Genomic DNA, 115343 nt, shown 5'->3' on the forward strand with positions numbered 1-115343 from the left:
TTTAATGGATAGCTCGTCAAGCCATTCCTCAAATCGCTGGTTGGCAAGCGGTGCTGATACCATGTGCTTACACTTTCTTTGGCAATGGTAGTAGAAGAATTTCCTCCCGCTTTTGCCTCTTGAACCGCTTCCTGTCAGGTTGCTTTTACAATCGGGACAAATAAGAAAGCCTCTTAGCGGAAGTTCTGCTTTGGCAGCTTTGGGTTTGGACATGATGATTTTGGTTTTCCCTGAAAGCACCTACGCTTTTTGAAAGAGTGCTTCGCTTACTATGGCTCTATGTACTCCGTCTATTACTTGTCGAGGTTCGTCATTGAGGGCGGGGATTACGATTTTCCCTGCATATATCGGGTTGTCAAATAAGGTGGCGAATCTGCTTCTTGAAAGTGTCATACCTTTGGGTGCAAGCATTTTCCTGATTTGTACTTTATCGTATAAGCCTGTGCAGTAGAGTTCAAAGGCTTCTCTGACTAAATCTGCTTTGTGTCCGTCAGGAATTAACAGGGGTTTGTTTTTTTCGTCTCTTGTGTATTTGTATCCAAAGGGAGCGGTGCTGCAATGCCTGCCTTCTTTCATTGCTCTTCTCATTCCGTTGGAGGCGTTCATTGAACGTCTGTCGTTTTCTATTTCAGGGGTGGACAGGTAGATGACTAAAAGTAGTTTGTTTTCGGGTATGGATAAATCCAAAGGTTGCTCCATTGCTTCACATTCTACTCCGAGGGTTTTTAGCTGCTTTATCATGATTAAGGCTTCGGTGGCATTTCGGGAAAACCTGTCCCATTTGAGGAAGACGAGTTTGTTTATTTTGCCTTTGTGCTGTTTGAGGTAGGAAAGCAGCTTTTTGAAGGTGGGGCGGTCAAAAGTTTTGGCGGAATGGTCTTCGGAGAAATGTTCTACTACTTGGTATTGTTTTATCTTGCAGTAGGTGTTTAGTTTGTCTTGTTGGTCTGTCAGGCTGTATCCGTGGCTTTGTTCGTCTGTGCTGACCCTGATGTAGGTGATGGCGGTTGTCATAGACTTGATGTTATCTTTTATGTGCTGTCTGTCTTATGCTGTTTCAAAGATAGGAAAAAATTCAGTTGTGGAAATACCGCTATTCTGAAAAATGTTTCTGTAAGGAAAGAACAGCAAAGTTTAATGTCTGAATGAAAGGATTTGAAAGGTTCTGAAAGGAAATGAAAGATTTTAAATGTTTTGATGTAAAATGTAATGTTTTGAAATATTTTGAAAGGAAATGAAAGGATGAGATTTTTTGGGAAAGTATGATTTTGTGATATGGGTATTTTTTCGCTTTATAGAATTGATTACCAAGTGTTTGTGTTAATGTAGTTTTTTCTCTTGTAGGGAGGGGCGGAACTCAAAAAGTGTGCTGCGGGTATAAAAAGCGGAAACCCCCTTATCAACATGTTGATAACCCTGACAGAGTAAATTCCCTCTCTCCTTTTTGAAACAAGCATTTTGGAAGTATTTTGCGGTGTTAATAAGCCTGATACTTTTCCAATAGGGCAATAATTAGTTTGGCTGTTTGGTTTTAATGGTGTTACTTAGCCCACGTCTTTTGGGGGAATTGTAAGCTGCTTTTTTGCCTGTTTCTGTCTCAAATCAGCCTTTTTTCTTCGTTTAGGCACGCAAAGCTGACCTTTAAAACCATTAATGGAAAATCATTCAAAATAAGTACTCACCTAAAACAATTTAAGGAATATGCACTTCTTCACAGAACATACTATACTCCCTGCTCAAGAAGTTTCGGATAAATACGGTCCTGATGGCGGAACTTCTTCTGATTTATACAATATTTCAGCCCGATTTGAATTGCCAAAAGGAAATACAGCAAAGGCTTTTGCATGCCAAGCGGGATTAATGTTGGTGCAACAATCATCTGTAGATTCTGACTTGGTTAATGTTCTTATCAAACCTAATGAATCGCCTAAATCTTATTTACAGGTTAAATATTACATATACAGAGGCATACTGAAAAGCAGCTTAATAAGTGGAAATGATATTACACCCGCAGACATCAGCAACAATGAATTAATTGCAAGATTTTGGGATGAAAATGAAAACCACCCAGACCCCAAAGCCTATTTAATAGGATTTGATAACAGCCTGCCGGACAGTACCGACATTGAAGATATTCTTCTATGTACCGTTTCTGGCACTGTAGAACCAATATATGTAAAGGAAGGCGAGTGGTTTGGCGATTTTGGGGGTACACATGAAACCGAAAAGCATCCGATAGATTTTGAAGTTCTCATTGACAATGCCGAAGAAGTAATCACTACCCTCGGCTATTTAAGAAACGGCTTTTATAATTCCGATACTTCTAAATATCAGGTAAATGTTACTTCTAAATCAAACTTAGAAAAACGCAGAATAAGAGAGCAAATTTTATCATTTATTGACCCTGCTGCTCTTTTTGGTATGTTTTATAATGAAAAGGTTGGTTTTACTGAATATCCTTCAGGCTCAAAAGTAGCCAAGGATACGAATAACGACCACAACACTCCGGAATACATTTACACCGTATTCCTGAACAAATTTGAAACCAAGCATACTGTTTACCTTGACATAAGAAGCGACAGGGGATTTTCTTATAATTTCTATGGAAACTACGATGACCAAACTATCAATAACAATAATATTAAAATCAAACTTGGCAGTGCAGCAGTTACTCCCCAAAAGTATCAGACAAATGATTGGCCAATAATCATTATCTCTCAATCTCAAAATTGGACTGGGACTAATCCAATACCTGCTAAAAACAGGATTAAATTTCAATTACGGCTTGATGATGTGGGAACTTCCGGCAGTGCGGGATACCCGCTGATTTTTCTTGAAAACATTAGTGTACTAAATCCAACTAATAATAATAAAATAACTTCTAACTGGATAGCAAAGAAAGCTCTGTTAGAGGGGAATATTCCTAATGTTGTGGCAGAAAAATATACCAAAGAAGTAACTTTTCATTTTCCCCATAAGGATTCCGGCTCTACCAAAAACAATGTAGCCCATTATATTCAGATATGCTACTTTCGGCAAAATCATAGCCTGACTCCATCAAGCACCGTAATGCCGAGTTCTAAGTATTTCAACAACGCTTTTGTTGAACTTGACCGTCTTGTATTAGGCACTTACAAAGACCCCTATTCACCGGGCACTCCTGAAAATCCTGTTCGTAAAAACAAAACAATAGAATCCGGCAAGTATCACCTCATTCATCAGAAGCTCAATGAAAATGACGGAACAGGCAATTTTGCCTTTTGCGCGAAATCAGGCGCATACTGGGAAAGAACAGGAGCACCCATGTTTGGAGGAGAATACCCTGCCCGTGTGTTGCTATACACCACTATTTACAAAGAAGACGAGAACAACAGCAACAAAAAATTCTTACCGACTTATAACAGAAGGTTCAACCTCCACGAAAATTCATTATTTGAGAATTCAAAATTACGAAACGACATGGATTTAATCTGCCGAAGCTATAAGATTGATAACAACGACATTAAAATGCTGGGTATTAATTGGTATAGTGAATCGGGGAGAGAAGATGTTTCTAAAAATCATAAAGAAAACCTGATGTTGTTGGGGTTGACCCATAAGGAACTGACCGCCATTTATGAAACAACAGGATTGGCTTACGATGATTTTCACAGGTACATTTACTTAGACCCCGACAGCAGCAACCCTCTTACATCTGATGCACCTGAAAACATACGTTATCACAAATATACCATACGCATTCAGGGAATTGCAAATACAACCAATGGAAATGGAATTAACGAGATAGGAATGATTACCCCGCAATTAGACGAGCAGGATATTGTAGTTTACAGCAGAGACAACCAGTTCTTTCACTCACAAGATTTTTCAGAGCCGGAATCACTATCTCCTGGTCAAAACAGACTTGAAATGCATATTTACGAACTTCCAAAGTGGCAGAGAACTGTAGCAACAACAAAACAGAACCCGCCACCACGAAATGGAATGATTTTATGTCGTGACAATATTGACTTGAGTTTGGTTTATGATGTTCAAAATGTATACTTTATCTATTTCAGAAAAGATGGGTCATCTGCCGAAGTTTGTAATTCAGAACTTGTGCTTTGTCATTCTCTTAATAATGGGAAAGTTGTATCAACAGAATACTTGAATGCCAAGAAGTGGATTCCAGACCCTGGTTATGAGCAGCCTCATTTTCATGTTTGGACATATGGAGTCGATAAGTATAGACCTCGAGAAATTGATTTATGTGATTCATATACTTACTTAGGTAAAAATAGAAGAGTACTAAGTTTTGGAATGTACAGAGGTAGCGAATATAGAGTTGTTAGGTATTTTGCAGATGAAAAAATGGGATTTATGGTTCATCTAGAAGCCTTGAATCTTCAAAATCCTAATATTAAATTTGAATGGGTTAAAACTATACGATATTATTGTCAAATACTGCCATGTGCTGCTTTCTTAGGAGTTCTTGCGCAAGTCGATTTTGGACAAGTATCAGCGGGAATGGCTTACCCAGATGCTTCTTGTTTTCCCAGTACAACACATACAAATGGGAAGGCTGTTGATACTAGATATGGAATCTATCAGTCGCGTGGTTGGGCAGAAGACCAAATTTATCTTGATAAAATGTATCGCTATGGGTTTGATGCGATTTATAAGGGAGATATTGCTTTAACCCTAAAGTGGCCTGCTACATACGCAAAATACCATGAAGACCACTTGCATTGTGGTGGTTTTATTATGCAAAATAACAAGATAAGAATAGATGAGTAGTAAAATTTGTAATAATAGTCTTGTGAATCATCTATACTATATGGTTTTAGGTACTTTGTCAGGGGAGGGGAAATTAATCAAAAAGTTTGAATTTGTATAAATGAGCATGACCGCGACACATATCAAAGAAGTATTGAAATTGTCAGGAACTTACAGTTTGTTCCTTTTTATTTCTTGCTATGGTAACACAACAGGAGAAAAAGAATCAGTAGCAATCTCTACTACTATATCTCTATCAGATTCCTCTCTGATTCTGACAACAGCACAAGATACTGCAACATCAAATATAAATTCCCCGATACCAACCTACCCTTTTGGGGACTCGCTAATTTTATCCGACTATTTTTTAACAGGCTGGGGCGACCATGAAGAACGTGAAGAAAATCCTAAATTAGACGAAATAGATTCGAGTGTAGTAGCAACATTTCGTAAGCTAAATTTTTCAAAAGACATATTAGCAACACCAACATACCGTCAGTATCGAATACTATCAACAGATAGACATGACCTATGCCAATGTCAAATAGCCGACAATATAGATAAATTTCAATTCAAATATCAGCTCGAAGACATTTTTGATTACAATGTCTATTATGCTTTTACTAATAAGACAAACAGCACTACTTGTGAAATGCGATGCTTCGAAACTGGTTGCATTGTATTGATTGATAAAAACAACGACACCGCCATATTTATTCCTGCCTACCATTTAGGGAGTGTATCTTGTTGCGGAGATTATATGTTTTTTTACATGAAATCTAATGGACAGATTTCACTTGTAGAAACCTCCGTTTTTGAAGGCGATTTTAAATATGTTTGGAAGAAAGATATAATAATTAATCGATATGGCGGAATTGACATTTTGGAAAAATAATAACTATGACAAAACTAACATCACTAAACAATTTAATTTCCATTGATAATATTCCAGCCGAGTTTGAATTTATTCAGGATGGGATAAATACGGTATTTTCCAAGCTGTTTTTTTAAGCAGTTGTATTTTTACCGTTCGGGAGATGTCAGGCATTACTCATTCACACTGGTAAGCAAATCCAAAATTGCGATTGATATTACAGGGGGAGAAGACATTGTTCTGGTGGTTAATCCGGGCTATTCTTCAAGCTCTCCAAGCGAGTTTGATGTAAGTGCCAGATATAGATGGATTTTAAAAGACAGACTTGGTTCGTTTGACATAGGTTCATTTGATTACTCCCCCGAAGCGTTTTTAGATATTATAATCAAGGTTTTTGGGATAGACACGGCAAGCATCTTACAATCGGCAATCTATGCTTTTTTTCACGAATCGGACTATGATGAGGACTCTGACCCCTTGCAACACTTTGTTGAAGTGTTTAATGAGTATTTCTCCCCCGCTACAGATTTAACAGTTCCCTCTCACGACAACTTAAACGAAATAATAGAAGACCTGATTGCTCAAATGGCAACAGGAGGGAATGACCCATTCGCTGTAATATTTAGCTTATACATTGATGCAGGAGCAACCCTTGAAGAAAAGCTTGCCAACATAGAAACTTTATTCAGAGAATACTTCGGGGGATTTACATTAGACTCCTTTAAACAAATACTCCTTCCTCAATTTTCAGTTTCTTTTCACGACTTAAATATTGCGTTGGAATTTCCCCGAAATATCCTCCAACCAATTAACGAACAAACAGGAGAGGTTGAAGAAGACGAGGAAATAAAAACAAGATTAACTTGTGATTTAGGCTCACTTACCTTCGATAGCGATGTCGGTTTTTCTTTCAATGCTGTGTTATCTATGGCATTGGACAAATCTGAAATCTTAGGCACAGGCTTTATATTAGAAGCCACAGGAATAAAGATTGATTTAAGCGACTCCTCCAACATCCCCGAAGCAGACGCAGAAGACCGCCCCTCCTCATTCAAAGGCATCTACATAGAAGAAGCCACCATAGGGCTGCCCAAAGACTGGACAAACAACTCCGATGTAGGGGTAGAAATCAAAGGAAAAGAACTCCTCATAGGCACAGAAGGCGGCTTTTCGGGTAAGATAGGCGTAGAAGGCAACGGCAACCTCAAATTCAGCCTCTTAGGCATAGAAATTGACTTCACCTCCTTTTATGTTGAATTTAAGCAAAATCAAGTCCTTTCCTCCGACATCAAAGGCAAGCTCACCATACCGGGGCTGCAAGACAGCACAGGCGAGGACGCCAAGCTGGACTTTGTTATAGACTGGAACAAAGACGGCTACTCCATAGAATTTAAAAACACCAACGGCATTCAGCTAAAAGTTCCCAATGTAGTGGACATCACCCTGTACTCCCTTTCCATTGGCAGGATTAACGGCAAGTGGGAGTTCAAGAGCAAAGGAAAGATTGACAGGGTGAGGGATATTCCTGTTATCGGGGCGATAATCCCCCGCACCATTGACTTTAAGCAATTTGAAATCAACCAGGGGGCAGCCAACGATTACAACATAGACATCAAATGGGAAAACGATGTAACAGCCAATTTCAGTAAGAACGGCTTATCCGTTGATGAGGAGCATACTTTCCCAATCAACAAAACCTTCCTTAAAATCTTCACGCTTCATTTGATGAAGTTGCAGGTTAAGTCAAACGACCAAAACGGTGTTGATATTCAGGCATTGGCAGACGCGGATTTGGAACTGAAACCCATTTTTGCCAAAGCGAGAGGCGGAGGGCTGAAAGCAGAAATTTCCTTTCCCGAAAACGGAGGAAACCTTGGACCTGTAGATATCCGGTTCAGCTTTGTTACCCCCACCTCAATGGGTATTAAAATCAAAATACCGGGAATTGAAGGGCAGGGATATTTGGACAAAGACCTTGCTGAGGAAAAATATTCGGGAATGCTGCACCTTGAAATTCAGGACAAGCTGAAAATCACGGCTTTAGGCATACTTAACCTGAAGCTGCCAAGCGGTAAAGCGGGATTTTCTATTATTGGCATTGCTACTGTTGAGTTTGACCCTGCTATTGATATTACGGCAGGCTTGAAATTGAGCGGCATTGGCGCATTGTTCGGGCTGAACCGCTCCATGGACATTTCCGCTTTGCTAAGCAGCCTGCGCAACGACACCCTGCAACATTTAATGTTCCCCAAAGACCCTGAAAAAAACGCGCCAACCATTATCAGCACCATGGGCAGTGTTTTTCCTGTACATGAAGGGCAATTTACCTTCGGGTTGCTGCTGAAAGCCTATTGGGGAGGCGAAAAGCTGGTGCAACTGAAATTAGGCGTATTGGTAGAAGTTCCTGACCCTGTAAAAATTGTTATTGCGGGAATATTGCAAATCAACCTGCCTGACGAGGCAAATCCATTAATAAAGATAAATGCTTCTTTCCTTGCGGCTGTTGATTTCGAAGCCAAAAAGTTTGCGCTGGATGCCAGGATATACGATTCCAAAATCATGAATATTTCCATTTCGGGAGATATTCTGGCAAGGTATTATTGGGGAGAAAACAGCGGATTTATGCTCTCAATAGGAGGTTTCCACCCGTCTTATACGCCTCAGAAAATGGACTTGCCCGCCAAGATTAACCGTTTGGCATTAAGCTTTATAGATGAACCGGGCAAGAGCCTGAAAGGTGTTTTTTACATGGCGGTTACTTCAAATTCCGTGCAGTTTGGAGCAGTGCTTGATTTATATGTGGGCATTGCCTTAGGCTATAACCTTAAAGCCAATTTCAGTCTTGATGTGCTGATTTACACTAAGCCACAGTTTTCGTTTATAGCAGAAATGCACATAAGCGCAGGGGTATATAAAGGGAGTAAAAACAAACCTGCTGCCGGCATAAGCATAAGCATGTCGCTTCAGGGACCAAACCCATACCATGCAAAAGGCAGGGGGTCTGTGAGCATAGGACCGATTGAGGTTTCCGCTGATTTTGATTTGAAGCTCAGCAATGAGAAACCAATTTCTGCATCAAGCGTAAACGTGTTTGCCTTGCTGACAGCACAGCTTCAGAACAATTATACTTGGCAAACCATTTTGTCTGCTGTAAATGTTAACATGAGAGAAGCGGATTTATCCGAATCGGGAGGAAATACATTACTTCTTCATCCGATGGGCAGGTTGCAGGTAAAACAAGGTATAGTGCCTTTAAATATTCCAATTAAATGTTTTGGAAATTCAACGGTTGAAGGCGATGACAAAATGTGGATTCAAAGCGCGAAGATTGGACAAACAACACTTATCACAGCTCCCACTAAAGACAAATTTGCTCCTGACCAGTTTTTCAATATTTCGGACAGCGAAAAGCTGACTTCTCCTTCCTTTAATGATTATGAAGATGGGGTGGAAATCGGAGGTGTTGATGTGATTGAATCTTCATGTGTAAGAATAAAAGAGGCAGGACATGACCCGGTAATTATAGACAGGGAATTTACTTACCCGAGACCTTTTGAAACCCTTGATGTTAACCGCCAAAATGATTTGTTAAGCGGTGGAGTTGTTGCGGGTTCTCCTGTTGCAGGTAAAAACCCCGCCCATAATTTTATTGGAGAAGAGCAGCAGGTATCGTCAGCTCAGGATGGGTTTACGCTTTTGTTTGCAGAAGATAACACAGAAGTTGCCGCTGAGTTAACCTTCCTGACTTATGAAGATGCAATAAGCTCTCTTCAAGCCTATGCCCTTGATTTGGACTTATTTGAAAATGAAATAATTATTGAACAGAGGAGTATTATTGTAACGAGTTAAAAAAATAGAATATTATGAGTGAAAACGCCAACTATGCTTTCCTGCCCCATTTAAGAAAAGGGCTTACTGTTTTTCTGACAACTCCTGACGGTGATACTGAAGAGGTAACAGCAAGGTCTTCCGTTAATATTAAGTTAGATGTTAAAGGAAATAAAAGCAGCCAGGAATTTGTTGACAAGGATATTCAACTGTACGGTCCTGCGGATGTGGTTGGAATAGACCCGAACGCCATTGTCAGAACAGAGCCGCATGACGGGGCAGAAGATTTTTTGTCAAACTTTCTTCCCTTTGTGGAGTTTTACGAAGAAGATTTCCCTTGGGCATACAATCCTTTTGCGCCTGAAGGTGTAAATCCCAATAAAAAACTAAGACCCTGGCTGACATTAGCCGTCATGGAAGCGGACGAATTTGAAAATTCAAAAATAAAAGGCAATTCTTTGGGTGTAATTAAAATTAAGGACACCTCTCATTCCCTGCCAAACCCCACTCAATTATGGGCATGGGCGCATACACAGGTAAACGCGGTTTCGGGCTTGGAAGGAGGGGACACAAATTACAGCGCTGATTTAGATAAAATAAAAAACCGCATCAGCCAAAGCCCCAACAGCGGAGTTTCAAGAATTATTTGTCCGCGCAAACTAAAGCAGGGAGTTCAGTATTTTGGGTTTTTGATTCCGACTTTTGAGGTGGGAAGACTTGCGGGATTGGGAGAAGAAACAGGTTCTCAGGATTTTCAGGCAGGGGCATGGATTGAGGACGCGGAAACAGAAGTGGTTTTTCCATACTACTATAAATGGAGTTTCAGAACATCAGAAGGAGATGATTTTAAAACACTGGTTCAGAAATTAAAACCCGAAGCAGCGCATCCTTCCATGGGTAAACGCCCGATGGAGATTTCCAATACCAACTATCCCGAATTAGACAACCTGTTTGAAGGAGAAGAACCGGAGCTGACACAGAAAACTGTTTTACTGGAAGGCGTTTTGGCGCAGGTAAGTGAAAACAATGAACCCGGAGCATGGGACTTGGAAGAGGCAGGTGTGTTTAAAGAAGAATTGAAAGATTTTTTACATTTGTCGGAATCGGGAGACCCTGACCCTGTGATTACCCCTGAGATTTATGGCAAATGGCATGCAAATTCAAGTGAGTTAGACCATGAAGGAACAGGTTGGCTGGATGTTCTGAACCTCGACCCCCGAAACAGGGTTGCCGCGGGAGTGGGCGCGGAAGTGGTAAGGAAGAACCAGGAATTTTTTATGGACTTAGCATGGAAAAGATTAGGGCAGCTTGACACCGTAAATTCTGTTATTGAAACCACCCGCCTATGCTATGGAGTAGCCTCGGCAGCGGAACAGCGCCATTTTGCCACACTGGCAACCGAAGAGTTTATAGGAATCTGGTCGGGTTCACACAACAGGATTGGCGATTCCGTTACAGGGAAAACCATAGCTTTTGCCATAGACAGCAACAGCCCGCTTTCCGCTTCAATCACCGGTGCGGATTTCAGGACTTGCATGAGAGCGGGTGGCGATTTAGCCGTTGCCTGCAATTGGGACGGCAGCAACTTTTTGGCAAATGTAAACAGCGAAACGGTAACTTTACTTCCCGTGAGAGCCTCCGCAGTTTCGTCCCAGTATGCGGTTTCAATTAACAGCATATTGACCTCTACCGAAACAGAGGCGACATTTATTTCGGGTTTGCCGCACCTCGAAGACTTTATACTGACAACCCCGGGAACATCTCTGTCAAATACATGGACGGTATTTGAAGGCTCAAGCAACCATTTTAATGACGCACAAGCTATTTTTGTGGCAAATATGGAATCCGTAGAAGAAACCGTGTATTGGGTTGAAGCCGCTCCGCCAACCATAAACCTGGCAACCGTGAGAGCGGACATAGCAGGCGGAGTTTCAACCGTTACGAATTACAGCAACCGGCTAAATTACAGGATTGCAGCCTCTCCTCACTCGCCACAGGCTCTCATTACCCACAGGAATGTGGTGATGGCGTATCCTGCCATAGATATACCCGCTTATGAGTATCTGGAAAAAATATCTCCCGATTTTATTATTCCCAACTTCCATAAAGTGGAGCAGGAAAGCATCACCATGCTGCAACTGAACAACCGGTTTGTGAACTCCTTTTTTGTGGGCATGAACCACGAAATGTCACGAGAGATGCTGTGGCGCAAATACCCTACGGATATGCGGGGCAGCTATTTCAGAAAATTCTGGAAAAACACCATTCCTGCAACCGAAACCGACCCTGTGGAGTTGAACAAATACCGCGACATAAGCCCCATACACGGTTGGGGGCTAAACGAAGATATAGACAGCAACCGCAAACCGGGAATGTCTCCCACCTCAAAACCTTTGGTAATGGTGATAAGAGGCGAACTGATTGAGCAGTTTCCGCATGTGAACGTGTATGCGGAAAAAGCGGAATGGAATTTAGTTGGAGAAATTGTAAACAATGAAGAGCCAAGAAATGGCACAGGAATTATAAAAGACCCCATTTTCTACGGCTTTTTGCAGCCCGATGTAATGCTCGTGGGCTTTGACCTGACCGAGAGCGAAGCCAAAGGCACTTGGGGAGAAGAAACAACACCTACAACAAGCATGGAAGCAGGTTGGTTTTTTGTGCTGGAAGAAAGGGCAGGGGACACAAGGTTTGGATTGCAAATGCCGACAAGTCCGTCAGGGTGGCAGCTTGACCCTTCTGATTGGACGAAATTACATTGGGGACATATAGCCCACAGAATGTATATAGCCTACAAAATAGAAGAGCCTGACATCAGCGAGATTAACTTTATAGATACAGATATAACTCTTTCAAGTGATTTTGAAGATGACCCTACTTGGGGTTCAAATTCCGCCAATATGGGCGTGATTTTTTGCCGCAATGCCTCTAAGGTATTAATTCATGCAAGCAATATGTTAAACCAAACAACAGAATAATTATGAAAAAGACACTTTTAAACCCGCTCTTGTTGCTCACTCCTTCACTCCTTTTTGCACAGGAAAACGGAGAGGTAAAAAACATGCAGGTTATTACGGTAAATCAGAGTTCTTCAACAAGCTATGGCAGTTCTGTTGCTTCTTATGCTGCAAATAAAATCATGGCAGGTTCGGTAAATGGAACAAATAACGGAGAGGTTTTTATTCACACACTCAACACCAACGGAACAGTACAATCTTCTGTTAGGATTACAAGAAATGAAAGCGGCTTTGGCAATCACGACATATTTCAAGACGCTTTTGGTGCTTCTGTTGCCGTTGTGGGAGACTTAAACGATGATGGCATTGATGATATAGTAGTTGGCGCACCTTTTTTTAATGGTCAGAGAGGTTCTTTATGGTTTTTGTATTTAAATGCAGATGGACAGGTAATAGGAGAAAGAAGATTAAGCGACACCACTACCGGCTTTGGTTCAATTAGCAACGGAAATAATTTTGGGACAAGTATAACCAATATTGGAGATATAGATGGGAATGGCTATGATGATATAGCTGTAGGCTCTCCTTACAATAATGCCTCAACATCTCAAAATGGTTCTGTATATATAATTCTTTTAGAGAAAAACGGCACAGTAAAATCCCATTCACGGATTAACGACAACAACAACCTGTTTGGGAGGTCACACTTTAGATTTGGAACAGGTTTAGCGAATATAGGGGACATAGACGGAGACGGAAATACGGACTTAGCAGTCGGAGAACCCGGGTTAAACGAAACAGTATGGATACTTTTCCTGAATAGCAACGGAACATTAAAAAGTGTGCAGGAAATTGGAAAGGACAAAGGTGGGTTTACGGATTCTTTTAATCTGAATTCAAATTTTGGACAATCTATAACAAACTTGGGCGATATAGACGGGGATGGAATAAATGATATAGCGGTGGGAGAACCGGGCTATATAAATCCCGATTCTTCGGGGACATACTACGGAAGAGTTTGGGTGTTGCTGCTCAATGCAGACGGCACAGTAAAAAAGAACATAGAAATAAACAGAGGAAAAGGCGGATTTACAGGAAATATAAACAGTAATGACCGCTTTGGTCGGTCAGTTTCCAGAGTTCCTGATTTGGATGGAGATAGTGTTCCAGAGCTTGCGGTTGGCTCAACAGGCTTTGATGTTGCTTCGGGTTCGGGTGCGGTGTATATCCTTTTCCTGAAAGGCGTACCGCAGGTGAGCGTGGCGCACATTGCAGCCCCTGCGCTTCAAGTGCAGGTATATCCCAATCCTGCAAAGGAGATGCTGCATTTTGACTTTGGGCAAACAGCACCAAGCGAGGCTACTGTGCAACTCTTTGATATGCAGGGTCGTTTGCTCCTCTCCCAAGAACTCCAAACCCTCTCCAATCCAGGTATTGATGTTTCAGGTATCAACACCGCAGGGGTGTATTACCTGCAAATAAACAGCAACGGTTCTGTGCTTCACAAAAAAATACTGATAGAGAAATAATGCAAAATCAAGCCAATCATATAAATCATAAAAATCAAGGTTCAGACAGCGATGTAATGCTCGTGGGCTTTGACCTGACGGAAAGCGAGGTAAAAGGCACTTGGGAAGATGAAGACCCGCCAACCGTAGCTATGGAAGCGGGCTGGTTTTTTGTGCTGGAAGAAAGAGCGGGAGATACAAGATTTGGATTGCAAATGCCAGACATAAATGACGATGATTGGGACGCTCCGCCTGATGAATGGGCTGATTTACACTGGGGACATATAGCGGACAGAATGGGAAAGTCTGACGTTGATGATATTAACTTTATAGATACAGGTATTGCACTTACAAGTGGAAACCCTTTTGATTTAGCTTGGGCAGCAAATGCCGCCAACATGGGGACATTTTTTTGCCGCAATGCCTCTAAGGTAATGATACACGCAGAAACTATGCTAAACAAAATACCTGAATAAATTATGAAAAAGACACTTTTAAACACATTGATTATTTTTCTGACACCCTTTTGCTTGTTTTCGCAAGAGAATGGGGAAGTAAAGACTGTACAGAAAATTTCTGTGAACCTGCCAACCGCTTTGGGGTATGGATTTGGGGTATCCTCATATTCTGCCAATAAAATAATTGCTGGCAGTCCTAATGGAACAGGAAACGGAGAAATCTACATAAGCACCCTCTCATCTTTGGGAACAATACAATCCACTGTCAGAATAACCCGAAACGTGGGCGGATTTGGCGACCTCAATATTTCAGGACACTCTTTCGGTTGGGCAACAGCCAATGTGGGGGATTTGAACGATGACGGCATAGACGACATTGTAGTAGGTGCGCCTAATTCTAATAGTGATAGGGGGGCATTGTGGTTTTTGTTTTTAGATGCGGACGGACAGGTAATAGGCGAAAGAAGACTAAGCGATACAACCCCGACCTTTCAGCACTTGGCTGATTTAGACAGATTTGGCAGAAGTATAGTCAATATAGGCGATGTTGACGGCAACGGCTATGACGACATAGCAGTAGGTGCACCTTTTCAAAACCACTCAACAACTGATAACGGCTCTGTTTATATTATCCTTTTAGAAAAAGACGGAAAAGTAAAGTCTTATTCACGGATTAACGACAACAACAACCTGTTTGGCAGAACGCATAGGCATTTCGGCTATGTAGCCAATATAGGCGACATTGACGGGGACGGAAATACGGACTTAGCTGTGGGAGAGTCAGGTTACCAAAGTTCGCGGGGGGGCGGTATGGATACTTTTTTTAAACAGTGACGGAACACTAAAAGGTGTGCAGGAAATAGGAGAAGGACAAGGCGGTTTTACAGACTCTTTTAATGTAGGTTCAAATTTCGGACATGATGTAACCAATCTTGGGGATATAGACGGAGACGGAATAAATGACATAGCCGTAGGGGAAATGGGGTATATAAATTCTGATTCTTCGGGAAATTTTTATGGCAGGGCTTGGGTGCTGCTGCTCAATGCAAACGGCACAGTCAAGAAAAATATAGAAATAAACAGTGGAAAAGGCGGGTTCACAGGAGATATAAAAAGCGGGGACAGGTTCGGTTGGTCAATAGCTAAAATTCCAGACTTGGACGGAGATAGTGTTCCTGAACTTGCTATTGCAGCCCCAAACGACCAATCGCCCGCTAATGGCAATGGGGTTGTGTATATCCTTTTCCTCAAAGGTGTTCCGCAGGTGAGCGTGGCGCACATTGCAGCCCCTGCGCTTCAAGTGCAGGTGTACCCCAACCCCGCAAACAGCATGCTGCACTTTGACTTTGGGCAAACAGCACCAAGCGAGGCTACTGTGCAACTCTTTGATATGCAGGGTCGTTTGCTCCTCTCCCAAGAACTCCAAACACATTCCAATCCAGGTATTGATGTTTCAGGTATCAACACCGCAGGGGTGTATTACCTGCAAATAAACAACAATGGTTCTATACTCCACAAAAAAATACTGATAGAGAAATAATGCAAAATCAAGCCAATCATATAAATCATAAAAATCAAGGTTCAGACAGTGATGTGCTGCTCGTGGGCTTTGACCTGACCGAGAGCGAAGCCAAAGGCACTTGGGGAGAAGAAACAACACCTACAACAAGCATGGAAGCAGGTTGGTTTTTTGTGCTGGAAGAAAGAGCAGGGGATACGAGGTTTGGTGCGGGAATGCCAGAGGGGGCTACTGGGTGGAGTACCCCTCCTAAAGAATGGTCAGACTTACATTGGGGACATATAGCCCATGCAATGTATATAGCCGACAAAATAGAAGAACCTGACATAAGTGAGATTAACTTTATTGATACAGACATAGATTTATCAAGCGGTTTTTTGCCTGACTATCCTTGGGGTTTAAATTCTGCCAACATGGGGACGATTTTCTGCCGTAACGCATCAAAAGTATTAATTCACGCAAGCAATATGTTAAACCAAACAACTGAATAATCATGAAAAAGACACTTTTAAACACACTTGTACTGCTTACTCCTTTGTTCGTTTTTGCACAGGAAAACGGAGAAGTAAAAAGTATGCAGATACTTACTATGAACCAAACTACGGTTTTAGACTTTGGAGCGTCTGTATCCTCCTATTCTGCAAACAAAATCATTACAGGCTGTACTAATGGAACAGGTAACGGAGAGATTTTTATTCAAAATCTCAATTCCAACGGAATTGTGCAGTCTACTGTCAGAATAACTCGAAATGAAGGAGGCTTTGGAGACCATGCAATTTCAGGTCATCACTTTGGAGCATCAGTAACAAATGTAGGGGACTTAAACGATGACGGTATAGACGACATTGTAGTTGGAGCTCCTGCATTTAATGGTAGAAGAGGTTCATTGTGGTTTTTGTTCTTGGATGCAGACGGACAAGTAATAGGCGAAAGAAGATTAAGCGATACTACCCCGACCTTTCAACACTTGAATAATCTGGACAGGTTTGGAATAAGTGTTACTAATATTGGCGACATAGACGGCAACGGCTATGACGATATAGCCGTAGGCGCACCTTTTCAAAATATTTCTTCTTCCGACAACGGCTCGGTGTATATCATTTTGTTAGAAAAAGACGGAAAGGTAAAATCTTATTCACGGATTAACGACAACAACAACCTGTTTGGGAGAGAGCATTGGCATTTTGGTAGCAGTGTAGCCAACATAGGAGATATAGACGGGGACGGAAATACGGATTTAGCAGTTGGTGAACCTGATGATACAGATGCTTTATGGATACTGTTTCTGAACAGCAGCGGTACACTAAAAGGCGTACAGGAAATTGGAGAAGGTAAAGGTGGGTTTACAGATTCTTTTGATATCAATCCAAGTTTTGGACATTCTGTAACAAACTTGGGTGATATAGACGGAGACGGAGTAAATGACATAGCAGTTGGCGCAATCGGAAGAACATATATTGATTCGGTAGGCAGTTTCTTTGGTGCGGTATGGGTTCTGCTTCTCAATGCAGACGGCACAGTCAAAAAGAACATAAAAATAGGCAATGGCACAGGCGGCTTTACAGGAAATATAAAAAATGGGGACAGGTTTGGTTGGTCGGTTTCCAGAGTTCCTGATTTGGATGGAGATAGTGTTCCAGAGCTTGCGGTTGGCTCAACAGGCTTTGATGTTGCTTCGGGTTCGGGTGCGGTGTATATCCTGTTCCTCAAAGGCGTGCCGCAGGTGAGCGTGCCGCACATTGCAGCCCCTGCGCTTCAAGTGCAGGTATATCCCAATCCTGCAAAGGAGATGCTGCATATAAGCCTAAGCCAAGCGCAAAGCGGCAAAGTTTCCCTGCAACTGCTTGATATGCACGGCAGAGTAATTAAAACCCGACACTTCCCCAATGCCTTTGAGGAACTGCAGCTTGACATTTCAGACGTGCAGAGCGCAGGGCTATACCTGCTGCAAATAGAGCAGGGCGGGCAATTACTTCACAAAAAAATAAGGATAGAGAGATGAGGAGGGAACAAACACATTCAGCTTTCGCACGCTTCCGTCATTGCGAGGCACGAAGCAATCTCACAGGGATTGCTTCGCTCCATTTCATTACGCTCGCAATGACGAGAACGGACAGCCTCGCAATGACGGAAGCGTCAAATCACAGACTATTCATTTACTAAAAAAAGTAAAACTATGACATTCCAATCAAAACAAACCGACTACCTGAACGAAAGAGCCTTGCGGGACGAGGCGGAGAAAGAGTATATCAGAAGAAGAGAAAGACTCCGAATTCTGGAAGCAGAAATCGCCCGCAAGGAAGCAGCAGGAGATGAAGACACCGAAGACGAAGAAGAGGAACGCGATATTCTGGCGGCAACAGATAATTCTCTCCCTATCGACCCGCCCGAAGGCAGCGTTCAGGAAGCACAGATAGATTTTGAAGCACTCAAAGTCAGCACCCGCAGCAAATACCAAACCTTAGCCGCACACACCCCCCTGCACAAAAATCTTGTAAACAACCTGCACGACAAGTTCCCTATACTGCTGCTGCCTGTGCGGATAGAAACCCGCTTCTATCTGGATTCAGGCAACAAATATCACCTCAAAGTGCGTTTCTTTCCCGATGACGTGCATATAGAAAACCACGAATGGCTGCTCACCCCCTCCGAAACGCAGGACAGAGCCGCCTACATAGCTATTGCAGATGATACGGAAGCAACGGCAGAAGAGAAAAAAGCCGCATAGAACGCCCTTGCATCGGCACACGGCAGCCGGAGAGCCGCCTTTATTGTCAGCCAGAGCTCTGCCTTTGAGCAAAGCGAAGCATGGGTAAGACAGGCGGAAGCCCGCACCCTGCCCGACAAATTTGTAACAACTTTCTATTTCAAAGGGCAGTACGACCCCGATTACAGCTTTGTGGGCGAAGAGGAAAGCGCGCTTGTAAGCGACAGCGTAAAGCTGAGCTTAGACCCCAATGACGAAACACAGATAGACATCGACAGCAGCAATAACGACAACAGCAAAGATGATAAGATAGTCTTTGGCGAGTCGCTCGAATGGATGGGAGATTTCATCAAAGCGAAAAACTGCGGTATGGCAATAGATGTAAAACTTGAAGACCTGGACAGCAGCCTCAGCGGTTTGGCGCAAGTGGGGGTTCAGTGCTTCGTTTGAACATTTGTGCTAAATTTGAGTTTTTGGCTTTGTAGGAAGTTTAGTGATAAAAATCCCCACCATTGCAAAGCAAATAAACTTCTTTCAATCCCTTTAAAGAGTTCAATAATGCGTTCATCAGGTGCGCAACATAAAAGCCGCAACAGCAATGAGCGGCTTTTTTATTGAAAATAACTCCACTGCAACTTTCAACTTTCCTTACTTAACATATCTTTGCCCAAAAATTCAGAGAATATGAAATTATTAGAAAACAAAATAATTTTGGTTACAGGAGGCTCGAGAGGAATTGGGAAGGGAATCGCGGAAGGTATGGCGGCACAAGGTGCAAACATTGCCTTCACTTTTGTCTCCAGCGTTGAGAAAGCAAAGGCATTTGAAGAAGAGCTAAAAAACAAATATAGAGTCCAAGCTAAAGGATATCAATCAAACGCTGCCGACTTTGAAGGTTCTCAAAAATTAGCCGATGAAGTTATTGCCGACTTTGGCAATATAGATGTACTTATAAACAATGCAGGTATTACACGCGACACACTTTTGATGCGTATGTCTGAAGATCAATGGGATGAAGTGATTAATACCAATCTTAAATCTGCTTTTAACATAACAAAAGCATGTATGAAAACTTTTATGAAAAACAGAGCGGGTTCTATTATTAATATCACCTCTATTGTGGGCATTACCGGAAACGCAGGGCAAGCAAATTATGCAGCATCCAAAGCAGGCGTGATTGGTTTTACTAAATCTGTTGCTAAAGAATTAGGGAGCAGAAATGTAAGATGTAATGCGATTGCGCCCGGTTTTATTGAAACAGAAATGACCGAAGCCCTTAGCGAAGAAGTGCGTAATGCATGGACACAAAATATCCCACTCAAACGTGGCGGCTCTCCAACAGAAGTTGCGAATGCTTGTATTTTCTTAGCTTCCGACCTTTCTTCTTATGTAACCGGTCAAACGCTAAATGTGTGCGGTGGAATGGTGATGTAACCTTTTAGCGATTAGTATAATGCCTTTAGACCAAGGAGAGATTAATGAGTATAACAAAAAGGAAATGTCCTTTTTTGACCATATTGATGTGTTAAGAAAACATATCATTCGTTCTGTTGTTGTCTTAATTAGTCTTGTTGTTGTTTGCTTTACATACATAGAAACAATTTTTACTAAAATTATCATTGCGCCAATCAATGCTGATTTCTTTACTTACAGAATGATTTGTAAGTTCTCCCACTACTTTTATAACAGCGATAAATACTGCGTAGGTGACATCAAGATAAAGCTTATTAACCTTCAAATGCAAGGTCAATTTATAGAGGCGTTTAAGATTAGTATAATCTCTGCAATCGTAATCGGTTTTCCATATTTCCTTTGGGAATTATGGAGATTTATCAAACCGGCATTAAAGCCATCAGAACGCAAGTTTTCAAAGGGTTTAATTGCGAGCTGCTCTGCCTTATTCTTTTCCGGGGTATTATTCGGGTATTATATCCTCTCTCCTATTAGTCTGAACTTTTTTGTAGGATTTACCATTAGTGATCAAATTGCCAATGAACCAACATTTCAAAACATTGTGAGCCTTATCAGTTTCTTAGTGATTGGTACAGGACTTATGTTTGAATTACCCATTCTGATGTACTTTTTAGCAAGAATCGGTTTTCTTTCCTCTGAGACACTCAAAAAATATCGCAGACACGCTATCGTTGTCATCGTGATAGTAGCGGCAATTGTTACACCTCCCGATGTTATCAGCCAAATCATTTTAACTATTCCCATTTATTTACTATTTGAGCTGGGCATCAAATTAACCAAAGACATAGAACGTAAACGTCTAAAAGAAAATGAGCAATAAAATATTCCAACACATCCACATCGGCTCTGACCATGCCGGATTTCAACTGAAAGAAGAATTAAAATCATACCTTACAAAACTGGGTTATGAATATACCGATCACGGTACATTTTCAGAAGACTCCACAGATTACCCTGATTATGCACATCCACTCGCACAAGCGGTAGAATCAAATGCAGGGCATGGAGGAGTCTTAATTTGCGGTTCCGGCAATGGTGTATGTATGACAGCTAACAAACATGCTCATATTCGAGCAGCTCTTTGTTGGACAAAAGAAATTGCAGCCTTAGGCAGGTTACACAACAATGCGAATATTATTTGTTTGCCTGCACGCTATGTTTCTACACTTGAAGCTGAAGAAATGGTCAACACCTTTTTGACTACCCAATTTGAGGGTGGGCGACACGAAAGAAGAGTTGAAAAAATTTAGTCTGTTTGCGATGCTTTAACAAGCATTAATTCCTCACATCCACTCCCCACATCATCTTAGTACGCAGGGTGCTCATAAAATTCTCACCCTTGAGACGCGCGAGGTTGAAATTAAATCCTGCTCTTTTGATGGCAATTTGAATATTGGGGGTAAAACTTATAGACCTTGCATCTAAACTGGCTAAGAATGCTTTGCTCCTACCCTCAACCTCAAAGGCAAGGATATGGTCATCAGGAATTACAAACGGTCGAACGTTCAAATTATGAGGAGCAATGGGAGTTATGGCAAAACTTTCGCTCTTGGGGTGCAGAATCGCGCCTCCACAACTCAAATTATAGCCCGTACTGCCTGTGGGTGTAGAACAAATTAACCCGTCTGCCCAATAAGAATTAAAATATTCACCATTGAGGTAAGTATGCACTTTTATCATACTGGAACTGTCTTTTTTGCTTATTACGAAATCGTTGAGGGCATATTTAAAACTGAATAACTCTTCTGACATTTGCAGTTCAAGCACAGATCTTTCATCAATCACAAATGCGCCCTTCATATAGGCATCTATTGCCTTTTCAACATTGTCCGGTGTAATTGCTGCCAAAAAACCCATCCTACCTGTATTAATACCCAAAACAGGAACCCCTGTATCATGGACAATCATAAGCGTATCCAATATAGTCCCGTCTCCGCCAATGCTAATCAGCAAATCCGGCAACACAGCATCGCTTTTGTCAAAAGTGGAAAAACTGCGATAACGACTTACATCAAGTTTTTTTGAAACCTGAGATTCCGACACAACTGTATGCAACCAAACCTCTGAGGATAAACTATCTAAATAATTTACAACCTTTATCAATGTATTGCGAGACAACTCCTTTGATAAATCGCGTGCATAAACAGCAATGAGCATAGGCTTGAGTGTATTTCGGCAACAAATGTAGGAATGTTCAGACAATAACAAATAAAACCGAGCGATTAATCCGCACAATCAAAAACAAACATTCTCTTTATTTTGCTTATTTTTATTGATGTATGGGAAAATACATTAGGCAAAATTATGTAACTTGCGCACCGTTTTAAAGGACACTACCACATTTAGTTAAAATAAAAAAATCTATATCAATTATGTCAGAGAAAGCAAAAATCATTTTAGAGGGCAAGGAATACGAATTGCCTGTTATTACAGGAACCGAAAACGAAAAAGCAATTGACATCTCAAACCTGAGAAGTATGACTGGATATGTTACCTTGGATGTAGGATACAAAAACACCGGTTCTACAAGCAGTGCTATTACTTTTTTAGATGGAGAACAAGGTATATTAAGATACAGAGGATACAGCATAGAAGAACTGGCTGAAAAAGCTACGTTTACTGAAGTAGCCTACCTATTGTTAGAAGGAGAACTTCCCAACGCTACACAATTAGAAAATTTTAACAACGAAATCAAAGTACACACTTTGGTAAATGATGATTTACAAAACATTTTCAAATCGTTCCCTACCGGTTCTCACCCCATGGGTCAGCTTATATCCATGATGTCTGCTCTCTCTGCATACTACCCTAAATCATTAGATCCGAACAGACCTGATGACCAAAAGAGAAGAACCATGTTAAGACTCATTGCAAAAATGCCAACACTTTGTGCAATGATTTACAAAAAACGTACAGGACATCCTTTTATCTACCCTAACAACAAATTGGATTATGTATCCAACTTCTTGAATATGACCTTTAAACATGTCTCTGATGACTACGAAATAGACCCGGTGTTTGTTGATGCCATGAACAAGTTGCTCATTTTGCACGCAGACCACGAACAAAACTGCTCTGCCTCTACTGTCCGCTTAGTAGGTTCATCAAATGCAAGTTTGTATGCATCAATTGCTGCCGGAGTAGCAGCACTTTGGGGTCCTTTGCACGGTGGTGCAAACCAACAAGTGCTTGAAATGCTTGAAAAAATAAGAGATGACGGTGGAGATGTAGCTAAGTTCATTAACAAAGCAAAAGACAAAAATGACCCATTCCGTTTAATGGGATTCGGACACAGAGTTTATAAAAACTTTGACCCAAGAGCCAAAATCATTAAAAAAGCTTGTGATGACATCCTCAATAAACTGGGCATCAATGACCCTGTGTTGGAAATAGCTAAAAAACTCGAAGAGGTTGCATTACAAGACCCCTATTTTGTAGAAAGAAAACTCTATCCAAACGTAGATTTCTATTCAGGAATCATATACAGAGCAATGGGCTTCCCTACAGACATGTTCACTGTACTATTCGCATTAGGAAGACTACCGGGCTGGATTTCTCAATGGAAAGAAATGACAAAAGAAGGTCAACCTATTGGCAGACCTCGTCAAATCTATACCGGATACAACCAAAGACCCTTTGTTGAGATTAGCAAACGCTAACTTCAACGCTTATCATAACAAAAAGCCGTTTCTCAATAAGAAACGGCTTTTTTATTTACCAAGCTTGCCTCATTTCTTCAACACCAAGACAATCAAAACATCGCATTAATAGAACAACTAATTGAATTGATTCTAAATCTCCCCATTTCTTCACAACCACGTGTCAATTCCATACCCTCCTGCCCCATAATAGCAAACTATTGAAGTTTTAATTTAACTCAGAACTTGGCTTTAGCGTGGGTTTTCTGGCTTTCATTTTTCTGTATAATTATGATAGGTCGTGTCGTCTTTCAGGGTGAGGCATAACGGCAGTCCATCTAATAACCCCTTTAGTTTTTAATTTCCGCTACTAAACCACGTATTTAGTTCAAATTTAAGCAACTTTAAAGAAGACTTTTTCAAAAGTAGATTTCCTTAAAGTGAAAAATAAAATGCTGTAAAACGGTTTAAAATCGCTTGTCAGAACTGAGAAATTAATGCCAAGTACTCTTAGGTGCTTTTTGAGGTCTTTTTGGTCTAAAATATTGAAGATTCTGAGGAGGTTGAATGCAGTAAAAATCAGCCCGCAAAGGCAAGCTATCGACAAACAAAACAATCAACCGAACCTCATTGTCTTGTTCGATGAGTTCTTCCAAGCTGTAAAACACTATTAGATTTCTATTTTCACCATCAATATATTTCATAATGTAAATATACTGAAAATCAAATAGATGAGCTACTTTTCGAGATGCAAGTGATTAAAAATCTGCAAGTTGATAAGCAGTTGTGGTTTTAGACATTTTGGCATTACACCGTTTTAATTTGCATAGTCTATGAAATCTTGCATTATTTCTTAGTGATTAATTGTGATTTATGTGGGTAGTCTAACAATGACCGCTAACTCATTTATACCCCTCACAAAACCACGCCAATACAACCAATAGATGTTGGCGTTGCGCCATAAGTGTGAGGGTTTATTGAATTGGGATTATATACTTTTTTTTCTTGTACAAATCCAGATGGACTGTATCTTTATTGCAAACTCAAAACTACGGGTTATTCCCTTTGGGGCTGTTGATCTTGCACGGGAACCTTTTTGGGAAAAATCAAACTTGCTATGATTGCAAGGACAATGATACCTAGAATGATGAACAACGACACATTGGAATCAATTCCTATTTTCTCATACCATTCAGCAAAAATCAGTTTAGAACCAATAAATGTGAGCAATATGGACAAACCGTATCCCAACAAGTGAAACACATTGACAAAATAAGCCAACAAGAAGAACAAACTTCTGAGTCCTAAAATAGCAAAGACATTTGAGAAGAAAATAGTATATGGATCAAGGGTTACGGCAAAAATAGCCGGCACTGAATCCATCGCAAAAAGCAAATCTGAAAACTCTATTACTAAAATGACAATAAATAATGGAGTGAAATAAAATTTGCCATCGTTTTTGTGTCTAAAGCCAATATGCCCTTTTACATTACGAGGAAAAACAGACAAGAACTTAGAAACATAACGTGCAAAGCGTCTGTTAGTGGTACCTTCTTCTTCGCCTTTGTTTTGTATTTGGTCAATCAGCATTTTCACACCTGAAACTACCAATGCTGCACCAAAAATATAGAGTATCCAATGAAATTCATGTACTAAAGCAGATCCGGCAAAAATGAAAACAAACCTCATAATCACCGCTCCAATAATCCCCCACTCTAATACAGTCTTATAATATTTCTTTTCTACATCAAATGATTTAAAAATTAACAGCATCACAAACAGATTATCAATTGACAGCGAATATTCAATAAAGAATCCGGTCAGATATTGCAACGAAATTGTTTTGTTATAAGCTTTTAAGTCTGCAATAAAATCCGTTCCTGTCAGCAGAATCTTATGGTTATACAAATCATTCACCTTTTTGATTCCTGCGAGGTCTTCAATCCCATGTATCAGATGACCGTAATGCCTTAAAAATACATAAAACAACATTGCAAAACCAAACCAAACCGAAGTCCAAATGAGCGCTTCCTTAAATGAAACTTCGTGCTTTTTTCGATTAAATACTCCCAAATCAAAAATGAGAATACCAAAAATCAAAACATTAAAAGCAATAAAAAAAATGACTTCGTTTGACATACAATACGTCTGTGTTTAGTTGATAATAACGTTGCGAAAATAGATGAATATCACCATTTAAAATGGCGCATTGGGTTCTGATTTCATGTGATTAAAAGTGAGTTTCCTCAAAATTCCGGGAGCAAACTTACTCAACAAATAACTCAATTTGCCTTGCAAGGTCATGATGACTTGTTTTTTGCGTCTTTCAACTCCATTTAAAATAATGATTGCAACTTGTTCGGCAGACATCATGCTTTGTTCATTACGTGGAGATTCTGATTGTGCTTTTCCATGGGCATCCAATGCAGCATGTCGAATATTTGACTCTGTAAACCCCGGACATGCTATCATTACGTGCAATCCTGTTTGGAGGTTTTCAGTTCTGAGAGCTTCTAAAAATCCGTGCATCGCAAATTTTGAAGCAGCATAACCGGTTCTTCCCGGCAAACCATTAAACCCTGCTACCGAACTTACCCCAACAACAGTTCCTTTAGATTGTAACAAGTAAGGCATTGCAGCACGAGTACAATAAACAAGTCCAAAGAAATTTACTTGCATCACCTGCTCAATGACCGAAACATCTAATTGAGCAAAATTTGCCCTCATACTAATACCGGCATTGTTGATTAAAACATCAATACCTCCCATCTTTTCTACTGCGAATTGCACAAAAGCCTCACAACTGTTTTGTTGGGTAACATCTAATTGCGTGAAATACAAATGTTGGGTATTTTCCTGCAAGGATAACTCCTGCAAGGCAGCTACATTACGCGCACCCACACAAACATAAGCTCCCCTCAAGAGTGCTTCTTTTGCCAATGCCCTTCCAATGCCTGATGATGCACCTGTAATTACAATCCGTTTCCCTTTTAATTTCATTTGTATGTTGCAATATTATTCAAAAATCATTCGGCTCCATAAACTGAATTCAACAGTTGCTCTGCATAATAGGGAGCTAAGGTAACTCCTTTAGATCCCATGCCATTCAACACATACATCCCCTTTATTTGTTCATGTTCTGCAAACATGGGTCTTCCATAGTGAAATGCGGGTCTAACGCCTGCCTTTATCTCTTTAATAGCATACTTTCCTTGCAAAAAATCATCTAAACGCTCTTTTAAAAAGTCGGTTTCTTTTTGTGTTGGCTCATAATCCATACGATCCCATGTATAAGTAGAACCTACACGTGCAGAATGTTTACCGGTGGGTAACATAAAAACTTGTTTATGATAAATGGTCGGTTCTAACTCAAATGCTGTTTCTATTTCAAACACTTGTCCTTTGACCGGATTATATGGCAAATGAGGAAATTCAGGTTGTGTGCGTTCAAACTCTCCCCTGCACAGAAATACTTTGTCAAATTGACTATTTTCAAACAAAAATCCATGTTCCTTTATTTCAATATCTTGTCCAACGATGGGTGACCCAACAACAAACCTGTCGGCAACTTGAAACATTTTTCTTACCGTTGAAATAAATAACGGCAAATCAACCCAACCTGTTGATTTTACTAGATAACTGCCAAAATCTGAACGAATGTAATCAGGAAAATGTCCATGATATTCCTCAATCCATACCGCTGTTTTATCAGTACCGACTAACACATCCCAATCGTTTTGTTCTTCAATATCTTTACAAAGATGGATGAGAGGCATACGGTGAAAAAAACTAACTTGAAGTTGCTTTTCAACTTGTAAATAAAAATTTGCAAAATGTGCAAAGAGTGATGCTGCGTTCCAAGTAATTTTTAGTCTGCCTACAACTATTGGGTTAAATAGTCCTGCTGCTACGTTGGAGGAAGTAAATTTTCTGTTTTCGTCCACTACCCAAACTTCATGTCCGCGCGCCTTTAGTTGGAGAGCTATTACTGAGCCTGTCAAACCTTGTCCAACCACCAACACCCTCTCTTTGTTCATGGCGCACAAAAGTAAAACAAGGATGAAATTTATCATTCATAAAATCACAATTCTTACTGATTCCGGGAAATGAACATGATAAATTTTACAACAAGAATGAAAACGCTGATAAATGTCATTGATTTATCGCATTGCAAGGTCTAATTTCGCTGCCAAATAAGAGAAGTGAAAAAATACTTTCTTACATATTTTGTTTTGACCTGCTTTATACTTCAAAACACGTCTCAAATATGGATTATCACTTCTTTTTATATCCAAAGAGACTTCATAGCAAAGACATTATGTGAAAACAGATTTAACAAAGATTCTCAATGTGATGGTAAATGCTTTCTTACACATGAATTGAAAGAGAACAACAAAAATCAAGAAGAGCAGTTCCCTGATTTAAAAGTACAAGAATTACAGCTTTTCTCCGCTCCTTACGCACTTGCCGACTTATTTCAAAACAAATTCTTGAACTCCGATTCGAAAATTCACATTCCGGACAGCATCGGAATATGTTCAGAAATTGCATTTTCAATTTTTCACCCGCCTCAATTCATTTGATTGTATTGTTATTTAAGCACTAAATTCCTCAATACAAAATGTGCGGGTTTTTAGTGTACTTCCATAGCTACTGATGCGCATGCATACGGATGGCTTATATCTTAGCACATTTTGAAAATAAAATTTTAAATAAAAACAACAATGAAGACAATTCAATCAATCATGCTCAACACCGTGATCTTTTTCATGGGAGCATCCATACTTTTAACATCATGTAAAAAAGAAAACATGACTGAACAACCTAAAAGCACAAACGAAGTGCAAGGTTTAAAACTCGTTTCAACCTTAGAAAACAACACCCATAAAATCAATTTATATACACTAAACGGGAAATTTTCTATGGGGTATAACTCAGTATTCTTTCAAATAAAAAATACAGATGGAAGTCTTGTAAAGAATGCAACTGCAACCTGGCAACCGATGATGCACATGATGAAAAAATCTCACTCATGTCCTTCATCCTCTATCAAGAAAAAAGCAGGTGCAACATCTACCTATCAAGGCAGCATTGTTTTTCAAATGGCAAGCAATGACCAAGAATATTGGGAACTCACAGTGAACTACACCATTGATGGCAAAGAATACAGTGCTACTGACACCATAGTTGTAGAAGCAGTAACCAATCGTGTTGTCTCTGTGTTTAAAGGAAGTGACAACATTTCATACATTATCGCATTGGTTGAACCAAGCCAGCCAAAAATCGGGATGAACGCAATGAAAGCCGTTTTATACAAAATGGTTGACATGAATGCATTTGAGCTTGTACAAGGGTTTAAAATCAATATCGACCCTCGTATGCCTGATATGGGCAATCACAGTTCCCCTAACAATATCAACTTGATTGAGGACAATGAAATGTATGTTGGAAGTGTAAACTTTACAATGACAGGTTTTTGGAGAATCAGTTTGATGGTATATGATTCATCTGACGACCTTATCAAAGGAGAAGAAGTAACAATAGACAACCCAAACAGCAGTTTGTTTTTTGAAGTAGGATTTTAAATTTTTCATAGTGCAACGGTTTCAAACATGTAGGGATATGGCGCAGATAAAAAATCAATTTTCTGTATGTAACAACTCCCATATCCCTGCCCTGTTGCATTACGTTCAAAAAATGAAAGCAACTTTATTCAGTTTTATTTGTTTATGTCCTTTTGCAATATCAGCACAAGAAAGTCCCAATGATTCAATCAGTAACAAAATATTGGACGAGGTCAATATTGAAAGCAAGCGTTCAACTAAAGACGTTGCTCGCAAACCTCTGACAAGTTTGGAAGGGTTTTTAGAAGGCAACAAATCCATCAATTTAGTTCGGAGGGGTGCTTACGCATGGGAACCATTTTTGAACGGTATGAGTTCTGAACGTAGTGTCATTACCATAGATGGCATGAGGATTTATGGGGCGTGTACCGACAAAATGGACCCTGTAACTTCTTATGTTGAAATTTCTAATCTTTCAAAAGCATCCATACACAGTGGTCAAAGCAGTTCTGTTGGAGGCTCCTCCATTGCAGGCAATCTTGACTTGGTGAGAAGAAAGGGAAATTTTGGTGAAAAGAATTTTAAAAGCTCAGTATTTTCAGGATTAGAAACCAATAACATGCACAAAATACTCGGAACGAGCATTGCATTTTCAAGTCCCAAATTTTTCTCAGACTTCGATTTAAGTTTTCGCGATGCCGGAAATTATAGAGCAGGTGGCAATCAAGAAATTCTAAATTCTCAATTTACCAAATACAATACATCTGCCATCCTTGGGTATAAGATTAATGCGCACCAAGAATTAGAAGCATCTGTGATTTACGACATCGCCACTGACATAGGTTATCCTGCGCTCCCTATGGATGTATCTTTGGCGCGGGCAATCATTGGCTCATTGGAATATTCTCGACATCATATTTCACATCATGTTAAATTATGGAAAACCAAAATCTATTATAACCATGTAAAACACATCATGGACGACTCACACCGCCCCGATGTACCCATTAGAATGGATATGCCCGGACTTAGTTCAACTGCCGGATTTTACTCATTTGTTCAAGGGAAAAGCGGAAGTCATTTGTGGAAGAGTACATTGAGCGGACATCATAATAATTCCTATGCAGAAATGACTATGTATCCCGCCAATCCTAACAGCAGCCCAATGTTTATGCTGACTTGGCCCGATGTTAACACCAACTACATAGACTTTTTTATTGAGGATTATATTCCTTTAACTTCCAAACTAAAATCCTTATTTAGTATGGGTATTGCCTTGCACAACAATACTATTCAAAACGAACTTGGCATTAACAGTTTAAGAATTTTTTATCCGCAATTTCAGGATTCAAAAAACAGATTATTAAAAAGACTTTCGGGTACTTTACTTTATGAACCCGGCAGGTGGAATATTTCCTTGAGTTTAGAATATGGCGAACGTGCTCCCAGCGTGTCAGAAGGATATGGGTTCTACCTTTTTAATAGTTTTGATAAATACGATTATATAGGCAACCCGGAGATGAAGAATGAAAAAAGTGCCAATGTGAGCGGCAAGATTGCATACAAATCCAACCGATTTTCATGCAAACTCAACAGCTCATTTTTTTATCTTTCAGATTATATCATTGGAATCCCTGACAGCAGTTTGGTTCCTATGACCCTTGCAGCAGATGGCATTCGCGTTTACACCCAAATTCAACATGCGCAAATCTTTAATTCATCGATCGAATGTAGCTACCATTTTCACAAGAATTGGGTGTGGACTTCAAGTTTAAGTTATCGCAAAGGCGTTGGCGCGACTATCGGGAATCTGCCTCTCATCCAACCTTTTTCTTACTCAAGTGAAATCCGTTTTGCCACCAAGACCTTTGACATAGAAGCAAAATTCTCTGGTGCTGCATCCAACAAATCATTTAACCCTAACTTTGGAGAAACATCCGTAAAACCTTACTCACTTTTTGATATATCCGCTTCTAAACATTATAAATGGAAAAACCAGCGTCTCAATATCAAAATCGGGGCAGAGAATATTTTTGATGTCAAATACACTACGTTCTCGGATTGGAATAGAATCCCACGACCCGGACGTAATTTCTATGTGAATCTGATTTGGGAAATATAGTAAGAGCCATTGAGAAAATAAAATCAACAAAACGCAGGTTTACTTTGATTTAGAAAACCATTTTTGGGCATTGGGTCTGCGGTGTGGGCATCCTGGCCAACAACACGGTTGTCGCTTCCCTTCTAGCAAGTCATGTATCAAACGTTTGATATGCTCAACTCTAGTTTCGCTCTTCTTCACAATGGTTATCCAACAAATCCATTCATTGCGTTGAATGGGCGTAAGCTTATTCCATTTCTCCAGCGCATCCTCATTTGCAATCAATGGCTGTTGAACGTCTTCCGGCACTTCATGTAAAATACCATTTAAAATAGGCTGATTCATAGGCTTGTTTGATGTCGTTTGTTTTGATTTCGATTGCGTAGCAACTTTATTATAACTGTAACGATTAATACTTGTCAACTCGCATTCAATTATCTCTTGAAAATTTAGTTTGCTAAATTATGTTTTAAAACTGAGCTATGCACTTTGCGGCATTATTTATTCTTAATTCTGTTTCAAATCATTTGAAAACCCTTTATATAACTATACTCTTTTCAAGTTTAAACAACCTGCAAGATTTCCACTTCTGCATTATTAAAATTAAACTTCTCTCCTGCTATCTTTCCTTTGATTGCATGGGCTATTGGGGCGACTCCCGAAATACAGAGAACTTCTTGTCCATTCACGAGCAGTTTACCCAAAGATACAGAAATGAAAAAAGTCTTATCGGATGTCATTACTACAGATCCAAAACCAATTTTTTCATTATTGCTGATTCCCATTCTATCCATTACTTCCAGCATTTTCTTTGTCTCCAACAATTGATTGGAAATTTTTTCACCTTCTTGTTTTAACATCTCAATCCCGGTTTCATATTTATCTCCACTCGAGTTTTTTTCTTCTCCCTCGCTAGCTTCCTCAATATCTGTTAGCATTTTTTTGAACCCTTCTATTTTGTCATAAAGGTTTTGTTTAACTTCTTTAATCAGAAGTCTTTTATAGTCAATATTTAACATAAATGTTTTATTCAGTATCTGTTCTAAAACCGGAGAAATCCTTGCGTTTCAACTCAAAGTGTTTACCCAAATACACCTTTCGCACTAATTCATCATCGGCAAGTTCTTCGGCAGTACCTTGTTTGAGTAATTTACCTTCAAACAACAGATAGGCACGGTCAGTAATACTTAATGTTTCTTGAACATTGTGATCTGTAATCAAAATACCAATATTCTTTGTTTTAAGACTTGCAACAATCCCTTGTATATCCTCAACTGCAATGGGATCAACTCCGGCAAAAGGCTCGTCTAATAAAATAAATTTGGGTTCTGAAGCTAATGCACGTGCTATCTCTGTCCTCCTACGTTCTCCACCTGACAGCACCATTCCGGGGTTTTTTCTTACCTTTTGTAAGCTAAATTCATTTAGTAACGATTCTAATTTATCTTGCTGCACTTCCTTGCTAAGTTTACGCATTTCAAGTATCGCTTTTATATTATCCTCAACGGTAAGTTTTCTAAAAACAGATGCTTCTTGTGGCAAATATCCAACACCCAATTGAGCGCGTTTATACATAGGAAGTTTGGTAATATCTTGTGTATCTAAAAACACTTGTCCTTCATCCGCTTTAACCAATCCAACTACCATGTAAAAAGTGGTGGTTTTGCCGGCTCCATTCGGTCCCAGCAAGCCAACAATTTCGCCTTGATTGACTTCCACAGTTACGTGGTTTACAACAGTGCGCTTTTTATATGTTTTAACAAGATTTACAGCACTTAATTTCATGCTCGGATATCTTTTAGTTTTAACTGAATACTCACACGCCCATTGAAATTATTCCATTCTAAAGAATAACAACAATCAAACCCTTCTTGATTTCTTACTATTGAATATTTATCTGCCATATTAAACCCTATTCCATCGAACACTACGCCACTTTGTTTACCAACAATACGAAGATGTTTTTTTTTCAACACCCTTGAGTTTCCTATATCTTTGATTTTATTAGATCTGAATACAGGGGACATATTGCCTGGACCAAAAGGTTTAAACCTATCCAACAAACGCATAAACTTATCATTGATATCGCTAAAATCAAGTTCGGTATCATATTCAACAGAAGGGTTTATTGCATCTTCTGTAATTGTACTTTGTACCACTTGTTCAAATTTAAGAGCAAACGCATCAAAATGTTCCTTTTTCACACTAAGTCCTGCTGCATACTTATGTCCCCCATATTGCAATACATACTCCCCACAAGAGCCGATAGCTTCATGTATGTCGAATTCCTTTACTGAGCGCGCAGACCCTGTGAGCATACCATCATTTTCACTAAAAATAATGGTAGGTTTATAATGATATTCTATCAACCTGCTGGCAACAATTCCAATCACACCTTTGTGCCATTGATTACCATACAAAACAGTTGTGCGTTTCCTTAAATATTCTTCATTGTTTTGAATTAATTCAAGCGCTTCTTTTGTGATATCAGAGTCCTTATCCTTTCTTTCAGAATTATGTTCATCTAAGACCTTTGCAGCTTTGATAGCTTGGTGAAAATCAGTTTCAATCAGTAATTTAACAGAATCTTTTGCATCAGAAATCCTTCCTGAGGCATTGATTCTTGGTCCCAAGCCAAACACTATATCACCTACCTCATAGTTGTCTTTAATGATATAACTCTGCATCAGTGCTTGCAGTCCTACACATGGGTTGCTATTGAGTTTTTCCAATCCCAAATACATGAGCACTCGATTTTCATCCATCATATCCACAATATCGCTGGCTATACTAACAGCAACCAAATCTAAATATTGCATCACTTTGGATTCATCCATATTGCGTTTGTGAGCTATAGCCTGAATAAGCTTAAACCCAATACCACATCCTGATAACTCTTTGTAAGGATAGGCACAATGAGCTTGCTTAGGGTTCAATAAGGCAACAGTTTCTGGTAATTCTTCACCGGGTAAATGGTGGTCACAAACAATAAAATCTATGTCTAAAGTTTTAGCATAATGAATCAATTCTATACTTCGGGTACCACAATCGAGTGCAATAATTAATGAGAAACCATTTGTTTTAGCCCAATCAATGCCGATTTTGGATACACCATAGCCTTCTTTGTATCGGTCCGGTATGTAATAATCAATTTTATCTTGCTCCCACAACTCTCTTAAGAACGAGTAAACTGTTGCTACCGAAGTCGTTCCATCAACATCATAATCACCATAAATAAGGATTTTCTCACCGTGTTGCAATGCGTTTTCTATTCTTTCAACTGCACGCTCCATATCTTTCATTAGATAAGGGTCATACAATTGAGAAAATTTTGGTTTAAAAAATGCTTCTGCTTGGTCATAAGTCTCTACTCCTCGTTGCACCAACAGTGTGGCAATCTTTTCAGGAATATTCAACAAATTAGAAAGGTGTTCAATCTTACGTCTATCGGGTTGTGTTTTCTCTTTCCAAATAAATTCCATGATTGCTTTTGATGACGGCAAATGTAAGCTATAATGAGATTATAAACTGTTGAAATTTCAATCAATCACAGCGAAAAAAACGTCAATTTATTGCGTCTTATTTGCTAATTGTCCACAAGCAGCATCAATATCCTTGCCCCTGCTGCGTCTGATTACCGCCAGCACATCGTGTTTTTTAAGAATAGAGGCAAAACGTTCCATTTTGGTAATGTTTGAGGCTTTAAAATCTGCGTTATCAATAGGGTTGTATTCAATTAAATTCACTTTTACTTTAGGAATTTTACTTGCAAATTTGACAACGTTCAAAGCGTCTTCATCAGAATCATTGGTGTTGTTAATGACAACATATTCCAATGTAATTTGATTTTTAGTTTTAGAATAGAAATAGCGTAACGCTTCTTGCAACTCTTCTAAAGGATTCGAATCGTTGATAGGCATAATGGCAGAACGTTTCACATTATCAGCCTCATGCAAAGAGAGCGCAAGATTAAACTTCACACCGTCATCTGCCAGCTTCTTTATCATCTTGGCAATCCCTGATGTTGATACAGTAATCCTTTTTGCAGCCATCCCTAAGCCTTGTTCTGAAGTGATATGTTCTACACTTTGCAAAACATTTTGATAATTCAACAATGGCTCTCCCATCCCCATATAGACAATATTACTTAAAGGAAGTCCATAGTATTCTATGGCTATTCTATTAAGCTCAACCACTTGGTCATAAATTTCTCCTGCTTCCAGGTTTCTTTCTCTTTTCAAATAACCCGTAGCACAAAACTTACAGTTGAGACTACACCCTACTTGTGAAGAAACACAAGCTGTCATCCTTGTTTCAGTAGGTATCAAAACGCCTTCTACAATATTCCCATCAAACAACTTAAATGCACACTTGACAGTTGTATCAGCACTCTTTTGGGTTGCAGTAGTAACCAAACTGCGTATTTCAAAATTCTCTTTGAGTTTTTGTCTTAACGCTAAAGACAAGTTTGTCATGTCATCAAAACTATGCGAAGAAAACTTCCACAACCACTCATAAACTTGTTTTGCCCTAAATGGTTTTTCATCCCAACTTTTAAACTTCTCTGTAATTTCATTCAGAGACAGCTTCCTGATATCGATTTTTGATTCCAATTGAATTGACTAAATAATAATAAGACTTACAAAAGCAAGTCAAGTTCCTTATGCTTCATACCATACATCTCTGCTAATATTGGACTTGTCAACTGTCCATAGTACACATAGACTCCTCTGCGTGTACCAACCATCATTTTTAGATAATCGTTAAAACGTCCGTACTCCGAAATTTCCATCAGTAGTGGAGTAAGAATATTGCTCAGCGCGTAACTTGCAGTACGGCTCACACGCGATGTGATATTTGGTACACAATAATGAATGACATCATGCTTTCTAAAAATGGGTTTTTCGTGAGTTGTAATTTCAGAAGTTTCAAACACACCCCCATGATCAATAGAAATATCTATGATGACAGACAATGGCTTCATATTCTCTACAAACTCTTCAGGAATAATCACAGGTGCCAACCCTTTTTTACCTCTAAGAGCACCAATCGCAATATCACAAGTCTTCAGCGCTTCTTTTAAAATTTTTGGGTGCAAGGTAGATGTGTAAACTTGTTGCCCGACATTTTCTTGCAACCTTCTCAATCTATATAATTCATTGTCAAAAACTTTGACAGAAGCCCCCAACCCCAATGCTGCTCTTGTTGCATATTCTCCAACCGAGCCGGCTCCAATAACCACAACTTGTGTTGGAGGAATACCTGTAAATCCACCAAGCAATTTGCCTTTGCCAACATGTGAACTACCAAGATATTCAGCACCTATCAAAACGCTGGCATGTCCTGCGATCTCACTCATTGCTCTAACAATAGGGAAACTACCGGATTCGTCTTCGAAAAATTCATAAGCAATGGCAACAATTCTTTTTTGCATCATTTTTTTCAAAATGACAGGGTCTAAATTTTTAACTTGAAGAGCTGAAATAAGAATCTGATCTGGTTTCATTAAATCAACCTCTTGCGCAGTAGGTGGCGCTACTTTGATAACTATATCTGCTTTATAAATTTCCTCTTTAGAACTTACAATAGTTGCACCGGCTTCGGCATATTGTACATCAGGAAAATTGGATGCTTTTCCGGTATTTTGTTCAATAATAATTTGATGTCCGTTGTTCACTAAAAAATGTACAGCTGACGGGGTTAAAGGCGTACGATTTTCTTGATATGTGATTTCCTTTGGAATACCGATAAACAAGTTGTTTTTTTTCTCTTTAAGCGGTGCAGCCATTTCTTGAGGCTGCATGACGGCTTCTTCGGCTAATTGTTTAAGGGAATTGTAGCTATTCTTTGTCATAAATTTAGGATGAAAATTCCTTATACAAACATACAAAGAATTTCTGCAAAGATAGTACTATTGAAAGAGTCTCGATTTGGAAAAATATTTCAAATTATCATAGCATCCACATATTTAAGAGGGGGCTTCAACTTTTGAATAAACACAAAAAGCCTCCTAAAAAAATAGGAGGCTTCTTGATACAAATTCTAGACTAACTTAAGATACTTTTTTTAAGATAGCATCGAATGCTTCAGGGTTGTTCATTGCTAAGTCTGCAAGAACTTTTCTGTTCACATCGATATTGTTTTCTTTCAATTTATGCATAAATTGAGAGTAAGAAATTCCACGTTCTCTTGCAGCAGCATTGATACGGATAATCCACAATGCTCTGAAATTACGTTTTTTGGTTTTTCTGTCGCGGTATGCATACTGCATCCCTTTCTCAACTGCATTTTTTGCAACTGTCCAGACATTTTTTCTACGTCCGAAATACCCTTTAGCTCTTTTTAGAACTTTTTTTCTTCTGGCTCTTGAAGCCACATGATTAACTGACCTTGGCATAATTTATATTTATTTTTTGCTCCCTAAGCGTTTGCTACAAACAAACTTCAAGCTTGGGCGCGGGTTTATTTAATTTCAATTAATTACTTTCCGATAGTTAACAAAAACTTCACATTAGAGGTATCAGCAACATCAACAATCGTTGACTTACCTAAGTTTCTTTTCCTCTTGGTTGATTTCTTTGTCAGGATATGGCTTTTGAAAGCCTTATTTCTTTTAATTTTACCTGTTCCAGTAAGACTGAATCTTTTCTTAGCACTGGAATTTGTTTTCATCTTTGGCATAATACAGCTATATTATATTTTTATTTTTTACTTCTTAATTTTACCGGGAGAAAGCATGATAATCATCTTCTTACCTTCCAACACCGGCATTTGATCTACCTTAGCAAAACCATCTTCTGTTATCTCCTGTATAAAACGAAGCAACAGCGCCTCTCCTCTTTCCTTAAACACAATGGTTCTACCTCTAAAGAATACAAAAACTTTCACTTTAGCTCCATCTTCTAGAAAAGATCTCGCATTCTTGAGTTTAAAAGCATAATCATGATCATCAGTGTTAGGACCGAAACGGATTTCCTTCACTACTGTAGGCGTAGCATTAGCTTTTATCTCTTTTTGCTTCTTCTTTTGCTCGTATAAGAACTTTTTGTAGTCCATAATTTTAGCAACCGGAGGCTCTGCATTGGGAGAAATAACCACAAGGTCTAACCCTTGTTCGTATGCCAATTTGAGAGCATCTGCAGTGTCCATTATGGAATTATTGGTATTTTCACCCACTAATCTCAGATGGGATTCTTGAATATTCTCGTTAATGCTGTGCAGGTTCTCTTTTATAACCCTTCCAATAAACTTTTTTGCCAAATTATGTACTTAGTTTTGTAATTCTTCTTTAATGGTTTTTTGTATCAACTGAGCGAAATCTTCAACCTTCATACTACCCAAGTCCACACCCCCATGTTGCCTTACAGAAACAGTCCCTTCCGCCATTTCCTTCTCTCCTGCAATCAACATAAAAGGTATCTTTTGTACCTCTGCATCTCGTATCTTCCTTCCCGTCTTTTCCGACCTCGCGTCAATCGAGCCGCGAATATCGTATTTTTTTAGTATGTTAAAAACTTTTTCTGAATATTCTTGAAATTTATCGCTGATGGGGAGAATGATATATTGATCCGGAGTTAACCACAAAGGAAATTTACCTGCAGTATGTTCAAGTAAAACAGCGACAAAACGTTCCATAGAACCAAATGGGGCGCGGTGAAGCATCACGGGGCGATGTACTTTATTGTCACTGCCAATGTATTCCAACTCAAATCTTTCAGGCAAATTGTAATCCACTTGAATGGTACCCAACTGCCATGAACGCCCAATTGCATCTTTTACCATAAAATCTAATTTAGGTCCATAAAAAGCTGCCTCTCCATATTCTATAACGGTCGGCAAGCCTTTCTCTTTGGTTGCCTCAATAATATCGTTTTCGGCTCTCTCCCAATTTTCTGCACTTCCAATATACTTGCTTCTATCATTTTGATCTCTCAATGACACTTGGGCAGTAAAGTTCTCAAACTTTAAAGTTTTGAAAATGTATAAAACAATGTCAATTACATTATTAAACTCTTCTCGCACTTGATCCGGACGACAAAATATATGGGCATCATCTTGTGTAAAACCACGCACTCTGGTTAAACCATGTAATTCCCCACTCTGCTCATATCTATACACAGTTCCAAATTCGGCATAACGAATAGGCAACTCTTTATATGAATGAGGTTTGGCTTTGTAAATTTCACAGTGATGGGGACAATTCATCGGTTTGAGAAGGAATTCCTCTCCCTCGGCAGGAGTATGAATGGGTTGAAAGGAATCTGCTCCATATTTTTCATAATGTCCTGATGTTATATACAGTTGTTTATGTCCAATATGAGGAGAAATTACTTGCTCATATCCAAACTCTTTTTGCTTTTGCATGAGAAAAGTTTGTAACCTGCCTCTCAAATCAGCTCCTTTGGGCAACCAAAGTGGAAGTCCTTGTCCAACTTTGGTTGAAAAAGTAAACAATTCCAACTCCTTACCCAATTTGCGATGGTCGCGTTTCTTCGCCTCTTCTAACAATACCAAGTACTCTTCTAGCTCGGACTTTTTTGGAAAAGTAATGCCATAGACACGGGTAAGTTGCTTTTGTTTTTCATCTCCACGCCAATAAGCTCCGGCAGTCGCGGTCAATTTCACTGCTTTAATATGACCTGTATGAGGAATATGTGGACCTTTGCACAAATCTGTAAAGTTCCCTTGTGTATAAAAGGTTATTTTCCCGTCTTCCAACTCATTTAACAAGTCAATTTTATAAGGGTCTTGTTTGGCAGTAAAATAAGCAATGGCTTCTGATTTAGATATCGGTTTACGTATGTATTCAGCATTATTTTTTGCCAACTCCATCATCTTTTTCTCAACTTTATCAAAATCATCAGAAGAGAAATTATAGAGTCCAAAATCTATATCGTAATAGAAACCATTTTCAACCGGAGGACCAATACCCAATTTAATACCGGGATAAAGGGATTCTAACGCTTCTGCCAATAAGTGAGCAGACGAATGCCAAAAAGTACTCTTACCTTCTTTGTCGTCCCATTTAAGCAATTGAAAATTCGCATCTTTCTCTATCGATCGTGACAAATCCCATACTTCTCCATTCACTTTGGCAGCTAACACCACCCTTGCAAGACCCTCGCTAATACTTTGCGCAATCTGCATACCGGTAGTTCCCTTTGGATAATGCCTAATACTGCCGTCAGGAAGGGTAATATTGATTTCAGACATAATTGTTTTGAATAATTTACTAAAATAGGGCTGCGAATTTAATAGAAAAGTCAAGCTCTTTTAAACTCAATTTCACTTTCATATTCATTCATCAAATTCAAGTTCATTTAAAGCACTTCTAAGTTCTGAAAGTGCGTGCATATCTCTAATCTTTTGTGTGATTTCTATTCCTTGTTTGTAAATCTCTTTGGCTTTTTCAAATTCCGATTTTGCTTCATATAGTTTAGCCAAATGATAATAAGTGGCTACATATTCGGGACTATCGTGAATGAGAGCCAAAAACTGCTGTTCAGATTGTTCATATTGCCCCATATTAAAGAGCTCTAAAGCCATGGCATAACGCAAAAAGGCATCGTCTGGCGTAACTTCTAACAAACTTTTTAACTGTAACAACCTAGCCTCTCTTGGATTATTCATTATTTGTTGTGATAAATTTTGTGATACAAGCTGTCAATAGTAACTTTGCAAACTTAAACAGAAATCCATAATATGAAGATATTAGTGTGTATGAGTGTGGTTCCGGATACAACCACCAAAATAACGTTCGTTGAAAATAATACAAAATTCAACACACAAGGTGTCCAATTTATCATTAACCCTTATGACGAAGTATCTATTACAAGAGCATTAGAACTTACTGAAAAGCACGGTGGCACTGTCAGCCTTATGCATGTTGGCACAGCCGAAAACGATGCTGTCATTCGTAAAGGATTAGCAATTGGGGCACATGATGCTTATAGAATTAATGCCGATGCTGTTGATGGTCAATTTGTAGCAGAACAAATTGCTGCATTTGCCAAAGACAAAGGATTTGACATCATCTTCACCGGTAGAGAATCTATTGATTATAATGGTGGGCAAGTATGTGGGCTTATTGCTGAATTATTAAAAATTCCGGCAGTAAACATTGTAACCTCCATTGAAGTAGATGGCACATCTGCAACTTTAACAAGAGATATTGATGGTGGAAGCGAAAAACTAAACTGTCCGCTGCCGATGGTGGTAAGTGCACAAAAAGACCTTTGTGAACCAAGAATCCCCAACATGAGAGGTATAATGTCAGCAAGGACCAAACCATTGAATGTTGTCGAACCAGTTTCAGTAGAAGCATTTGGCAGTTATCAACGTTTTGAAAGCCCAAAACCAAAAGCCGCAGTCAAATTAATCGACCCTGAACACCCGGAAGAACTCATTCAGTTATTAAGAAACGAAGCTAAAGTTATTTAAAATTTTATAAATCGAAACATTATGTCAGTAGTAATATTCGCAGAAAATTCAGATGGCAAATTCAAAAAAGGTGTTTTTGAAGCAGCCACATACGCATACAAAACAGCATCCAAAATCGGAACCGAAGCTCATGCCCTTGTAATTGGCAATGTGCAAGATGAAGATTTGAGTAAATTAGGCATATACGGTATTTCCAAAGTATTAAAAATAGCAACTCCTGCTAATGAGTTTCACCCCCAACCATGGAGTGAATTAATTGCTCAAGGATATAAAAACTTAGGAGGTACTGTTTTGGTCGTTTCAAATACATATACAGGCAAATCAATCGCTCCGTCTATTGCCGTTAAACTCAATGCCAGCTTAGCAACTAATGTTGTAGAGCTACCTGATACAGATAACGGTTTTAGTGTAAAAAGAGGAGCATTCTCCGGCAAAGGATATGCTTACGTTTCTCTATGCAGAGCAAACAAAGTGATTGCACTCACTCCCAACTCCATTGATGTTGAAGAGAATGAAGTAACAACATCCTTCGTTTCTGAGACTATTGGAACACAAGCATCTGTTACGAATGTAATAGAAATATCAAAAACACAAGGCAAGATTCCACTCACAGAAGCAGAAATCGTGGTTTCTGCCGGCAGAGGGATGAAAGGACCTGAAAATTGGGGAATGGTTGAAGAACTTGCTACTATTTTGGGCGCAGCAACTGCCTGCTCTAAACCCGTGAGCGACATGGGTTGGAGACCACATTCTGAGCACGTGGGACAAACCGGTATTACGATAAAACCTAACCTCAATATCGCAATTGGAATTTCCGGTGCTATACAACATTTGGCTGGCGTGAGCTCAAGTAAAGTAATTGTTGTTATTAATACTGATCCTGAGGCACCATTTTTTAAAATCGCTGATTACGGAATTGTTGGCGATGCATTTCAAGTGCTTCCCAAGCTCATTGCTGCCGCAAAAGCGACCATGAACAGTTAAACTAAATAGAAAAGATAATGGGTAAAGTCCTTGTTCAAGTGGATGAAATTATTCTTGGAGCAATCCACTCCACTTATCAACTTATCTTGAAAGAGGTCAAGGGGAATAGGAAATTACCCATTATTATAGGCATACCCGAAGCGCAATCTATTGCACTTGCTATTGAACACAAGATTCTCAAACGACCCAATACACACGATCTCGTTCACTCAATCAGTGATAAAATCAATCTGACCATGAAGGAAATCTTCATAAACAGATTTGAAGACGGTGTATTTTATGCCATTATTACTTTTGAACAAAATGGTACTTTTTATGAAATCGATTCTCGCACCTCAGATGGAGTAGCGCTTGCCGTAAGGTTCAATGCTCCGATTTATATAGATGAACGTGTTTTGGCAGAAACCGGAGTAGATATCACAACTGAAGATTTTGATACACCAGGGAGAATAGTTGAAGATTTTGAACCACCCCAACCCAAATCTTTCAAAGAAGAATTAGAACTGATGAGTATGTCAGAATTAGAGCGTCTTCTACAAGAAGCATTAGTCAAAGAAGATTATTTTACCGCAGCCACTATTCGCGATGAAATTTCAAAGAGAAAATAAAAGTCTTTAATATTTATTTACATCAATTCACCCTCTTACCATTTCAAAGATTCTTTTAGAATCTAAGCTGAGAAATGTAAACAGCAACACCGTGAATGCAATAAATGAGCTACCTCCATAACTAAAAAACGGTAGAGGAATACCAATCACCGGCACTATCCCTAATGTCATTCCTATATTAATAAAGAAATGCATCAATAGAATTGAAAAAAGTCCATAACCAACCACCCTACTATATGTGGTGCGCTGTCGTTCCGCCAAAAAGAGAATTCTTCCCATAAAAACCAAGTATATTATAATCATGGAAGCTGTGCCAATAAACCCCCATTCTTCTCCAATCGTGCAAAAAATAAAATCCGTACTCTGTTCAGGCACAAACCCCATCAAAGTTTGTGTGCCTTGCATAAAACCTCTACCGGTCAATTGACCTGCACCAATGGCTATTTTTGACTGATTCACATTATAACCAATTCCCATCTTATCCTCTTTAAGGTTGAGTGTAACTAAAATCCTATCTCGCTGATACTGCTTTAATACTTTATTGAAAAAGAAATTAACCCCAACATTGATAGCTAAAGAACCAACAACAATAAGAAACACCAAGAGTAACGCTTTTTTGTATCTTCTCAGCACAAAAGCAGCAATAGCACCTAAAGCAACAATCCCAATGGCGATCGTATAGCTATGAAAATAATTATCAAAAATAATGGACAAAATAAACAATAAGACAACCCAAAGCCCCATCACAAGAATATATCCAGGCATGCCTTCTCTAAAAAAAACCAATACAAAACTAAAGAACACTAAGGCAGAACCTGTATCATTTTGCGCTAATGTAAGCAGAAAAGGCAGACCCACAAATGTCATACAAATACCTATGTTTCTATATCCTTTGAAAGAAATGCCATACCCATCCAGATACTTAGCAATTGCCAACACAGTAGCATATTTAGCAAACTCAGCAGGTTGCAGTCGAAAACTCCCAATGCTTATCCAGCTTTTAGAGGCAGCAATAGTCGTCCCAATTACTAACACTAAGACAAGCAACCCAATTACAACAGCATAAATTCCATAAGAAGTTATATGAAAAAAAGTTGGTGTTAATAGCATAAAGAAAAAGCCAATGCCTAATGCAACTGCCATAAATATCAATTGTTTACCATGATTCTTTGAAATATCCCAAAACACCGCATCATCTATTGATGTTGATGCAGAAAACACATTCAACACCCCAAAGGTTGAGAGTATTAAGAATAAAATGATGGTTAACCAATCCGGTCTGGGCTTTTCTTGAAAAATTCCTGGATTGTAGTAATTAACCATGCAGCAAAAGTAATATTAAGAACCCTACCATGTATGATCTGCAATTATTTTCCATCCATCATTTTCAAAGAATTTGAATAACAATGAAAATTTACCGCTTAAAACCGTATCCTGTCTTGAAACAGTCCAACTACCCGGCACTAAATATACATGACTTTCTACCGGAATCATCTTTTCAATTTCAAACTTCAGTTGACCTCTTTTGGCATCACTCTCAAAATAGCCTTTTTGATAAGAATCATACAAACGCTGCCAGCCATATTGCACACCGGAAAATGTAAGAAAGGGTAATGAGTCTGACTTCCAATATAATGACATAAACCCCGACAAATCGCCATTGTTCCAAGAATCTGATTGCGCTGTTATCAGCTGCGGTATTCGAGTAGCCTTACTTTGCTCCTGCTTTTCGTAACTTTTCTTCATAGCTGGTATCACATAACTTCCCAACAAAGCAGCAATTAGAAAAAACAATAATGCACCCGCTGTTTTTTTGTTCATTTAGTAAAATTGTATTTAAGTGACACTTGAATCAAATTATGATACACTCCATTTCGTCTGAATTGATCAATTGGCGAAGGAAGCAAATAAAAATCTCTTTTAATGATTGTTCTTATTGAATATTCATAACCAATAAACAAAGCAAATTGCTCATTAAAAGCATATTCCCCTCCACAGTGCCACAAATAATCCACATTTCTCAACCCTATAATTTCCTTTGCAGAACCTCCATCATCAAATTTTGAGCTAAATACATAAGCCCAAGTCAAACCGGAACGAAATGCAAATTTTTTGTGAATATAACGGTAATATAATGGTAGTTCAACATAATGATAGGAATAAATTAAGATAGGATCAAGTCCTTCAGGGTCGCGTCTATTCCTACTCCCCTTTCCCATATACATCAAATCAAATCCTATAGAATGCTGCTTATCTGGCAGTACATAATGCAAAAAGACACCTCCATTAAACCCAAGTTTATTATACCCTGCATTCCTATCCCCGTCAACTTGGGAAGCATTAAATCCTCCTTGTAAACCACCCTCAAATTGTTGAGTATACACAGGTTCATTCAAAACGATGAGCATAACCAATATAGCAAACAAATTCTTCATAGCAGTCAAAGGTAACTCTATTTACTGGTTTCTCATGATGAATTTATCAATCGAAATTAAGCTAAATAAGATAAGCATAACAAGAATAATGAATATATATCTATATACCAATCGATCCACTGCTCACTTTACAATCAAATTTTGTTACAAATAAAAAAGTTATTGTAGTCAATAATTATTATACTATTATTGCACTACATTTATTATTATAAACTAAAATTTACAACTATGGAAACTATTGACATGTCACAATTTGACCAAAATCAGGGTCTCATTGCAGCTTTATTTGCCGGTATCGGCATGGGATTAATGATTTTTTATATATTAATCTTAGCATTGATTATTATTAGCTTATGGAAAGTGTTTGAGAAAGCGGGAAAACCTGGATGGGCGGCAATAGTACCCATATACAATATTGTCATCTTACTTGAGATTGTCAAGAAACCAACTTGGTGGATACTATTATTACTAATCCCTTTTGTCAATGTTATTATAGCTATTATCATATACATAGAGTTAGCAAAAGCATTTGGTCAAGGCGTGGGTTTCGCTATCGGACTGCTACTCTTAAGTATAGTCTTCTTCCCTTTGTTAGCATTTGGCGACTACAAGTATGGCTATATTGAAGACAACGCAAACACCCAATCATAGTCATCTCAAATTCTGAAAGAAACACCTTAAGCTCCCAACACAATTGGGGGCTTTTTTTTTGAAACAATTCAACCCTATCAAATCAACAACTATCAAACATTCACTGTATCTTTGACAACCCATTTAATCACTCACAAATGAAACCCGAAAGTTTAATGATGTCGCACGGCTATAAGCCGGAATTATCAGAAGGTGCAGTAAAAAGCCCAATATTCATGACTTCTACCTTTGTATTCAATACTGCAGAAGAAGGCAAAGCATTTTTTGAAATAGCTTATGGACACAGGGCAAAACGCAAAAAGGAAGAGCTTGGATTAATCTATAGCAGGATAAATAATCCTAATTTAGAAATTTTCGAAAATCGTCTTTGTTTGTGGGAAGAAGCGGAAGATTGCTGTGTTTTTGAAAGTGGCATGGCTGCGATTTCAACAGTATTCTGGGAGTTTTTACGTCCCGGTGATGTGTTATTAATGAGTAGTCCGGTTTATGGTGGCACTGACCATTTTGCAAAAAAAGTACTCCCTCAATTCGGAATCAAAGTGGTAGAATTTGGTATCAACCAATCCAAGAAAGAAATAATAGACATGCTTAAAAAGAACGGACTGTCGGATAAGGTAGCACTCATCTATACAGAAACACCTGCTAATCCAACCAACGATCTCATTGACATATCGGTTTGCAAAGAAGTAGCGGGATACTTGTCAAAACCAGGCAAACAAGTTTATGTAGCTGTTGACAATACCTATATGGGTCCGCTATGGCAACATCCGCTTCAACATGGGGCAGACCTTGTGTTGTATTCTGCAACTAAATACATTGGCGGACATAGCGATATAATTGCCGGTGCTTGTCTTGGAAACAAAGAGATAATGCCAAGGGTCAGGGCTATGCGAACATTCATGGGCAACATGGCTAGTCCCCATACAGGATGGTTGTTACTTAGAAGCCTCGAAACCCTCAAGGTCCGAATGGACACACAGTCAGCCAATGCTGATAAGATTGCCGCCTTTCTTAACAAACATCCCAAAGTCGAAAAGGTATATTATCTTGGAAACATTCCTGCACAAAGCACACAAGGAAAAATCAAGAAGAAACAGTGCCTAAGTAATGGAGCGATGATTTCATTTGAAATCAAAGGAGGCGAGAAAGATTCCTTTAAGTTTCTCAATTCATTGCGACTCATCAAACTTGCAGTAAGTCTTGGCAGCACTGAAAGTCTGGCAGAACATCCTGCAACCATGACCCATTGCGATGTCAACCCTGACGAAAGAAAAAAATTATCCATTACTGAAAAGATGGTGAGATTGTCAGTAGGAATTGAAAATTACGAAGATATCATTGCTGATATTAAACAGGCTCTCGACAAAGTCTAACATGGTGAGCCAAATCTCAACTGAGAGCTTTAACCCAGTATCTTCATTTTGGCAAACTTAAGTACTAAGGTCTTAGAACCACTTTCTTCAAAATTCACCACCGCCTTACTATTAACCCCTTCACTACTTACAGACTCAACGATACCTTTTCCAAAGCGTTGATGCATCACCCGCGTTCCTGTAGTTAGCGCACTTAAATCATCCGGCTTAAAGTCAGAATCCGTTATCTGTTGCTTAGGGGTAGCAAATTGATTGCGATAAGCAGGATTAATTGAAAACTTATTTGTTTGATTTGACAAAGGCTCATGCTTGCCAAAAACTGATGATTTATCAGGCAACGGCTGACCTTTAAACATAGCATTCACGTTGAGATAACGAGGTTCTATCTCCGTAAGGAAGCGGCTTGGCTCACAATATAACAACGTGCCATGTCTATACCGAGACGTAGCATAACTCAAATGCAATTTCTTTTCTGCTCTTGTCACCGCTACATAAAACAGCCGTCTTTCTTCTTCTAAGTCTGCCCTACTCTGGAGTGTCATAAACGAAGGGAATAAATTTTCTTCTAACCCCACAACAAATACTGCAGGAAATTCTAATCCCTTGGAGGCATGGATGGTCATCAATTTTACTTTTTCAGTTTCATCCTCATCTTGTTTGTCTGCATCTGTGAGCAGTGCCACATCTTGTAAAAAAGCATCAAGTGTTTTATCTGCTTCATTTGTGTCATCCTCACAAAACTCTTTGACACCATTGAGCAATTCCATTATATTTTCATAACGCGATATCCCTTCAGGCGTTTTATCATCATGTAAATGCTTTAGCAATCCGGATTGTTTTGCAACATATTCAACAGTATCATAAGCATCCTTTGTGTTGGCAGCATCTCTGAAATTACTGATTAACATGACAAAGTTCTGCAATTTACTAATTGCACTGCCAAAAACATCAAAGTGATGAGCCTTTTCCAACACTTCCCACAAGGACACATTATATTGATTTGCTATATAGACTATCTTCTGAATCGTTGTATCTCCAATGCCTCGAACAGGATAATTAATTATCCGTTTCAATGCTTCTTCATCCTTTTGATTGACCACCAGTCTTAGATAAGCAATAAGGTCTTTAATTTCTTTTCGTTGATAAAACGAAAGTCCTCCGTAGATTTTATACGGAATATTCATCCTTCGCAATGCCTCTTCAAAAGCCCTTGACTGTGCATTCGTTCTATACAGTATTGCTATATCATCGTTTTTGAAGTGGTGTGCGGTAGTGAGCTGATAGATTTGTTGTGCAATCAGCGATCCTTCTTCCTTATCAGTAACCGCTTTAATCACACTGATTTTATCCCCTTCAGGATTAGAAGTCCATATTTTTTTATCTAACTTTTCTTTGTTATGATTAATAATATCACCGGAAGCCGCAACAATTGTTTTGGTTGAGCGATAGTTCTGTTCCAATTTTACAACTTGATATTCAGGGTAATCAATTTCGAAATTCAGAATATTTCGAATGTTAGCTCCTCTAAACGAGTAAATACTTTGAGAATCATCACCTACCACACAAATATTGCGCGACACTGCTACTAACTTTTTGATTATCATGTATTGACAATGATTCGTATCTTGATACTCATCAACTAATACATATTTAAACTGGTGCTGATATTTATTTAACACATCAGGATGTTCCTTCAACAGTTTAAAGGTATTGAGCAGCAAATCATCAAAATCCATCACATTTGATTTGAAGCACCTTTTAGCATATTCTACAAAAATTTCAGCAGTTTTGGGTCTCCCATTAGCCTCATCAGAAACTATATAATCAGAAGTAGCCATGTATTCTTCTGCCGTAATCAAATTATTCTTTGCTGAAGAAATCCTATTGTAGATGACAGCGGTTTTATAGAGTTTATCATCAAGGTTCATTTCCTTAATGATGGACTTTACCATACTCTTGGAATCGTCTGTGTCAAAGATTGTAAAATTATTTTGATAGCCAATCTTTTTGGCTTCCGCTCTTAGGATTCTTGCAAAAACAGAGTGAAAAGTACCCATCCATAAATTCTTTACTTCCGGTCCAACCAATCGTTCTATCCTTTCACGCATTTCACGTGAAGCTTTATTTGTAAAAGTTAAAGCTAAGATATTAAAAGGATCAACGCCATGATACATCAATAAAGCAATTCGATAAGTCAACACTCTGGTCTTTCCTGAACCTGCACCCGCGAGAACCATCAAAGGACCCTCTAAACATTGAACAGCTTCCCTTTGGGACTCATCTAAATCTTTAAGAAAAGGAGCTTCATGCATGTTTTCCTCCATGCTTCAAAAGTACATTTGATTTATTGTGTATTAAAACTATTTGCCCACGTAAAACTCACAAATATTCAAAAATCAGAATATCTTGATTGGAACTGCTATCGGCAGGAGTATTAGCATATTTTCTTTGAACGTAGGGAATTAAGAAACGCATGTCATTATACCATTTATCAAACCCATTAAAATATCTAAAGAGGTAATTCAACATTTCAAATTCATCTTTGAACTCTCTTTTATTCTTTTTCTTAAAAGAGTTCTCCATGTTTTCCATGTAGATTTTAAAATCTAACATGCTCTCAAACCAATTCCTATAAATTGCATAATTGGTATTAGTGGCAGCAATAGCATAAGTTTCTCTGGTTTTAGGGAAGCGCATCCCTGTCAAATTATTGTATTTTTTTGCTAACCAGCTTGGTTTCTTGTCTGCACCCGATTCTTCAATCTTGATTGCCAAAAAGAAAACTGCATACTTTCCCAAATAGTATTCGGCAACACTATACAATTCTTTCAGACTTGGAATTTCTTCTAAATTAAGACTGTCTTCTGAAAACCTAGTAGGCATTTCGCTTTTGAGATACACCAATTTAAAAACTTTCTTGTCAATTTTTGGTGTTTCAACACGTTTCGTTGCAGTATTCACAACAATTAGAAGTATCAGGAGAGGGTACTTTAATATACTCCAGTACTTCTTTTTATTTTTAATGAGTACCATTCAGCCGGCAAAAGTATTTTATTCATTTCTTACCATAATTTAAAAGTTTTCCAAACACGTGGATAAGTTGACGAACTGCCAATTCACTCACATCTTTCACCAGAAAAACGTTTTGTCAATTTTTACTATTTATACAAAGACTCACAGAAATCATAAAAACAACAAATACGCCTCCCAATTTTATACTTTAATCCGTCATATCACACCATTTAAGCATGGATAACAAACAACATTAATCGCTTTCCCGTATTTTTGCACATCTAAATCCTAAGTGTGGAACGAGTAATTCTTTTCTGTTGCATTGCAATTTCTTTACTTTCATGTGAGAATAAAAAAGAAGACCCTAAAGCAATCTTAGGACTTGAGTATTTCCCGATGAACGTTGGCAGGCAGTATATTTACCAAATAGACTCGATCATTTTTGATGATTTTAACCAATCAGTTGACACTTTCAGTTCGCAATTGAGAATTATTTATGCAAATGAATTTAAAGATAGTACATATACACCCTCAATTAGAGTAGAATACGACAATCCGGACAAAGGGTTTAATGAACCCAACAACCGATGGACCAGTGTTATCAAAATGACTAACAATGCGGTTATCAACTATTCAGACACCTTTAGAACCATTAAAATGGTTTTTCCTGTTAAAGAAGGAAGCAAATGGAACTGCAATTTGTACAACAACTTAAATGAGCAACTTTATAAATATAAAAACGTTGGAAAACCTTATGCTGCTGCTAATTTCACATTTTCTAAAACTGCAACAGTAGTGCAAAATGAATTAAAAACATTGCTTACAGAAATCAATGCATTTGAGGTTTATGCCAAGGATGTCGGTTTAATATATGCAGAAAACACTTATATCCAGCGCTTTGACGGAAAAGTATCCGGTCGAAAAATAATTACCACACTGAAAGACTATAATTAAAGGTGAAATTTCAAACTTCCATATTACTGTTGTTTCTGTCTATCCTCCTTTGGGCTTCATGTCGCAAGGATAAATTTGAACAATATGACGAAAACAAATTGGGAGTTGATTACTTTCCTTTAAAACCTAAAATGTACCATGAATACAGTGTTGAAAGGATAACGTTTGATGCCTTTAACCAAAAATCAGATACGGTACATTTGATTATGAGAAACGAACAAGACACTTTTTTCAAAGACAACTTGGGCAGAACCGCAATGCGTTATATTCAATATACAAGAAACATGAATGAAACCCAATGGAGCAGCGAGCGAACCTATTACTATGTAAGCCAAAAAACCCATATTGAATCTGTGGTTGAAAATAAAAGAAGTGTAATACTGACATTTCCTGTGCTTGAAGAATCTGTATGGGACTTGAACACATATAACAAAGAACCTCAATATCTTCTAATTTATGACAAGAAATTAGAGTCGTATAACAATGGATTCATTCAATCCAATCAAAGTATTGAGATTACTCGTTTTGGACGTGATTTGCCCTTTGAAGTAAACTCGTGGAAAGAAATTTATGCCGTTGATATTGGACTTGTATCAAAAGAATATACTAATATTGACCTGTTAGATAATAATTACCCATCAGGAACTAAAGAAAAGATAGAATTAATCAGCTATGGATTTAAATAAAAATGCTAAGATACTCACCTTATTGGTATTGAGTTTCATAACAACGAACATTTTAAATGCACAAGATTCAACAGTAAAAAAACTGCAATTTATTATCTCGTTAAAAGACAAGACAGGAACACCCTTCACTATTGATCACCCTGAGAGTTTTTTGAGTCCCAGAGCAATAGAGAGAAGACAAAGATTGCAAATCCCCATCAATGAAGAAGACCTTCCCCTCAATCCTTCATATAGAGATCAAATATCACAAATACCTGGAGTACATATCCTTTATACTTCTCGTTGGTTCAACAACCTGACTATTGAGTTAGACACCACCATAACTTCAACTCAAGTAATACGAAACCTTCCTTTTGTTAAATCTATCGATTACATTGGAGGAACACCAATAAGAGAACAAAAAGACACCACTCGCACCTCAGAAGATTATTTAACAAGTAACAAAGAATTTGACTACTTGCGACTCAGCTATCATTCCGATAGGTTATTGTCCATTCCTGAATATTACGGCAAAGGATGGGAGCAAATCCAAATGCTATCCGGTCATGTGGTCCACAAAGAAGGTTACACAGGAGCAGGTATATTGATTGCAATGCTTGATGTAGGATATCAGAACTACGACCGCTTACCGATTTTTGACAGTCTCATGGTAAACAACCGTATTATTGCCTACAACGACTTTGTAGATTTTAATGGTAGTGTATGGGAGGATGGTTCACATGGCACAAATGCGTTAAGCTGCATTGCGGCAAATGTTCCAGGAGTTTTTGTAGGAACTGCACCCGAAGCTTACTTTGTACTTGTGAGAACAGAAAATGAAGGTTTTGAATCAAGAATAGAAGAATCAAATTGGTTGGCAGGAGCAGAATACGCTGATAGCATTGGAGCAGATTTAATCAGTTCTTCATTAGGCTATACAACATTTTCAGAGAATGAATTTTCGCACACTTATAGCGATATGAACGGCAAAACCACCGTGATTACACTTGCTGCTGACAAAGCCTATGAAAAAGGAATAATAGTGATGAACTCTGCCGGCAACGAAGGCTACTCTCCTTGGCATTACATTGGAGCACCCGCAGATGGAGAGCATGTTGTAGCTGCAGGAGGCGTTGATGAATATATGTATCCGTCCACATTCAGTTCCTACGGTCCTACATCAGACAACAGAATAAAACCAAATATTTCTGCATTGGCTACAGATGTAATCGTTGCTGAATCCAATGGAGATATTGGTCCTTCTAATGGCACTTCGTTTTCCAATCCTATTCTGAGCGGAATGATGGCTTGTATGCTGCAAGCATGTCCTGACAAGACCCTCGACCAAATATTAGATGCAGTATATAGAAGTGGTTCGCACTACGCTACTCCAAATTCCAGATATGGATATGGTGTACCACATTTTGAAATGGCTTTGGCAATCTTAGGTAAGTTAAAAAACTTTGACCCGAACTATAATCATATTTTTGAAAATGAAATTCAGAAAGGATTTGCATTAGCTACCTTACGTCTTTATTCCGCTTATGTTCAAAAGGTTACAATCACCCTGAAAAAACAAACAGGACACAATAAGTTCTCTAAGATTGTAAAAACAAAAGTAAAATTGAAAGCCGGTGATTTTTATAGCACCCCTTGGCTCATTGATTATTTACAGAAGAAACCTCTTAAAAAGGGATATTATATCATCGAAATTAAGTCAGATTACATGAATTACCAACGCTTGCTTAGCGTTGGAGGATAAGAACAACCTTAGCTGCTGCTTATACATTTTTTTGGGAAAAACCTCCGAGTTTTCAATCTGTGATTTTTGACTGGAACTCCTATAGACACAACTTAAATCTTGCATTATTCTTTCTAATAAAAAAACATTTAGCCGATTGCGAAAAACCAAAACCGGGTGAATATGATATATTTTTCATATATTTGGCGTAGCCAACCAACTATAAAACATACTATGAAATACACAAACTACATCAAAACCATAGTACTTATCTTAGGTTCTACATCCATCTTAAACACAAATATACTTGCTCAAAATTGTGTATGGGAGCACGAATCTGAAATTGATTGCAATTATAATCTTTCAATTGGATTCACTTGCGACTGTGGTTTCAATACCCATGAACATCAATTTACTGCACCTTTTTACTGTCCAACTGACTGTGGTTGCTGGGGCACACCAGGTATATCTCAACGAACAGCAGGTTGTGGAGTTTGTGGTTGGAATGATGATACTTTATACGCACTAATCGGCAACCCTACAACAAATGCATATAAATTTTTGCGTACACAATCAATAGTACCAACACCTTCTGTTCAAGCAGGCATAATTGCTTATGATTGGAGGGATGTAACTCGGCAAGTTAAAGATTGTAACACAACTATAATTAATACACTTTTCTGTTGTGCCAATATAGATCCTGATAAGTGTACGCCTTGTGGCTGTGGAGTGGTTGAAATTGATTAGCTAAACTCTAAAACATATTTACGCCCTGCACACGACCCATATTACCTTCCTTGTCCCAACCCAAGTCCTTAAACATTTACCAATTGTTAAAAAACATGAAATAGATTATTATGAAAAGAACACTACTTCTCTCCCTCATACTACATTTATTTTTTGGATATCGCACTCAGGCGCAAGAGCCTCTGAAGCTTCTGTACTACAAACACTTGGCACGACTGAATGTATCTACTACATATTTCTTTAACAACACATTACTAAATGAAAACGGCTGGCTCTTTGTACGCGTATTAAACGTATATGATTCTTTAGAATTTGATACATACAAAGCAAATAGATTCGAAGACGACAATGGTTCTGGTAGTATCATTTTTGCATTTGATAATAAGGGCATCCTCAGATGGACATTACCCTACAACAAAAAGAACACCACACTGGGTGCTATGGGGCTTATTGGTTCGGGACCAAATAACAGCCTTTATTTTGCCTGTGGGGCAAGAGACTCCATAGTTTTTGACAATGGTTTAAGAATGGATTTTGAACAACCGGACTTTCCTATTGCAATTTGGGGGGTAATTGACTCTACCGGCATCGTTACCAAAATTATTAATCAAAACAATCAACATTCATTTAAAAATGATTTTACACATGACCAATTTTATAACTTTGGTATAATAACAGCATCTTCTACGATGAAAGTTAAATTAACAGACTCCTCGATGAAAGAAGTAATTTACTTTCCACTATCCAGTGCGCGATCTGCAACGATTGACAACAAATTAGATGCTTACTTTGCTTACATTATCAGTCCTAATTCAAATATCAATATTCTTGACACTGCTATTATAACGGTAAGTGGTGAATACAAATGGGTCTTAGTAAAAGTGAGTAAAGAAGGAGATACTTATAAACGCAAATGGATGCATATCGTCATGAATAATAAGAATGACGAACTGCAAGAAAACAAACTCGTAAAAGTGGACAGGCATGGCAATGTCTTTTGGGCAGTTAGACATGGGCAAGATATTATCATTGACAATCACATTATTCCGTTCTATGACAACTTAGCTGCTAATCAGGCTAAAGCAAGTATTCTTCGCTTTGATTCGGATGGCAATTATTTGGGTGCTCATAATGACTCCTCAACATCATCTTATTCTTCAGAGCACAAACAATCCATCTGGTTAGAATATGATAAAGACATGAATGTGTATGCTTACTTCTATTCAAATTCGCGAGTGTATAATTTCGACCAAGTACAATTTGATGAAACTTATAGCCATAGACACAAAATATTGATCTTTGACAACAACAGCAAGACTTTTAACAAGGCATATACACATATAGGAGGAAGATTCGACAAATCTATAGCTCCGCCCCGTTTTATTTTTTGGCATTCTTTAACAAAGTTAGCAAACTACACTTTCTTAGATGGAACATTTATAGAGCCAAAATGGGATAGCGACTATGCTTTTACGGTAATGGACACTATCACTCCAAAGTATCCTGTTGCTGTTCCACAAATTCCTGCTCAAGGCAATGACATCACCATTTATCCCAATCCTTCATCTAACAGCTTCATAATTACAAACAACAACAAACTGTCCGTAGTTTGCTCAGTCTATTCTATGGATATGCGATTGATAGAAAAAATGACTTTAGAGGGTGATGCTACAATTGAGCTTTCTTCAGTCATCAGTCCGGGAGTATATTTCGTGCAATGTCAAAATAGCGAAGGCTTTAGTCAAACAATTAAGATTATTAAACAGTAGGGCTACAAAACCTGTTTTGTAGTACAATAGGATTACTCTAAATATAGAACAATGTTAAAAAAGTAAAGTTGTTAGAACTTCAAATAAAGTCAAACTCATCTCAGTATTGAAACTTTAACCTTTGAAAGAATCATCATTAGAGTATAAAAAAAATGCGACCCATTGAGAGTCGCATTTTTTTATTATTTACAATTTATTTAAACGAGTACAACAATCTTATTATCAAGCACCTCAACAATGCCTCCGCTAATTTCAAATCTTTTGGATTCATTGTGTGTACTTAACTCAACAACACCTTTTACCAAATTAGATACGATAGGTGCGTGTCCTTTAAGGACTTGAAAAGAACCTTTTGCTCCCGGCAATGTTATATTGTCTGCTTGTCCTTCAAAAAGCGTTGTATCCAGTGTAATGATTTTTACTTCTAACATAGAAACAATTATTTAGCTTCTGCCAACATTTTCTTACCTTTCTCAATCGCATCTTCAATTGTTCCAACAAGGTTAAATGCAGCTTCAGGATATTCATCTACCTCTCCATCCATAATCATATTAAAGCCTTTGATGGTATCTTTAATATCAACCAATACACCTGCCAAACCAGTAAACTGTTCTGCAACATGGAAAGGTTGAGACAAGAATCTTTGTACCCTACGTGCTCTGTGTACCACCAATTTATCCTCTTCGCTCAATTCATCCATTCCAAGGATTGCGATGATATCTTGCAACTCTTTATAGCGTTGCAGAAGCTCTTTCACTCGTTGTGCACACGCATAATGTTCTTTACCTAAAATTTCTTCTGTCAGAATTCTTGATGTAGAATCCAATGGGTCAACTGCAGGATAGATACCTAACTCCGCGATTTTACGAGAAAGTACAGTTGTAGCATCTAAGTGAGCAAATGTAGTTGCGGGAGCCGGGTCAGTCAAGTCATCGGCTGGTACATAAACCGCTTGCACAGAAGTAATAGAACCACGGTTTGTAGAAGTAATTCTTTCTTGCATTGCTCCCATCTCGGAAGCCAACGTAGGTTGATATCCCACCGCAGAAGGCATACGTCCCAAAAGTGCAGACACCTCTGAACCCGCTTGTGTAAATCTAAAAATATTGTCAATAAAGAATAAGATGTCTTTTCCTTGCCCTTCTCCTTCACCGTCACGGAAATATTCAGCCATAGCCAAACCGGACAATGCCACTCGAGCACGTGCACCTGGAGGCTCATTCATTTGTCCGAAAACAAAGGTTGCTTGTGATTTTTCCAATTCTGCTTTGTCAACTTTGTTCAAATCCCATCCACCTTCTTCCATACTGTGTAAGAATTCTTTACCATATTTAACAATTCCTGACTCAATCATTTCTCTAAGCAAGTCATTTCCTTCACGAGTTCTTTCTCCAACACCTGCAAAAACAGAATATCCGTCATGACCTTTTGCAATATTATTAATCAACTCCTGAATCAATACAGTTTTACCCACACCTGCACCACCAAATAAGCCGATTTTTCCACCTTTAGCATAAGGCTCAAGCAAGTCAATTACTTTAATTCCGGTAAAGAGAGGTTCGGTTGAAGTAGAAAGGTTTTCAAATACAGGGGATTCTGCATGGATTGAACGTCCTTTATCTCTATTCAACACACTGATTCCATCAATAGCATCACCTACTACATTCAGCAAGCGACCTTTAATTTGGTCTCCGACCGGCATTTGAATAGTTTGACCTAAGTCATTCACTGCCATTCCACGAGTAAGACCATCTGTAGAGTCCATTGCAACTGCTCTAACTGTTCTTTCTCCTAAATGTTGTTGAACTTCTAAAATAATTTCCTGTCCGTCAGATTTTTTAACGGACATTGCGTTGTAGATTTTTGGCAACTCAGTTCCTTCACCTTGAAAGGTTACGTCAACTACCGGACCAATTACCTGTGAGATTTTTCCTATATTAGCCATGAATTTATTGTGTTTATTACAGCTTGTTTTCGTGGCGCGAAATTAAACTTTCTGACCGTTAAAAAAAATAGCTGTTAATCTTTTTTCAATGAGTTTATCACAATTTATTTTTATCGAACAATCAACGCAAATCACTGTATTTACATTGTAAATTGAAAAAAAAACAAGTAATTGCACAACTAAATTAAATAAACATAAATTCAAGAGAATGAAGAAGTTAGTATTTTTATTTGTCGCAATTACACAACTCTTTTCAGCATCAGCTGATGAAGGAATGTGGATTTTGTCCTTGCTTAACAAGCAAGAAGCAGCCATGAAAGCAAAAGGACTCAAGTTGAGTGCGGAGGATATTTACAACGTAAATAAATCTTCTGTTAAAGATGCAATCGTATGGTTCAATGGAGGTTGTTCAGGTGAAATAGTATCAAACGAAGGTTTGTTATTAACCAACCATCATTGCGGATACGATGTCATTGCCGGTTTGAGCACTCCCGAAGACAACATCTTGGACAATGGCTTTTATGCACAAACAAAAGCAGAGGAAAAAAGACCAAACTCAGCGCTTTCTGTTTCTATCCTTCAAAAAATCGAAGATGTAACACAAGCGGTCTTAGCCGAGCTTCAAAACCTCAAAGATGAGTCTGAACGCGCAGCTAAAATTAAAGAGTTGACGAATAAATATAAAAAGGAGTATGGAAATAACGATCCATTTATTGATGTTCGTTTATATGAAATGTTCAAGGGCAATCAATATTTTGTGTTTGTATATGAAAAGTTCACAGACGTGAGATTTGTAGGGACACCTCCTCAAAATGTTGGTAAATATGGAGGAGACTCTGACAATTGGATGTGGCCCAGACATACCGGAGATTTTTCGATTTTCAGAATTTATGCAAATAAAGATAACAAGCCGGCAAATTACAGTGCCGACAATGTTCCTTACAAACCAAAGCACTACTTACCTGTTTCACTTAAAGGTGTTTCAGAAGGTGATTTTGCGATGATTATTGGTTTTCCGGGCAGAACAAACCGTTACGAATTTGCTGAAGCTGTAAAATTGTCGTTGGATGAATCCAATATGAGTATTGTTGATATGAGAAATATCCGTCTTACTGAGTGGAGGAAAATTATGGACAAAGACGTAGCTACTCGACTCAAACTTTCATCTCAATATGCAAGGGTTGCTAACTATTGGAAATATTTTATTGGACAAACTGAACAGTTGAAAAGACTGCATGTGTATGATGATAAAAAATCTGATGAGAAAGTCTTCCAACAATGGGCTAATAACAAGAGCGAATACAAAGATATTTTAACACATGTTTCAACAGCGGTGGACGCATACAGACCTTATGCAAAACACTTGTATTACATTGCTGAAGGAGTTTGGACTCCTGAAATAATGACATTGGCACGCTATACTTATGCTATTTCAAGCAGCTATGATCAAAATGACGAAGCAGCAATCACTAAGAATATCAATGCATTTAAAACTGCAATTCAAGAAAAAGACTGGAATCCTTTGTTATGGGAGGCAGATCAGAAAATCTTTGCTCGCATTGTATATAAATACTACACCGACATTCCCAAAGACCAACAACCGGAATTAATCGCAAAGATTGCGCAGAAATATAAATTTGACAAAGCAGGTATTGAAGGAGCCTATAAGTTCGCTGCTGATTTTTACAAAAAGAGCAACTTAAGCAGCAAAGCAAAAGCTGAGAAGTTTGCATCTAAACTCAGCAAGAAAAACATTGCAAAGGATAACTCCAGTGAATTCTTTGCGACATTTGCCACATTGTTCAACAACCAGATACTGCCTAAATACAGAACTTATTTAAGTCAAATCAACGAATACGGCAGAACATATATAAAAGGTATCATGGAAATGCAAAACACGCCTCCGGTTGCAACTACAGATAAAGACGGGAAAGCCACACTCATCAGTGATGAAGCTTATGAAGCAATGAAAGCTGCTGAAAAATATGCTAAAAAAGAGCTTTATCCGGATGCGAACTCTTCTATTCGTTTAAGTTATGGAACTGTTAAAAGCTATGAGCCTCGTGATGGCGTGCATTATGACTATGTAACAAACATGAAAGGGGTATTAGACAAATATGTACCCGGTGACATTGAGTTTGATTTAAGTCCAAAGTTCTACAAATTGGCAAAAGACAGAAATTATGGTCAATACGCTGACAAAGATGGAAGGCTCAAAATTAATTTTCTAACTGATAATGATATAACCGGTGGCAATTCAGGTTCTCCTGTGATGAATGGCAATGGCGAATTGATAGGAATTGCTTTTGACGGAAACTGGGAAGCCATGAGTGGCGACATATATTTTGACCCTACATACAAAAGAACTATTTCTGTTGACATTCGCTATGTGCTTTGGTGTATTGACATCTTAGGTGGCGCACCACATATCGTGGCTGAAATGACGCTCGTGAAATAGTCTTAAAATTTCACTTTGAATCAAAAAAGCACATGAACATTCATGTGCTTTTTTGTTATACAACTACATGAATTGCCAGGAATCAAAAACAGTTGATTTAAAAATGCAATATTAAAATAATAGGAAAATCCTCATCGAGGGATGTTCGCCCTTGAATGTTTATTTCTTTACAAGTTCGTCTTTCTCAAAACTCGCCAAACAGAAATCACACACAATCACATTTTTCTTGAAACCAAATCCTAACAGGAGTTTTTGGAAAAAAGATTTCTTCTGCATAATGCTGCTGTTATTCTCATTCAATTGTCCGCACGAAGGGCAAACAAACATGGCATTAATTTCTTTTATAGCTAAGTCGGCACCGGGGTTTCTCTTTTTGCGTAACTCTTGCAATATTGAGTATGCTTCATCAAAGTCTATATTGGATACTTTGAGCACAACCCCACCCAGCGCATTTACATACAACATATTGATTGATTCATTTTCCAGAAAACAACGCACACCCTGTGCCTCCAATATGGACTTAGCCAAATAGGCTTCTGTGCTATTGTTATAAATAGCTAAGGTTACCAAAACAGGGCTTGTATTTTTCTGCATTTTCATATTCTCCTCTATCCTAAAAAGTTACGTTGAGTGCAACTTGCCAATTGCTAAATTTATGACCTGACGCAAAGTTACTAAGATTTCCGAATCTTTCCATGTCGCGGTTTATATTTCTTAAACCATATTTAAAAGTAAGCGAAAATCCCATAGAGCCATAACCCACAGGAAATTCCACAGGAACCCCGGCAACAAGAGCGTAATCCATCAGATGTATCGGCAGTCCATAAACCAATGCAATCCCTTCCTTATCAAGGTTTCTAAATAAAGATGAACGCAAGAGGATAGCCGGTTGCACCCCAAAGAATACACGGTATTTTACACTTTGCTTGTCGGCAACTTTGACTTCTTTAATTTTATATTCAAGGCAAATCGGAAACTCAAAATAAATCAGATTAATTCTTTCAATTGCACTGTCACCCTCAGCTTTAAACTTCACTCCCTTAAAACTAAAGCTAATTTCATCATATAAACTTAATCTCTTGGATTTATTAAGAGGAATCCGGTTATACACACCACCCGTAAAGGCTGTTATTGGCAGTGGAGATTTAAACAAATCACCATAGAATCCATTAACAGCATAACCCATTCTTATTCCCAAATCCAAAGATTCTTTTTCATCAGGATTTACATAAAAAAAATCGTCTTCTTCTTGTGCAAACAGAGTACTTACACAAGTCATTAAAACCAACAATATGGCAAGTTTCTTAAACAATCTTATTCCCTTTGAGTGATTGATGCACTGCAATATCCATAATCCTCTCTGCGTATGGTTTAGAAAATTCATTGAGAGCATCTTTACATGCAAGTATAACATCTTTTTCTTTTGATTGTAACGAATTCTTTAAGTCATCTATTACTTTTAAAGTCCCTTGATATTCATCTTCCGTCAGCAAATCGCGATTTTTATTTAAAAACTGTTCAGTAGTGGCAATTAACTGCTGTGACTCCGTGATTGCTTCCTGTAACATTCTCGCTTCCATATCACTTTTGGCATTTTTAATTGAATCAAGCAACATCATTTCCACTTGTTCATCAGTTAAACCATAAGCCGGTTTAATTTTAATCTCTTGTTTCACTCCCGAACGCAATTCAGTTGCATCAACTGTAAGGATACCATCTGCATCTAACAAAAATGTTATTTCAACCTTTGGCAAACCTGCAGGCATTGGAGGTATTCCCTTCAACTCAAATTCCCCCAATTTTCTATTGTCTGCCACCAACTCTCTTTCACCTTGATAAACATTGATAATAATGCCGGTTTGCCCATCTTTTGAGGTTGTATATTGACGACTCGCCTTACACGGTATTTTAGAATTTCTACTTATTAAGAAGTCCATCAAGCCTCCAAGTGTTTCAATCCCTAAAGACAATGGGGTAACATCCAACAACAACACGTCTCTCCTATTTCCGGCTAAGACATCAGCTTCGACAGCCGCCCCAAGAGACACCACTTCATCAGGATTGAGCTTATCATTGAGTGAAGTGTTTTCAAAAAATGTTTTCACTGCCTCACATACAGCGGGCACCCTGGTTGATCCACCCACCATCACTACTTCATCAATATCAGCACAAGTTAATGAAGCATCCGACATTGCCTGATTGCAAGACTCTATTGTATTCTTAATAAAGGGTTGAATCAGCTGCTCAAATTTTGTTTTCGCAAGAGTGAGTTTCCCCGTAAAACATGGTGTTTCTATTATTTGGGTGAAATTTTCTTGAGTTGATAAAGCAATCTTAGCTTGTTCAGCAGTAATTCTGAATTTTTGTGCACTAACTTTATCTTGCTGCAAAATCTCTTTTGCTAATCCAATTTGTGAAATCCAATAATTTACAATGGCGCTATCAAAATCATCTCCTCCCAAAAATGTATTACCATTAGTAGCCAACACCTCATAAATTCCATTTTCAATTCTCAGTATGGATACATCAAAAGTACCGCCTCCAAGGTCATAGACTGCAATTGTTTTGGATTCATCTTTATTCAATCCAATACCATACGCAAGGCTTGCAGCAGTAGGTTCATTAATAATCCTAAGCACATCCAACCCTGCCATTTTCCCGGCATCTCTGGTAGCCTGCCTTTGGACATCATTAAAATAAGCCGGCACTGTAATTACAGCTTTTGAAACATTTCCATTCAAAGCAGCCGATGCTCGCTCTTTCAATTCCCGCAGAATCAGAGCAGAAAGTTCAATCGGATTATAGAATTTATCACCTATGTTGATTTTTACAAGAGAGTCATTCTCTTCATCAATGATTCTGTAATGAAAGAAATCTGACTTTGAGACTACATCCTTGTATGATCGTCCTAACAATCTTTTGATGGAATAAATAGTACGTTCAGGAAATATCTCCAGCATTTCTTTTGCTTTTGCACCAATAACAGCTCGATCATTCTCATCAAAAAAAACAACAGAAGGAACGATTGTGCTACTGTCTTTTGACAATGCTTTAGGAGTACCACCCTCAGAATTACAAACAGACACAAGGCTATTGGTAGTACCTAAGTCTATTCCTACAATATATTCAGGCTTTTTGAGAGTCCCGTCTTTTACATTAATACTAATCTTTGACATAATTTTTAATCATTTGCAAACAGAATTCAATGTTATCAAGCAAAACAAGCTACCCCCTCACATTGAAATCATTTGACCTTGTGGTTTCGTTATCACTTCACCCTACATCCCAAGTGAACTTACCTGCAACAATCTTATCAATATCTTCGTCCTTGGCGACCCAACCATGAGAATGAAATTGTTCGTCATACACAGGTCTGGGTTTGGCATAAAACACACCAAAAGGTCTTGGAAAATCAGTCATCACACCAAATTGCGCCAACAAAGTGGCTTTAACAAAATCAGTTGGGTCATGAATCCATTCATTGCTTGCATTCACATCACTTAATGCCACCACTTCCGGCTGATGTCCCCTGAGGACTATCGCTTTATCGTGTTCTTTTCCAAATATAAGAGGCTTGCCCGTTTCTACTATAATGGTATTGTCATCTTTCAACTCCTTATTGGTAAAATTTTCAAATGAACCATCATTAAAGATATTGCAATTCTGGTAAATCTCCACAAACGAAGTTCCGCTAAACTTAGCAGCTTCTAAAATAGTATCTTGTAAATGAGCTGAAAACCTATCAATTGTTCTTGCTACAAAAGAAGCTCCCGCTCCTAAGGTAAGAGCAGGCGGGTTAAATGGAGTGTCAATGACACCATACGGAGAAGATTTGGTAACCAATCCGACATGTGAAGTTGGCGAATATTGTCCTTTTGTCAATCCATAAATTTCATTATTAAACATCAGCACATTCACATTTGGATTGCGCCTACATAAATGGATTAAATGATTTCCTCCGATTGACATACTATCGCCATCTCCTGTAATTATCCATACATCCAGTTCAGGTCTGGTGATTTTAAGTCCTGTTGCAATAGCAAATGCACGCCCATGAATAGAGTGCATGCCATAAGTATCAACGTAATAAGGGAAGCGTGAAGAACAGCCAATGCCGGAAATAAACACAATGTCTTCCTTGCGTTTGCCGGTTTGAGGCAAAACTTTTTTAACTGCATTTAAAACTGCATAATCGCCACAGCCGGGACACCATCTGACATCTTGGTCACTTTCAAAATCCTTTGAAGTATATATTACAGGATGCTCCATTTGAGCTAATATTGAATCAACTTCCATGACTAATTTCAATTATTTTTTCTAAAATTTCACCTGCTAAAAATGGCTTTCCTTTGACCTTATTGAGTTGCACAATTTTTACTTTGAATTTGCTTTTTAACACAAATGCCAATTGTCCTGAGTTCAATTCAGGCACTAAAATATTGTCAAAATTATTCAACACATTTTCAATATTTTTAGGAAAAGGGTTCAGATACCTTAGATGTGCTTGACTGACCTCAATTCCTTGTTTAAATGCATCCATCACAGCAGTCGTAATAGCTCCTAAAGTTGAGCCCCAGCCCAAGACAAGCAATTTTCCTTTGCTTGCGCCATTAATTATCTGCAACTCCGGAATGAAATCAGCCACTTTATCTACCTTCATTTGTCGCAATTCAACCATCTTTTGATGATTATCCGGGTCATAAGAAACATTACCCGAAATTTCCTCCTTTTCTAAGCCCCCAATCCTGTGTTGAATACCTTTCATGCCCGGAACAGCCCATTGTCTAACATAATTCTCATCTCTGGCATAGGGTTGATAGGGTGAATTTTCATGGGCAAATTTCGCCTCAATCGAAGGCAAATCATTCATTGACGGAAATCTCCATGGCTCAGCACCATTGGCTATATACCCATCACTAAGCAACATAACAGGAGTTACGTGTTCCAATGACAATTTAGCTGCTTGGAAAGCCATTTCAAAACACTCCTTCGGATTGCCAGGTGCTACAACTATCATAGGACATTCACCATTTCTACCAAAGAGTGCCTGCAACAAGTCTGCTTGTTCAGTTTTCGTAGGTAATCCTGTTGAAGGACCTCCACGTTGAACATTACAAACCACAAGAGGTATTTCCAATGAGACTGCCAATCCCATGGCTTCTGTTTTGAGTGCGATTCCGGGTCCTGAACTTACAGTAATGCCAAGACTTCCTCCATAAGAAGCACCAATGGCTGCACATATTGCTGCTATTTCATCTTCTGCCATGAAAGAATCTACGCCTATCTTTTTATATTTTGCTAACTCATGTAACACATCAGAAGCAGGAGTAATTGGGTATGCTCCCAAGAACAGTTTTAATCCTGATTTATGTGCAGCTGCAATAAACCCTAAAGCCAATGCCTCATTTCCTGCAATTCCGCGGTATTTGCCGGATTGTAGAGGCGCAGGTTTCACCACATAACGCGAATCAAATAATTCGAGCGTGTCTCCTAAGTTCCAACCGGCTTGGATTAACATTTTATTCCATGTTGCCCAATCACCCTTTTTCCCAAAACGCATTTCGGTAAGCGCAAAAACTTTCTCTAAGGGGCGTTGAAACATCCAACATACCAAACCCAAGGCAATCATATTTTTGCCTCTTTCAATATCTTTATTCCCAATACCTTTATCAGCCAGCGTTTCTTTGGCTACTTTGGTCAAATCAACTTGAATCAGTTTATAGCCCTGTCCAACTGCCTCACCTAATGGGTCAGCATCTGCAGGATAACCGGCAAGACGTAAGTTTTTAGCATCATAGCCTAGAGTGTTGGCAATGATAATTCCATTGGGTTTCAAGGTGTTCAAATTACTCTTGAGTGCCGCAGCATTCATAGAAACCAACACATCGCAATTATCACCAGGGGAGTAAATAGCTTCACTACCAAACCTTATTTGAAATCCCGACACTCCAGCTACTGTGCCGATTGGGGCACGAATTTCTGCCGGAAAATCAGGGAATGTTGCAATATCATTACCCGCAAGTGCCGAAGTCGAAGTGAACAAATTGCCCGACACCTGCATCCCATCACCGGAATCTCCAACAAATTTGATTACTACCGAACTTAATTCCTTTTCTGTCATTGTCATTGCATCTATGTTTGTCGGTGCAAAATTAGTCAAAACAACTACTTATTTAGAATTATTTTAAATAACGAGGTATGAAAAATCCGCACTAAACACCATCATTTTAAACTCCTACAAGCCTATACCATGCCTAATCTCAAGCACCTATGTTTATTTTAATCCTTATCTAAGAATGGATATTTATAGTCTGTGGGAGGTGAGAAAGTCTCCTTTATTGTTCTCTGGGAAACCCAACGCAACAAATTGACTTTAGCACCAGCTTTATCATTTGTTCCTGATGCTCTTGCCCCTCCAAAAGGCTGCTGTCCAACAACTGCACCGGTAGGTTTGTCATTAATATAAAAATTACCCGCAGCATTTCTCAATTTCACGGTAGCTAATTCTAATGCATACCTATCTTGCCCCATAATACTTCCAGTCAATGCGTAAGGTGAAGTACTATCAACAAGATCAAGCGTTTCTTCATATTTATTTTCATCATAAACATAAATGGTTAGCACCGGTCCGAATATTTCTTCACACATTGTAACATATTTTGGGTTTTTGGCAAGCAAAACAGTCGGCTCAATAAAATAACCCTTGCTCTTATCATGTTTACCACCATGCACTACTTCAACATCAGCAGAAGCCTTTGCTTCATCAATATATTGAGCAATCTTATTAAATGATTTTTCATCAATCACTGCATTGATAAAGTTTGAAAAATCTTCCACCGGTCCCATCTTCATTGTTTGTAATTGTGCAATCAGCTTTGTTTTGACATCATTCCACAAATTAGAAGGAATGTAAGCCCGTGAAGCAGCAGAACACTTTTGACCTTGAAACTCAAATGCTCCTCGAGCCAACGCAGTAGCAACTTCATCAGCATTTGCAGTAGAATGTACCATTACAAAATCCTTTCCGCCTGTTTCTCCTACAATTCTTGGGTATGATTTGTATTTCGCAATATTATTCCCGATTTGTTGCCAAATAGACTGAAACACACCGGTTGACCCTGTAAAGTGAATACCTGCAAATTCAGGATGGCTAAAAATCACATCTCCGGCAGCGGGTCCTCCCACAAAAACTAAGTTTACAACGCCATCCGGCAAACCTGCTTCACGGAATATTTCCATCAACACATGAGCAGAATAAATCTGAGTATAAGCCGGTTTCCACACAACAACATTACCCATTAAAGCTGCACTCATAGGCAGGTTACCCGCAATAGAAGTAAAGTTAAAGGGAGTTAATGCAAAAACAAAACCTTCCAGCGGTCTATATTCCAATCGATTCCAAACACCCTTACTGTTTTCCGGTGGCTGTTCAGCATAGATTTCTGTCATATAATGGACATTAAACCTAAAGAAGTCAGCCAATTCACAAACCGCATCAATTTCAGCCTGAAAAGGGTTTTTGGACTGTGCCAACATTGTAGCTGCATTCAACTTAGCCCTGTATTTTCCGCTAATCAATTCCGCAGCTTTTAGAAATATTGCAGCACGTTGTTCCCAAGCCATCGCTTCCCACTTTGGTTTAGCAGCCAAAGCTGCATTGATTGCTTGCTCAACATGCGATTTATCTCCTATCGAAAACGTCCCTATTTTATGGTGTATGTCATGTGGAGGAAAAATATCTTTAATGTTAGAAGTTCTCACCTCCTTACCTCCAATAAACATTGGAACATCAATTACTTGACTTCTTAAAGCTGTTATTGCGGCTTTAAGCTCATTTCTTTCTTTTGAACCCGGAGCATAATTTAAAACCGGTTCATTTGCCGGTGAAGGCACTCTAAAAAATCCGTTCATTTTATATTTAATTATTATACTTATTTTCCTTTAAACTCAGCATTCCTCTTCTCAACAAACGCAGCCATCCCTTCCTTTTGATCTTCGGTTGCAAACAACATATAAAAATTCTTGCGCTCAAAGAAAAGGGCTTCTTGCAAGGGCATTTCAAACGCCTTTAATACACTCTCCTTTGCCATTTGAACTGCAATAGGAGATTTTGCTGCAATCGTTGCAGCCATCTTAAACGCTTCCTCAAGATACAGTTCAACCGGAACAACCTTGTTCACCAATCCATAGTTGAATGCCTCCTGTGCAGAAATAAACCCACCGGTCAACACCATTTCCATGGCTTTCGCTTTTCCAACTGCTCGGGTAAGCCTTTGTGTTCCACCTGCACCAGGCATGACTCCGATATTAATTTCAGGCTGCCCAAATTGCGCAGTTTCTGATGCGACAATCATATCGCAAACCATAGCCAACTCATTTCCTCCTCCAAGACAAAATCCACTCACCGCAGCAATTATGGGCTTTTTAGTTTTACGTATCGTATCCCAGGTTGTAAACTGGTCAATCTTTAGCATATCAATTGCACCTTTGCCCGCCATTTGCTTGATGTCAGCACCGGCAGCAAACGCACGTTCATTGCCGGTAATCACAATCACTCTGGTTGCTTCATCTTCATCTAATTCTAAGAGAGCACTTTTAATTTCTTGCATTAACTGCAAATTGAGCGCATTCAGTTCTTTTGGGCGATTAAGACTTATAAGAGAAATGTAAGGTCTTATGTGTTTTTCTACTTGTATAAACTCCATTTTTCTGTTTTCCAAAAAGGACTGCAAAGATAAATAAAACAAGGATAAATGAGATGAAAAGCTTGCTTACAAATGAGTAAACAATCATGATTACTATGAATAGCTGCATTCAGTGTATAAACTGCTCGAAAAACAATCCTAACCAATCACATCAAAATAGACCGGTATTACTTACCATAATATTTTAATCGCAATTAAACAACATTACAAATAGCCTGTATAAATTTGCCAGCATAAAACAACATGATTCAAAAAGAATTTTTTCTTATCAGTTTTGCAATCTTAATCTCAATAGGAGCTTATGCTCAACACGGAAGCTCGCCAGAAACAAAACAGAATTATATAGATCAATCTAAACCAAATGAAATCGAACAAGTCAAGTTTAAGCATTTCACAATTTCCGGGTACATACAAACACAGTTTCAATATGGTGAGAAAGATGCAACCCTAAGAATTGGCGCTATAAATAATAACCCAAACAAACCATTCAATCGTTTTGGTATCAGGCGCGGAAGGGTTAAAATGACCTACGAAAAGAATATTGCTACAGGGGTGTTTCAATTAGACATTACCGAAAAGAAAATCAGATTGCGAGATGCATATTTACTAGTAAAAGACCCATGGGTAGGAAGCAACTCTATTAGAGTCGGGGTATTTGACCGTATATTTGGCTTTGAAGTACCATTCTCCTCATCCAGAAGAGAGTCTCCTGAAAGAGCCAGAATTATAACCACATTATTCCCTGACGAAAAAGACATGGGAGTAATGATGACTTTACAGGCTCCTAAAAATTCACCTTTGAGTATTTTTAAATTAGATGCCGGATTAATCGCAGGCAATACCATTAATGCAGATTTAGACAATCGCAAAGATTTTATAGGACATCTGAGTATTAACCAAACATTGAATCCCAAAACAAAACTCAGTGGTGGTGTATCGTATTATCTCGGAGGGGTATATCAAGGTTCTTCAACAGTTTACACTATGAACGGAGTTGCTTTTACTTCAAACTACGACACATCAAATTTTGGTGCTTTTGCAAAAAGAGAATATATCGGTTGCGATATTCAGTTTTCAATCTCTTCATTTTTAGGAAACTCAAGTATTTATGGAGAATACATTATTGGAACACAACCCGGAGATAAAAATGGTTCAAACAGCCCTAACTACTCAACATTACCCACTCATAACACCTATATAAGAAATTTCTACGGATATTATATTACATACGTTCAAGACCTTGGAAAATCTCCTCTAAGCCTAATTATCAAGTATGATTATTACGACCCTAATACAAAGGTGTCAAAAAATAACATCGGACTTAATGGAACAGGCAAAGGCGACATAGCTTATAGCACGTTTGGAGGCGGACTCATGTGGCACATCAACAATACTCTACGACTTACAGCATATTACGATTTCATCTCCAATGAAACTTCTTCCAATCTTGCCGAGTACAACAACGACTTTGCAGATAACATATTCACGTTGAGGCTGCAATACAAGTATTAACAATGAAACCAAAATATAATTTACTTTCAAATCCATTGTAAAAGGTTTCGTAAATATTACATTACACCTGTATGTAACACAAACTATTTGACAAAATTATTTCAAGCAAACACCATCAGCAACTTAAGTGTTGTGCCGGCATGACAGCATGCACCTATACTCCATTAAATCAGCGGACTTCAAATAAATTCCTGTGTTATATCGCAATCGCGATTAGCTTATCGTTTTGCATCTTAAAGTCCATTCCGGCAAGCCAACTGTGCTCACTATCGGCTGCGAGTATAATAGGCATACGCTTCTTCGTGTTGTGAATTTTGCTCATGAGTTCATTTGCTGCTGTAGTTAAGATGGTATAAGTATAAATCATTTCGCCTGTTGACTTGTCCAGACACTCACTCCAAAGTCCTGCAAATGCAAAGAGTTCATTGTTGGGCAGCGTCAGTTCGTATTTTTGTTTTTGTTTGCCTTTTTCATCCAGCCATTTCCATTCATAAAAAGCATCTGAAAGCACCAAGCAACGATTGTTTACTGCGTTTCTAAAACTTGGTTTCTCATGTATCGTTTCAAATCTGGCGTTGAGTGTATTTTTCTTTATTGTATCGTCTTTTGCCCACGATGGAATTAAGCCCCAGTGAAACAATTGTATTTCATCTGTTTGAATATTCGTAATGACGGGGGTTTGGGGATATTGGAATCCGTTGTATAGAGCAGGATGATACAGATTTTCATCCCTAAAATTTGCCTTAAAGCGTTGTTTTAATGCTTGTGCCGACTTGCTTTGTTTGGAATGAAAACACATAGCTAAACATTGATGTTGATGATATCGCTTAGTTTGGTGGTGTAACGTGGCGACAGCTTTTCTTGCTTCATTTTCCACACACGTTTCTGATCTTGCGAAGCAAGGCGGATTTTTTGCTGTCCAAACTGCATATTCATTTTGTCAATCGCACGCATGAGTGGAACGTGTCGCTCATCTCGGCTTTCAAAAAGCGTAGTTTGTATTGTTTCTTCTGGCGAAACATCTTGTACAATAACACCGGCTTTTTTGTACGCATAACCTGCTTTAAATATTTGCTTTAAGCCTTGCGTAGCGAACTTGGCAAGTTCAATACTCGAATTGGTCGGATAAGGAAGTTTTATGATAACATTTCGGCAGTATTGCGCCAAATCATTGCGGTGTCCATTGGTATGAATAAAAACCATCAATGAATTACAACACGATTTCTGTTTGCGCAATTTTTCTGCACAAGAACTCGCAAAGGTGGATACACGCTCTCTCAGTTGTTCAAATTCGGTGTAGTTGGTTTCAAAGCTGCGGGTGGTTGCAATGCTTTTTTTGGCTTGTACATCTTCGATATCAAGTGTAGGAATGCCTTGCAAATCATGTTTTAGCCGAAGCCCTACAACGGCTAAATTTTTCTTTACCCATGCATCTGATAGTTGTGTAAAGTCATACGCAGTAAAGACATTTTGAGCTTGCAATCGTTTGGCGTGCTGCCTGCCAATGCCCCAAACATCTCCTATTTTTAGCCATTTCAAGGCTTTAATACGTTTGTCTTCACTGTCAATGATATAAACACCTTGGGTTTTTTCAGGAAATTTTTTGGCTATGCGATTGGCTAATTTTGCAAGTGCTTTTGTGGGAGCAATGCCGACACTAATGGGAATACCTGTCCACTTTGTTACTTTGCAGCGCATTGATTCGCCATATTGTTGCAAGTTGAAATAGGTGTCAAAACCATTAAGTTTCAAAAAACATTCGTCAATGCTATAAATTTCCATTTCAGGAGAATAGTCTGCAAGGATGCTCATCACACGGTTACTCATATCGCCATACAATGCAAAATTGGCTGAAAATACCTGCACCCTGTGTTGTTGAAAGAGCTTTTCATATTCAAATGCAGGCGCACCCATTGGAATACCCACAGCTTTGGCTTCGTTGCTGCGAGCAATGACACAACCGTCATTATTGGATAACACCACAACCGGTTTCTTATTCAAATCCGGGCGAAACACCCGTTCGCATGAAGCATAGAAGTTATTACAGTCAATCAACGCAAACATTTGTCATACATTTTTGATAACATGTGTAACGATACCCCAAATCAAAAAATCGTTGTCTGCTGTTACACGTATTGGTTCAAAATCTTCATTTTCCGGTATTAACCATATTTCTTTCTTGGCAATTTTGATACGCTTGGCTGTAAATTGTCCATCAATATAACAAACGGCAATTTTGCCGTTTGTCGGCTCTAAACTTCGGTCTATAATCATCAAATCACCATCGTCAATTCCTGCATTCTTGAGCGAAAATCCCTTTACCCGTCCATAAAACGTTGCTGAGGGGTGCTGAATAAGATGTTTATTCAGGTCTATCGAGGTATCAATAAAGTCTAATGCCGGTGAAGGAAATCCTGCACTGATTCCATCGTCCACAAAAGGCAATGCGAGTGCTGTTTTGGTATCTGCCGAAAAGATATCAATAATGTTACCTTTATGTAATCTCAATGATGCCATATTGTAATTGTAGATGTCATACCGCAATATAATATGCGTTTCCTACCAACTCGTTTTAAAAGTTCAAATCTACACTTTTTCACATATTCAAACCTGAGAAAATGTGAGGCAATCAGGATTGCAAGAATGTGCATATTGCAACACAGACACTCTTGTCCGCAAGCAAATTAGGCACCCTCATTAATAAAAAACCTCTTTAAAATTGCTTTTAAAGAGGTTGGCTGAGTGTATTATATTAGAAATGAAGCTGAGAAACAAGAAGCGGCATGAGCACAGCTTATCCACACTTATTCTTTGACAATCTTAGTTCTCTGAATCACTTGTCCGTTGTTATCGGTAAGGATAAGAAAGTAAACACCTGCTGATTGGTCGGAAAGGTCAAGTGAACTTACATTCTGTTGTTGGGTAATAATTTGTCCTGTTATAGTGCTTAGTTGTACGGTGGATTGCGCAGCAAAGTGAATGACGCTGTTTACAGGGTTAGGATAAACAGCAATTACGTTGTTTACTACTTCAAGATTTTTAATACCTACTTCCGGCCCTTCAAACTTCATTACAGTTGCTTTGTATGCATTTCCTCTATCCTGAAAAGCAACATACAACTCATCATTACTGTTGATGGCAAGAGAAGACCACGACATCTCTGCTGAAAAGCCGGCAGCACCCACCGTTACCCAATTAGTACCGTCAAACTTCTTGACAGTTGCTTTTTCAGCATTTGCCCAATCCTGATAAGCAACATACGGCTCGTTGCTGCTCTTGAATGCAAGTGAGATATACTCTGCACGTCCGGCTGAAAAGCCGGCAGCACCCACTGTTACCCAGTTGGCACCATCAAACTTCTTGACAGTTGCTTTTTGCGAATTATCCCGATAAGCAACATAAGGCTCATCATTATTATTGAATACAAGAGAAATATAATCTACCTGTCCTGCTGAAAAACCTGCAGTACCCACCGTTACCCAATCAGTACCGTCAAACTTCTTGACAGTTGCTTTTTCAGCATTTGCCCAATCCTGATACACAACATAAGGCTCGTCATTATTGTTGATAGCAAGCGAGACCAAAGCTGCCGTTCCTGCTGAAAAGCCTGCAGTACCCACCGTTACCCAATCAGTACCATCAAACTTCTTGACAGTTGCTTTGTATGCATTTCCCCAATCCTGATAAGCAACATACGGCTCGTTGCTGCTATTGAATGCAAGAGAAACGTACCATGCAGCACCGGCTGAAAAGCCTGCGCTTCCTACTGTTACCCAATTGGTTCCATCAAATTTCATAACAGTGACTTTTTGCGAATCTGCATAATCGCTATAAACTACATAAGGAACGTTACTGCTATCGAATGCAAGAGAAGTGTACCATGCAGCACCGGCTGAAAATCCTGCGTTTCCCACTGTTACCCAATTGGTTCCATCAAATTTCATAACAGTGGCTTTTTCAGAATTTCCCCCATCCTTATACGTAACATAAGGCTCATCATTACTGTTGAATACAAGAGAAACAAAAGTTGCCTGTCCGGCTGAAAAGGCTGCCGTACCAACGGCTGTCCATTGTGCATTGGCTGTTACAGCAATACTCGCTGTAAAAAGCACTGAGAGTAGTTGTTTGATCATTCTTAATTAATTTTTAAGTTTATTCTTGGCGAAGATATGATATTTTTATTAATAAGAAAATATGCTGGGGCATTAAGGTTGTATCGACCAGAAAACTTGACTCTTTTAGGCTTAGAACCCTATTACAAGTTTACACATTCAATTTAGTTCTACTATGACTTGACATTTTTTGTTTATATATTTATTTGTACCTCTATTTTAAGACAAGACAGGCTGCTTTATTTTTGGAACATATACCCTACACCTCTTACTGATATAAAGTGTTGTGGATTGCGCGGGTCTTTTTCAAAATATTTACGAAAAGCCAAGATAAAGTTGTCAATAGTGCGTGTGGAAGGATAGACATTATACCCCCATACTGTTTCTAATATCCTGGCTCGGCTAACGACTTCGCCCTCATTGTCCACTAATAGTTTGAGCAAATGGGCTTCTTTCTGAGTCAAGTTGATTTCGCCATCCAAGCCTACTGCTTGATAGCTGTCAAAATTGATGTAACAGCCATCGTTGCAAAAACGAACTTCTCGGTGTGTTTTTGCTTCATTTACTTGCGCATGACCGGTTCTTGCTAAAAGTCTTTTAACACGCAACAGCAACTCTTCCAAATTAAAAGGTTTGGGTAAATAATCATCTCCCCCTTTTCGCAACCCAATGATTCTATCTTCTGCGCTTCCCTTAGCGGATAGAAATAATATGGAAACATTCTTATCACTTAAACGCACTGTTTCGCATAAACTCAATCCATCTTTTCCGGGCAGCATGATGTCTAAAATCAATAAATCAAATTTTTGTTCGTGAAAAATTTTCAGTGCCTCCACTCCATCACCTGTTGCAGCTACATGGTAGCCTTCTAATTCAAGGTTTAACACAATCGTTTCACGGATTGACTCTTCATCTTCTACCAGCAATATTCGATTTTTCATTTTTTAAAATTTAATTCTAAAAATGCTGCCTTTAGGCTTATTAGGCAAGATATATATTTTTGCATTATGAACCTTGAGCAGGTTTTTTACTAAAAACAATCCCAAACCTGTTCCTTTAGTGGTTCTCACATTTTCATCACCAATGCGATAAAATTGTCTAAAAACCTTTTTTCTTTCATTTGCAGAAATTCCGGGGCCGTTATCCGCAAAACTAACTGTACGATTATGAAAGTCTAAGGTTATGACCAGTTCAAGTGGTGGGTCACAATATTTTATTGCATTTTCAACAATATTCTTAAAACAATTTTTTAATGACAAATAATCGCCCCAAACTTGCAATTCGCTTTCTGCAATCAACACAATACTGCCTGAAAAATTGGGTTGTTCTTTTATTTCAGCAACCAAGTCAGACAACAATTTTTTCAACCCAACCCAATCAAAAATCGTTTTCAGTTCTTTGTGTTCAATTTTGATGGCAAGCAATAGCTCATCAATAAGATTTGCGAGTCTGTCTGCGCTTTGATTTGCTCTTTCAACTACCTTTTCTCTGACAGGTTCATCAAGCGTTCTTTTACGCAAAGTTTGCATCATCAGTTTGAGAGCTGCCACCGGAGTTTTGAGCTCATGCGTAACTGCCATCATAAAATTCTTTTGTAATTTATTGACATTGATTATCTTGTCTATACTTGCAAAAATCCATATAAAGCCTGCAATCATTAATAAAATAAAAAAAACCGATTCAGAAATATATGCGCGTCTTCTGATTTGATATTCTCTCGAAACCTTATTAATCAATAAAGACGAAGGGATAACTTGCACAGTTACTCCTGTCAAAAAAGGTTTGTAAGTCAGCAGGTATTTATTCTGATAAGTATGCAGAATAAATTTGGACAACTTAGCAGTATCAAGTGTAACAGGATTTTTTTCTAAAAACACATTCACTCCGTTTGCATCAAAAAACACTCTCTCATGTTTTAAAATCCCATTCTCTATCCATTTAGCTTTTAAGGTCATGTTATCATTTGCCAATTCAAAATCTGACTTACTCAAACTCAACAAAGAATATGTCCACCAAGAGAAGGCTCCTGCTAAATAGAGTATAACAAATACGAGCAAAACTTTTACTTTCACGCCCCTAAAATTGACCCCTCAAAAATGCACTAAAAATATGGAAAGTGAATTGCCGGAATACACAATCAGACAGCTATCGCTCAGAAACGGACAAGACAAGCCTGAAATATGGATTGCATACAAAGGGTTTATTTATGATGTGAGTAACAGTAGATTATGGCGTAATGGCAAGCACTATGAACATTGGGCAGGACAAGATTTGACCGAAGAGCTTAAGGACGCCCCGCACTCTACTTGGGTGTTTGACAAATTCAAAATTATCGGAAAACTCGTATAGCTTTTGGTGCAATACAACGATTAAAGCAGCCAAATTAAATTTTCAGAAGTTTTTATTTAGACTTATTCTTAATAATGAATACATTTGCACTCGCAAAAAAAAAGGAATAATGAATAAAATAGGGCTTCGAAATGGTGTATTTTCTTTTCTAATTGTGTTATTGCTCATGCCTATTGGACACACCCTCATGATTCTCAATGAAGATTTATTGGTAGATCACAAATACTTAGGCGCATTTATTATTGGGGTGATTGGTGTAATACTTCTAATATGGGGCATACTTAGAAATGAAAAACAAACATTAGCAACCCTTTTGGGGTTTCTGGGAGGAGTATTGGTATGGACAGGGTGGATTGAGTTTTCTTTTGTTTGGATTGCTGAAAAGAACAATGTCGCCCCTTTGATGGAGAACGGAGATATTGCTACCAAGCCTGAATATTTGGTAATGCTTTCATCTATAGGATTGCTAGCTACGGTCTGTCTATTTTATTTATTTTCAAGACACAATTGCACCTTTTTTATCTGGTTTCAAAAAGTGTTTAAGTTTAGAGACAAGATAGTACTTACTCAAGGGAACATTAAAAAGCCGCTTGCTGTTTCAACATTTAGCGAATCCATCATGATTTTGTGGTTTTTTTACATCTTGCTTCTTGTGGTGTATGATGAGCAAATCGCTGGGGACAGACATCCGGCAACTTACATAGTTGGTTTCGGTTCGCTGTTATGGTCAATTTACTTGTTTGCAAAATTGATTAAAATTCAAAACTTTGACTATGCCATACGATATGCCATTCCAACCGTGATTATCTTCTGGAATTTTATTGAAGTAATAGGCAGATGGGATCTATTTAAAGAAATCTGGGTACATCCGTTTGAATATTGGTGGCAAGTATCTTTGTTCTTTATAGCATTTATTGGGTTGTTCATATTATTCATCAGAAGTCCCAAATTCCAAAGGAAACACAAACACACACCTGTACAAATCACCAAATAAAGCAGCTTTACACAGTTGCAACTTCTTCTTGAATCTAATTCAGTTGAATTACAGTATAAATTCTGCTGTGTTTTCTACCAACTCATGCAGCATTTCAATATCCTTACATTGCGATTCAACGAATGGATGAGTAGCTCCAAACGTATGTCCTGCGCCCTCCATCTTAATGAAAATTGCATGCGGAATAGCTTCATAATACTGTTCTGAGTCCTTGATACTCACCGACTCATCTTTGTCGCCATGAATGAGCAATAGCGGAATAGCGAGTTTATGAATATTATTAGGGATATCCAATTTAGCCTTATTGTTGAGATAATCATCATAAAACTGTTTGTATAAAGGATACACATCACCTGTGCGTTTATTTTCAACCCACACTTTACCCTCTTTTTCTAATTGCTCTATGGTTTCAGGTCTAAAAAGCCTGCCGAGATTGAATGGAGAAGCCCAAAGAATGAGTTTGCGAATTCGGCTGTCATTTACAGCGCACAGCACTGCGGTAGCACCGCCCCTACTATGACCTACAACCGAAATGTTGCCGGTTTCTAAACGCGCTTTTTGTTCGCACTGTTGCAAATAATCCAATACCAAGCCTAAATCCTCTACCTCTTTGGAATAATTATTCTGTCCGAATGTTTCAAAATCATTGATATCAACAGGGTTTTCGGGATTTACGCCTGAATGAGAAAAATTAAACTTACAGAATGCAATGTCATATTTTATAAACTGCTCTGCAAGCCAGTTAAAATGTCCCCAATCCTTAAATCCTTTGAACCCATGCACAAAGACTAAGAGCGGAAAACGCTTATTGCCTTTCGGAATAAATAAATCCAGTAAAATTGTCTTTCCGGATGCGCCTTTGATTTTGATGTTTTTTAATTTTTCTATTTCTTGTGTCATTATTATTTCAATTCTTGTTCATATTCAACCCCCACAGTCTGAACATTTTTATGTATAAATGCAGGGTTCTTCTTTCGCACTTTGATTAGCACCTTGCAACCCTGAAAGCGCGCAGACAATTTCAATATGATATTCTCTATCCATTCCTCTATCCATTCAAAACCTTGTTCTGCTGCTTGAATTACATCATTGCATAGCATTTCATAGTCCGGTATGATGCTTGGTTTCTCAATAAAAGTAAGACGTATATCAACTAAGAAAGTATTGTCCACTAAAGATTCTTCAGAATAAACACCTGCTTTTTTGATAACTTCTATTCCTTCGGCAAATACATTGTACATAAGGGTTAAATATATCTTTAATTAAGCATTCTTTTCCCAAATAGAGGCAATGTGGACAACAACCTCCGCAGCTTTTGCCATGTCTTGCACACTAATCCATTCCTTTTTAGAATGTATTCCCTGCATGCCGGTAAACACATTCGGGCAAGGCAATCCCATGTAGCTCAACCTACTACCGTCAGTTCCTCCCCTGATACTTTCTGTTATAACCTGCAAACCTGCTCTTTGTATGGCTTTGGCAGCATATTCAGCAACTTGCGGATATTGATCCAAAACCCTTTTCATATTGCGATACTGCTCTTTTACTACAAAATCATAGCTTGCTCCGGGATGAGCACTCACAACTTGTTTTACAATAGCTTCTAACCTTTGTCCATGTGCTGCAAGTTTATCATCATCAAAATCACGCACAATAAATTCTATCTTGGCTTCTTCTGCAATTCCTTCAACATGGGTCGGATGAACAAAACCTTGCATTTTATCAGTCGTTTCGGGAGACCATTCGCCTTTCGGCAGAGCAGCTAAAATTTCACCTACTATCTTCAAAGCATTGACCAACTTATTTTTTGCATATCCGGGATGTGAAATAACACCATGTACTGTAACAATTGCTTGATTTGCGCTGAAAGTCTCCACCTCTAAACAACCTGCTTCTCCTCCATCCAAGGTATAGCCAAATGCAGCACCCAAGCGTTTCATGTCCAGTTTTGCAGTGCCCTCCCCAATTTCTTCGTCAGGAGTAAACAAAATACGGATATCGCCATGTTTGATCTCAGGATGTGCAATCAAATACTCAACCGCATGCATAATGGCTGCAACACCACTTTTATCATCCCCTCCTAACAAGGTATTACCGGACGCAGTAATAATATCATCCCCGATTTTTTCTTTCAAATAGGGATAATCTTTGGTATTCAACACTTGTGTGTTATCGTCCGGCAGTACAATTTCCGAACCGTCATAATGCTTATGTATGATAGGTTTTACATTTGTTCCGCTACAATCAGGAGCTGTATCAACATGGCTACAAAAACAAATAACGGGCACATCATTTTTGTCTGAATTTGACTTTAACATAGCATACACATAACCGAACTCATCCATAGACACGTCAGCTATTCCCATCTGTTTGAGCTCTTGTACCAACAATTTACTCAAATCCTTTTGTTTTTCTGTTGAAGGATGTGTGCCGCTCTTAGGATCGCTTTGGGTATCTATCTGCGCATATCGTATAAAACGCGCTGCAAGTGTATCGGTGTTAATTTGAATCATAACTTTGATTTACAGAGTGCAAACTTATTTATTTTATTCTTAGTTCATTTTGGAAAAATGGCAAAAGCACTAAACAGCAAATAGACTCGAGCAAGCTGAAAACATGATACCTTTGTCAGCATGTTAAAAGAAAATTCTCTCAGGGACAAAGTAATAATAATCACAGGGGGCGCGGTACCGGATTAGGCAAAGCAATGGCAAAGCACTTTTTGGAGTTAGGTGCTAAAGTATGCATTGCCAGCCGAAAGGCGGAGGTGCTAAAACAAACAGCAGACACTTTGCAGCAAGAAACCGGAGGTGAAATTTTCTATACACAATGCGACATCCGCAATTACGAAGAAGTCAAATCTATGATGCAGCAAGTTATTGAGCGATTTGGCAGTTTCAATGTATTGATAAACAATGCAGCGGGAAACTTTATAAGCCCGACCGAGAGGCTATCCCACCGTGCTTTTGATGTTGTGGTCGATATTGTGTTAAAAGGCTCTTATAACTGTACACTTGCAGCCGGTAAATATTGGATACAAGAAAAGATACAGGGCACAGTATTGAGCATTTTAACCACTTATGCTTTCACCGGTTCTGCTTATGTCGTTCCGTCAGCATGCGTAAAGGCAGGGGTGTTTGCACTTACCCAATCGTTGGCGGTGGAATGGGGCAAATATGGTATCAGACTGAATGCAATTGCTCCGGGTGCATTTGAATCAGAAGGAGCGTGGTCGAGGTTATTACCGGGAAAGTTAATGAATCAATATAATCCGAGCAAATACAACGCACTCAACCGATTTGGACAACACAGCGAGTTAAATAATCTCGCTGCTTATTTGATTTCAAATTATGCTGCTTTTATTACCGGGGAAATGATAGTAATTGACGGAGGTCAATGGCTTAAAGGTGCAGGGCAATTCAGCATGTTGCACGATATTTCTCAAGAAAAATGGGACGACATTGAACAACTGTCGCGCAAGGGAAAATCTTCTTAATAACCCACCACTCTGCGATAGGACTCCAAATTCTTCCTAAAATAAATAATATCCAAATTGGCTTTGAACGCGATTCTCTGAAAAAATGTGATATTATTGGTTTCATAATAATCCCTAAAATTATTTCGGAACACCAATGGAATATACACCTCTAAAATATCTTTAGCCACCACAAGCGAAACTCCTCCAACCCAATATACTCCTTTATTCAACTGCATTGGATTAAGTACAAAGTCGCTGTACACACGAGCAATCGGCAACAACGGCAAACTACTTTCCAGTTTCAAAGACATATACGCATTATCAATATACGAAGGTGCATTAATACGCAAATCTCCACTCCTTTCTACCAATTGCCTGCCCCAGATATTATTATTCCCACTCTCGTTTCTACCTATCATCATTTCATCAAATAAATAGTCAAAAGTGCCGGTATTTCCACTACCTCTATTGAGATAGATTCCACTTATATTTTGAGTCTTAAATAACAAAGAACCGGCTCTAAACGAAGCTTTCATGCCTCTTCCCTTCTTTTTAAGTACTTGCTCAATACTATATTTCAAATCCACTTTTGCGTATTGCGATTGACTATTCATTCCCACACCGGTATTTCCGCCTTCCACTCTCAACACAAAAGACTGAGGATTGACAGAATGGAAATCTATATAAGAATAATCAACACTCAGATAATTCGCTTTTGTTGAAGGGTTGTACTCAAAACGAAAAGTAGTATCCAGAATAGGATTATAAATATCGTAGGTTGATTTATCAGAGAATACTCCATAAAACTGAATATTCAATTTCTTTTCAAACCTTTCAGCAGCTTTGCCCGCAGTCTTAAAATAAAAAGTTATATAAGGATTGATTTTGTTGTAAGTATTGGCATAGCCATTGGGCATGTAATCAAATCTTTTGGCTTCAACACCTGCTCTGATGCGATAAAAACTTTTATCAAAAAACCTGAAATTCAATGCGACATCTCCCAACCCAACCACATTGGCATTGAGCAGACTTAGCATCGGCATGAGACTGTATTCAAACTTTCTGTATGGAAAAGTACGGTTATAAAAATTCAACCCTAAGCTCCATCCTGAATACATATTATAATTCACAGCAGGCTGAATAATCTGCTCCCTTTGAAACGGATTCTCAATAAAGGAGAAGTAAGTAAATTTAATCTTAGAACCATGAGAAAGCGTCTTATTCATTATACCCAGTTTTACTGCATTATTTGTTCTGTTATTTTCAGGCAATACATTATATGGATCAATAAGAAAATAGCTGTTAAGGCTATATGGAGTGCGAATCACTACGGTTGTATCCTTGGCAAAAGGTGTTACAAAACCGGTTTGCGAAATCATCGTCCCTTGTGATTGCACAAATCCATACTGCAAGGGAATGTTTAATCCACTATGGTTTCTGAATTTTACTTTAAAATCATTGTGTGTAATCTGTTTTACATACACAATCTCAAAGTCGGTTCCTTTAGCATCATGCAACAAATCATCAAAAAACCAACTCAAATTTTGTTTAGTTGCACGTTCAAAAGACTCTTGCATATCCTTTGGCAATGGATGTTTGAATTTCCATTCTTCAAAATAATTGGACATGGCATTTTGAAAGACTTCTGAACCCAAATACATTTGCAGATAAGTGAAAAGTCGTGGATTCAAACCATAAACAACCGAATAATAGTTTGTTGAATTATATTCTGTAGCGTTCAAATTTCCCGCTTGAGACTCCCCCATTCTTCTATAATGTAAGTCCAAAATCTTATCTAAAGAAGTTAAAAGATGACGCAAAGACTCTCCACTATGCCCATCAACCAACCCGATGGACTCTGAAGCATACTCCGCCCAATTTTGGGAAAAATACATGTTTTCATAAAACGAATTCACAGACTCATCCATCCATGGAAACAATCGCTCATTTGAACCCAATACACCATAAAACCAGTTATGACCAATTTCGTGCATAATTGTTTCAAAATCATTAGTAGCACAAATAGTGATAGTTGGATATTCCATTCCACCTCCTGCTTCCAATGGACCAATCACTACTGAACAAACATTATAGGGATACTCTCCTACAGCATCTGAATAAAACAATAGCGATTTTTCTATTTTGTCCAAATCTTCCTTTGTTGGAACTGTAACAGCAAAGAACCGAGTGAGAACCTCTCTATTACTCTTTAATTGAACCTTTTTTTCTAGTAATTTAAACTGAGAAGAGGCGAACCAAGCAAAGTCATGCACATTGCTCTGAACATAGGTAACCACTCTCTTTTCTGCAAAAGGAGATTGAGGCATTTCCACCTTGTTTTTATCAATGAGCTTTTCATAATATTGACTGAGGCGACTTAGGAAACGGCTTTCTTCTTCATTTTGCAACTCTCCACCTGAAGCAACAATGAAATTGGCAGGAGTGGTAATTGTAACCTTGTAATTTCCAAACTCACTATAAAACTCGCCTTGATCCAGATATGGCATTGTGTTCCAGCCATTGACATCATATACAGCCGGTTTGGGATACCATTGAGTTACCGCTACAAACTGCTCTGTTGCACCCATTCTTGAATAAAACGGAGGTATCAACACCTCAAATTCCATTGAAATACGCACTGAATCATTTGGCAACAACGGCTGTAGAAGCACAACCTTTGCAATTTCTGTTTCTGCATTCACTACTTGTACAGACATTCCATTAATTCTAGTATTAAAGACTTTGATATATCCTTTTTTAGCACCGGGCAACAAAAAATCTTTCTTTTTCATTCCGGCCTGTTGCATGGCAAAGGGTGTTGATTTGTCTTTGTAAGCATTTGCCCAGAGATGGAAATAAATTTCATGCAATGTATCATGTGAGTAATTTAAATAATCAACTTGCTGACTTGCTTTAAGAAAAGCCCTCCCTGAATCAAAATAAAGTTCAACATTAATTTCATGGTTTACTTTCTGTTGCTTGTCTGATTGTTTGAGAATTTGTCCTTGCAGAGTGTTCTTATAAGGATAAATCATAAATAAAAAGAGAAATAGACTATATCTTTGCATAGGAATTAAAGTCAGCAAGTTTAGTGAATAAAATATGGAAAAGATTAAAATCAATCTATAATTATTCCAATAATTTTGACTTGAACCAAAACGCAATTACATTATGTGGGAAGACGAAGAAGAGGAAGAAGACATCATTATTCCGGGTACTACAAAGGCAGACGAACTAATCAATAGTTTTATAGCATGGGAATCAGGTGCTACAAAATACTTTTCAGAAAATGAATTGGAATTTCTGTTCAATTACTATCAGTATTACAATCCTGGTAGTGACGCAAGGGTTTGGAACATATTGCAATTTGGGTTAGATACTTTTCCAAATTCCGGTATTTTTCATATCTGTTTTGCTCATTATTATCTTGAAAAAGACATGTATGATGAAGCACTCGAAAAACTTCAGCTTGCAAAACTATTAGACCCTATGAATCCGGAGGTATTTATCTTAATGGCAGAATGTTTAGAAGAAATGGAAGAGTATCAACAAGCATTTGATATTCTGATAGAAGCAGAGCAAACATTACTTGACTTTAATCAAGAAATCCAAATACGACTGGCTTCCCTCTTGTTACATTTTGAACGCCAACCGGAAGCAGTCCGCAAGATTGCAAGGATTATCAAACATGAATGTGGAGATGATGGATTAGGACTTGTGTCTCCCATGCACTTCAATTCAGAATTGTTAATTGAAGCTGTTAATTTACTCATCAACAATCACCCTTTTAATGAGCGATATTGGATTTTTAAAGGCAACACTGCTTTACTCTATATGGATGATCATGACACAGCAATCGAAGCTTTTGAATATGCTCATTACATCAATGAGAAATTAAATATACCTCTTTTCTATTTGGGTATATGCTACAAATCCAAAAAACAATTTAATACCGCAATAAAATATTTTGGCGAAGCCTCTGAGGCTGGTTATGCAACAGAAGAATGTGTAATCGAGAGTGCAATATGCATGAACCGGTTGGGAGATCATACCCAAGCACGTTTTTTACTGCAAAATCTCCTCTCTGACAACATTACCAATATGTCTGAGGTCAATTACGAAATCGCTTATTCTTATCTTAAACAAGGAGCCGCTTCCAAAGCGATTCCCTATATTGAAAAATCATTAAGCGAAGACCCTAATATTCAAGCCTATATTCTTTATGGTGAAATTGCTTGTATGTTGGATGACGAGGACAAACTCATTGAGTGCTTTACGGAAGCAAAAGAATTCAGAATGTTGGATTATGAGTTATTCATTTGTTGCTTTTTCGGAATGTTCTATCGCATGGATAATTTAACCAATATGTATGAGATGTTGGTCTTAATTAAAATAGATGAAAACAAAGCAAAGTCAAGCATCCTATCTAGTTTATTAAACGCACTCATAGCAAAAGCAGAACACAACAATATTCAATATATACAAGAAATGTTAAACAGTTTTTCAATTGATGCGGAAGCAGCATCAGAGTATATTGAATTAATTGACGAAGACCTATCCAAAGACCCTGAAATTACAAGTTTAAAAGAAATGTTTTAGAAAGATATATTTTTGCGCCCGCAAATGAACAATCAAGACATATTTAAACTTAAGCAATTACCGGAACGCACTATCAAACCGCGTACAAATGGAATCACTATGGTGATGGACAAAGGTTTAAGTTTGAATGAAGCACAATCTCTGGCAGAAAACGGAGAACACATCATCGACATTATAAAACTTGGATTTGGCACTTCCTATGTAACACCAAGGTTAAAGGAAAAAATTGCACTCTATAAGCAGACAGGATTCAAAGTGTATGTTGGAGGCACTATGTTTGAAGCATATCTTATTCGAGAGCAATTTGACGACTACTGTCGATTGGTTGACCAACTCAAGCTTGACAGCGTTGAAATATCTGACGGCTCTATTTCTATTCCGCATGAAGAGAAGTGCGGATATATTGCTAAACTGTCAAAAAATTATACAGTACTGAGTGAAGTAGGTTCAAAAGATGCAGAAAAGATTATTCCGCCTTATGAATGGATTGAAATGATGCATTCAGAATTAAATGCCGGAGCATGGAAAGTAATAGCAGAAGCCAGAGAAAGTGGAACAGTAGGCATTTTTAGAGGAAGTGGAGAAGTACGTTCAGGGCTTATAGCAGAAATTACTCGAAAATTACCTTCAGAGCAAATCCTTTGGGAAGCTCCTCAAAAAGCACAACAAGTCTGGTTTATACAACAATTTGGACAAAATGTAAACTTGGGAAATATCAATCCTCAAGATGTCATTGCTTTGGAAACCTTGCGTTTAGGGTTGCGTGGAGACAGCTTTCATTTTTATTTATAATGATGAGACAACATGCAAACAAATAATCTAAGTTTGCATTACATGACTTATCATTCTAAAATAGAATAACTATGAAAAAATATCTACTATTTCTTATTCCTTTCTTAGTATTTTCTCACTGTATTTATGCCAAACATATTGACATAGCAACAGCCAAGAAAGTAGGTCAGAATTTTTATAACACTAAACACATAGCAGAAGATAGGAGAGAATCGCCAACATTTGCACTTGCACAGAAAGTAATATACACAGTAACAAAGCCAACTTTGACCTCATCTGTGCTGTATTACATTTTCAACACCAACGCAAACGGCTTTGTAATTATCTCGGGAGATGATAATGTTACCCCTATTTTGGGATATTCAAATGAAGGCAGATTTGATCCTTCAGATATTCCTCCCAGTGTTCAAAAATGGTTGGAAGGATATCAAGAACAAATTCGTTATGTGATTGACAATAATATTGCTGCAACACCTGAAATAGAGCAGTCATGGCATGCATACTTAAATAACACATCAAGCGCACCAATGGCCCCACTGGGAACAAAGGTAGAACCACTCATCAAAACTAAGTGGAATCAGCGTCCTTATGTCAACGACCAATGTCCTGGCGGTTCTGTAACAGGTTGTGTAGCAACAGCAATGGCGCAAGTATTAAAATATTGGGATTATCCTGCCAACGGAACCGGCTTCCATTCCTATAATCACAAAGCCTATGGTAGTTTATCAGCAAATTTTGGAAGCAGAACCTATCATTGGGACTCAATGCCTAACTTGGTTAACAGTCCAAACAATGCAGTTGCAACCTTAATGTATGACTGCGGTGTGAGTGTAAACATGAACTTCAGCCCTTCCTCCAGTGGTGCGTATGTTATCTCTGCTCAAAGTCCAATTCAAAATTGCACCGAATATGCGCTCAAAGAATACTTTGATTATAAAAGCACATTAAAAGGAGTAGAAAGAAAAAATTATAACGAAACTCAGTGGCTTGGATTGCTGACAAAAGAGCTTGATGAAGGCAGACCAGTAATTTATGCCGGATTTGGCTCTGGCGGAGGACACTGTTTTGTATGCGATGGATATGACGAAGAAGGTCTCTATCATTTCAATTGGGGCTGGGGAGGTTCATACGATGGTTATTTTTCCATTAACGCGCTTAATCCTTCAGGTGTTGGAGTTGGAGGCGGGTCGGGAGGATTTAATGCAGGACATCAGGCAATTATTGGCGTAGAACCTTCAGACGGTTCCGGTTTAAATAAAAATATTCGCTTAGAAATGGACTCCCTCATCTCTGCAACGGACACAGGAATAATGTTTAAAAACCCTTTTCAAGTGCGTGCAAAAATCAAGAATTATGGAATTAGTAACTTCTCTGGAAAAATAGGTGCTGCAATTTTCGATGTGAACATGCAATTCCTCACATTTATGGACACTGCTGCCGTTACAATCAATTCTGACAATCAATATGCTGCTGTCTTTTCAACTTCAGGGATTGCAGCACTTGTGCCAGGCAATTATTTTGTGGAGATTTTCTATAAGAAAAGTGACGGTGGATGGTCAAAAGTGGGTGATAGTTTGTTTGACAATTCAGCTCAAATCTTTTTCAAGCATGCATCTGAGAACATTGAAACAAACTCAACTTTTACAATCAGTGGAAGCGATTTGGTACAAAGCGAAAATGCATCAATCAGTGTAAGTGTCAAAAACAGCAGTGATTATGCAACTTTTGTAGGCAGTTATCGAATTAGCTTATCTTCACTTAATGGTAACTTACTTCAAACAATCAATACAGTAAGCGAAAGCGGGATTGCGCCCGGTTCTAACAAAAACCTCAACTTTAATGGAATTATCAGCTTTGCACCCGGTACTTATTTGATGGACATTTCATACAAGTTTCAAGGCTCTCCTCAATGGTATTTAGCAGGTAGCTCAAACTATCCCAACCCGGTTTATGTTAAAATCATAGCTCCTACCCTCTCACCGGACAAATATGAAAACAACGATTCTTTGGAAGCATCCCACATATTTCCCGTGAACTTTACAGGCACTATTGCTGAAATTAAATCTACAGAATCAAACTTGCACATTGGAACAGACAACGACTTTTACAAAATTCATTTACCTGCCGGAGACAATTACACTATCAAAGCCAGAATACACGATTCATATAGTAGTGGTGATGGCAATGATTATTATGTCGATGCATTGTTTTCATATTCTCTTGACAGCAGCAATTGGAGTGAAACATACGATGACATTATGCCGGGGCAAATCAATCTTTCAGACAAAAATGGTGGCACAATCTATTTCCATGTCGCACCCTATTTTGAAGGCGAAACAGGAACCTATTTATTAGACATTACAGTAACCAGAGAAAGCACAGGCAATGTAAACAATATAAACTTGCAAGACAAGATACACATTTTCCCTAACCCTGCTCAGAATAGCGTTTCATTTGATTTTTCAGGCATAAGTGACAATATTTCAAAAATTGAGATAAGCAATGTCAATGGGCAACTGTTAGAAAGCATACAACTGAAAACGAACGCACAGCCATTGATTTACAAAACCGACAAACTCAACAATGGAATTTATTTCATTCAAATACACACCCAAAATGGCATTATCACAAAACATCTTATGATTCAAAAATAAGTATCGCACTGCACCAAATCAAACAGTAACACATATTAAAAACTACTATGAAAAAACTTACATTACTCATTGGAATGCTTGTTCTCCTAATCACAAGTACATTTTCCAAACCTGTCAACCCAAAGACAGCTATTGAAGTTGGCACATCATTTTTAACCTCATTGGACAAAATGCAAGCAAGAAGAAGCAGTGTAAATCTGCGATTGGTTTACACAAGTAACTCTTTAGCTAATAGTATGATTGCGACAGCGAATGTTACAAACTATTACTACGTATTTAACAATGATGACAACGGCTTTGTAATCGTATCAGGCGATGACATTGTCATTCCTGTACTTGCTTACTCAAATGAAAGTGCTTTTGACCCAAACAATATTCCACCCAGTGTACAAAAATGGTTAGAAGGATATAAAAGCCAAATTAGGGAAGCCATTGAAAAGAAAATGCAAGCAACTGCTGAGATTACGGCAGCATGGAACAATTACTTGAATGGTACTCAGTCAAATTTGCCGGCTGCTCCCACAGCTACTGTGAACCCATTAATCCAGACAAAGTGGAATCAATCTCCTCACTTCAATGCACTTTGTCCTTATGACAACCAAAATGCCGAACGTACTGTAACCGGCTGTGTTGCTACTGCAATGGCACAAATTATGAAATTTTGGAACCAACCTGTAAATGGCACCGGTTTTCATTCATACAACCACAGCAAGTATGGAACACTCTCTGCAAATTTTGGAAGCACTACCTATAATTGGGCATCCATGCCAAATGTGGTAAATAGCGCAAATAGTGCAGTAGCAACTTTGATGTACCATTGTGGAATTAGTGTTGACATGAACTATGACATTGCAGCCAATGGTGGCAGTGGCGCCTATGTTACAACCAGCGAAAGCCCGGTTACACATTGTTCAGAATATGCACTAAAAACCTATTTTGGATATAAAAGTTCATTAAAAGGTGTTTCAAGAAAAAATTATTCAGAAGCGCAATGGATTAGTCTATTAAAAGCGGACTTAGATGCAGGCAAACCTATCTTATATGCCGGATTCGGTAGTGGCGGAGGCCATTGCTTCGTTTGTGATGGATATGACAACAATAACTACTTCCATTTTAATTGGGGATGGGGAGGTGCGTATGATGGTTACTTTACTGTCAATGCACTGAATCCTGCAGGTGTTGGAACAGGAGGAGGCTCCGGTGGGTTTAACAGTGGACAGCATGCGGTAACCAACATTGAACCTACAAACACAGGAGGCGGTGGTGGTGGCAATACTACCCAAGACCTCAGACTCTATTCAAGTTTAAGCATGTCTAATACTTCTGTGTGGTTTACAAGCGCTTTTGACTTATCTGTTGACATTGCCAACTATGGTGACAACCCTTTCAATGGTGAGTTAAGCGCAGCAGTTTTTGATGAAGACTATAACTTCATTGATTTCATGGAAAAGAAAAGTACATCAATCAATAACGGCTATTACAGTTCCTATACTTTTAACAATGCAGGCTCGCCCAAGTATGTTCCCGGCAAATACTATGTTGCAGTTTTCTACAAAACTCCAAATTCCGATTGGACTATCGTAAAAGATGGTTCATATACCAATCTCTTGTCATTTAATGTTAAATATTCTACTGATATAGAGGTTAATTCAACTTTTAAAATTAGTGGAAATAAAATCGTACAGAATAGTACGGCAAATATTAATGTAGATGTACTCAATTCAGGTAGCAGCACATTTTGGGGGAGTTTCCGTCTGGACTTGGCAAAACTTGATGGATCCTTAGCACAAACGATACAAGTGCTGAATGAAACAAAAGGATTAAATGCTAATTATCATTACACCAACGGACTCGATTTTTCGGGGAAAATCACTGTTGCTCCCGGCACTTATCTTTTATCCGTGGCATTTCAAGTGGATGGTTCTAATAAGTGGTACTATGCAGGTAGTTCAAATTATAAAAATCCTATTTATGTCATTGTAGAAGAAGCTCCCCCGAGTCCGGATAAATATGAAAACAATGACACCAAAGTAAATGCATATAATTTAACGCTCTCCTTTAGCAATGGTACTGCAAACATTCTTACAACAGGCTCTAATATTCACATCGGTACTGATAATGATTACTATAAATTCAACCTACCATCCGGAAAAGAATATACAGTCAGAGGCAGAGTGCATGATCTAAACAACAGTGGGAACGGAAACTCATATACTGTAGATGTTTTATTTTCAATGTCAAAAGACGGCACCTTTTGGTCAGATGCGTATGATGACATCATGAACGAAGGAATCCCTGTAGATGGTGGAAGCACATTCTACTTCCGTATTGCGCCTTACTTTACCGGTAAAACAGGTACTTATTTATTGGATATTACTGTCAATGAAGGCAACAATGCCAATATAACCCCTTTAGATGCTGACAATTATATCAAGGTGTATCCTAATCCTGCGCAGGACTTTATTAATATAGAGCCAAACAGACTCCATGAACAAATCTTATCAGTTCAAATACTGAATGTTATGGGGCAAACATTATTGACTCAAGAGATTACACAGAATGATAATATCATTACCTTACCCGTAACACATCTTAGCAATGGTATATTTTATGTTCAGTGTAAAACCAATAACGGAATAATTACTAAAAAAATAATAATTAACAAATGAGAATCGCAATCATCATCGCAGCCGTCCTTATTTTCACAACCGGTTGTATATGCAGAAAAAAAACAAGTAAAGACAAGACAACGGCTACCACTCTTTTTACTCCACAGTTTACACCGGGACCACCTGCTTATATTTACAAAACCAAGAAAGATTATAGCAATTTTGTTCCGGTGTTGATGAATGATGATAAAACTGAAATTATCTCATATCCTCATCCCACCGATTTATATCCTGCTGATATGCCACTGACTCCTACAGCGCTAAACAAAGGGTATTTACTCGACAACAAAGGAATTAATATAAATGTTGCATTTCTGAATATCACATACAAAGACTATTCAATGCTTACCGAACCCCCAACCATAGCAGAAATGAAAGAGATGCTTTTAGATGTCAATCCTTTAACCGAACTTTGCAACTGCGGAAATAAAAACGCATTTGATAACATTGAAAAGCAAGTAAACGAGCTGATAGATGCCAATCAATTGCGTAAAAAATGTAAGCCCATAAAGTAATATGACAATTACAGAAGACATTAACAAACAAATCATAGAAGCAATGAAAGCCCGAAACGAAGACAGACTTCGGGCATTACGTGGAATTAAAGCAGCATTTTTGCTTGCAGCAACTGAAACCGGAGATAGAGAAATATCAGATGAAACGGCAATTAAGACTATACAAAAGCTCGCAAAACAACGCAGGGACAGCATTGAAATCTTCACCAAACAAAATAGAAAAGACTTGGCTGAAAAAGAAACAATTGAACTAAACGTATTAGAAGAGTTCCTACCTAAACCACTTTCAGATGAGGAAGTTTTAACCATCTTGAAGAATGTAATTACCGAGCAAGGTGCTACCGGCATGAAGGATTTGGGCAAACTAATGCCTATTGCAATAGGGAAAATTGCAGGCAGAGCAGACGGATCAAAAATTTCAACATTGTTAAAACAATTATTATCTGCTTAGGCATACATGAAATATAAAGCGGTAATTGGATTAGAAATCCATGTTCAGTTAAACACAATAACAAAAGCATTCTGCGGTGATGCAAACCTCTATGGCGAAGCCCCCAATACACTTGTAAGCCCAATCAGTTTGGGGCATCCCGGAACCTTGCCAATGCACAATATAAAAGCAATTGAAAATGCCACCAAACTTGGATTGGCTCTTAATTGCCGGATTACACGCATTAACCAGTATGCACGTAAAAACTATTTCTACGCTGACTTGCCAAAAGGCTTTCAAATCACACAAGATAAAACACCCTTATGTACAGGAGGTTTTGTAGAAATTACAGATACCGAAGGTAAGCCAAAAAAAATTCACTTAACCCGTATTCACATGGAGGAAGACACGGGTAAGAGTATGCACGACCAAGATATTTATGATACGCTTGTGGACTACAACCGCGCAGGGGTTCCATTGGTTGAAATAGTGTCTGAACCTGAGATAGCAAACGGAGACGAGGCTTATCAGTACTTAGCAGAAATACGCAGACTTGTGCGCTATTTGGATGTTTGTGATGGAAACATGGAGGAAGGCAGCATGCGTTGCGATGCCAACGTTTCAGTTATGCTCGCAGACAGCAATGAATACGGCACTAAAGTCGAGGTCAAGAACATGAACTCCATGACCAATGTTAAAAAAGCAATAGAATTTGAAATCCAACGTCAGATTGAGTGTTTAGAATCCGGTCAGACTATTGTTTCCGAAACACGTTCTTTTAATGCTGCAAAGTCTAACACTGTGTCCATGCGTTCAAAAGAAAGTGCTCAAGACTATCGGTATTTCCCCGAGCCGGACTTACCTCCCTTTGTTGTAACAGATGAGTTTTTGAGTAAGATGAAATCGGCATTGCCTGAACTGCCAAAAATTTTATATCAAAGGCTACAAACAGATTTCAACCTACCGGCTTATGATGCCGGTGTTCTTACAGAAGACAAAGCTACGGCTGAGTATTACCTTGCATTAATTAAAGATTGTTCAAACTACAAAGCTGCCTCAAATTGGGTGTTAGGTCCAGTAAAATCTTGGATGAATGAAAACGCTAAATCAATAAAAGAGTTTCCAATAACAACTCACAAACTTGCGGCATTAATCGCTTTGGTTGACAACAATACAATCAGCCACACTGCTGCCTCAGGACCGGTTTTCACACAATTAGTCAAAGAGCCTAATGACAACCCATTAACCATTGCCGAAGGACTCAATCTGATTCAAACATCTGATACCGGACTGCTTGAAGGATTTATTGTTGAAACACTTTCTAAATATCCTGACAAAGTTTCTGAATACAAAGCCGGCAAAAAAGGATTATTGGGACTCTTCGTAGGTGAAGTGATGAAACTTTCTAAAGGTTCAGCAGACCCCAAAAAGGTCAATGAATTATTAACGAAAGCATTGAATTAATTCAGACTTGTATGACTCCAACATTAAATTTCTCAACGGGTGCATGATTTGCTGCATGAATACCTTCTGATATCACTTTTCGTGTTTCAATTGGGTTAATAATTCCATCCACCCATAATCTTGCAGCGGCATAATAAGGTGATAACTGATTGTTATAACGAGTTAATATTTTATCCAACAACGCCTTCTCTTCTTCTTCTTCCATCTTTTCCCCTTGTGCTTTATGTGCTGACTTTTCGATTTGCAACAGTACCTTAGCCGCTTGTTCGCCTCCCATCACTGCGATTCTTGCAGTGGGCCACGCATAAATCAACCTTGGGTCATACGCTTTTCCACACATAGCATAATTGCCTGCACCATAGCTGTTTCCCATGATGATAGTAAACTTAGGAACCGTGCTGTTGCTCATTGCATTCACCATTTTAGCACCATCTTTTATTATTCCACTGTGTTCAGACTTTGAACCTACCATAAAGCCGGTAACATCTTGAAGAAATACTAATGGAATCTTCTTTTGATTGCAATTCATGATGAAACGAGCAGCTTTATCAGCTGAATCCGAATAAATTACCCCTCCGAATTGCATTTCTCCTTTTTTGGTCTTAACCAATAATCTATTATTAGCAACAATTCCAACCGCCCATCCATCTATACGCCCATAACCACAAATAATTGTTTTGCCAAATCCCTCCTTATATTGCTCAAACTCACTGTTATCTACCAGTCTTTTGATAATTTCCATTGTATCATAAGGTTTGGAATGGTCAGCCGGTTTAATCCCAAAAATATCTTTAGGATTCAATTTAGGTTCTACTGATTCAATACGATCAAAGCCAGCATTTGGAGGAGTTCCAATTTTATCCATCAGAAATTTAATCCTGTCAAGACAACTTTTATCATCAGGGAAACGGTCATCAATAACTCCGGAAATTTCCGTTTGAGAGACAGAACCACCCAAGGTTTCATTATCAATATCCTCTCCTATTGCAGCTTTTACCAAATAACTGCCTGCCAAAAAGATAGAGCCGGTTTTATCTACAATCAATGCCTCATCACTCATGATAGGCAAATAAGCACCACCCGCAACGCAACTCCCCATTACCGCAGCAATCTGAATAATGCCTTTACTGCTCATGATTGCATTGTTTCTAAAAATTCTGCCAAAATGTTCTTTATCAGGGAAAATTTCATCCTGCATTGGAAGAAAAACGCCTGCACTATCCACTAAATAAATAATTGGCAGTCTGTTCTCCATAGCAATTTCTTGTGCTCTTAGATTCTTTTTTCCAGTAATAGGAAACCAAGCTCCGGCTTTTACGGTTGCATCATTCGCAACAATCACACACTGTCTTCCTTTCACATAACCTAAACCCGCAACAACGCCACCGCTCTGACATCCTCCATATTCTGCATACATCTCATCGCCTGCAAAAGCTCCAATCTCAACCCAAGGCGTATTTTCATCTCTGAGATAGTCTATTCTTTCGCGACACAGCATCTTGCCTTTTTCTCGTTGCTTGGCAGCGGCTTTATCTCCTCCACCCTTGCAAACCTGTTTAAACTTGAATTTAAGTTTATCAACTAAAAGACGCATTGCATCTTCATTCATGTTAAACTCTAATTCACTTGCACTTATTGACATGCGCACAAAATTAGCAGAAACAAGGCATAAATGAAAAGTTAAATCCTATTTTTGCGCTGCTTTAATATGTCCTGGTTTACACATTGGTTTGGTTCTGAATTTTATGACAGGTTATACAAAAACCGCAATGAGGAGGAGGCTATCGCTTTCATTCACAAAGTATTTGTAGAACTACCGTCAATGAAACAACCATCCATACTTGATTTATGTTGCGGCAACGGCAGACATTCATTGGCAATGGCAGAATATGGCTCCGTTGTGGGAGTGGACTTGAACGAAGAACAAATCCAAAAAGCTAAAGATAGAATGATTCTGCATGCTTCGTTTTTCGTTCATGACATGAGAGAAGTGGTAAAGCTAAATGAATTTGATTTTGTGTTTAACTTGTTTTCCAGTTTTGCATACTTTGACAATCAATCTGACGATTTAAAGACACTCAATAGTGTTTATCAAAACTTGCGGTCAAACGGCATATTTATTCAAGATTTTTTAAATGTCAATTATGTCATTCCCAGACTAAAAACATCAGAATACAAAACAGACAATGAACTCAGCTTTGACATTAAACGCAAGGTTGAGAATAAAAAAATAATTAAAACCATAAAGGTTTCTCAACGCAATGTTGAAATTGGTTTGTTTGAGGAAAAACTCACCGCTTACACTCCGGATGAGTTATTAGCATTGCACAAACAAGCCGGCTTAACTCCTTTTAAAATTTTTGGCAATTACCAATTATCAGAGTTTGACAAATTAAATTCCCCTCGTATTATTGTCTTTTCAAAAAAGGGTTAGTGAATGTTTGAGTTTTTGCAAGAAATAGACAGAGTTTTATACGAGTTTCTCAATGGGAAGCTTCACACCCCCTTTTTAGATTGGTTAATGCCCATCATTACTAACGCAAACACATGGATTCCTCTTTATGTTGGGCTATTAGGTTATATGATTTACCGATACCGCAAACTATTTTTTATTCCATTTCTAGGATTGTTAATTAGTTTTGGTATTTCCGACCCTGTTTCTGCCAAAATTATCAAGCCTATTTTTGAAAGGACACGCCCATGCAATGAGACAACTGTAAAATCGCGTGTTGTGGGTGTTGAGTGTAGAAACAGCTTCAGTTTTCCTTCATCTCATGCATCCAATCATTTTGCCATTGCAGTTTTTATGACTTTATTAATCGGTACAAGAAAACGTTTTGGTTTAGGTTTTTGGATGATTTGGGCAGGAGTAATTGCCTATTCGAGAGTTTATGTTGGTGTTCATTATCCCTTTGATATAATTGCCGGAGCGATTTTAGGCTCATTCATCGGACTCGTCATTGCCATCATCACAAATAAGATTTTAAAGAAACTCCAAAACAATAATGCCGCTACTATTTAACATTGCCATTTTATTTATTTTTCCTTTTGTCGGAGGACTTATTGCGAACTATACCAACAAAGAATGGAAGGGAACAATCAAAGTATTCTTGGCTTTCAGTGGTGCATTTCTATTTGCCATCACCTTTCTCAATTTTATACCGGAGGCATATCATCATTTAGAAAATGCAGGGATATGGGTGTTAGCCGGATTCTTTTTCCAGATTTTCATTGAACAATTTACTAAGGGAATTGAACATGGGCACAGCCATATTCATGACCTAAAGAATATCGCTCCAATCTTTATTGGACTTGGATTACATGCATTTCTTGAGGGGATTCCTGTGGGTTCACAAAATTTAGGTATAAGTCCCGGACTTTTGTATGGGGTTGCACTTCACGAAATGCCCGCAGCATTTGTCCTTGCCATCAGTATAAAAACATTATTACCACACAAGAACATCATTCCTTTTGTGTTGATTTACGCGCTTTTTTGTCCGGCAGGCGCCACTTTAGGCTACTTTGTAGAACACATTGAACATGGGGACAAAATCTTCATGATTCTATTGGCATTTGTATCAGGTACTTTTCTTCACATCAGCACAACAATCCTCTTTGAAAATTCAGAGAATCATAAAATCAGCAGAAAGAAACTCACAGCTGTGGTTGCCGGTACCGGTTTAGCAATACTTACTATGCTAATTTAATTCTTTTTTGCTTTTAACAGTGGTAGAACAACCATCAATAGTCCACCTATACAAACAATCCCTGAAATCAAGAACAAATAAAACCAAGGTAATAGCTTATACATCATGACGCTATAAGACATATCAGGTTGAGCAAACAAGTAATATGTTTTGAGAAATCCTTCGACAATTAAGGTCAGCCAAAAAATTAGCAGAGCTAAATTGGCTACTAAATAACCGGTTTTAATCTGCTTTTCTTTGTGGGGGGCATATCCAAGAATATCAAAAGCAAAAGCGAGCAACAACATTGTATTAATTCCAATTGTTGCTCCCATAGTATGTCCGACAATTACGTGAGTGCCATGCATATAAACATTCAATGCAGGCACAGACATAGCAATTGCTAAAATCAAGGTTAAGAAAACCCAAACATCTGCCGCAAACAGAAATTTATATGGAATGATGTTGAAATTCTTTTTCGCTGTTGTCAAAGATGACTTCCACAGATAAATAATTCTTCCAAGCAATAACAACTCTGTCATACTCACCAAATAACCTATATGTTTCACATAAGGCTGTGTTGGCAATACATACACATGATGTCCCCAATTAAACATAAGGTTAAAGACTCCCAAAAAATACAATCCAAAGGCAATTTTAGAAAAGCTATACTTTTTATTGCCGGCAATTTTATCCATCAAGTAAATTGAAGTACCATACACCAATTGATTCCAAGCACCAACAAGAGAGCCATAAGACTTCCATTGAATCGTCATGTCTTTTACAAGATTATTTCTCACCTGAGGCAGCAGCCATGAATTAGATTCTAAATAAGTAAACAAAAAGAAGACAGCCCCTGTCAACCACATCCATACATATACAGGTTGGTTTTTCAGCGTTTTAATTCCTGCAACAAAGACAAAAATAAATATAGCCCAACTCACGGTAATTGGGATAGAAAAAATAGGGTCAAACTCCCAATATTCTCTGCCTCCAAATACTCCAAACACATAAGACAGTAAAATTCCGAAGAAAGTTAATGCAAGTATCCAGAACACAACTCTTATTAAATTGTTGTATCTCCTGATTGCATATTGATCTTCATGCATGTAATAAATAATACTACCGATAGCGCAGGTGAGAATCCAAAAAATTGCAGATGATACATGTAAAGGACGGATTTTTGTAAAAGAAAACACATCTTTTAAAAACCCTGGCACTACATATTCAATGGCACCTAACAACCCAAAAAGCAAGGTTGAAAGTAAGAAAATCAAACCTGTTTTTATAAATAGGCGCGAGTAGTCTTTATGGCTGGGATATTGTTCCATCTAAATGTTTAATAAATTCCTCAGGCTTATATACGCCAGTGGAGTTTGTGTATTTAAAAAATTCAACAAATTGCTGTACTTCAGACTCTGTTAAGTGAAAGTTAGGCATTACCTGTGTGCCGGTATGTAACACAGACGAGATATACTCCTCAGACCTTCTTTCGTAAACATTGGTTAAATCCGGACCTAAGTGACCACCCAGTCCATAAATCTGATGACACGAAGTACAATTTTTCTTTTGCCAGAGTATCCTGCCTGCTTGTGCCATAGCATTAGGTTCAACACCTTGATAATTATCCTCTTCATACAACAATATACTATAAGAGAGAAACGAGCCAATCAATATGAATAGAATCACAATCTTACTTCTATACATCCCCTTACAAATTCCGTTCAATTATAAAACAAGATTGGCAAAATGCTATGTCTTTTCTTTTTTTTCTTACCTCCATGCTTCTTCAGAAATCCTACACTAGGAAAACAGATTCTCGCTTTGTCAGAATAAGAATCTAAATTACCTTGCAATTTTCAATTATTTTTTCTTATAAATTTTGACCTTACCTTCTGCGTTGTTATTCAGTATTTGAACCTTTCCAAACCCAAGAGCTTCAATCTTTGGTTTGATTAAGGATTCGGTACCTACTGCAACAATCAGCATATTGTCAGGAGTCAAATATTGCTTCGCAAAATTATTGATATCTTCTTTAGTCAGTGAATTAATTATTTCTGCTTGCTTCTTTTTATAATCGGCATCTAAATTTCTATTTACAATACCAAATAAGAATGAAGCTTTGCCAAAAGAAGATTCATAATCCAATGCATCACTGGAAATCAATGCACTCTTTGTGAATGCAAGTTCCTCATCAGTAATGCCTTCTTCTTTATATTTCTTGATAATATTCAGAATCTCTACAATGGCACTATCTGTTGCTTCTGCTTTTACACTGGCACTCACGACATAATAACCCGGGTAGTTTTTATATGGCGCACTGAAACCTGAACGAATTCCGTAGGTCCAACCATGATCTTCTCTTATAGACAAGTTCAATCTTGAATTAAAATTACCACCCAGAATAAAATTCATCACATTGGCTTTAAAGAAATCGCCATAAGTGTCATATTTCATTGCCCTATTACCCATAATTAAGAAAGACTGAGAAGCAAAGTCCTTATTGATTATAAATGCTTGAGTAGTTTGATATTCAGGGAACTTAGCAATTACGGGGAATGTAACTTCCTTTCTCTCCCATTTATCCATAAAACTCAGTGCATTCTTCACTTCGTCTTGACTAACCTCTCCTACTACCACTATTTTAGTAAATTGTGGCGTTATAAAACTTTGGTAATACCTCACAATATCTTCCAATTTAATTTTCATGAATTCATTGTAATTACCTGAAGCAACTTTACCAAGCGGGTTGTTATCATTATAAATCAATCGGCTAAACGCCTTAGAAGCAACCACACCTGAATTCAAACGCATATTGGCAATACTTTCGCCCAAACGTTTACGAAGTAAATCATAGTCTTCACGCTCAAAATTAGGACCAAACATCATCTCCTCCAAGAGTGCCATCGTTTCATTAATTTTATCTTTATAGCAACTTACAAAGCAAGAAATTCCGGTACTACCACCTGAGAATGAGATACTGCTACCCAACCTCTCTAATGCACTTTCTAATTCAGCAGCTGGGAATTTCTTTGTACTTTCATTCATCATCTGAGCAGTAAAATAGGCTGTTCCATAAGGAAATTTCTTACCATCTTCAAGTAACTGACCTCCTTCAAAATTAATCATAAACATTACCTTAGGAGTTTTATTGCTTTGTGTGCCAATAACTTCGACAGAGTTCTTAGTTGTGAATCTGAAGAAATCAGGGGTTTGAACAATCTTTGCAGGAGGAGGAACAGGTCTTTTACTTCTATCAAAATTATCAACAGGTCTGTGATACTCTAATCCTTCAAACTCTGAGTAATCAGGTTTTGCTTCACTATAAGGGTTGAAACTTTCGAATGGTTTTTTCTTAGCTCCCGGTTGGTCATACATAGGGTCACGTTCAACAGTGATACATGCATAGTTTTTATTCTTTACATAGCGCAAAAACACTCTCAGCACATCTGCTTTTGTTACTTTTCTATATCTTTCAATATCTTGATCAAGATTGAAGCCTTTGCCGGGCATAGCCATTTCATAAGAAGTAAGTAAGCCTGCCTTACCTGCATTCGTCTCAAGATATCCATACATGTTTGTGATAAAACTTTCCTTAACTCTTTCTAGATCTTCTTCGGTAAAGCCTTCTTTTTCAAAATCCTCAATCGTTTTTAAAATTAATTCACGGGTTTCAAGTGGTGAAATACCAGGGTATGCCACAGCTTGTATAGTAAATTCACCTGATAACTCAAAAGTTGGATGCTCTACATCTACTTGTACTGCTTTTTCAGGCTTAACAAAATTCTTATAGAAAACAGAGTTTCTGCCTCCTGCCATCAATTGAGAAAGAATATCCAATGCCGGCTCATCTTTGTGATAAGCAGGAACTGTAGGGTAAACAAAAAGTGTCAAAGGCAAATAAATATTGTCTTTATATGTTTTATAATCACTTTCCGGCAGTCTAACAGGTTTAGGCACGAGTCTGCTCACTTCAGGTCCTTTGGGAATTGAGCCAAAATATTTCTCAACCATTTTGACTACATCTTCTGTAACTACATCGCCAGACACCACCAAAATAGCATTGTTTGGTCCATAATAACGCAAGAAAAAGTTATTCAAATCCTCTTTTGTAGCTCTGTCTAAATCATCAGTAAAACCAATTGTGGGCCATGAATATGGGTGACCGGATGGGTATAACAATTGATCTTTCACTTCATCTACAAAACCGTAAGGCACATCATAACGTTGTGACTTTTCGTTTTTCACAGTTTTTCTTTGTACCTCAAACTTATCTACCGTAAAAGCATTTGGCAAGAAGCCCATTCTATCAGATTCTAACCAAAGCATCGTTTCTAACATGTTGCTAGGAACAGTCTCAAAGTAATTTGTTCTGTCTCTATTGGTAGTTCCATTCATTTCTCCACCTGCTTCTTGCACAATTTTAAAGTGTTCCTCATCTCCAACATGTTCAGAACCTTGAAACATCATGTGTTCAAAAAAGTGTGCAAATCCGGAACGACCAGGTAATTCTCTATTTGAACCAACTTTGTAAGTAACTTCAACATGAACCACGGGAGACGAATTGTCTTCTACTACAAACACGGTCAACCCATTGGCTAATTCATACTTGCTATAAGGGATAATGTATTTTCCTTTTTGAGGCTCAACCTTCTCAATTAATTTAGTTGTACCTAATGCTTGAGAGAAGCCTGACAAAGGAATAATAATCAGACTTAACAAAGTAAACAGCTTAAAAAATTGCTTCATAATTTGATTTGTAAAATTCGGGTCAAAAATAGGCATTGAATTGCTATTGTTCAAAAGCTTCGATTAAATTCTTGCACTTGTTGTCTAATATAAAAATTCACTTCATTCAGAATGAGTTCCTTAAGGATTGTTTTTCATCAAATACCTTTTCCCTGTATTAACACATCACAGATTACACTCATCTTCACCAATTATCATTTAACAAGATTTTGTATCATCAGTCCGTCTCATAACTCCCTTAGTTCAATTTCCACAGTTAAACTACGCATCTAGTTCAATTCTAAGCAACTTTAAAGAAGCTTTTTTAACATATATTTTCCTAACATGAAAAATAAGATGCTGTAAAACGTCTTTAAATAGCTTGTGGGGAGCGCAAAACAAAGTCAAGTTCTTTAAGAAACTTTTTGAGCAGGTTTGCGACTCAAATATTGAAGATTCTGCGGAGGTTGTAAATATAGCAACCCAAACAGACAAACTGATTTAAAAAAGGAATATTAATAACAATCAAATGGTTAACAAACGATAAAGTTTTCAGACAGTTTGCGGCTATTCCTAATCGTATGCATTTCACTGTATCAAGCCATTGTCATCTTTTGCATAAGCATTACTTTAAACTATGTGAATAAAAATTCACCAACAGATTTCATTAGAATTTCAACTTTGCATCCATGTCCACAACTGTAATAATACTGGCAGTAATTATCATTTCTGCCTTTTTGATGCTCCGATATGCTCACAAATTCATTTTCAAAATCATCGGTTTAATACTCTTTATTCCTGCAATATTATTGGCATTATATCTTTTTAACCTGCCCCCTTTCAGCAAAAATATTTTTGCAAGAGATAATCTTAACAAAAAATTCTGCATGAATGAAAACACGCAAGACGTATGTGCCTGCATAGTGAAACCATATACAAAACTGTTAGAAGAAAAATTTGATAAAGAAGAGTTAGTGGAATTAGAAAAGAAGAATTATGAAAGTGCCTACGTCTTTTCAAAGCTTTCTTCACAAGTTGCCATTCAAACCACCTTATGTACCGGCAGTGAAGACAGCTCAAAAAAACTGATGGAAAAGTTTGTCAAGGAAATATCGCCTTTTGGTTATTCCACCGCTAAAACTGCTGAATGGTTTAAATCTACCACTGAATTATTAGAAGAAAAACAAGACAGAAAAAAGGAAATAGATGGCAAATTAGATTCTTAATTTAATCATCTGTATATTATTTCAACCTCTCTTTTATTTATAAACATTCTAAATAAGGAGCGTAAGAGTAATTATATTGATTAACTTTGCCGCGCAATAGAACAAATACAATGGGAAAAGTAACTTATAAATTTGAGGATGGTACACCTGAAGAAACTCATGATATTGAAGAAGGTGAAAGTGTACTTGAAGTAGCATTAGACAATGATATTCATTTAAACCACAATTGTGGTGGGGTATGTGCTTGTTCAACGTGTCACATTTATTTTGAAGAAGGAGAAGATCATGTCCAAGAAATGAGCGATGACGAAGAAGATTTTGTTGACAGAGCACGCAATCCTCGTATAAATTCGCGACTTGCATGTCAATGCGTATTGGAAAACGGAGATGCACATTTAGTGGTAACCATTCCTGACCAGTCGGGAATCATTGGTAGTTAAAACAAGAAATAAAATATGGAACATAAAACATTTGAACCACCCATTCATTGGCAAGATCACGAAGATATTGCGATGGCATTATATGAAAAATTCGGTGATGAATTTGATGAAAGTAAAATCTATCGTATTAGATTTACTGACCTCATTGAATGGGTTTTATCTCTCCCAAATTTTCATGGAAAACGTGAAGAATGTAACGAAGGACACTTAGAGATGATTCAATCCCAATGGGTATATGAATGGCGAGACAACCAATAATTTATTCTTTGACACTGCAAAATATGTTAATTCTAGAGAATCTTAAGAAAATCAAATGCTTCATTTTTGATGTAGATGGAGTACTATCAGATGGCAGCATCATCATAACTGAAGAAGGGGCACAGTTGCGCAACATGTCTATCAAAGACGGCTATGCACTCAGAAAAGCCTTAGAATCAGGATATATTATTGCAGTTATTAGTGGAGGAAACTCTCAAGGCGTGAAGGAGCGTTTGAACTACCTTGGCATAAAAGAGGTTTATTTGGGGATTCGCAATAAAATTGAGATTTTTGATAAACTGATTGAAGAATATGAACTCACTCCCGGGGAAGTATTATATATGGGAGATGATATTCCTGACATAGAGATTCTCAAGAAATGTGGTGTTCCCTGTTGTCCGGCAGATGCAGTAGCAGAAGTAAAAGAAGTAAGTAGCTATATTTCACCCAATACCGGTGGACACGAATGTGTAAGAGATGTCATTGAAAAAACATTAAAGGTTCAAAAAAAGTGGCTTTAGCCCGATGTGCTTAGTATATTGCACACTTCCTCTTTTTTTAAAACAGTAAAACCCCAGCTCATAGAATATTTTATTTGTAATCATTATAAATAGTAACTTTGAAACCAATTAAGAACACTTAAAAACAATATTATCATGATTAAACACATAGCAAATGCCGTTTGGAAAGGCACAGTTAAAGAAGGCAACGGACAAATTACAACCCGTAGCAAAGTATTAGAAAATACTCAGTATTCATTCAAATCACGTTTTGAAAATGGAGCAGGGACCAACCCTGATGAACTTTTAGCAGCATCACATGCAGGATGTTTTGCAATGGCAACCAGTCTACTTTTAGGTAAAGAAGGTTATACCCCTGAATCACTTGAAGCAAAATGTGAACTCACAATGAATCCTGACAAACTTGAGATAACTGCTTCACATCTTACTTTGCATGCAAGAATTCCTAACATTTCAAATGCTAAATTCTTAGAGATTGCAAACCATGCTAAAGAAGCATGTCCAATCAGCAAAGTGCTGAATTGCACCATCACATTAGATGCCTCATTGGCAAGTGCACAGTAACTATCACTCACAATGACTGCACCAAAAGTGCAGTCATTTTTTTTAATAAATATGGAAATAAAAATTATCAAACTATTTCTACGCTTAGCCTTAGCAGCAGGTTTTCTCTATGCTTCTATAGACAGACTGAATGACATAATAGGCATACTCAATCCTAACACAGTCTTTTGGGGAAATTGGAACAACTTTGTTGCTTATACTTCTAAATTAATGCCATGGTTTCCTCACTGGCTTGTACTGACTTTAGCAATCATTGCAACTATATGTGAAATTGTATTTGGGATATGTTTACTCATTGGATGGAAAACCAACCAGGCAGCACGCTTGAGCGGTGTGTTACTTCTATTGTTTGCCATTTTTATGAGCCTGACAGTGGGACTTCCAACTGTATTTGCATATTCAGTATATAGCGCATCGGCTGCGGCATTTGCACTAAGTACATTTAAAGTAAAATTTTTAGAATTTAAATAACAATCACCATGAACGAAAACAATGATTTTTACCCACCTTCCTCAGCGGAAAATAATAGACAAAAGGCAGAATTAGCACCAAAACAAATTGAAGCATGGCGCACCTTCAGCAGAACAGTCTTTAAAGAAGGCGTTTTGGATGAAAAAACGAAACAACTCATAGCAGTTGCGGTTGCACACGTAACCCAATGCCCTTATTGCATTAAAGCACATGTTCCAATGGCAATGCACAAAGGAGCCAGCAAACAAGAAATTATGGAAGCAATATGGGTAGCATCTGAAATGCGTGCAGGAGCTGCTTATGCTCATGCAACGATTGCAATGGATGCAATGGAAAGGGCAGAAAAAAACAATGAACATCAAAGCTAATCAATAAAATAAATCATGTACAGACTAAATTACGGGGCAGCAGACCCTAAAGCAATGAAAGCCATGTTAGGCTTAGAAGAATATGCATCTCAAGCAGGTATAGAACGTAGTTTATATGAATTAGTGAAAACAAGAGCTTCGCAAATCAACGGTTGTGCTTATTGTTTAGACATGCATACAAAAGATGCAAGACATGCAGGCGAAACTGAACAACGATTATATTGCCTTCCGGCTTGGCGCGAAACTTCGTTTTATACTGAAAGAGAACGTGCAGCATTGGAATGGACTGAAGTAGTAACATTGATAGCCCAAAACCACATTTCTGATGAACTGTACAACTCAGTAAAAAAATATTTTACAGATCAAGAGATGGTAGCATTAACAATGGCAATCATCGCAATCAATGGTTGGAATAGATTAGCTATCAGCTTTAAGACAGAGGCAGGCACCTATAAACCCGGCAGTCACAGCAGTTCCAACAAAAAATAATGAATTTAACGAATAAAGTAGCAGTCGTTACAGGTGCCGGTAGTGGCTTGGGGGCTTCTATTGCAGAAGCACTGATAAACAAGGGCGCTTCTGTATTTGGAATCGCACGCAATCAAGACGCACTGAAACGCATTCACACAAAATTGGGCGACAAATTTACTCCTGTTCAACTTGATATAACTGACCAAGAAGCAATTACCTCTTGGGTAAAAAACACCTTGTCAAACACTCATGCTCCCGACATTCTTGTAAACAATGCCGGCATAGGCGGATTTGCTAAAATTGATACTATGCAAAGTGATGATTGGTTAAACATGATAAACACTAATCTCAATGGAATGTATTTCATCACCTCACAAATAGTACCTTTGTTAAAATCAAACAAAAACGTTACACACATAGTAAATATTGGCTCCATTTTAGGCACAATGGGCAGAGAAGAAGGAACAGCTTATTGTACTACAAAATACGGGGTGAGCGGGTTTAGTGATGCACTGTATAAGGAATTACGTCTATACAAAATCAAAGTAACCTGTATCAACCCGGGCTCAATTGAAACAGGTTTCTTTCAAAGCTCAGGGATAAACCCACATGAAAACATGCTCCATCCTGCAGATGTAGCAGACACTATTATCCATGTTTTAGAAACACCGGACAACTTGCTGATAAACGAATTGACACTTAGACCTTTAAATCCAAAGGAGCCTAAGCAAATATAAGGCAGTAATCAGTTATGAAAAAAATCATTATTAAACGAGTTTATGAAGAACCAACTGCTCAAGACGGCTATCGAATTCTTGTTGACCGCTTATGGCCCAGAGGCATCAGTAAAGAAAAAGCAGAAATTAAAGAATGGCTCAAAGAATTAGCTCCAAGTACAGAACTTAGAAAATGGTTCCATCACGAACCTACACTGTTCCCTGAATTCAAAACAAAATATATTGACGAACTAAAAGCGCAAACACAAACACTAAACCGCATTTCTTCCATGGCAAATCAAGAACAGATTTGCTTGGTGTATAGTGCCAAAGACGAAAAACACAACCAAGCCATAGTGCTGAAAGAACTCATAGCGCAAGAGTAGGTGCATTGCAGCTAATTTCTTATAGATATTTGAAAAATAGCCTACCTTTGCAACCCTTTATGCAGATACAGGTATTAAAGTCAAAAATACACGGTGCAAAAGTTACTGAGACCGAATTGAACTATATCGGCAGCATCACTATTGATGAAGATTTGCTGGATGCAGCAAACATGATTGAGAACGAGAAAGTACTTGTAGTCAACAACAATAATGGTGAACGTTTTGAAACCTACATTATCAAAGGTGAAAGAGGCAGTGGAGTGATAGGAATTAATGGTGCGGCTGCCAGAAAAGGCATCGTTGGAGACACCGTGATTATTATATCATTTGCGCTGATGGAATTTGAAGAAGCTAGAAGACACAAGCCTACAGTTGTTTTCCCAAACGATTTTAATAAAATTTAGGTGACTTCGAAAACAAAAAAACTCCTCAGAATAGTATTCTTTGCTCTGATTGGAGTGATTGTTTTGTTCTTGGTTTTTAGGAACATTGATTGGAACAAGTTTTTACAAGGCGTTTCTGAGGCTAAGTTATCTTGGATACTGTTAGCAATGGTTGTGGGAGCATTGGGGCATTGGATTAGGGCTGCCAGATGGACTATCATGCTAAGATCTATTGGCTATAATTCTGCAAAAACTTATCCCGGTTTCTTGTCTGTGTTAGCGGGTTATTTTATCAACCTTGCAATCCCACGTGCCGGTGAAATTTCTCGCTGCGCACTCATGGGTGATGTGTGCAAAATTCCCGTTCAGAAACTCATAGGCACTGTTGTTACCGAACGAATCATTGATTTGTTGATGACAGCTTTTATTGTCGCTTTAGTTCTTTGGTTGCAATTCGAACTGCTGTATGGATTTACTAACAATAATATTTTCATTCCTCTATCCGACAAATTCAAAGCATTTTACGAATTCAGTCTTTTCTACCCTATTATAATTGGGGTAGCGTTTATTGGATTTGTACTTTATGCTCTGTTCAAAAAGAAACAGAAAGCAAACAATCAAAAGGAAAATAAAATCTTCCGTTTTATTACAGGAATTTTGGATGGAGTCAAAAGTGTATTCCAACTCAATCAACCCATACTTTTCACCCTCCAAACCTTTGGGATTTGGCTCACTTACTTAGGTTCTACGATTTGCATTTTACAAGCATTCAGCTTTACCGAAGCAGAAGGCATCAGTACAGGATTAAGTGTCCTCCTCTTTTCAACAATAGGGGTGATTGTTCCTGCTCCCGGAGGCATTGGCAGTATTTGGACTACACAAAATGGACTTATAGAAATCTATGGTTACAGCTTAGAACATGCAACCTTGTTTGCCAGTCTGCTGTTTTTTACTCAAGTAATTGGTTTCATAATTTTGGGTACTTTTGCATTGGTTCATCTCAGTATCCTGAAAAGCAAAAGCGATGCGCAACCCCAATCATAAAATAGTAAAGCTCGAAGACGGTTTAAGAATTCTTGAGGTTCAAAAGAAATTCGGGAAAAAGATAATTTTCACCAATGGTTGCTTTGACATTTTACACAGAGGACATATAGAATACTTATTTGCTGCCAGACAGCTTGGTGATTTCTTAGTGTTGGGCATCAATTCCGACAACTCTATACGAAGATTAGGCAAATCCCCATCCAGACCTTTACAAGACGAACAAGGGCGAGCGCTTGCCATTGCTTCTCTTTACTTTGTTGACATGGTAATCATTTTTGATGAGGATACTCCGTTGCATCTGATCAGCAACATACTCCCCAATATTTTAGTCAAAGGTGCGGATTACAAACCGGAAGACATTGTGGGTTACAAGGAAGTAACAGAAAATGGCGGCAGTGTTATTACCATTCCATTTATTGAAGGGTATTCAACTACTGCAATAGAACAAAAAATTCTCAGAGAAAATATCCAAAGGTGAGACTGCATTACACAACCTTTTTATTGCTCCTATTCTATTCACTTTTCTTGCCTGCCCAACCGGCAAAAGTTGACTCATCCGCGGTCTTTGTTGTTCAGAATATCTTTATGCTGGGGAACAAAAAAACGAATGAGAGCATTATTCTGAGAGAACTGACTTTCAAAAAAGGCGACAACCTCCCCTTTTACGCTCTCTCTACACATTTTGAGAAAAGCGAAAATCAACTGCTTAACACCGATTTGTTTAATGCAGTAGATGTTTTCAATGACTCTAATCAAAATGTGTATGTGATAGTAAAAGAAGACTGGTACATTTACCCCATCCCCATTTTGCAGATAGCAGACCGAAACTTCAACCAATGGTGGCTCACCAAAGACTTCTCAAGACTCAATTACGGCATACGCTTGGATTGGTATAACTTCTCAGGCAAAGCAGACAAACTGAAACTGTTGCTTAATCTTGGCTACACAAAACAAGTCGGATTATCTTATGAAGTGCCTTTCATAGACAAAAACAAACATTGGGGAATTGGTGCTGCGGGAGTATTCTCAACAAATAGAGAAGTATGGGCATATCCCAACAATGACAAGTTAGTATTCTTTTCTGACCAAAATAATTTTTTAATTAAACGGAAATCTCTTGGAATTAACACAACATACAGAAAGGGGTATTTTGACAAACACAATATTGGAATCAGCTTTTTAGATGTTCAAATAGCAGACACAGTCGCCTCTGCAGAAGTAAACTCAAATTATCTCTTTGGCGGACATAACAAACAACAAACAATCAATATTGCTTATTCATATACTTATGACAAACGAGACATCAGAGGATATCCTTTAAAAGGCTATTTCATAAAAACAATTGCCGAACTTGATTTATATAATCCCAACAAGGGGTTTAGCGGATTCAATACCGAATTAACAGCCATTGCAAACATTTACATACCTATTGCAAAAAACATTTACGCTAATTCAGGAATCACAACTTCCACTTCACGATTAGACAAAGCACCCTATATTTATACTCCTTCCTTAGGTTATGCAAACACTTTTGTGAGAGGATATGAATATTATGTTGTTGACGGTAAAGATTATTTTCTCTGGAGATCAAACCTAAAGTACGCTTTGGTAAACAATAAAAAATACTACTCACGCACCTTACCACACGCTTTCAGTACCGTTTCTTTTTCATGTATGGCAGGTATTTTCTATGACTTGGGGTTTATGCATAGTCCTTATGTGTATGCAAACAACCGTCTGCCTAATACCTTGCTGCATGGGTTTGGTGCAGGCATAGACTTGATTTTCTTTTATGACCGTGTGCTCCGTTTAGAATTCACACAAAATGGTCTTAAAGAACATGGTTTTTATTTAAGTTTTTATGCCCCTTTATAAGCAGACACACGCTACTTTATAAACACTATTTTCTCCTCTATCTTTGCCGCATGAACTATTTATCCGTAGAAAACCTAAGCCGCAGATTTGGAGACAGGGTATTGTTTGAGAATCTCAGTTTTGGCATAGAGCGCGGAGACAAGATAGCATTCATAGCTCCCAATGGAACCGGCAAATCCTCCCTAATGAGAATACTAGCAGGACTTGAGCCTCCGGACAATGGACAGGTCATTGTCCGAAATGGAATCAGGGTTGCCCTGCTTGAACAAGAACCACATTTCGACCCCGGTAGCACAGTTATTGAAAGTGTTTTCGAAGGAGACTCTCCCATTGCAAGAGCTGTGAGTAAATACCAAGAATGTTTAGAATCGGGAGATACTAAAGCGATTCATGATGCTTTTGAACAATTGGATAATTTAGATGCTTGGGATTTTGAGGCAAAAGCGGAGCAAATCTTAGCTAAATTAAAAGTAAGACAATTAAAACAATTAGTAGAGAATCTTTCGGGTGGACAAAAACGCAGATTGGCATTAGCAAAAATACTGTTGTCAGAACCTGACTTGTTACTGTTAGATGAGCCGACCAACCACTTAGACATTGACATGGTGGAATGGCTTGAAAACTATCTGTCTGCAAACAATATCACCCTGTTTATGGTTACACACGATAGATTCTTTTTAGATAGAGTATGTAATGAAATTCTCGAATTAGATAATCGTCAACTATATACATATAAAGGTAACTACAATTACTTTCTTGAAAAACGTGAAGAACGCTACGCAAATTTGGCGGTCAATATTACTAAAGCTAAAAATTTATATAGTCGAGAATTAGAGTGGATACGCAAACAGCCCAAAGCGCGTACAACAAAATCACAGTCACGAATAGATGCATTTGAAGATTTAAGTAAAAAAGCAAATCAAAAAATTACAGAACGACAGCTACACCTCAAGTCAGAAATGATTCGATTGGGCAACAAAGTCATTAATGCACACAACATCGGAATGCAATTCAATGATGAAGAATGGTTATTTCTAAATTTTGCTTATAAGTTTCTACCGGGGGAAAGAGTTGGAATTCTGGGTAACAATGGAAGTGGGAAATCAACTTTAGTCAAAATTTTAACCCAACAACTCAAACCCAGTCAAGGACATGTTGATATTGGAGACACAGTTGTGTTTGGATATTTTGGTCAAGACGGGCTTCAATACAAAGAGGGACAAAGAATTATTGAATTGGTAAAAGAAATAGCAGAGAACTTTGAATTACCTGAGGGCAAACAGGTAAATGCTGCTCAGCTCTTAGAAAGATTCTTATTCCCCAGGAATTCCCATTACACACCCATTGCTCAGTTGAGCGGAGGCGAAAAAAGACGTTTATACCTTCTCACTGTTTTACTAAAAAAACCAAATGTACTCATCCTTGATGAACCAACAAACGACTTGGACATTCTGACACTCAACGTATTGGAAGATTATTTAGAGAATTTTGCAGGCTGTTTGATCATTATTTCTCACGACCGATTTTTCTTAGACAAACTCTGCGACCATTTATTTGTGTTTGAACAAAACCGCACCATCAAAGACTATCCGGGCAACTACAGTCAATACAAAGAATACTTCTTACAGAAAGAACCTGTGCAACCAGAACCTAAGATGGAAAAATCCGTACCCAAACAAGTTCAAAAAACCGGTGATAAAGGCGATAAAAAAAAACTCAGTTATAAAGAAAAAGTTGAGTTAGAAAATATTCCCCAAGAACTTGAGGATTTGGAACAGGAAAAACAATTGCTCACTGACACATTAACCAATCCTGCACTTTCACACGAAGAACTTCATACAATCAGCCAACGACTCTCAGAAATTATGAATCTTATAGACACAAAGGAAATACGATGGCTTGAGTTGTCAGAGTAGCACTCAGTCTATTCTGATTCCTGCTTTATTTATCCAAATATTTTGGATAACACAATTGTATGCTGCACTTTCGCAAACATGAAAATTTCAACCAAAGGACTTCTTTATACAATTGTAACCTTTAGCCTTGTTTTACTTTCTTCACTTAATAGTCATGCACAAACACTTAATTCAGGTGAAATATACAAAGAGATTCAAAAACTGAATCAGTTTGGTTCTGTACTGTATATAGCGGCACATCCTGATGATGAAAATACAAGATTGATTAGTTATCTATCCAAAGGAAAACTATATCGTGTCGGTTATTTATCACTGACAAGAGGCGATGGCGGTCAAAACTTAATCGGTGCAGAACAAGGGGTTGAACTTGGTGTGATTCGAACAAATGAACTCTTGCAAGCTCGTAGCATTGATGGTGCAGAACAATTCTTTACCCGAGCTTATGACTTTGGTTATTCAAAAAACCCAACAGAGACTTTTGCATTTTGGAATAAAGACTCCGTACTGCGTGATGTAGTTTGGGTTATACGCAAATTCAGACCCGATGTAATTATCACCCGTTTCCCCGAGACCGGAGAAGGTGGACATGGCCATCACACTGCATCTGCAATATTGGCAAAAGAAGCATTCAAAGCGGCTGCTGACCCCAATATGTTTCCTGAGCAACTAAGTGAAGTTTCTGTTTGGCAAGCAAAAAAACTTTTTTGGAACACTTTTAACTTTGGCTCAAATAATACAATTTCTGAAGACCAGTTTAAAATTAATGTAGGAACTTTCGATCCGATATTAAGACATAGTTATGGTGAAATTTCTGCAAAAAGTCGCTCAAAGCACAGTAGTCAGGGCTTTGGCA

105 protein-coding genes and 1 pseudogene (1 of these 106 running past the window's edge) are annotated in these 115343 nt (G+C 38.1%); 60 read left to right on the forward strand and 46 right to left on the reverse strand.

The window, feature by feature from the left end; genetic code table 11:
- A partial coding sequence (locus tag M0R38_08210) for a zinc ribbon domain-containing protein (protein MCK9481725.1) occupies nt 1-213 on the reverse strand: 213 nt, incomplete at its 3' end.
- 27 nt (nt 214-240) lie between these two features.
- Nucleotides 241-1014, reverse strand: a complete 774-nt coding sequence (locus M0R38_08215) for a recombinase family protein (protein MCK9481726.1) — start codon at nt 1012-1014, stop codon at nt 241-243.
- 687 nt (nt 1015-1701) lie between these two features.
- Here M0R38_08215 and M0R38_08220 point away from each other — a divergent pair.
- The 15 genes from M0R38_08220 (at nt 1702) to rpiB (ending at nt 21329) form a co-directional block, all read left to right on the forward strand.
- The gene (locus M0R38_08220) at nt 1702-4776 is read left to right on the forward strand and encodes a hypothetical protein (GenBank protein MCK9481727.1); all 3075 of its coding nucleotides are present in this window, start codon (nt 1702-1704) and stop codon (nt 4774-4776) included.
- Nucleotides 4777-4876: 100 nt separating this feature from the next.
- Nucleotides 4877-5650, forward strand: a complete 774-nt coding sequence (locus tag M0R38_08225; GenBank protein MCK9481728.1) for a hypothetical protein — start codon at nt 4877-4879, stop codon at nt 5648-5650.
- A 120-nt stretch (nt 5651-5770) separates the two neighbouring features.
- On the forward strand, nt 5771-9478 hold the full coding sequence (locus M0R38_08230; protein ID MCK9481729.1) for a hypothetical protein: 3708 nt from the start codon (nt 5771-5773) through the stop codon (nt 9476-9478).
- A 14-nt stretch (nt 9479-9492) separates the two neighbouring features.
- A complete protein-coding gene (locus tag M0R38_08235) occupies nt 9493-12435 on the forward strand; it encodes a hypothetical protein (GenBank protein ID MCK9481730.1) in 2943 nt (980 codons plus the stop codon).
- Nucleotides 12436-12437: 2 nt separating this feature from the next.
- Nucleotides 12438-13943 carry an FG-GAP-like repeat-containing protein gene (locus M0R38_08240; GenBank protein MCK9481731.1) on the forward strand — a complete coding sequence of 502 codons (1506 nt, stop codon included), beginning with the start codon at nt 12438-12440 and terminating at the stop codon, nt 13941-13943.
- Entirely contained in the window at nt 13943-14398 is a 456-nt protein-coding gene (locus M0R38_08245; GenBank protein ID MCK9481732.1) for a hypothetical protein, read from the forward strand. Before M0R38_08240 ends, M0R38_08245 begins: the two co-directional genes overlap by 1 nt.
- A gap of 3 nt (nt 14399-14401) precedes the next feature.
- Nucleotides 14402-15214 (forward strand): FG-GAP-like repeat-containing protein, encoded by an 813-nt coding sequence (locus M0R38_08250; GenBank protein MCK9481733.1) that lies wholly within the window; start codon nt 14402-14404, stop codon nt 15212-15214.
- 16 nt (nt 15215-15230) lie between these two features.
- The gene (locus tag M0R38_08255) at nt 15231-15920 is read left to right on the forward strand and encodes a T9SS type A sorting domain-containing protein (GenBank protein ID MCK9481734.1); all 690 of its coding nucleotides are present in this window, start codon (nt 15231-15233) and stop codon (nt 15918-15920) included.
- Nucleotides 15920-16390, forward strand: a complete 471-nt coding sequence (locus M0R38_08260) for a hypothetical protein (protein MCK9481735.1) — start codon at nt 15920-15922, stop codon at nt 16388-16390. The genes M0R38_08255 and M0R38_08260 overlap by 1 nt, the downstream gene beginning before the upstream one ends.
- A gap of 2 nt (nt 16391-16392) precedes the next feature.
- Nucleotides 16393-17901 (forward strand): FG-GAP-like repeat-containing protein, encoded by a 1509-nt coding sequence (locus tag M0R38_08265; GenBank protein ID MCK9481736.1) that lies wholly within the window; start codon nt 16393-16395, stop codon nt 17899-17901.
- A gap of 174 nt (nt 17902-18075) precedes the next feature.
- Complete coding sequence (locus tag M0R38_08270) at nt 18076-18627, forward strand: hypothetical protein (GenBank protein MCK9481737.1); 552 nt, start codon at nt 18076-18078, stop codon at nt 18625-18627.
- A gap of 171 nt (nt 18628-18798) precedes the next feature.
- Complete coding sequence (locus M0R38_08275; GenBank protein ID MCK9481738.1) at nt 18799-19056, forward strand: hypothetical protein; 258 nt, start codon at nt 18799-18801, stop codon at nt 19054-19056.
- A gap of 234 nt (nt 19057-19290) precedes the next feature.
- Nucleotides 19291-20040, forward strand: coding sequence for a 3-oxoacyl-[acyl-carrier-protein] reductase (fabG, locus tag M0R38_08280; GenBank protein MCK9481739.1), 750 nt, complete (start codon nt 19291-19293; stop codon nt 20038-20040).
- A gap of 19 nt (nt 20041-20059) precedes the next feature.
- Complete coding sequence (gene tatC, locus M0R38_08285; GenBank protein MCK9481740.1) at nt 20060-20899, forward strand: twin-arginine translocase subunit TatC; 840 nt, start codon at nt 20060-20062, stop codon at nt 20897-20899.
- Nucleotides 20889-21329, forward strand: a complete 441-nt coding sequence (rpiB, locus tag M0R38_08290; GenBank protein ID MCK9481741.1) for a ribose 5-phosphate isomerase B — start codon at nt 20889-20891, stop codon at nt 21327-21329. The genes tatC and rpiB overlap by 11 nt, the downstream gene beginning before the upstream one ends.
- Nucleotides 21330-21354: 25 nt before the next feature.
- Here rpiB and M0R38_08295 read toward each other — a convergent pair whose 3' ends face one another.
- The gene (locus M0R38_08295) at nt 21355-22236 is read right to left on the reverse strand and encodes an NAD kinase (GenBank protein MCK9481742.1); all 882 of its coding nucleotides are present in this window, start codon (nt 22234-22236) and stop codon (nt 21355-21357) included.
- 215 nt (nt 22237-22451) lie between these two features.
- Between M0R38_08295 and M0R38_08300 the strand changes: the two genes are divergently transcribed.
- The gene (locus tag M0R38_08300) at nt 22452-23738 is read left to right on the forward strand and encodes a citrate synthase (GenBank protein ID MCK9481743.1); all 1287 of its coding nucleotides are present in this window, start codon (nt 22452-22454) and stop codon (nt 23736-23738) included.
- A gap of 473 nt (nt 23739-24211) precedes the next feature.
- Here M0R38_08300 and M0R38_08305 read toward each other — a convergent pair whose 3' ends face one another.
- The 4 genes from M0R38_08305 to M0R38_08320 form a co-directional block, all read right to left on the reverse strand.
- Nucleotides 24212-24421: a hypothetical protein gene (locus M0R38_08305; protein ID MCK9481744.1), complete on the reverse strand. Its 210-nt coding sequence runs from the start codon at nt 24419-24421 to the stop codon at nt 24212-24214.
- Nucleotides 24422-24773: 352 nt separating this feature from the next.
- On the reverse strand, nt 24774-25856 hold the full coding sequence (locus M0R38_08310) for a TerC/Alx family metal homeostasis membrane protein (GenBank protein ID MCK9481745.1): 1083 nt from the start codon (nt 25854-25856) through the stop codon (nt 24774-24776).
- Nucleotides 25857-25913: 57 nt separating this feature from the next.
- The gene (locus M0R38_08315; GenBank protein MCK9481746.1) at nt 25914-26717 is read right to left on the reverse strand and encodes an SDR family oxidoreductase; all 804 of its coding nucleotides are present in this window, start codon (nt 26715-26717) and stop codon (nt 25914-25916) included.
- Between the two features lie 26 nt (nt 26718-26743).
- Complete coding sequence (locus tag M0R38_08320; GenBank protein ID MCK9481747.1) at nt 26744-27754, reverse strand: FAD-binding oxidoreductase; 1011 nt, start codon at nt 27752-27754, stop codon at nt 26744-26746.
- A 165-nt stretch (nt 27755-27919) separates the two neighbouring features.
- Here M0R38_08320 and M0R38_08325 point away from each other — a divergent pair, with 165 nt between their 5' ends.
- From M0R38_08325 to M0R38_08335, 3 genes are all read left to right on the forward strand, one after another.
- The gene (locus tag M0R38_08325) at nt 27920-28300 is read left to right on the forward strand and encodes a hypothetical protein (GenBank protein ID MCK9481748.1); all 381 of its coding nucleotides are present in this window, start codon (nt 27920-27922) and stop codon (nt 28298-28300) included.
- Nucleotides 28301-28441: 141 nt separating this feature from the next.
- A complete protein-coding gene (locus tag M0R38_08330; protein MCK9481749.1) occupies nt 28442-29302 on the forward strand; it encodes a FixH family protein in 861 nt (286 codons plus the stop codon).
- 37 nt (nt 29303-29339) lie between these two features.
- On the forward strand, nt 29340-31403 hold the full coding sequence (locus M0R38_08335; protein MCK9481750.1) for a TonB-dependent receptor plug domain-containing protein: 2064 nt from the start codon (nt 29340-29342) through the stop codon (nt 31401-31403).
- Between the two features lie 39 nt (nt 31404-31442).
- Here M0R38_08335 and M0R38_08340 read toward each other — a convergent pair whose 3' ends face one another.
- The 11 genes from M0R38_08340 to M0R38_08390 all read right to left on the reverse strand — a co-directional run bounded on the left by M0R38_08340 (nt 31443) and on the right by M0R38_08390 (nt 41012).
- Nucleotides 31443-31727: a YdeI/OmpD-associated family protein gene (locus M0R38_08340; GenBank protein ID MCK9481751.1), complete on the reverse strand. Its 285-nt coding sequence runs from the start codon at nt 31725-31727 to the stop codon at nt 31443-31445.
- Nucleotides 31728-31945: 218 nt separating this feature from the next.
- Entirely contained in the window at nt 31946-32401 is a 456-nt protein-coding gene (locus M0R38_08345; GenBank protein ID MCK9481752.1) for a hypothetical protein, read from the reverse strand.
- Between the two features lie 7 nt (nt 32402-32408).
- The gene (gene lptB, locus M0R38_08350) at nt 32409-33167 is read right to left on the reverse strand and encodes an LPS export ABC transporter ATP-binding protein (GenBank protein MCK9481753.1); all 759 of its coding nucleotides are present in this window, start codon (nt 33165-33167) and stop codon (nt 32409-32411) included.
- On the reverse strand, nt 33164-34864 hold the full coding sequence (gene recJ, locus M0R38_08355; protein ID MCK9481754.1) for a single-stranded-DNA-specific exonuclease RecJ: 1701 nt from the start codon (nt 34862-34864) through the stop codon (nt 33164-33166). Before recJ ends, lptB begins: the two co-directional genes overlap by 4 nt.
- Before the next feature lie 87 nt (nt 34865-34951).
- Entirely contained in the window at nt 34952-35983 is a 1032-nt protein-coding gene (gene rlmN / locus M0R38_08360) for a 23S rRNA (adenine(2503)-C(2))-methyltransferase RlmN (protein MCK9481755.1), read from the reverse strand.
- Between the two features lie 38 nt (nt 35984-36021).
- Nucleotides 36022-37236, reverse strand: a complete 1215-nt coding sequence (locus M0R38_08365; GenBank protein MCK9481756.1) for an alanine dehydrogenase — start codon at nt 37234-37236, stop codon at nt 36022-36024.
- 198 nt (nt 37237-37434) lie between these two features.
- Nucleotides 37435-37779 (reverse strand): 50S ribosomal protein L20, encoded by a 345-nt coding sequence (gene rplT / locus M0R38_08370; GenBank protein ID MCK9481757.1) that lies wholly within the window; start codon nt 37777-37779, stop codon nt 37435-37437.
- An 83-nt stretch (nt 37780-37862) separates the two neighbouring features.
- Nucleotides 37863-38063, reverse strand: coding sequence for a 50S ribosomal protein L35 (rpmI, locus tag M0R38_08375; protein ID MCK9481758.1), 201 nt, complete (start codon nt 38061-38063; stop codon nt 37863-37865).
- A gap of 27 nt (nt 38064-38090) precedes the next feature.
- Nucleotides 38091-38642, reverse strand: a complete 552-nt coding sequence (gene infC / locus M0R38_08380) for a translation initiation factor IF-3 (protein MCK9481759.1) — start codon at nt 38640-38642, stop codon at nt 38091-38093.
- 9 nt (nt 38643-38651) lie between these two features.
- Entirely contained in the window at nt 38652-40595 is a 1944-nt protein-coding gene (gene thrS / locus M0R38_08385; protein MCK9481760.1) for a threonine--tRNA ligase, read from the reverse strand.
- Nucleotides 40596-40679: 84 nt separating this feature from the next.
- Nucleotides 40680-41012, reverse strand: coding sequence for a tetratricopeptide repeat protein (locus M0R38_08390; GenBank protein ID MCK9481761.1), 333 nt, complete (start codon nt 41010-41012; stop codon nt 40680-40682).
- A 72-nt stretch (nt 41013-41084) separates the two neighbouring features.
- Between M0R38_08390 and M0R38_08395 the strand changes: the two genes are divergently transcribed.
- From M0R38_08395 to M0R38_08405, 3 genes are read left to right on the forward strand one after another with little or no spacing between them, the layout of a single operon-like run.
- Nucleotides 41085-41822 (forward strand): electron transfer flavoprotein subunit beta/FixA family protein, encoded by a 738-nt coding sequence (locus M0R38_08395; protein ID MCK9481762.1) that lies wholly within the window; start codon nt 41085-41087, stop codon nt 41820-41822.
- Between the two features lie 21 nt (nt 41823-41843).
- The gene (locus M0R38_08400; GenBank protein ID MCK9481763.1) at nt 41844-42806 is read left to right on the forward strand and encodes an electron transfer flavoprotein subunit alpha/FixB family protein; all 963 of its coding nucleotides are present in this window, start codon (nt 41844-41846) and stop codon (nt 42804-42806) included.
- 17 nt (nt 42807-42823) lie between these two features.
- Entirely contained in the window at nt 42824-43414 is a 591-nt protein-coding gene (locus M0R38_08405; protein ID MCK9481764.1) for a bifunctional nuclease family protein, read from the forward strand.
- A 27-nt stretch (nt 43415-43441) separates the two neighbouring features.
- Here M0R38_08405 and rodA read toward each other — a convergent pair whose 3' ends face one another.
- From rodA to M0R38_08420, 3 genes are read right to left on the reverse strand one after another with little or no spacing between them, the layout of a single operon-like run.
- Entirely contained in the window at nt 43442-44737 is a 1296-nt protein-coding gene (gene rodA / locus M0R38_08410; GenBank protein ID MCK9481765.1) for a rod shape-determining protein RodA, read from the reverse strand.
- Between the two features lie 24 nt (nt 44738-44761).
- Nucleotides 44762-45235 carry a DUF4440 domain-containing protein gene (locus M0R38_08415; GenBank protein ID MCK9481766.1) on the reverse strand — a complete coding sequence of 158 codons (474 nt, stop codon included), beginning with the start codon at nt 45233-45235 and terminating at the stop codon, nt 44762-44764.
- Nucleotides 45232-45849 carry a PorT family protein gene (locus M0R38_08420; protein MCK9481767.1) on the reverse strand — a complete coding sequence of 206 codons (618 nt, stop codon included), beginning with the start codon at nt 45847-45849 and terminating at the stop codon, nt 45232-45234. The genes M0R38_08415 and M0R38_08420 overlap by 4 nt, the downstream gene beginning before the upstream one ends.
- A 228-nt stretch (nt 45850-46077) precedes the next feature.
- Here M0R38_08420 and M0R38_08425 point away from each other — a divergent pair, with 228 nt between their 5' ends.
- A complete protein-coding gene (locus tag M0R38_08425) occupies nt 46078-46500 on the forward strand; it encodes a DUF5684 domain-containing protein (GenBank protein MCK9481768.1) in 423 nt (140 codons plus the stop codon).
- A gap of 137 nt (nt 46501-46637) precedes the next feature.
- Complete coding sequence (locus tag M0R38_08430) at nt 46638-47873, forward strand: cystathionine gamma-synthase family protein (GenBank protein ID MCK9481769.1); 1236 nt, start codon at nt 46638-46640, stop codon at nt 47871-47873.
- A gap of 29 nt (nt 47874-47902) precedes the next feature.
- Here M0R38_08430 and M0R38_08435 read toward each other — a convergent pair whose 3' ends face one another.
- Together M0R38_08435 and M0R38_08440 are read right to left on the reverse strand one after the other, a co-directional pair.
- Nucleotides 47903-50197 carry a UvrD-helicase domain-containing protein gene (locus M0R38_08435; protein MCK9481770.1) on the reverse strand — a complete coding sequence of 765 codons (2295 nt, stop codon included), beginning with the start codon at nt 50195-50197 and terminating at the stop codon, nt 47903-47905.
- 55 nt (nt 50198-50252) lie between these two features.
- On the reverse strand, nt 50253-50906 hold the full coding sequence (locus tag M0R38_08440; protein MCK9481771.1) for a hypothetical protein: 654 nt from the start codon (nt 50904-50906) through the stop codon (nt 50253-50255).
- A 273-nt stretch (nt 50907-51179) separates the two neighbouring features.
- On the opposite strand from M0R38_08440, the gene M0R38_08445 reads away from it, so the two are divergent.
- The 5 genes from M0R38_08445 (at nt 51180) to M0R38_08465 (ending at nt 56761) form a co-directional block, all read left to right on the forward strand.
- On the forward strand, nt 51180-51839 hold the full coding sequence (locus M0R38_08445) for a hypothetical protein (GenBank protein ID MCK9481772.1): 660 nt from the start codon (nt 51180-51182) through the stop codon (nt 51837-51839).
- 2 nt (nt 51840-51841) lie between these two features.
- The gene (locus M0R38_08450; GenBank protein ID MCK9481773.1) at nt 51842-52525 is read left to right on the forward strand and encodes a hypothetical protein; all 684 of its coding nucleotides are present in this window, start codon (nt 51842-51844) and stop codon (nt 52523-52525) included.
- Complete coding sequence (locus M0R38_08455) at nt 52512-54266, forward strand: S8 family serine peptidase (GenBank protein MCK9481774.1); 1755 nt, start codon at nt 52512-52514, stop codon at nt 54264-54266. Before M0R38_08450 ends, M0R38_08455 begins: the two co-directional genes overlap by 14 nt.
- A 213-nt stretch (nt 54267-54479) precedes the next feature.
- The gene (locus M0R38_08460; protein ID MCK9481775.1) at nt 54480-54992 is read left to right on the forward strand and encodes a hypothetical protein; all 513 of its coding nucleotides are present in this window, start codon (nt 54480-54482) and stop codon (nt 54990-54992) included.
- Between the two features lie 110 nt (nt 54993-55102).
- A complete protein-coding gene (locus tag M0R38_08465) occupies nt 55103-56761 on the forward strand; it encodes a T9SS type A sorting domain-containing protein (GenBank protein MCK9481776.1) in 1659 nt (552 codons plus the stop codon).
- 197 nt (nt 56762-56958) lie between these two features.
- On the opposite strand, the gene M0R38_08470 is transcribed toward M0R38_08465, so the two are convergent.
- Together M0R38_08470 and atpD are read right to left on the reverse strand one after the other, a co-directional pair.
- Nucleotides 56959-57192 (reverse strand): F0F1 ATP synthase subunit epsilon, encoded by a 234-nt coding sequence (locus M0R38_08470; GenBank protein ID MCK9481777.1) that lies wholly within the window; start codon nt 57190-57192, stop codon nt 56959-56961.
- 8 nt (nt 57193-57200) lie between these two features.
- On the reverse strand, nt 57201-58706 hold the full coding sequence (gene atpD, locus M0R38_08475; GenBank protein MCK9481778.1) for a F0F1 ATP synthase subunit beta: 1506 nt from the start codon (nt 58704-58706) through the stop codon (nt 57201-57203).
- Nucleotides 58707-58914: 208 nt separating this feature from the next.
- On the opposite strand from atpD, the gene M0R38_08480 reads away from it, so the two are divergent.
- A complete protein-coding gene (locus tag M0R38_08480; protein ID MCK9481779.1) occupies nt 58915-61164 on the forward strand; it encodes a S46 family peptidase in 2250 nt (749 codons plus the stop codon).
- Nucleotides 61165-61323: 159 nt separating this feature from the next.
- Here M0R38_08480 and M0R38_08485 read toward each other — a convergent pair whose 3' ends face one another.
- The 7 genes from M0R38_08485 to M0R38_08515 form a co-directional block, all read right to left on the reverse strand.
- Complete coding sequence (locus M0R38_08485) at nt 61324-61758, reverse strand: DUF2007 domain-containing protein (GenBank protein MCK9481780.1); 435 nt, start codon at nt 61756-61758, stop codon at nt 61324-61326.
- A gap of 19 nt (nt 61759-61777) precedes the next feature.
- Entirely contained in the window at nt 61778-62476 is a 699-nt protein-coding gene (locus M0R38_08490; GenBank protein ID MCK9481781.1) for a PorT family protein, read from the reverse strand.
- The gene (gene hscA / locus M0R38_08495; protein MCK9481782.1) at nt 62469-64340 is read right to left on the reverse strand and encodes a Fe-S protein assembly chaperone HscA; all 1872 of its coding nucleotides are present in this window, start codon (nt 64338-64340) and stop codon (nt 62469-62471) included. The genes M0R38_08490 and hscA overlap by 8 nt, the downstream gene beginning before the upstream one ends.
- Nucleotides 64341-64437: 97 nt before the next feature.
- A complete protein-coding gene (locus M0R38_08500) occupies nt 64438-65460 on the reverse strand; it encodes a 2-oxoacid:ferredoxin oxidoreductase subunit beta (GenBank protein MCK9481783.1) in 1023 nt (340 codons plus the stop codon).
- The gene (locus M0R38_08505; GenBank protein MCK9481784.1) at nt 65450-67291 is read right to left on the reverse strand and encodes a 2-oxoacid:acceptor oxidoreductase subunit alpha; all 1842 of its coding nucleotides are present in this window, start codon (nt 67289-67291) and stop codon (nt 65450-65452) included. The genes M0R38_08500 and M0R38_08505 overlap by 11 nt, the downstream gene beginning before the upstream one ends.
- 152 nt (nt 67292-67443) lie before the next feature.
- On the reverse strand, nt 67444-69075 hold the full coding sequence (gene pruA / locus M0R38_08510) for an L-glutamate gamma-semialdehyde dehydrogenase (protein ID MCK9481785.1): 1632 nt from the start codon (nt 69073-69075) through the stop codon (nt 67444-67446).
- A 20-nt stretch (nt 69076-69095) separates the two neighbouring features.
- Nucleotides 69096-69869, reverse strand: a complete 774-nt coding sequence (locus M0R38_08515; protein ID MCK9481786.1) for an enoyl-CoA hydratase-related protein — start codon at nt 69867-69869, stop codon at nt 69096-69098.
- A 243-nt stretch (nt 69870-70112) separates the two neighbouring features.
- On the opposite strand from M0R38_08515, the gene M0R38_08520 reads away from it, so the two are divergent.
- Nucleotides 70113-71381, forward strand: a complete 1269-nt coding sequence (locus M0R38_08520) for an OprO/OprP family phosphate-selective porin (protein MCK9481787.1) — start codon at nt 70113-70115, stop codon at nt 71379-71381.
- A gap of 196 nt (nt 71382-71577) precedes the next feature.
- Here M0R38_08520 and M0R38_08525 read toward each other — a convergent pair whose 3' ends face one another.
- The 6 genes from M0R38_08525 to M0R38_08550 form a co-directional block, all read right to left on the reverse strand.
- Nucleotides 71578-72180 (reverse strand): SOS response-associated peptidase, encoded by a 603-nt coding sequence (locus M0R38_08525; protein MCK9481788.1) that lies wholly within the window; start codon nt 72178-72180, stop codon nt 71578-71580.
- 2 nt (nt 72181-72182) lie between these two features.
- On the reverse strand, nt 72183-73445 hold the full coding sequence (locus M0R38_08530) for a Y-family DNA polymerase (protein ID MCK9481789.1): 1263 nt from the start codon (nt 73443-73445) through the stop codon (nt 72183-72185).
- 3 nt (nt 73446-73448) lie between these two features.
- Complete coding sequence (gene umuD / locus M0R38_08535) at nt 73449-73898, reverse strand: translesion error-prone DNA polymerase V autoproteolytic subunit (GenBank protein MCK9481790.1); 450 nt, start codon at nt 73896-73898, stop codon at nt 73449-73451.
- Nucleotides 73899-74185: 287 nt separating this feature from the next.
- Entirely contained in the window at nt 74186-75514 is a 1329-nt protein-coding gene (locus M0R38_08540) for a T9SS type A sorting domain-containing protein (protein MCK9481791.1), read from the reverse strand.
- Nucleotides 75515-75732: 218 nt separating this feature from the next.
- A complete protein-coding gene (locus tag M0R38_08545; protein ID MCK9481792.1) occupies nt 75733-76434 on the reverse strand; it encodes a response regulator transcription factor in 702 nt (233 codons plus the stop codon).
- Between the two features lie 3 nt (nt 76435-76437).
- The gene (locus M0R38_08550; protein ID MCK9481793.1) at nt 76438-77565 is read right to left on the reverse strand and encodes a HAMP domain-containing histidine kinase; all 1128 of its coding nucleotides are present in this window, start codon (nt 77563-77565) and stop codon (nt 76438-76440) included.
- Nucleotides 77566-77602: 37 nt separating this feature from the next.
- Here M0R38_08550 and M0R38_08555 point away from each other — a divergent pair, with 37 nt between their 5' ends.
- Both M0R38_08555 and M0R38_08560 read left to right on the forward strand, forming a co-directional pair.
- The gene (locus M0R38_08555) at nt 77603-77842 is read left to right on the forward strand and encodes a cytochrome b5 (GenBank protein ID MCK9481794.1); all 240 of its coding nucleotides are present in this window, start codon (nt 77603-77605) and stop codon (nt 77840-77842) included.
- A 109-nt stretch (nt 77843-77951) separates the two neighbouring features.
- Nucleotides 77952-78836, forward strand: coding sequence for a hypothetical protein (locus tag M0R38_08560; protein ID MCK9481795.1), 885 nt, complete (start codon nt 77952-77954; stop codon nt 78834-78836).
- A gap of 48 nt (nt 78837-78884) precedes the next feature.
- On the opposite strand, the gene M0R38_08565 is transcribed toward M0R38_08560, so the two are convergent.
- From M0R38_08565 to pepT, 3 genes are read right to left on the reverse strand one after another with little or no spacing between them, the layout of a single operon-like run.
- On the reverse strand, nt 78885-79736 hold the full coding sequence (locus M0R38_08565; GenBank protein ID MCK9481796.1) for a prolyl oligopeptidase family serine peptidase: 852 nt from the start codon (nt 79734-79736) through the stop codon (nt 78885-78887).
- Nucleotides 79737-79738: 2 nt separating this feature from the next.
- A complete protein-coding gene (locus M0R38_08570; GenBank protein MCK9481797.1) occupies nt 79739-80077 on the reverse strand; it encodes a dihydroneopterin aldolase in 339 nt (112 codons plus the stop codon).
- A gap of 21 nt (nt 80078-80098) precedes the next feature.
- Nucleotides 80099-81349 (reverse strand): peptidase T, encoded by a 1251-nt coding sequence (pepT, locus tag M0R38_08575; GenBank protein MCK9481798.1) that lies wholly within the window; start codon nt 81347-81349, stop codon nt 80099-80101.
- A gap of 120 nt (nt 81350-81469) precedes the next feature.
- On the opposite strand from pepT, the pseudogene M0R38_08580 reads away from it, so the two are divergent.
- A pseudogene (locus M0R38_08580) lies at nt 81470-82332 on the forward strand (SDR family oxidoreductase).
- Here the strand turns inward: M0R38_08580 and M0R38_08585 are convergent.
- A complete protein-coding gene (locus tag M0R38_08585) occupies nt 82329-85382 on the reverse strand; it encodes a M1 family metallopeptidase (protein ID MCK9481799.1) in 3054 nt (1017 codons plus the stop codon). The pseudogene M0R38_08580 and the gene M0R38_08585 overlap by 4 nt on opposite strands.
- Nucleotides 85383-85485: 103 nt before the next feature.
- Between M0R38_08585 and M0R38_08590 the strand changes: the two genes are divergently transcribed.
- The 7 genes from M0R38_08590 (at nt 85486) to gatB (ending at nt 95437) form a co-directional block, all read left to right on the forward strand.
- Nucleotides 85486-86913: a hypothetical protein gene (locus M0R38_08590; protein MCK9481800.1), complete on the forward strand. Its 1428-nt coding sequence runs from the start codon at nt 85486-85488 to the stop codon at nt 86911-86913.
- A gap of 24 nt (nt 86914-86937) precedes the next feature.
- Nucleotides 86938-87705 (forward strand): phosphosulfolactate synthase, encoded by a 768-nt coding sequence (locus M0R38_08595; protein ID MCK9481801.1) that lies wholly within the window; start codon nt 86938-86940, stop codon nt 87703-87705.
- A gap of 71 nt (nt 87706-87776) precedes the next feature.
- Nucleotides 87777-90359 carry a C10 family peptidase gene (locus M0R38_08600; protein MCK9481802.1) on the forward strand — a complete coding sequence of 861 codons (2583 nt, stop codon included), beginning with the start codon at nt 87777-87779 and terminating at the stop codon, nt 90357-90359.
- A gap of 47 nt (nt 90360-90406) precedes the next feature.
- Nucleotides 90407-93028: a thiol protease/hemagglutinin PrtT gene (locus tag M0R38_08605; protein MCK9481803.1), complete on the forward strand. Its 2622-nt coding sequence runs from the start codon at nt 90407-90409 to the stop codon at nt 93026-93028.
- A complete protein-coding gene (locus tag M0R38_08610) occupies nt 93025-93543 on the forward strand; it encodes a hypothetical protein (protein ID MCK9481804.1) in 519 nt (172 codons plus the stop codon). Before M0R38_08605 ends, M0R38_08610 begins: the two co-directional genes overlap by 4 nt.
- A 1-nt stretch (nt 93544) precedes the next feature.
- Nucleotides 93545-93994, forward strand: coding sequence for a GatB/YqeY domain-containing protein (locus tag M0R38_08615; GenBank protein MCK9481805.1), 450 nt, complete (start codon nt 93545-93547; stop codon nt 93992-93994).
- Between the two features lie 6 nt (nt 93995-94000).
- Nucleotides 94001-95437, forward strand: a complete 1437-nt coding sequence (gene gatB, locus M0R38_08620; GenBank protein ID MCK9481806.1) for an Asp-tRNA(Asn)/Glu-tRNA(Gln) amidotransferase subunit GatB — start codon at nt 94001-94003, stop codon at nt 95435-95437.
- 1 nt (nt 95438) lies between these two features.
- On the opposite strand, the gene M0R38_08625 is transcribed toward gatB, so the two are convergent.
- The gene (locus M0R38_08625; protein MCK9481807.1) at nt 95439-97079 is read right to left on the reverse strand and encodes an acyl-CoA carboxylase subunit beta; all 1641 of its coding nucleotides are present in this window, start codon (nt 97077-97079) and stop codon (nt 95439-95441) included.
- 66 nt (nt 97080-97145) lie between these two features.
- Here M0R38_08625 and M0R38_08630 point away from each other — a divergent pair, with 66 nt between their 5' ends.
- From M0R38_08630 to M0R38_08640, 3 genes are read left to right on the forward strand one after another with little or no spacing between them, the layout of a single operon-like run.
- The gene (locus tag M0R38_08630) at nt 97146-97871 is read left to right on the forward strand and encodes a class I SAM-dependent methyltransferase (protein MCK9481808.1); all 726 of its coding nucleotides are present in this window, start codon (nt 97146-97148) and stop codon (nt 97869-97871) included.
- A gap of 3 nt (nt 97872-97874) precedes the next feature.
- Nucleotides 97875-98459: a phosphatase PAP2 family protein gene (locus tag M0R38_08635; protein MCK9481809.1), complete on the forward strand. Its 585-nt coding sequence runs from the start codon at nt 97875-97877 to the stop codon at nt 98457-98459.
- Nucleotides 98443-99144, forward strand: a complete 702-nt coding sequence (locus M0R38_08640) for a ZIP family metal transporter (protein ID MCK9481810.1) — start codon at nt 98443-98445, stop codon at nt 99142-99144. Before M0R38_08635 ends, M0R38_08640 begins: the two co-directional genes overlap by 17 nt.
- On the opposite strand, the gene M0R38_08645 is transcribed toward M0R38_08640, so the two are convergent.
- The 3 genes from M0R38_08645 to M0R38_08655 all read right to left on the reverse strand — a co-directional run bounded on the left by M0R38_08645 (nt 99141) and on the right by M0R38_08655 (nt 103872).
- On the reverse strand, nt 99141-100454 hold the full coding sequence (locus M0R38_08645) for a cbb3-type cytochrome c oxidase subunit I (GenBank protein ID MCK9481811.1): 1314 nt from the start codon (nt 100452-100454) through the stop codon (nt 99141-99143). The genes M0R38_08640 and M0R38_08645 overlap by 4 nt on opposite strands.
- Nucleotides 100432-100830, reverse strand: coding sequence for a cytochrome c (locus M0R38_08650; GenBank protein MCK9481812.1), 399 nt, complete (start codon nt 100828-100830; stop codon nt 100432-100434). The genes M0R38_08645 and M0R38_08650 overlap by 23 nt, the downstream gene beginning before the upstream one ends.
- 156 nt (nt 100831-100986) lie before the next feature.
- Complete coding sequence (locus M0R38_08655; GenBank protein MCK9481813.1) at nt 100987-103872, reverse strand: insulinase family protein; 2886 nt, start codon at nt 103870-103872, stop codon at nt 100987-100989.
- A 668-nt stretch (nt 103873-104540) separates the two neighbouring features.
- On the opposite strand from M0R38_08655, the gene M0R38_08660 reads away from it, so the two are divergent.
- The 16 genes from M0R38_08660 to M0R38_08735 form a co-directional block, all read left to right on the forward strand.
- Nucleotides 104541-105077 carry a hypothetical protein gene (locus tag M0R38_08660; GenBank protein ID MCK9481814.1) on the forward strand — a complete coding sequence of 179 codons (537 nt, stop codon included), beginning with the start codon at nt 104541-104543 and terminating at the stop codon, nt 105075-105077.
- A 110-nt stretch (nt 105078-105187) separates the two neighbouring features.
- Nucleotides 105188-105517, forward strand: coding sequence for a 2Fe-2S iron-sulfur cluster-binding protein (locus M0R38_08665; GenBank protein ID MCK9481815.1), 330 nt, complete (start codon nt 105188-105190; stop codon nt 105515-105517).
- A 15-nt stretch (nt 105518-105532) separates the two neighbouring features.
- A complete protein-coding gene (gene iscX, locus M0R38_08670; GenBank protein ID MCK9481816.1) occupies nt 105533-105775 on the forward strand; it encodes a Fe-S cluster assembly protein IscX in 243 nt (80 codons plus the stop codon).
- 23 nt (nt 105776-105798) lie between these two features.
- Nucleotides 105799-106296: an HAD-IIIA family hydrolase gene (locus M0R38_08675; protein ID MCK9481817.1), complete on the forward strand. Its 498-nt coding sequence runs from the start codon at nt 105799-105801 to the stop codon at nt 106294-106296.
- 138 nt (nt 106297-106434) lie between these two features.
- Nucleotides 106435-106860, forward strand: coding sequence for an OsmC family protein (locus M0R38_08680; protein ID MCK9481818.1), 426 nt, complete (start codon nt 106435-106437; stop codon nt 106858-106860).
- A 51-nt stretch (nt 106861-106911) separates the two neighbouring features.
- Nucleotides 106912-107331 (forward strand): DoxX family membrane protein, encoded by a 420-nt coding sequence (locus M0R38_08685; GenBank protein MCK9481819.1) that lies wholly within the window; start codon nt 106912-106914, stop codon nt 107329-107331.
- An 8-nt stretch (nt 107332-107339) separates the two neighbouring features.
- The gene (locus M0R38_08690; protein ID MCK9481820.1) at nt 107340-107699 is read left to right on the forward strand and encodes a carboxymuconolactone decarboxylase family protein; all 360 of its coding nucleotides are present in this window, start codon (nt 107340-107342) and stop codon (nt 107697-107699) included.
- Nucleotides 107700-107711: 12 nt separating this feature from the next.
- Nucleotides 107712-108188: a carboxymuconolactone decarboxylase family protein gene (locus tag M0R38_08695; GenBank protein MCK9481821.1), complete on the forward strand. Its 477-nt coding sequence runs from the start codon at nt 107712-107714 to the stop codon at nt 108186-108188.
- Nucleotides 108188-108907 (forward strand): SDR family oxidoreductase, encoded by a 720-nt coding sequence (locus M0R38_08700; GenBank protein ID MCK9481822.1) that lies wholly within the window; start codon nt 108188-108190, stop codon nt 108905-108907. Before M0R38_08695 ends, M0R38_08700 begins: the two co-directional genes overlap by 1 nt.
- A gap of 14 nt (nt 108908-108921) precedes the next feature.
- Nucleotides 108922-109272 (forward strand): DUF488 domain-containing protein, encoded by a 351-nt coding sequence (locus M0R38_08705; GenBank protein MCK9481823.1) that lies wholly within the window; start codon nt 108922-108924, stop codon nt 109270-109272.
- Nucleotides 109273-109331: 59 nt separating this feature from the next.
- A complete protein-coding gene (locus M0R38_08710) occupies nt 109332-109676 on the forward strand; it encodes an aspartate 1-decarboxylase (protein ID MCK9481824.1) in 345 nt (114 codons plus the stop codon).
- Complete coding sequence (locus M0R38_08715) at nt 109677-110699, forward strand: flippase-like domain-containing protein (protein ID MCK9481825.1); 1023 nt, start codon at nt 109677-109679, stop codon at nt 110697-110699. It abuts the gene before it with no gap.
- Nucleotides 110680-111177: a D-glycero-beta-D-manno-heptose 1-phosphate adenylyltransferase gene (rfaE2, locus tag M0R38_08720; protein ID MCK9481826.1), complete on the forward strand. Its 498-nt coding sequence runs from the start codon at nt 110680-110682 to the stop codon at nt 111175-111177. Before M0R38_08715 ends, rfaE2 begins: the two co-directional genes overlap by 20 nt.
- Nucleotides 111178-111284: 107 nt before the next feature.
- Nucleotides 111285-112574 (forward strand): BamA/TamA family outer membrane protein, encoded by a 1290-nt coding sequence (locus tag M0R38_08725; protein MCK9481827.1) that lies wholly within the window; start codon nt 111285-111287, stop codon nt 112572-112574.
- Between the two features lie 50 nt (nt 112575-112624).
- On the forward strand, nt 112625-114490 hold the full coding sequence (locus M0R38_08730) for an ABC-F family ATP-binding cassette domain-containing protein (protein MCK9481828.1): 1866 nt from the start codon (nt 112625-112627) through the stop codon (nt 114488-114490).
- 78 nt (nt 114491-114568) lie between these two features.
- A protein-coding gene (locus tag M0R38_08735; GenBank protein ID MCK9481829.1) for a PIG-L family deacetylase crosses the window boundary here: on the forward strand, nt 114569-115343 show its start. Its footprint extends 1802 nt past the window's final position; 775 of the gene's 2577 nt are visible here — the first part of the coding sequence; it begins with the start codon at nt 114569-114571; its stop codon lies beyond the right edge, outside the window.

This window comes from Bacteroidia bacterium (assembly GCA_023228875.1).
GTDB lineage: Bacteria > Bacteroidota > Bacteroidia > NS11-12g > UBA955 > JALOAG01.

What these genes read in the sequence shown, in the direction of transcription:
- M0R38_08605 (MCK9481803.1), top strand. Translation starts at nt 90,407, where the DNA reads ATGAAAAAACTTACATTACTCATTGGAATGCTTGTTCTCCTAATCACA.
- M0R38_08665 (MCK9481815.1), top strand. Translation starts at nt 105,188, where the DNA reads ATGGGAAAAGTAACTTATAAATTTGAGGATGGTACACCTGAAGAAACT.
- M0R38_08595 (MCK9481801.1), top strand. Translation starts at nt 86,938, where the DNA reads ATGAACAATCAAGACATATTTAAACTTAAGCAATTACCGGAACGCACT.
- M0R38_08215 (MCK9481726.1), bottom strand. Translation starts at nt 1,014, where the DNA reads ATGACAACCGCCATCACCTACATCAGGGTCAGCACAGACGAACAAAGC.
- iscX (MCK9481816.1), top strand. Translation starts at nt 105,533, where the DNA reads ATGGAACATAAAACATTTGAACCACCCATTCATTGGCAAGATCACGAA.
- M0R38_08685 (MCK9481819.1), top strand. Translation starts at nt 106,912, where the DNA reads ATGGAAATAAAAATTATCAAACTATTTCTACGCTTAGCCTTAGCAGCA.
- M0R38_08555 (MCK9481794.1), top strand. Translation starts at nt 77,603, where the DNA reads ATGGAAAGTGAATTGCCGGAATACACAATCAGACAGCTATCGCTCAGA.
- umuD (MCK9481790.1), bottom strand. Translation starts at nt 73,898, where the DNA reads ATGGCATCATTGAGATTACATAAAGGTAACATTATTGATATCTTTTCG.
- pruA (MCK9481785.1), bottom strand. Translation starts at nt 69,075, where the DNA reads ATGAACGGATTTTTTAGAGTGCCTTCACCGGCAAATGAACCGGTTTTA.
- M0R38_08305 (MCK9481744.1), bottom strand. Translation starts at nt 24,421, where the DNA reads ATGAAATATATTGATGGTGAAAATAGAAATCTAATAGTGTTTTACAGC.
- M0R38_08515 (MCK9481786.1), bottom strand. Translation starts at nt 69,869, where the DNA reads ATGGAGTTTATACAAGTAGAAAAACACATAAGACCTTACATTTCTCTT.
- M0R38_08455 (MCK9481774.1), top strand. Translation starts at nt 52,512, where the DNA reads ATGGATTTAAATAAAAATGCTAAGATACTCACCTTATTGGTATTGAGT.
- M0R38_08630 (MCK9481808.1), top strand. Translation starts at nt 97,146, where the DNA reads ATGTCCTGGTTTACACATTGGTTTGGTTCTGAATTTTATGACAGGTTA.
- M0R38_08655 (MCK9481813.1), bottom strand. Translation starts at nt 103,872, where the DNA reads ATGAAGCAATTTTTTAAGCTGTTTACTTTGTTAAGTCTGATTATTATT.
- M0R38_08245 (MCK9481732.1), top strand. Translation starts at nt 13,943, where the DNA reads ATGCAAAATCAAGCCAATCATATAAATCATAAAAATCAAGGTTCAGAC.
- M0R38_08710 (MCK9481824.1), top strand. Translation starts at nt 109,332, where the DNA reads ATGCAGATACAGGTATTAAAGTCAAAAATACACGGTGCAAAAGTTACT.
- M0R38_08300 (MCK9481743.1), top strand. Translation starts at nt 22,452, where the DNA reads ATGTCAGAGAAAGCAAAAATCATTTTAGAGGGCAAGGAATACGAATTG.
- M0R38_08505 (MCK9481784.1), bottom strand. Translation starts at nt 67,291, where the DNA reads ATGACAATGACAGAAAAGGAATTAAGTTCGGTAGTAATCAAATTTGTT.
- thrS (MCK9481760.1), bottom strand. Translation starts at nt 40,595, where the DNA reads ATGTCTGAAATCAATATTACCCTTCCTGACGGCAGTATTAGGCATTAT.
- M0R38_08320 (MCK9481747.1), bottom strand. Translation starts at nt 27,754, where the DNA reads ATGAACAAAGAGAGGGTGTTGGTGGTTGGACAAGGTTTGACAGGCTCA.
- atpD (MCK9481778.1), bottom strand. Translation starts at nt 58,706, where the DNA reads ATGGCTAATATAGGAAAAATCTCACAGGTAATTGGTCCGGTAGTTGAC.
- M0R38_08700 (MCK9481822.1), top strand. Translation starts at nt 108,188, where the DNA reads ATGAATTTAACGAATAAAGTAGCAGTCGTTACAGGTGCCGGTAGTGGC.
- gatB (MCK9481806.1), top strand. Translation starts at nt 94,001, where the DNA reads ATGAAATATAAAGCGGTAATTGGATTAGAAATCCATGTTCAGTTAAAC.
- rpmI (MCK9481758.1), bottom strand. Translation starts at nt 38,063, where the DNA reads ATGCCAAAGATGAAAACAAATTCCAGTGCTAAGAAAAGATTCAGTCTT.
- M0R38_08530 (MCK9481789.1), bottom strand. Translation starts at nt 73,445, where the DNA reads ATGTTTGCGTTGATTGACTGTAATAACTTCTATGCTTCATGCGAACGG.
- M0R38_08465 (MCK9481776.1), top strand. Translation starts at nt 55,103, where the DNA reads ATGAAAAGAACACTACTTCTCTCCCTCATACTACATTTATTTTTTGGA.
- M0R38_08705 (MCK9481823.1), top strand. Translation starts at nt 108,922, where the DNA reads ATGAAAAAAATCATTATTAAACGAGTTTATGAAGAACCAACTGCTCAA.
- M0R38_08235 (MCK9481730.1), top strand. Translation starts at nt 9,493, where the DNA reads ATGAGTGAAAACGCCAACTATGCTTTCCTGCCCCATTTAAGAAAAGGG.
- M0R38_08610 (MCK9481804.1), top strand. Translation starts at nt 93,025, where the DNA reads ATGAGAATCGCAATCATCATCGCAGCCGTCCTTATTTTCACAACCGGT.
- M0R38_08270 (MCK9481737.1), top strand. Translation starts at nt 18,076, where the DNA reads ATGACATTCCAATCAAAACAAACCGACTACCTGAACGAAAGAGCCTTG.
- M0R38_08590 (MCK9481800.1), top strand. Translation starts at nt 85,486, where the DNA reads ATGTGGGAAGACGAAGAAGAGGAAGAAGACATCATTATTCCGGGTACT.
- fabG (MCK9481739.1), top strand. Translation starts at nt 19,291, where the DNA reads ATGAAATTATTAGAAAACAAAATAATTTTGGTTACAGGAGGCTCGAGA.
- lptB (MCK9481753.1), bottom strand. Translation starts at nt 33,167, where the DNA reads ATGAAATTAAGTGCTGTAAATCTTGTTAAAACATATAAAAAGCGCACT.
- M0R38_08690 (MCK9481820.1), top strand. Translation starts at nt 107,340, where the DNA reads ATGAACGAAAACAATGATTTTTACCCACCTTCCTCAGCGGAAAATAAT.
- M0R38_08485 (MCK9481780.1), bottom strand. Translation starts at nt 61,758, where the DNA reads ATGCAGAAAAATACAAGCCCTGTTTTGGTAACCTTAGCTATTTATAAC.
- M0R38_08625 (MCK9481807.1), bottom strand. Translation starts at nt 97,079, where the DNA reads ATGTCAATAAGTGCAAGTGAATTAGAGTTTAACATGAATGAAGATGCA.
- M0R38_08480 (MCK9481779.1), top strand. Translation starts at nt 58,915, where the DNA reads ATGAAGAAGTTAGTATTTTTATTTGTCGCAATTACACAACTCTTTTCA.
- M0R38_08390 (MCK9481761.1), bottom strand. Translation starts at nt 41,012, where the DNA reads ATGAATAATCCAAGAGAGGCTAGGTTGTTACAGTTAAAAAGTTTGTTA.
- M0R38_08640 (MCK9481810.1), top strand. Translation starts at nt 98,443, where the DNA reads ATGCCGCTACTATTTAACATTGCCATTTTATTTATTTTTCCTTTTGTC.
- M0R38_08460 (MCK9481775.1), top strand. Translation starts at nt 54,480, where the DNA reads ATGAAATACACAAACTACATCAAAACCATAGTACTTATCTTAGGTTCT.
- rplT (MCK9481757.1), bottom strand. Translation starts at nt 37,779, where the DNA reads ATGCCAAGGTCAGTTAATCATGTGGCTTCAAGAGCCAGAAGAAAAAAA.
- M0R38_08395 (MCK9481762.1), top strand. Translation starts at nt 41,085, where the DNA reads ATGAAGATATTAGTGTGTATGAGTGTGGTTCCGGATACAACCACCAAA.
- M0R38_08340 (MCK9481751.1), bottom strand. Translation starts at nt 31,727, where the DNA reads ATGAATCAGCCTATTTTAAATGGTATTTTACATGAAGTGCCGGAAGAC.
- M0R38_08650 (MCK9481812.1), bottom strand. Translation starts at nt 100,830, where the DNA reads ATGTATAGAAGTAAGATTGTGATTCTATTCATATTGATTGGCTCGTTT.
- M0R38_08240 (MCK9481731.1), top strand. Translation starts at nt 12,438, where the DNA reads ATGAAAAAGACACTTTTAAACCCGCTCTTGTTGCTCACTCCTTCACTC.
- M0R38_08330 (MCK9481749.1), top strand. Translation starts at nt 28,442, where the DNA reads ATGAAGACAATTCAATCAATCATGCTCAACACCGTGATCTTTTTCATG.
- pepT (MCK9481798.1), bottom strand. Translation starts at nt 81,349, where the DNA reads ATGATTCAAATTAACACCGATACACTTGCAGCGCGTTTTATACGATAT.
- rodA (MCK9481765.1), bottom strand. Translation starts at nt 44,737, where the DNA reads ATGGTTAATTACTACAATCCAGGAATTTTTCAAGAAAAGCCCAGACCG.
- M0R38_08425 (MCK9481768.1), top strand. Translation starts at nt 46,078, where the DNA reads ATGGAAACTATTGACATGTCACAATTTGACCAAAATCAGGGTCTCATT.
- M0R38_08225 (MCK9481728.1), top strand. Translation starts at nt 4,877, where the DNA reads ATGAGCATGACCGCGACACATATCAAAGAAGTATTGAAATTGTCAGGA.
- M0R38_08635 (MCK9481809.1), top strand. Translation starts at nt 97,875, where the DNA reads ATGTTTGAGTTTTTGCAAGAAATAGACAGAGTTTTATACGAGTTTCTC.
- M0R38_08585 (MCK9481799.1), bottom strand. Translation starts at nt 85,382, where the DNA reads ATGCAAAGATATAGTCTATTTCTCTTTTTATTTATGATTTATCCTTAT.
- M0R38_08365 (MCK9481756.1), bottom strand. Translation starts at nt 37,236, where the DNA reads ATGACAAAGAATAGCTACAATTCCCTTAAACAATTAGCCGAAGAAGCC.
- M0R38_08660 (MCK9481814.1), top strand. Translation starts at nt 104,541, where the DNA reads ATGTCCACAACTGTAATAATACTGGCAGTAATTATCATTTCTGCCTTT.
- M0R38_08400 (MCK9481763.1), top strand. Translation starts at nt 41,844, where the DNA reads ATGTCAGTAGTAATATTCGCAGAAAATTCAGATGGCAAATTCAAAAAA.
- tatC (MCK9481740.1), top strand. Translation starts at nt 20,060, where the DNA reads ATGCCTTTAGACCAAGGAGAGATTAATGAGTATAACAAAAAGGAAATG.
- M0R38_08345 (MCK9481752.1), bottom strand. Translation starts at nt 32,401, where the DNA reads ATGTTAAATATTGACTATAAAAGACTTCTGATTAAAGAAGTTAAACAA.
- rpiB (MCK9481741.1), top strand. Translation starts at nt 20,889, where the DNA reads ATGAGCAATAAAATATTCCAACACATCCACATCGGCTCTGACCATGCC.
- M0R38_08615 (MCK9481805.1), top strand. Translation starts at nt 93,545, where the DNA reads ATGACAATTACAGAAGACATTAACAAACAAATCATAGAAGCAATGAAA.
- M0R38_08520 (MCK9481787.1), top strand. Translation starts at nt 70,113, where the DNA reads ATGATTCAAAAAGAATTTTTTCTTATCAGTTTTGCAATCTTAATCTCA.
- M0R38_08295 (MCK9481742.1), bottom strand. Translation starts at nt 22,236, where the DNA reads ATGCTCATTGCTGTTTATGCACGCGATTTATCAAAGGAGTTGTCTCGC.
- M0R38_08440 (MCK9481771.1), bottom strand. Translation starts at nt 50,906, where the DNA reads ATGGTACTCATTAAAAATAAAAAGAAGTACTGGAGTATATTAAAGTAC.
- M0R38_08570 (MCK9481797.1), bottom strand. Translation starts at nt 80,077, where the DNA reads ATGTACAATGTATTTGCCGAAGGAATAGAAGTTATCAAAAAAGCAGGT.
- M0R38_08565 (MCK9481796.1), bottom strand. Translation starts at nt 79,736, where the DNA reads ATGACACAAGAAATAGAAAAATTAAAAAACATCAAAATCAAAGGCGCA.
- M0R38_08525 (MCK9481788.1), bottom strand. Translation starts at nt 72,180, where the DNA reads ATGTGTTTTCATTCCAAACAAAGCAAGTCGGCACAAGCATTAAAACAA.
- M0R38_08335 (MCK9481750.1), top strand. Translation starts at nt 29,340, where the DNA reads ATGGCGCAGATAAAAAATCAATTTTCTGTATGTAACAACTCCCATATC.
- M0R38_08545 (MCK9481792.1), bottom strand. Translation starts at nt 76,434, where the DNA reads ATGAAAAATCGAATATTGCTGGTAGAAGATGAAGAGTCAATCCGTGAA.
- M0R38_08560 (MCK9481795.1), top strand. Translation starts at nt 77,952, where the DNA reads ATGAATAAAATAGGGCTTCGAAATGGTGTATTTTCTTTTCTAATTGTG.
- M0R38_08645 (MCK9481811.1), bottom strand. Translation starts at nt 100,454, where the DNA reads ATGGAACAATATCCCAGCCATAAAGACTACTCGCGCCTATTTATAAAA.
- M0R38_08540 (MCK9481791.1), bottom strand. Translation starts at nt 75,514, where the DNA reads ATGATCAAACAACTACTCTCAGTGCTTTTTACAGCGAGTATTGCTGTA.
- M0R38_08725 (MCK9481827.1), top strand. Translation starts at nt 111,285, where the DNA reads ATGCTGGGGAACAAAAAAACGAATGAGAGCATTATTCTGAGAGAACTG.
- M0R38_08420 (MCK9481767.1), bottom strand. Translation starts at nt 45,849, where the DNA reads ATGAAGAATTTGTTTGCTATATTGGTTATGCTCATCGTTTTGAATGAA.
- M0R38_08250 (MCK9481733.1), top strand. Translation starts at nt 14,402, where the DNA reads ATGAAAAAGACACTTTTAAACACATTGATTATTTTTCTGACACCCTTT.
- M0R38_08315 (MCK9481746.1), bottom strand. Translation starts at nt 26,717, where the DNA reads ATGAAATTAAAAGGGAAACGGATTGTAATTACAGGTGCATCATCAGGC.
- M0R38_08675 (MCK9481817.1), top strand. Translation starts at nt 105,799, where the DNA reads ATGTTAATTCTAGAGAATCTTAAGAAAATCAAATGCTTCATTTTTGAT.
- M0R38_08265 (MCK9481736.1), top strand. Translation starts at nt 16,393, where the DNA reads ATGAAAAAGACACTTTTAAACACACTTGTACTGCTTACTCCTTTGTTC.
- M0R38_08435 (MCK9481770.1), bottom strand. Translation starts at nt 50,197, where the DNA reads ATGGAGGAAAACATGCATGAAGCTCCTTTTCTTAAAGATTTAGATGAG.
- M0R38_08500 (MCK9481783.1), bottom strand. Translation starts at nt 65,460, where the DNA reads ATGGAAGTTGATTCAATATTAGCTCAAATGGAGCATCCTGTAATATAT.
- rfaE2 (MCK9481826.1), top strand. Translation starts at nt 110,680, where the DNA reads ATGCGCAACCCCAATCATAAAATAGTAAAGCTCGAAGACGGTTTAAGA.
- M0R38_08430 (MCK9481769.1), top strand. Translation starts at nt 46,638, where the DNA reads ATGAAACCCGAAAGTTTAATGATGTCGCACGGCTATAAGCCGGAATTA.
- hscA (MCK9481782.1), bottom strand. Translation starts at nt 64,340, where the DNA reads ATGTCAAAGATTAGTATTAATGTAAAAGACGGGACTCTCAAAAAGCCT.
- M0R38_08730 (MCK9481828.1), top strand. Translation starts at nt 112,625, where the DNA reads ATGAACTATTTATCCGTAGAAAACCTAAGCCGCAGATTTGGAGACAGG.
- M0R38_08470 (MCK9481777.1), bottom strand. Translation starts at nt 57,192, where the DNA reads ATGTTAGAAGTAAAAATCATTACACTGGATACAACGCTTTTTGAAGGA.
- M0R38_08260 (MCK9481735.1), top strand. Translation starts at nt 15,920, where the DNA reads ATGCAAAATCAAGCCAATCATATAAATCATAAAAATCAAGGTTCAGAC.
- M0R38_08220 (MCK9481727.1), top strand. Translation starts at nt 1,702, where the DNA reads ATGCACTTCTTCACAGAACATACTATACTCCCTGCTCAAGAAGTTTCG.
- recJ (MCK9481754.1), bottom strand. Translation starts at nt 34,864, where the DNA reads ATGGAATTTATTTGGAAAGAGAAAACACAACCCGATAGACGTAAGATT.
- M0R38_08310 (MCK9481745.1), bottom strand. Translation starts at nt 25,856, where the DNA reads ATGTCAAACGAAGTCATTTTTTTTATTGCTTTTAATGTTTTGATTTTT.
- M0R38_08415 (MCK9481766.1), bottom strand. Translation starts at nt 45,235, where the DNA reads ATGAACAAAAAAACAGCGGGTGCATTATTGTTTTTTCTAATTGCTGCT.
- M0R38_08600 (MCK9481802.1), top strand. Translation starts at nt 87,777, where the DNA reads ATGAAAAAATATCTACTATTTCTTATTCCTTTCTTAGTATTTTCTCAC.
- M0R38_08405 (MCK9481764.1), top strand. Translation starts at nt 42,824, where the DNA reads ATGGGTAAAGTCCTTGTTCAAGTGGATGAAATTATTCTTGGAGCAATC.